At 60.4% G+C, this 115,030-nt stretch carries 100 protein-coding genes and 1 tRNA gene (1 of these 101 cut by a window edge); 55 read left to right on the plus strand and 46 right to left on the minus strand.

Annotated features, from left to right (window positions below):
- Positions 1–253: 253 nt before the first annotated feature.
- Positions 254–1,453 (minus strand): tyrosine--tRNA ligase, encoded by a 1,200-nt coding sequence (gene tyrS, locus AC0Z5Z_RS00005; RefSeq protein WP_016772931.1) that lies wholly within the window; start codon positions 1,451–1,453, stop codon positions 254–256.
- Positions 1,454–1,665: 212 nt separating this feature from the next.
- Here tyrS and AC0Z5Z_RS00010 point away from each other — a divergent pair, with 212 nt between their 5' ends.
- Together AC0Z5Z_RS00010 and AC0Z5Z_RS00015 are read left to right on the plus strand one after the other, a co-directional pair.
- On the plus strand, positions 1,666–3,090 hold the full coding sequence (locus AC0Z5Z_RS00010; protein WP_485610546.1) for a peptidoglycan DD-metalloendopeptidase family protein: 1,425 nt from the start codon (positions 1,666–1,668) through the stop codon (positions 3,088–3,090).
- Positions 3,091–3,093: 3 nt separating this feature from the next.
- Positions 3,094–4,185, plus strand: coding sequence for an anhydro-N-acetylmuramic acid kinase (locus AC0Z5Z_RS00015; protein ID WP_460059413.1), 1,092 nt, complete (start codon positions 3,094–3,096; stop codon positions 4,183–4,185).
- Positions 4,186–4,254: 69 nt separating this feature from the next.
- Here AC0Z5Z_RS00015 and erpA read toward each other — a convergent pair whose 3' ends face one another.
- Both erpA and argC read right to left on the minus strand, forming a co-directional pair.
- Positions 4,255–4,605, minus strand: a complete 351-nt coding sequence (gene erpA, locus AC0Z5Z_RS00020; RefSeq protein ID WP_003228776.1) for an iron-sulfur cluster insertion protein ErpA — start codon at positions 4,603–4,605, stop codon at positions 4,255–4,257.
- Between the two features lie 146 nt (positions 4,606–4,751).
- Complete coding sequence (gene argC, locus AC0Z5Z_RS00025; protein ID WP_485610547.1) at positions 4,752–5,786, minus strand: N-acetyl-gamma-glutamyl-phosphate reductase; 1,035 nt, start codon at positions 5,784–5,786, stop codon at positions 4,752–4,754.
- A gap of 134 nt (positions 5,787–5,920) precedes the next feature.
- On the opposite strand from argC, the gene hemJ reads away from it, so the two are divergent.
- The 6 genes from hemJ to coq7 all read left to right on the plus strand — a co-directional run bounded on the left by hemJ (position 5,921) and on the right by coq7 (position 10,467).
- Positions 5,921–6,349: a protoporphyrinogen oxidase HemJ gene (hemJ, locus tag AC0Z5Z_RS00030; RefSeq protein ID WP_039757756.1), complete on the plus strand. Its 429-nt coding sequence runs from the start codon at positions 5,921–5,923 to the stop codon at positions 6,347–6,349.
- A 33-nt stretch (positions 6,350–6,382) separates the two neighbouring features.
- Positions 6,383–7,351: an NAD(P)H-dependent flavin oxidoreductase gene (locus AC0Z5Z_RS00035; protein ID WP_485610548.1), complete on the plus strand. Its 969-nt coding sequence runs from the start codon at positions 6,383–6,385 to the stop codon at positions 7,349–7,351.
- An 80-nt stretch (positions 7,352–7,431) separates the two neighbouring features.
- Complete coding sequence (locus tag AC0Z5Z_RS00040) at positions 7,432–8,379, plus strand: DUF805 domain-containing protein (protein ID WP_485610549.1); 948 nt, start codon at positions 7,432–7,434, stop codon at positions 8,377–8,379.
- Positions 8,380–8,440: 61 nt separating this feature from the next.
- Positions 8,441–9,229 (plus strand): SDR family NAD(P)-dependent oxidoreductase, encoded by a 789-nt coding sequence (locus tag AC0Z5Z_RS00045; RefSeq protein ID WP_122612457.1) that lies wholly within the window; start codon positions 8,441–8,443, stop codon positions 9,227–9,229.
- Positions 9,230–9,285: 56 nt separating this feature from the next.
- The gene (locus AC0Z5Z_RS00050) at positions 9,286–9,624 is read left to right on the plus strand and encodes a histidine triad nucleotide-binding protein (protein ID WP_017128660.1); all 339 of its coding nucleotides are present in this window, start codon (positions 9,286–9,288) and stop codon (positions 9,622–9,624) included.
- Positions 9,625–9,819: 195 nt separating this feature from the next.
- Positions 9,820–10,467, plus strand: a complete 648-nt coding sequence (gene coq7, locus AC0Z5Z_RS00055) for a 2-polyprenyl-3-methyl-6-methoxy-1,4-benzoquinone monooxygenase (RefSeq protein WP_041476678.1) — start codon at positions 9,820–9,822, stop codon at positions 10,465–10,467.
- Positions 10,468–10,578: 111 nt separating this feature from the next.
- Here coq7 and speD read toward each other — a convergent pair whose 3' ends face one another.
- Both speD and AC0Z5Z_RS00065 read right to left on the minus strand, forming a co-directional pair.
- Positions 10,579–11,373, minus strand: coding sequence for an adenosylmethionine decarboxylase (gene speD / locus AC0Z5Z_RS00060; RefSeq protein ID WP_024014530.1), 795 nt, complete (start codon positions 11,371–11,373; stop codon positions 10,579–10,581).
- Positions 11,374–11,610: 237 nt separating this feature from the next.
- A complete protein-coding gene (locus tag AC0Z5Z_RS00065) occupies positions 11,611–12,033 on the minus strand; it encodes an OsmC family protein (protein WP_016772921.1) in 423 nt (140 codons plus the stop codon).
- 235 nt (positions 12,034–12,268) lie between these two features.
- Here AC0Z5Z_RS00065 and crp point away from each other — a divergent pair, with 235 nt between their 5' ends.
- Positions 12,269–12,913, plus strand: a complete 645-nt coding sequence (gene crp / locus AC0Z5Z_RS00070; protein ID WP_041476679.1) for a cAMP-activated global transcriptional regulator CRP — start codon at positions 12,269–12,271, stop codon at positions 12,911–12,913.
- Here crp and AC0Z5Z_RS00075 read toward each other — a convergent pair.
- From AC0Z5Z_RS00075 to AC0Z5Z_RS00090, 4 genes are all read right to left on the minus strand, one after another.
- Positions 12,910–13,608: a lipoate--protein ligase family protein gene (locus AC0Z5Z_RS00075; protein WP_485610550.1), complete on the minus strand. Its 699-nt coding sequence runs from the start codon at positions 13,606–13,608 to the stop codon at positions 12,910–12,912. The genes crp and AC0Z5Z_RS00075 overlap by 4 nt on opposite strands.
- A 124-nt stretch (positions 13,609–13,732) precedes the next feature.
- On the minus strand, positions 13,733–14,569 hold the full coding sequence (gene trpC / locus AC0Z5Z_RS00080; protein ID WP_041476681.1) for an indole-3-glycerol phosphate synthase TrpC: 837 nt from the start codon (positions 14,567–14,569) through the stop codon (positions 13,733–13,735).
- Entirely contained in the window at positions 14,566–15,615 is a 1,050-nt protein-coding gene (trpD, locus tag AC0Z5Z_RS00085) for an anthranilate phosphoribosyltransferase (RefSeq protein ID WP_041476682.1), read from the minus strand. The genes trpC and trpD overlap by 4 nt, the downstream gene beginning before the upstream one ends.
- Before the next feature lie 9 nt (positions 15,616–15,624).
- Positions 15,625–16,218 carry an aminodeoxychorismate/anthranilate synthase component II gene (locus AC0Z5Z_RS00090; protein WP_041476683.1) on the minus strand — a complete coding sequence of 198 codons (594 nt, stop codon included), beginning with the start codon at positions 16,216–16,218 and terminating at the stop codon, positions 15,625–15,627.
- Between the two features lie 407 nt (positions 16,219–16,625).
- Here AC0Z5Z_RS00090 and estP point away from each other — a divergent pair, with 407 nt between their 5' ends.
- Entirely contained in the window at positions 16,626–18,533 is a 1,908-nt protein-coding gene (gene estP / locus AC0Z5Z_RS00095) for an esterase EstP (protein ID WP_485610551.1), read from the plus strand.
- 173 nt (positions 18,534–18,706) lie between these two features.
- Here the strand turns inward: estP and trpE are convergent, their stop codons facing one another.
- The 10 genes from trpE to AC0Z5Z_RS00145 all read right to left on the minus strand — a co-directional run bounded on the left by trpE (position 18,707) and on the right by AC0Z5Z_RS00145 (position 31,300).
- Positions 18,707–20,188, minus strand: coding sequence for an anthranilate synthase component I (gene trpE, locus AC0Z5Z_RS00100; RefSeq protein ID WP_024014533.1), 1,482 nt, complete (start codon positions 20,186–20,188; stop codon positions 18,707–18,709).
- A 70-nt stretch (positions 20,189–20,258) separates the two neighbouring features.
- Entirely contained in the window at positions 20,259–21,077 is an 819-nt protein-coding gene (locus tag AC0Z5Z_RS00105; protein WP_041476686.1) for a phosphoglycolate phosphatase, read from the minus strand.
- Entirely contained in the window at positions 21,074–21,748 is a 675-nt protein-coding gene (gene rpe, locus AC0Z5Z_RS00110) for a ribulose-phosphate 3-epimerase (protein WP_007918813.1), read from the minus strand. The genes AC0Z5Z_RS00105 and rpe overlap by 4 nt, the downstream gene beginning before the upstream one ends.
- 114 nt (positions 21,749–21,862) lie before the next feature.
- Positions 21,863–23,011 carry an iron-containing alcohol dehydrogenase gene (locus AC0Z5Z_RS00115; protein WP_041476687.1) on the minus strand — a complete coding sequence of 383 codons (1,149 nt, stop codon included), beginning with the start codon at positions 23,009–23,011 and terminating at the stop codon, positions 21,863–21,865.
- 285 nt (positions 23,012–23,296) lie between these two features.
- The gene (locus AC0Z5Z_RS00120; RefSeq protein ID WP_093097808.1) at positions 23,297–24,121 is read right to left on the minus strand and encodes an ABC transporter permease; all 825 of its coding nucleotides are present in this window, start codon (positions 24,119–24,121) and stop codon (positions 23,297–23,299) included.
- Positions 24,122–24,133: 12 nt separating this feature from the next.
- Positions 24,134–25,381, minus strand: a complete 1,248-nt coding sequence (locus AC0Z5Z_RS00125; RefSeq protein WP_400557403.1) for an ABC transporter permease — start codon at positions 25,379–25,381, stop codon at positions 24,134–24,136.
- Between the two features lie 258 nt (positions 25,382–25,639).
- Positions 25,640–26,683, minus strand: coding sequence for an ABC transporter substrate-binding protein (locus tag AC0Z5Z_RS00130; RefSeq protein ID WP_016772907.1), 1,044 nt, complete (start codon positions 26,681–26,683; stop codon positions 25,640–25,642).
- Positions 26,684–26,731: 48 nt separating this feature from the next.
- Positions 26,732–27,856: an ABC transporter ATP-binding protein gene (locus AC0Z5Z_RS00135; RefSeq protein ID WP_041476689.1), complete on the minus strand. Its 1,125-nt coding sequence runs from the start codon at positions 27,854–27,856 to the stop codon at positions 26,732–26,734.
- 333 nt (positions 27,857–28,189) lie between these two features.
- A complete protein-coding gene (locus AC0Z5Z_RS00140; RefSeq protein WP_003228820.1) occupies positions 28,190–28,819 on the minus strand; it encodes a response regulator in 630 nt (209 codons plus the stop codon).
- An 84-nt stretch (positions 28,820–28,903) separates the two neighbouring features.
- The gene (locus tag AC0Z5Z_RS00145; protein ID WP_485610552.1) at positions 28,904–31,300 is read right to left on the minus strand and encodes a PAS domain-containing sensor histidine kinase; all 2,397 of its coding nucleotides are present in this window, start codon (positions 31,298–31,300) and stop codon (positions 28,904–28,906) included.
- 73 nt (positions 31,301–31,373) lie between these two features.
- Between AC0Z5Z_RS00145 and AC0Z5Z_RS00150 the strand changes: the two genes are divergently transcribed.
- Positions 31,374–32,360, plus strand: coding sequence for an alpha/beta hydrolase family protein (locus tag AC0Z5Z_RS00150; protein ID WP_056786690.1), 987 nt, complete (start codon positions 31,374–31,376; stop codon positions 32,358–32,360).
- 123 nt (positions 32,361–32,483) lie between these two features.
- Here AC0Z5Z_RS00150 and AC0Z5Z_RS00155 read toward each other — a convergent pair whose 3' ends face one another.
- The 3 genes from AC0Z5Z_RS00155 to AC0Z5Z_RS00165 are packed head-to-tail and all read right to left on the minus strand — an operon-like array spanning position 32,484 to position 34,940.
- Positions 32,484–33,251: a TerB family tellurite resistance protein gene (locus tag AC0Z5Z_RS00155; protein WP_056786687.1), complete on the minus strand. Its 768-nt coding sequence runs from the start codon at positions 33,249–33,251 to the stop codon at positions 32,484–32,486.
- A gap of 1 nt (position 33,252) precedes the next feature.
- On the minus strand, positions 33,253–33,924 hold the full coding sequence (murU, locus tag AC0Z5Z_RS00160) for an N-acetylmuramate alpha-1-phosphate uridylyltransferase MurU (protein WP_485610553.1): 672 nt from the start codon (positions 33,922–33,924) through the stop codon (positions 33,253–33,255).
- Positions 33,921–34,940 (minus strand): aminoglycoside phosphotransferase family protein, encoded by a 1,020-nt coding sequence (locus AC0Z5Z_RS00165; protein WP_236167648.1) that lies wholly within the window; start codon positions 34,938–34,940, stop codon positions 33,921–33,923. Before AC0Z5Z_RS00165 ends, murU begins: the two co-directional genes overlap by 4 nt.
- A gap of 130 nt (positions 34,941–35,070) precedes the next feature.
- On the opposite strand from AC0Z5Z_RS00165, the gene AC0Z5Z_RS00170 reads away from it, so the two are divergent.
- From AC0Z5Z_RS00170 to AC0Z5Z_RS00220, 11 genes are all read left to right on the plus strand, one after another.
- On the plus strand, positions 35,071–37,869 hold the full coding sequence (locus tag AC0Z5Z_RS00170; protein ID WP_485610554.1) for an LPS-assembly protein LptD: 2,799 nt from the start codon (positions 35,071–35,073) through the stop codon (positions 37,867–37,869).
- Entirely contained in the window at positions 37,844–39,166 is a 1,323-nt protein-coding gene (surA, locus tag AC0Z5Z_RS00175; RefSeq protein ID WP_310219021.1) for a peptidylprolyl isomerase SurA, read from the plus strand. The genes AC0Z5Z_RS00170 and surA overlap by 26 nt, the downstream gene beginning before the upstream one ends.
- On the plus strand, positions 39,163–40,152 hold the full coding sequence (gene pdxA, locus AC0Z5Z_RS00180) for a 4-hydroxythreonine-4-phosphate dehydrogenase PdxA (protein WP_406227690.1): 990 nt from the start codon (positions 39,163–39,165) through the stop codon (positions 40,150–40,152). The genes surA and pdxA overlap by 4 nt, the downstream gene beginning before the upstream one ends.
- A complete protein-coding gene (rsmA, locus tag AC0Z5Z_RS00185) occupies positions 40,149–40,967 on the plus strand; it encodes a 16S rRNA (adenine(1518)-N(6)/adenine(1519)-N(6))-dimethyltransferase RsmA (RefSeq protein WP_041476699.1) in 819 nt (272 codons plus the stop codon). The genes pdxA and rsmA overlap by 4 nt, the downstream gene beginning before the upstream one ends.
- A gap of 113 nt (positions 40,968–41,080) precedes the next feature.
- On the plus strand, positions 41,081–41,461 hold the full coding sequence (gene apaG / locus AC0Z5Z_RS00190) for a Co2+/Mg2+ efflux protein ApaG (protein ID WP_095181410.1): 381 nt from the start codon (positions 41,081–41,083) through the stop codon (positions 41,459–41,461).
- On the plus strand, positions 41,461–42,342 hold the full coding sequence (locus AC0Z5Z_RS00195; RefSeq protein WP_056786666.1) for a symmetrical bis(5'-nucleosyl)-tetraphosphatase: 882 nt from the start codon (positions 41,461–41,463) through the stop codon (positions 42,340–42,342). The genes apaG and AC0Z5Z_RS00195 overlap by 1 nt, the downstream gene beginning before the upstream one ends.
- A gap of 34 nt (positions 42,343–42,376) precedes the next feature.
- Positions 42,377–42,706, plus strand: coding sequence for a thiosulfate sulfurtransferase GlpE (gene glpE, locus AC0Z5Z_RS00200; protein WP_095181409.1), 330 nt, complete (start codon positions 42,377–42,379; stop codon positions 42,704–42,706).
- Positions 42,707–43,002: 296 nt separating this feature from the next.
- On the plus strand, positions 43,003–44,925 hold the full coding sequence (locus tag AC0Z5Z_RS00205) for a PrkA family serine protein kinase (RefSeq protein WP_016772892.1): 1,923 nt from the start codon (positions 43,003–43,005) through the stop codon (positions 44,923–44,925).
- A gap of 119 nt (positions 44,926–45,044) precedes the next feature.
- On the plus strand, positions 45,045–46,316 hold the full coding sequence (locus AC0Z5Z_RS00210; RefSeq protein ID WP_039757709.1) for a YeaH/YhbH family protein: 1,272 nt from the start codon (positions 45,045–45,047) through the stop codon (positions 46,314–46,316).
- Positions 46,313–47,875: a SpoVR family protein gene (locus tag AC0Z5Z_RS00215; RefSeq protein WP_024014545.1), complete on the plus strand. Its 1,563-nt coding sequence runs from the start codon at positions 46,313–46,315 to the stop codon at positions 47,873–47,875. Before AC0Z5Z_RS00210 ends, AC0Z5Z_RS00215 begins: the two co-directional genes overlap by 4 nt.
- Positions 47,876–47,938: 63 nt before the next feature.
- Positions 47,939–49,168, plus strand: coding sequence for a multifunctional CCA addition/repair protein (locus AC0Z5Z_RS00220; RefSeq protein WP_485610555.1), 1,230 nt, complete (start codon positions 47,939–47,941; stop codon positions 49,166–49,168).
- 85 nt (positions 49,169–49,253) lie between these two features.
- On the opposite strand, the gene folK is transcribed toward AC0Z5Z_RS00220, so the two are convergent.
- Positions 49,254–49,772 (minus strand): 2-amino-4-hydroxy-6-hydroxymethyldihydropteridine diphosphokinase, encoded by a 519-nt coding sequence (gene folK / locus AC0Z5Z_RS00225; protein ID WP_122699657.1) that lies wholly within the window; start codon positions 49,770–49,772, stop codon positions 49,254–49,256.
- Positions 49,763–50,119: a dihydroneopterin aldolase gene (gene folB / locus AC0Z5Z_RS00230; RefSeq protein ID WP_056786656.1), complete on the minus strand. Its 357-nt coding sequence runs from the start codon at positions 50,117–50,119 to the stop codon at positions 49,763–49,765. Before folB ends, folK begins: the two co-directional genes overlap by 10 nt.
- A gap of 74 nt (positions 50,120–50,193) precedes the next feature.
- Here folB and plsY point away from each other — a divergent pair, with 74 nt between their 5' ends.
- Positions 50,194–50,763: a glycerol-3-phosphate 1-O-acyltransferase PlsY gene (gene plsY / locus AC0Z5Z_RS00235; RefSeq protein ID WP_041476705.1), complete on the plus strand. Its 570-nt coding sequence runs from the start codon at positions 50,194–50,196 to the stop codon at positions 50,761–50,763.
- Positions 50,764–50,786: 23 nt separating this feature from the next.
- Here plsY and tsaD read toward each other — a convergent pair whose 3' ends face one another.
- Complete coding sequence (gene tsaD, locus AC0Z5Z_RS00240) at positions 50,787–51,812, minus strand: tRNA (adenosine(37)-N6)-threonylcarbamoyltransferase complex transferase subunit TsaD (protein WP_039757706.1); 1,026 nt, start codon at positions 51,810–51,812, stop codon at positions 50,787–50,789.
- Between the two features lie 199 nt (positions 51,813–52,011).
- On the opposite strand from tsaD, the gene rpsU reads away from it, so the two are divergent.
- The 15 genes from rpsU to AC0Z5Z_RS00315 all read left to right on the plus strand — a co-directional run bounded on the left by rpsU (position 52,012) and on the right by AC0Z5Z_RS00315 (position 71,646).
- Positions 52,012–52,227, plus strand: a complete 216-nt coding sequence (gene rpsU, locus AC0Z5Z_RS00245; RefSeq protein ID WP_002551877.1) for a 30S ribosomal protein S21 — start codon at positions 52,012–52,014, stop codon at positions 52,225–52,227.
- Positions 52,228–52,713: 486 nt separating this feature from the next.
- Positions 52,714–54,678: a DNA primase gene (dnaG, locus tag AC0Z5Z_RS00250; RefSeq protein WP_056786653.1), complete on the plus strand. Its 1,965-nt coding sequence runs from the start codon at positions 52,714–52,716 to the stop codon at positions 54,676–54,678.
- Positions 54,679–54,745: 67 nt separating this feature from the next.
- The gene (gene rpoD, locus AC0Z5Z_RS00255) at positions 54,746–56,593 is read left to right on the plus strand and encodes an RNA polymerase sigma factor RpoD (protein WP_024014550.1); all 1,848 of its coding nucleotides are present in this window, start codon (positions 54,746–54,748) and stop codon (positions 56,591–56,593) included.
- A gap of 125 nt (positions 56,594–56,718) precedes the next feature.
- Entirely contained in the window at positions 56,719–60,465 is a 3,747-nt protein-coding gene (locus AC0Z5Z_RS00260) for a bifunctional diguanylate cyclase/phosphodiesterase (RefSeq protein WP_485610556.1), read from the plus strand.
- 15 nt (positions 60,466–60,480) lie between these two features.
- Positions 60,481–60,557 (plus strand) — tRNA-Ile (locus AC0Z5Z_RS00265).
- Positions 60,558–60,736: 179 nt separating this feature from the next.
- On the plus strand, positions 60,737–61,198 hold the full coding sequence (locus AC0Z5Z_RS00270; protein ID WP_485610557.1) for an Lrp/AsnC family transcriptional regulator: 462 nt from the start codon (positions 60,737–60,739) through the stop codon (positions 61,196–61,198).
- A gap of 223 nt (positions 61,199–61,421) precedes the next feature.
- A complete protein-coding gene (locus AC0Z5Z_RS00275; RefSeq protein ID WP_024014552.1) occupies positions 61,422–63,104 on the plus strand; it encodes a flavin monoamine oxidase family protein in 1,683 nt (560 codons plus the stop codon).
- Positions 63,105–63,116: 12 nt separating this feature from the next.
- Positions 63,117–63,911, plus strand: a complete 795-nt coding sequence (locus AC0Z5Z_RS00280; RefSeq protein ID WP_315435776.1) for a carbon-nitrogen hydrolase family protein — start codon at positions 63,117–63,119, stop codon at positions 63,909–63,911.
- Between the two features lie 38 nt (positions 63,912–63,949).
- The gene (pqqF, locus tag AC0Z5Z_RS00285; RefSeq protein ID WP_375122779.1) at positions 63,950–66,361 is read left to right on the plus strand and encodes a pyrroloquinoline quinone biosynthesis protein PqqF; all 2,412 of its coding nucleotides are present in this window, start codon (positions 63,950–63,952) and stop codon (positions 66,359–66,361) included.
- Between the two features lie 156 nt (positions 66,362–66,517).
- On the plus strand, positions 66,518–66,592 hold the full coding sequence (pqqA, locus tag AC0Z5Z_RS00290; protein WP_003444522.1) for a pyrroloquinoline quinone precursor peptide PqqA: 75 nt from the start codon (positions 66,518–66,520) through the stop codon (positions 66,590–66,592).
- An 81-nt stretch (positions 66,593–66,673) separates the two neighbouring features.
- A complete protein-coding gene (gene pqqB / locus AC0Z5Z_RS00295; protein WP_485610558.1) occupies positions 66,674–67,585 on the plus strand; it encodes a pyrroloquinoline quinone biosynthesis protein PqqB in 912 nt (303 codons plus the stop codon).
- A 139-nt stretch (positions 67,586–67,724) separates the two neighbouring features.
- On the plus strand, positions 67,725–68,477 hold the full coding sequence (gene pqqC / locus AC0Z5Z_RS00300) for a pyrroloquinoline-quinone synthase PqqC (protein ID WP_042606685.1): 753 nt from the start codon (positions 67,725–67,727) through the stop codon (positions 68,475–68,477).
- On the plus strand, positions 68,474–68,749 hold the full coding sequence (pqqD, locus tag AC0Z5Z_RS00305) for a pyrroloquinoline quinone biosynthesis peptide chaperone PqqD (protein WP_485610559.1): 276 nt from the start codon (positions 68,474–68,476) through the stop codon (positions 68,747–68,749). The genes pqqC and pqqD overlap by 4 nt, the downstream gene beginning before the upstream one ends.
- Positions 68,721–69,881, plus strand: coding sequence for a pyrroloquinoline quinone biosynthesis protein PqqE (gene pqqE, locus AC0Z5Z_RS00310; RefSeq protein WP_485610560.1), 1,161 nt, complete (start codon positions 68,721–68,723; stop codon positions 69,879–69,881). The genes pqqD and pqqE overlap by 29 nt, the downstream gene beginning before the upstream one ends.
- Entirely contained in the window at positions 69,847–71,646 is a 1,800-nt protein-coding gene (locus tag AC0Z5Z_RS00315) for an alpha/beta hydrolase family protein (protein ID WP_485610561.1), read from the plus strand. Before pqqE ends, AC0Z5Z_RS00315 begins: the two co-directional genes overlap by 35 nt.
- A 142-nt stretch (positions 71,647–71,788) precedes the next feature.
- On the opposite strand, the gene AC0Z5Z_RS00320 is transcribed toward AC0Z5Z_RS00315, so the two are convergent.
- Both AC0Z5Z_RS00320 and AC0Z5Z_RS00325 read right to left on the minus strand, forming a co-directional pair.
- Positions 71,789–71,947: a YqaE/Pmp3 family membrane protein gene (locus tag AC0Z5Z_RS00320; protein WP_003228885.1), complete on the minus strand. Its 159-nt coding sequence runs from the start codon at positions 71,945–71,947 to the stop codon at positions 71,789–71,791.
- 192 nt (positions 71,948–72,139) lie between these two features.
- Positions 72,140–73,366: an aspartate aminotransferase family protein gene (locus AC0Z5Z_RS00325; protein ID WP_485610562.1), complete on the minus strand. Its 1,227-nt coding sequence runs from the start codon at positions 73,364–73,366 to the stop codon at positions 72,140–72,142.
- Positions 73,367–73,535: 169 nt separating this feature from the next.
- On the opposite strand from AC0Z5Z_RS00325, the gene AC0Z5Z_RS00330 reads away from it, so the two are divergent.
- Entirely contained in the window at positions 73,536–74,450 is a 915-nt protein-coding gene (locus tag AC0Z5Z_RS00330; protein WP_460094602.1) for a LysR family transcriptional regulator, read from the plus strand.
- Between the two features lie 228 nt (positions 74,451–74,678).
- Here the strand turns inward: AC0Z5Z_RS00330 and AC0Z5Z_RS00335 are convergent, their stop codons facing one another.
- The 10 genes from AC0Z5Z_RS00335 to bioB form a co-directional block, all read right to left on the minus strand.
- Positions 74,679–76,457 (minus strand): acyl-CoA dehydrogenase C-terminal domain-containing protein, encoded by a 1,779-nt coding sequence (locus AC0Z5Z_RS00335; RefSeq protein WP_041476717.1) that lies wholly within the window; start codon positions 76,455–76,457, stop codon positions 74,679–74,681.
- A 157-nt stretch (positions 76,458–76,614) separates the two neighbouring features.
- Entirely contained in the window at positions 76,615–78,411 is a 1,797-nt protein-coding gene (locus AC0Z5Z_RS00340; RefSeq protein WP_485610563.1) for an acyl-CoA dehydrogenase C-terminal domain-containing protein, read from the minus strand.
- A 90-nt stretch (positions 78,412–78,501) separates the two neighbouring features.
- Positions 78,502–79,791 carry a GGDEF domain-containing protein gene (locus AC0Z5Z_RS00345; RefSeq protein ID WP_039757672.1) on the minus strand — a complete coding sequence of 430 codons (1,290 nt, stop codon included), beginning with the start codon at positions 79,789–79,791 and terminating at the stop codon, positions 78,502–78,504.
- A gap of 191 nt (positions 79,792–79,982) precedes the next feature.
- Positions 79,983–81,788, minus strand: a complete 1,806-nt coding sequence (locus AC0Z5Z_RS00350; RefSeq protein WP_485610564.1) for a phenylacyl-CoA dehydrogenase — start codon at positions 81,786–81,788, stop codon at positions 79,983–79,985.
- 274 nt (positions 81,789–82,062) lie between these two features.
- Positions 82,063–82,359, minus strand: coding sequence for a hypothetical protein (locus AC0Z5Z_RS00355; protein WP_016772865.1), 297 nt, complete (start codon positions 82,357–82,359; stop codon positions 82,063–82,065).
- A gap of 108 nt (positions 82,360–82,467) precedes the next feature.
- Positions 82,468–83,148, minus strand: coding sequence for a dethiobiotin synthase (bioD, locus tag AC0Z5Z_RS00360; protein WP_041476721.1), 681 nt, complete (start codon positions 83,146–83,148; stop codon positions 82,468–82,470).
- The gene (gene bioC / locus AC0Z5Z_RS00365) at positions 83,145–83,954 is read right to left on the minus strand and encodes a malonyl-ACP O-methyltransferase BioC (protein ID WP_056786874.1); all 810 of its coding nucleotides are present in this window, start codon (positions 83,952–83,954) and stop codon (positions 83,145–83,147) included. Before bioC ends, bioD begins: the two co-directional genes overlap by 4 nt.
- Positions 83,947–84,678 (minus strand): alpha/beta fold hydrolase, encoded by a 732-nt coding sequence (locus AC0Z5Z_RS00370; protein WP_095181397.1) that lies wholly within the window; start codon positions 84,676–84,678, stop codon positions 83,947–83,949. The genes bioC and AC0Z5Z_RS00370 overlap by 8 nt, the downstream gene beginning before the upstream one ends.
- A complete protein-coding gene (gene bioF, locus AC0Z5Z_RS00375) occupies positions 84,671–85,849 on the minus strand; it encodes an 8-amino-7-oxononanoate synthase (RefSeq protein ID WP_315435769.1) in 1,179 nt (392 codons plus the stop codon). The genes AC0Z5Z_RS00370 and bioF overlap by 8 nt, the downstream gene beginning before the upstream one ends.
- A 159-nt stretch (positions 85,850–86,008) precedes the next feature.
- Positions 86,009–87,064: a biotin synthase BioB gene (gene bioB / locus AC0Z5Z_RS00380; protein ID WP_056786610.1), complete on the minus strand. Its 1,056-nt coding sequence runs from the start codon at positions 87,062–87,064 to the stop codon at positions 86,009–86,011.
- Between the two features lie 91 nt (positions 87,065–87,155).
- Between bioB and AC0Z5Z_RS00385 the strand changes: the two genes are divergently transcribed.
- The 5 genes from AC0Z5Z_RS00385 (at position 87,156) to rarD (ending at position 93,035) form a co-directional block, all read left to right on the plus strand.
- The gene (locus AC0Z5Z_RS00385) at positions 87,156–87,890 is read left to right on the plus strand and encodes a ComFC family protein (RefSeq protein ID WP_485610565.1); all 735 of its coding nucleotides are present in this window, start codon (positions 87,156–87,158) and stop codon (positions 87,888–87,890) included.
- Between the two features lie 186 nt (positions 87,891–88,076).
- Entirely contained in the window at positions 88,077–88,841 is a 765-nt protein-coding gene (locus tag AC0Z5Z_RS00390) for a TOBE domain-containing protein (protein ID WP_485610566.1), read from the plus strand.
- A gap of 70 nt (positions 88,842–88,911) precedes the next feature.
- Positions 88,912–90,813, plus strand: coding sequence for a PhoX family protein (locus tag AC0Z5Z_RS00395; RefSeq protein ID WP_485610567.1), 1,902 nt, complete (start codon positions 88,912–88,914; stop codon positions 90,811–90,813).
- Between the two features lie 165 nt (positions 90,814–90,978).
- Entirely contained in the window at positions 90,979–91,953 is a 975-nt protein-coding gene (locus AC0Z5Z_RS00400; protein ID WP_056786600.1) for a serine/threonine protein kinase, read from the plus strand.
- A 194-nt stretch (positions 91,954–92,147) separates the two neighbouring features.
- Positions 92,148–93,035, plus strand: coding sequence for an EamA family transporter RarD (gene rarD, locus AC0Z5Z_RS00405; protein WP_041476730.1), 888 nt, complete (start codon positions 92,148–92,150; stop codon positions 93,033–93,035).
- 223 nt (positions 93,036–93,258) lie between these two features.
- On the opposite strand, the gene AC0Z5Z_RS00410 is transcribed toward rarD, so the two are convergent.
- The gene (locus tag AC0Z5Z_RS00410) at positions 93,259–93,777 is read right to left on the minus strand and encodes a glycine cleavage system transcriptional repressor (protein ID WP_016772854.1); all 519 of its coding nucleotides are present in this window, start codon (positions 93,775–93,777) and stop codon (positions 93,259–93,261) included.
- 640 nt (positions 93,778–94,417) lie between these two features.
- On the opposite strand from AC0Z5Z_RS00410, the gene AC0Z5Z_RS00415 reads away from it, so the two are divergent.
- Entirely contained in the window at positions 94,418–96,595 is a 2,178-nt protein-coding gene (locus AC0Z5Z_RS00415) for a malate synthase G (protein ID WP_252877013.1), read from the plus strand.
- 263 nt (positions 96,596–96,858) lie between these two features.
- On the opposite strand, the gene AC0Z5Z_RS00420 is transcribed toward AC0Z5Z_RS00415, so the two are convergent.
- Positions 96,859–97,305, minus strand: coding sequence for a response regulator (locus tag AC0Z5Z_RS00420; protein WP_016772851.1), 447 nt, complete (start codon positions 97,303–97,305; stop codon positions 96,859–96,861).
- Between the two features lie 255 nt (positions 97,306–97,560).
- Here AC0Z5Z_RS00420 and AC0Z5Z_RS00425 point away from each other — a divergent pair, with 255 nt between their 5' ends.
- From AC0Z5Z_RS00425 to AC0Z5Z_RS00460, 8 genes are all read left to right on the plus strand, one after another.
- Positions 97,561–99,495: a putative nucleotidyltransferase substrate binding domain-containing protein gene (locus AC0Z5Z_RS00425; protein ID WP_317633866.1), complete on the plus strand. Its 1,935-nt coding sequence runs from the start codon at positions 97,561–97,563 to the stop codon at positions 99,493–99,495.
- Positions 99,492–100,199 (plus strand): 3'-5' exonuclease, encoded by a 708-nt coding sequence (locus tag AC0Z5Z_RS00430; RefSeq protein ID WP_252877015.1) that lies wholly within the window; start codon positions 99,492–99,494, stop codon positions 100,197–100,199. Before AC0Z5Z_RS00425 ends, AC0Z5Z_RS00430 begins: the two co-directional genes overlap by 4 nt.
- A gap of 346 nt (positions 100,200–100,545) precedes the next feature.
- Positions 100,546–101,022, plus strand: a complete 477-nt coding sequence (locus tag AC0Z5Z_RS00435) for an RNA polymerase sigma factor (protein WP_231507548.1) — start codon at positions 100,546–100,548, stop codon at positions 101,020–101,022.
- Positions 101,019–101,993 carry a FecR domain-containing protein gene (locus tag AC0Z5Z_RS00440; RefSeq protein WP_110603527.1) on the plus strand — a complete coding sequence of 325 codons (975 nt, stop codon included), beginning with the start codon at positions 101,019–101,021 and terminating at the stop codon, positions 101,991–101,993. The genes AC0Z5Z_RS00435 and AC0Z5Z_RS00440 overlap by 4 nt, the downstream gene beginning before the upstream one ends.
- Positions 101,994–102,198: 205 nt before the next feature.
- The gene (locus AC0Z5Z_RS00445; RefSeq protein ID WP_252877017.1) at positions 102,199–104,625 is read left to right on the plus strand and encodes a TonB-dependent siderophore receptor; all 2,427 of its coding nucleotides are present in this window, start codon (positions 102,199–102,201) and stop codon (positions 104,623–104,625) included.
- Positions 104,626–104,699: 74 nt separating this feature from the next.
- Positions 104,700–105,830, plus strand: coding sequence for a PepSY-associated TM helix domain-containing protein (locus tag AC0Z5Z_RS00450; protein WP_150743473.1), 1,131 nt, complete (start codon positions 104,700–104,702; stop codon positions 105,828–105,830).
- Positions 105,827–106,006: a hypothetical protein gene (locus AC0Z5Z_RS00455; protein ID WP_041476738.1), complete on the plus strand. Its 180-nt coding sequence runs from the start codon at positions 105,827–105,829 to the stop codon at positions 106,004–106,006. Before AC0Z5Z_RS00450 ends, AC0Z5Z_RS00455 begins: the two co-directional genes overlap by 4 nt.
- A gap of 162 nt (positions 106,007–106,168) precedes the next feature.
- Entirely contained in the window at positions 106,169–106,798 is a 630-nt protein-coding gene (locus AC0Z5Z_RS00460) for a glutathione S-transferase (protein ID WP_252879010.1), read from the plus strand.
- 199 nt (positions 106,799–106,997) lie between these two features.
- Here AC0Z5Z_RS00460 and creD read toward each other — a convergent pair whose 3' ends face one another.
- The 4 genes from creD to rloA2 all read right to left on the minus strand — a co-directional run bounded on the left by creD (position 106,998) and on the right by rloA2 (position 111,172).
- Positions 106,998–108,365, minus strand: coding sequence for a cell envelope integrity protein CreD (gene creD / locus AC0Z5Z_RS00465; protein WP_056786567.1), 1,368 nt, complete (start codon positions 108,363–108,365; stop codon positions 106,998–107,000).
- Between the two features lie 132 nt (positions 108,366–108,497).
- A complete protein-coding gene (creC, locus tag AC0Z5Z_RS00470; RefSeq protein WP_485610568.1) occupies positions 108,498–109,916 on the minus strand; it encodes a two-component system sensor histidine kinase CreC in 1,419 nt (472 codons plus the stop codon).
- Positions 109,916–110,596: a two-component system response regulator CreB gene (creB, locus tag AC0Z5Z_RS00475; RefSeq protein ID WP_485610569.1), complete on the minus strand. Its 681-nt coding sequence runs from the start codon at positions 110,594–110,596 to the stop codon at positions 109,916–109,918. The genes creC and creB overlap by 1 nt, the downstream gene beginning before the upstream one ends.
- A gap of 69 nt (positions 110,597–110,665) precedes the next feature.
- The gene (gene rloA2, locus AC0Z5Z_RS00480; RefSeq protein WP_041476742.1) at positions 110,666–111,172 is read right to left on the minus strand and encodes a retropepsin-like aspartic peptidase RloA2; all 507 of its coding nucleotides are present in this window, start codon (positions 111,170–111,172) and stop codon (positions 110,666–110,668) included.
- A 280-nt stretch (positions 111,173–111,452) separates the two neighbouring features.
- Between rloA2 and AC0Z5Z_RS00485 the strand changes: the two genes are divergently transcribed.
- Complete coding sequence (locus tag AC0Z5Z_RS00485) at positions 111,453–112,340, plus strand: acyltransferase (protein ID WP_375122791.1); 888 nt, start codon at positions 111,453–111,455, stop codon at positions 112,338–112,340.
- Position 112,341: 1 nt separating this feature from the next.
- Here the strand turns inward: AC0Z5Z_RS00485 and AC0Z5Z_RS00490 are convergent, their stop codons facing one another.
- On the minus strand, positions 112,342–112,899 hold the full coding sequence (locus AC0Z5Z_RS00490) for a DUF2780 domain-containing protein (protein WP_041476745.1): 558 nt from the start codon (positions 112,897–112,899) through the stop codon (positions 112,342–112,344).
- A gap of 282 nt (positions 112,900–113,181) precedes the next feature.
- Here AC0Z5Z_RS00490 and AC0Z5Z_RS00495 point away from each other — a divergent pair, with 282 nt between their 5' ends.
- A complete protein-coding gene (locus tag AC0Z5Z_RS00495) occupies positions 113,182–113,490 on the plus strand; it encodes a hypothetical protein (protein ID WP_110646294.1) in 309 nt (102 codons plus the stop codon).
- A gap of 62 nt (positions 113,491–113,552) precedes the next feature.
- On the opposite strand, the gene fdhA is transcribed toward AC0Z5Z_RS00495, so the two are convergent.
- Positions 113,553–114,752 (minus strand): formaldehyde dehydrogenase, glutathione-independent, encoded by a 1,200-nt coding sequence (fdhA, locus tag AC0Z5Z_RS00500; protein WP_016772834.1) that lies wholly within the window; start codon positions 114,750–114,752, stop codon positions 113,553–113,555.
- A gap of 154 nt (positions 114,753–114,906) precedes the next feature.
- On the minus strand, positions 114,907–115,030 hold the 3' portion of the coding sequence (gene purU / locus AC0Z5Z_RS00505) for a formyltetrahydrofolate deformylase (RefSeq protein WP_039757644.1). The gene runs 734 nt beyond the window's last position; the window shows 124 of its 858 coding nt (coding positions 735–858); its start codon lies off the right edge, out of view; its stop codon occupies positions 114,907–114,909.

Raw genomic sequence — 115,030 nt, forward strand, 5'->3', positions numbered from 1 at the left:
GAGGCGAATTCTACAGCGTTAATCGCTGCTGTCAACACCTCTTTTTCTCCGCTTTCGACCGAGAAGATCGAACCGTTAAAAGAGCTACACATCACTGCTCTTTCAACTCCTTCCAGACTTCGATGATCTGAAGCAAGCCGCCGTCGAAAACTGCGTAACTCTTTGAATCTCAAGGAGTTTTCCGTTTCGACTGCGCCGGAAGTGGGGCGAATTATAGACTTCTAAAATTCGCCGTCAACCCCCAATTCCAACTTTATTCAGATTTCAGCGTAATACGTGCAAAAGCCTTCTTGCCGGCCTGACAAACGTGAGTCGTGCCCAGTACATATATAAAGGAGCGATCAACCACTTCACCATCGACCCGGACTCCGCCCGCCGCCAACAGATCACGCGCCGCCGCCGAGTTCTTCACCAGGCCTGCCTTATTAAGGACGGCAGCGATCGGCATATCCTCAACCGAAGACAGCTCGATCTCAGGCAAGTCATCTGGAAGCTCGCCATCCTTCATACGGTTGCCGGCGCCTCGGTGAGCATTCGCCGCAGCCTCTTCACCATGGAAGCGCGCAACGATCTCTTCAGCCAGCTTGATTTTGATGTCGCGTGGATTCGCTCCAGCTTCGACGTCAGCCCGGAAGGCGTTGATCTCGTCCATTGAGCGAAAGCTGAGCAACTCGAAGTAACGCCACATCAGCGCATCCGGGATGGAAACCAGCTTGCTGTACATGACGCCTGGTGCTTCCTGGATACCGACATAGTTGCCCAGCGACTTGGACATCTTCTTCACGCCATCCAGACCTTCCAGCAATGGCATCGTCAGAATGCACTGTGCCTCCTGACCATACCCACGCTGCAACTCACGCCCCATCAGCAGGTTGAATTTCTGATCGGTACCGCCCAGCTCGACATCGGCGCGCAGCGCGACCGAGTCATAACCCTGAACCAGCGGATAGAGGAATTCGTGAATAGCGATTGGCTGGTTGGTGGTGTAGCGCTTGTCGAAGTCATCGCGCTCAAGCATGCGAGCGACCGTGTATTGCGAAGTCAGGCGAATGAAATCCGCCGGCCCCATCTTGTCCATCCAGGTGGAGTTGAAGGCAACTTCGGTTTTCGCCGGATCAAGGATTTTGAAAACCTGAGTCTTGTAAGTCTCAGCATTTTCCAGAACCTGTTCACGCGTCAGCGGTGGACGCGTTGCGCTTTTGCCACTCGGATCACCGATCATCCCGGTGAAGTCACCTATAAGGAAGATGACCTGGTGCCCCAGCTCCTGGAACTGGCGCAGCTTATTAATAAGCACCGTATGACCCAGATGCAGATCCGGAGCGGTTGGATCGAAACCAGCCTTGATACGCAGCGGTTGGCCGCGCTTGAGCTTCTCGACCAGCTCGGACTCGACCAACAGTTCTTCCGCACCACGTTTAATCAGCGCTAGCTGCTCTTCAACCGACTTCATAACAGACCCGCAAGGCTCAGATTCAAAGGGAACCAACCATACAAGAACGCGCACCAATTACAAGTTTTGCCCGGCGCACGGACACCAATCCACAGACCCGAGGTCTGTAGACTTGCTTCAGCGATGATTTGGTTATATTTTATACAGTTATTTCATCTTCATCATGTCATTCATCTTTTCCAATTCATCTATTTCAAAGTCAAAAATTACCTATGACCACAGAACCGTCTAAAGCGCCCCCGCTTTACCCGAAGACCCACCTGCTCGCCGCAAGTGGAATCGCCGCCCTTCTCAGCCTGGCGCTGCTGGTATTTCCCTCCAGCGATGTTGAAGCCAAAAAGACGACTCTGAGTCTTGAACTGGAAAGTCCTGCTGAACAACTGACACAAGATCAAGACGCTGCTGATGCGGCTCAAGCCACAAACGACCCCGCAGCTTCGCCGTTCGCACAAATCGAAAACAGCGACGAAAACACCGCACAAACCGCTGAAACCGCGCCAGCACCTGTGGCGCCTGCTGAGAAACCGAAAGAGCCTGGGCACCGTGAAGTCGTGGTTTCCAAAGGCGATACACTGTCTACCCTGTTTGAAAAAGTCGGTCTGCCTGCAGCCTCCGTGCACGAAGTACTGGCAAGCGACAAGCAAGCCAAACAGTTCAGCCAGCTCAAGCGCGGCCAGAAACTCGAGTTCGAACTGAGTCCGGAAGGCCAGTTGACCAGCCTGCACAGCAAGGTCAGCGACGTTGAAACCATCACCCTGACCAAGAATGACAAGGGTTATTCGTTCAACCGAGTGACTGCCAAGCCAACTGTTCGCACTGCCTACGTCCACGGTGTCATCAACAGCTCACTGTCGCAGTCCGCAGCCCGCGCCGGTCTTTCTCACAGCCTGACCATGGACATGGCCAGTGTCTTTGGCTACGACATCGACTTCGCGCAGGACATTCGTCAGGGCGATGAATTCGATGTGATCTACGAGCAGAAAGTCATCAACGGCAAGGCCGTCGGCACCGGCCCGATCCTGTCGGCGCGCTTCACCAACCGCGGCAAGACTTACACCGCCGTTCGCTACACCAACAAACAAGGCAACAGCAGCTATTACACTGCCGATGGCAACAGCATGCGCAAGGCCTTCATCCGCACCCCTGTTGACTTCGCCCGCATCAGCTCGAAGTTTTCCATGGGCCGCAAGCACCCGATCCTCAACAAGATCCGCGCCCACAAAGGTGTCGATTACGCAGCGCCACGGGGTACGCCAATCAAGGCTGCCGGTGACGGCAAAGTGTTGCTGGCCGGTCGTCGTGGTGGCTATGGCAACACTGTGATCATTCAGCACGGCAACACTTACCGTACGCTCTATGGCCATATGCAAGGCTTTGCCAAAGGCGTGAAAACCGGTGGCAGCGTCAAGCAAGGTCAAGTCATTGGCTATATCGGCACCACCGGACTGTCCACCGGCCCGCATTTGCACTATGAGTTCCAGGTCAACGGCGTTCACGTCGATCCGCTGGGCCAGAAGCTGCCAATGGCCGATCCGATCGCCAAGTCCGAACGCGCGCGCTTCCTCGCGCAGAGCCAGCCACTGATGGCGCGCATGGATCAAGAGAGGGCCACCATGCTGGCTTCGAGCAAGCGCTAAGCCATGGCCCTGTATATCGGTGTGATGTCCGGAACCAGTCTCGACGGGCTGGACATCGCCCTGATCGAGCAGACCTCGGCGATCAAACTGATCGCCACCCACTACCTGCCAATGCCTGACTCCCTGCGCGCCGAGCTGCTTGGCTTGTGCGCCAGCGGCCCCGACGAGATCGCCCGCTCGGCGATTGCCCAGCAACACTGGGTCGAACTTGCCGCGTCGGGCATTCACACCCTCCTCGCGCAGCAACAACTCAAGCCCGAAGCAATCCGCGCTATCGGCAGCCACGGTCAGACCATTCGCCATGAGCCGGCGCGCGGGTTTACCGTGCAGATCGGTAATCCAGCCCTGCTGACTGAGTTGACCGGTATTACCGTCGTCAGCGATTTCCGCAGTCGCGATGTCGCAGCGGGTGGCCAAGGTGCGCCTCTGGTGCCAGCCTTTCATGAAGCGTTGTTTGAAGAGCGTAGCGGTAACCAGGCAGTCTTGAATGTCGGTGGATTCAGCAATCTCAGCCTGATTGAGCCGAACAAACCTGTAGCCGGCTTCGACTGCGGGCCGGGAAATGTTCTGATGGACGCCTGGATTAGCCGGCAACGGGGCGAGAACTATGACCGGGACGGCAAATGGGCTGCGACCGGCAAGGTTGAACCAGCCCTGCTCAAGGCACTGCTTAGCGACCCGTTCTTCGTGACCAAAGGCCCGAAAAGTACGGGCCGGGAAGTCTTCAATCTGCCATGGCTGGAACAGCATCTATCGCGTCTGCCGACTTTCGCTGCCGAAGACGTTCAGGCCACCCTGCTCGAACTTACGGCGCTGACCATCGTCGAGTCGCTACAAAGCGCTCAATCGGGCACTCAGGAACTGCTGGTCTGTGGCGGCGGCGCGCACAACGCCACGCTGATGAAACGTCTGGCGGACCTGCTGCCAAATACCCAAGTCGCCAGCACCGCAACTCACGGGGTTGATCCAGATTGGGTGGAAGCCATGGCCTTCGCCTGGCTCGCCCATTGCTGCCTGGAAGGCATCGCCGCCAATCGGCCAAGCGTCACCGGCGCTCGCGGCCTGCGCGTACTCGGCGCCATCTACCCGGCATAACCTTCAGAAACAAAAACGCCGCAGAACCGAAAGGCTCTGCGGCGTTTTGTTGTGTGCTGTAAAGCGCGATCAGATCGAGAACGACGACCCGCAACCACAAGTCGTTGTCGCGTTCGGGTTCTTGATCACGAAGCGCGAACCTTCCAGACCTTCCTGGTAGTCCACCTCCGCACCGGCCAGGTACTGGAAACTCATCGGATCAACCACCAGACTCACGCCTTCGCGCTCGACAATGGTGTCGTCCTCGGCAACATCTTCATCGAAGGTGAAACCGTATTGAAACCCTGAACAACCGCCGCCCGTAACAAATACGCGCAGCTTCAAGCGATCATTCCCCTCTTCATCGACCAGGCTCTTCACCTTGTGCGCAGCACCTTGAGTGAATTGCAAAGCCGTGGGGGTGAAGGATTCGACGCTCATGCTGACTATCTCCCGGCGTTACGCCGCCATAATGCGTGATGACGCGCATTATCCGCTTGTCCTAGAAAATTGGTCAACTATTAGAGGAGCAGCGGCAAGCTTCAAGCAGTGAGCTTCAAGCTTGCGGCTTACAGGTGTGGCTAACGTTACGGCAGCATACCGGCGTGGGACAGACCGAAGCGCTCATCCAGTCCGAACAGAATGTTCATGTTCTGCACCGCCTGGCCCGAGGCGCCCTTGACCAGGTTGTCAATTACCGAGAGTACCACCACCAGATCGCCATCCTGTGGACGATGCACGGCGATGCGACAGACGTTGGCGCCGCGCACGCTACGGGTTTCCGGGTGGCTGCCGGCTGGCATGACATCGACGAACGGTTCGTTGGCATAGCGCTTTTCAAACAGTGCCTGCAGATCAACCGAGCGATCCGCTACTGTCGCGTAGAGCGTCGAATGGATGCCGCGAATCATCGGCGTCAGGTGCGGGACGAAGGTCAGGCCGACATCCTTGCCCGCCGCGCGACGCAGGCCCTGGCGAATTTCCGGCAGGTGGCGATGACCTTTTACCGCGTAGGCCTTCATGCTTTCCGACGTCTCGGAGTACAAAGAACCTACAGCCGCGCCGCGCCCGGCACCGCTGACGCCGGATTTGCAGTCGGCGATCAAACGCGATGCGTCAGCCAGACCTGCTTCCAGCAATGGGAGAAAACCCAATTGCGTTGCGGTCGGATAGCAACCCGGTACCGCGATCAGGCGCGCTTTCTTGATCTGCTCGCGATTGACTTCCGGCAACCCGTAAACAGCTTCGTCCAGCAGATCTGGCGCGCCGTGCGGCTGGCCGTACCACTTGGCCCATTCATCAGCGTCTTGCAGACGGAAGTCGGCGGACAAGTCGATGACCTTGGTGCCCGCCGCCAGCAGTTCGCCTGCCAAGGCGTGAGCCACACCGTGCGGCGTGGCGAAAAACACCACATCGCAGGCGCCAAGGGTTTTCACGTCCGGCACGCTGAAGGCCAGCCCGTCATAGTGACCGCGCAGGTTCGGGTACATGTCAGCCACGGCCAGACCGGCCTCGGATCGGGAAGTGATGACGACCACTTCTGCCTGCGGATGCTGTGCCAACAGACGCAGCAGTTCGACACCGGTGTAACCCGTGCCGCCGACGATACCGACCTTGACCATAAACCTGCCCTCAACGAACCCACTGGAAAGCCGTCGATAATAGGGGCCGCGCGCGCCTGCGACAACCGCCAAGGTGACGCGCGGACGCTCAAGCCTCTACTATCTGGCTACCGTGAATGAGGGAATACCCAAAAATGCTCTATCTATGGCTCAAAGCGTTTCACATTGTCAGCGTCGTCTGCTGGTTTGCCGGCCTGTTCTACTTGCCGCGCCTGTTCGTTTACCACGCGCAAAGCGCAGACACGATCAGCCAGGAACGCTTCAGCGTCATGGAGCGCAAGCTGTATCGCGGCATCATGGGCCCGGCGATGATCGCCACGCTGATCTTCGGTGGCTGGCTGATCTACCTCAACCCCAGCCTTTTCAGCCAGGGCGGCTGGATCCACGCCAAACTGACCCTGGTCGTATTGCTGATCGGCTACCACCACATGTGCGGCGCGCAGGTCAAACGCTTTGCCCGTGGCGAAAACACCCGCAGCCATGTCTTTTATCGCTGGTTCAATGAAGTGCCGGTTCTGATATTGCTGGCTATCGTAATTCTGGTCGTGGTCAAGCCGTTCTAACTTCAATCAATAAAAATCCTCGGGGTGTTCACAATGTCGCTGCCCGCTTTGCTCGAACAACGTCTGCGTCTGCCCGTGGTGGCGGCACCGATGTTCCTGATCTCCAATCCGGAACTGGTGCTCGCCTGCTGCCGCAATGGTGTGGTCGGCAGCTTTCCGGCGCTGAACCAACGCGAAAGCAGTGGGTTCAAGGCCTGGCTGGAACAGATCGAAGCGGGCCTGGCGGCGCTGGATAATCCGGCCCCTTATGCGGTGAACCTGATTGTTCACCACAGCAACCCGCGCCTTCAGGCGGATCTGGACATTTGCGTCGAGCACAAGGTGCCGATCGTTATCACCAGCCTCGGCGCGGTGAAGGAACTGGTCGACGCGGTGCACAGCTATGGCGGTCTGGTGTTTCACGACGTGACCACGCGGCGCCATGCCGAGAAAGCCGCTGAAGCCGGTGTCGACGGGCTCATTGCCGTTGCGGCCGGTGCCGGCGGGCATGCTGGTACCTGGAGCCCGTTTGCGCTGATTGCCGAGATCCGTGAGTTCTTCGACAAGACACTCTTGCTTGCAGGATGTCTGAACCACGGCCATGAGATTCTCGCCGCGCAACTGCTCGGCGCGGATTTGGCCTACTTCGGTACGCGATTTATCGGCACCACAGAAAGTCACGCGCCTGACGCCTACAAAGACATGCTGCTGACAGCCAAGGCTGCCGACATCATTCATACTCCAGCAGTGTCGGGAGTGCCGGCCAGTTTCATGCGCCAGAGCCTGGAGGCGGCCGGTTTCGACATGGCGGCACTGCAAGGCAAGGGCGAGGTGAACTTCGGCGACAAGCTCAAGCCGATCAACGATGAAGCCAAAGCCTGGAAGACCGTGTGGTCGGCGGGCCAGGGTGTTGGCCAGATTGGTGACCTGCCAAGCGTGGATCAGTTGATTGCGCGGCTCGATGCAGAATATCGTCAGGCTCAGGCGCGCGCCGCACAGCTGCCGGAACGCTGGCCGCGCTGAGCAATACCCCCGGCCAGTCGCTGTCAGACTGGCCTTGAACTGACTACTGCAAACCCAATCGCGACAAGGATGCCTCGGCCATGAGCGACACCCGTTACAAGATCGTCTTCGACGGCGCGCTGCAGCCCGGCGTCGACCTCACCACCGCCAAACTGAATCTGGCGGATCTGTTCAAAAGCGATGTGGCCGCCATCGAGCGCCTGTTCAGTGGCCGCACCGTCGCCCTCAAACGTGATCTGTCCCACAGCGATGCCCAGACGTATCTGCAGGCATTGAACAAAACCGGGATCGATGCGCGGATCGAAGCGGAAACCGCCATCGAGCTGAATCTGGCGGATGTCCACGATAACCCTGCAGCGGTGGCGGAACCGGACTCGCCTTACGCCCCACCGCGCGCCAATGTCGGTGAAGCTCTGCCGCCATTCGCCACGCTCAAGCCATTCAGCGTCGAAGGCCGGATCGGTCGCCTGCGCTTTCTCGCCTGGACCATGGTCCTGAGCCTGGTGACCCTGCCCATCGTCGGTGTGTTTGCCTTGATTGCCTTGGGTCTGGTCAGTGGCGATTCAACCACCGGCCTGATCCTCGGCGGCATTCTGACGGTCTTCCTGTTCCTCGGTTTCATGATCGTCAGCATTCTGTTCAGCGTTCAGCGCCTGCACGATATCGGCTGGTCGGGCTGGCTGTGGTTGTTGAATCTGGTGCCGTTCGTCGGCAGTTTTTTCCCGCTGGTGATCATGGTCGTACCCGGCAATACCGGCGCCAACCGCTATGGGCCGCCACCACCGCCGAACAGCACGGCCGTCAAAGTGCTGTGCTCGTTATGGATCGTATTCTTCGCACTGATTTTTGCCGGAGGCCTTCTTGGCGGCTTCTCGGCTGTGCAGGAAGAATATGAAAGCAATCTGGAGAGCAGCTATGACAGCGGCTCGGTGACCACCGACGAAGTTGAGGTCGTCGAACCGCCAGTGATTTCCGCCGACGAGGCAGCCGAACCGGCGCAGGCCCCTGTAGACTCTGCGCAAGAATGAACAGCGCTCCCTGCCGCGACAACCGCGTCGCCGGCGCGGAGCTGTTGCGATGGAGAACTGCATGACCCGTTACGCTCTGATCACCGGTGCTTCCAGCGGCATCGGCCTGGCCATGGCCGAAGCACTGGCCCGGCGCGGCCGCAGCCTGATTCTGGTGGCACGGCAGCGTGATCAGCTGGAAAGTATCGCCATCGAGCTGACCCAGCGCTTCGATGTCGAAGTATTGTTTCGCGCCTGCGACCTCGGCGAACCGTTGCGCCTTTCCGGTTTTTTGCTGGAGCTCGAAGAAGGTGACCGGCAGATCGATCTACTGGTCAACTGCGCCGGCATCGGCACTTGCGGGCCATTCCTCGCGCAGGACTGGATGACCGAGCAGGACCTCATCGAGGTCAACATTCTCGCCCTCACCCGCCTCTGTCATGCGGTGGGCAACAGCATGGCGCTGCTGGGTGGCGGGCAGATCCTCAATGTCGCCTCGGTGGCTGCGTACAGCCCCGGCCCATGGATGAGCACGTACTACGCCAGCAAAGCCTATGTGCTGCATTTTTCCGAAGCCCTGCGCGTGGAGCTCAAACAAAGCGGCGTGAAAGTTTCGGTGCTGTGCCCCGGCCCGACGCGCACACCGTTCTTCCGAACCGCACAGATGAGTAGCGAAAAGATCGAAAGCAGCCACTCGCTGATGAGTCCGGAAGAAGTGGCACTGCATGCCGTACGCGCACTAGATAAAAACCGCGCCATCATCATTCCGGGACGACGCAATCGCTGGCTGGCGTTCCTGCCGCGGCTGGGTTCGCGCTGGCTTAACCGGACGATTGTCGGCATGGTCAACAAAGCTTACTGCCCCCGCTAGGAAGACAACTTCGAAGCGGTACACTCGATTCAGCCCAACTCAACGGAGAAACAGCAGTGGATACTCTGTTCACCAAGATCATCAACCGGGAAATCCCGGCGAAGATCATTTACGAGGACGACCAGGTTCTGGCCTTCCACGACATCGCCCCCCAGGCTCCGGTGCACTTTCTGGTAATCCCGAAAAAACCGGTGCGCACGCTCAACGACCTGACCGAAGACGACAAGGCGCTGGCCGGGCACATCCTGTTCACCGCGCAGCGTCTGGCGCTGGAACTGGGTTGCGAAGAAGGCTTCCGCGTAGTGATGAACTGCAATGAACTTGGTGGGCAGACTGTCTATCACATTCATATGCACGTGCTGGGTCAGCGCCAGATGAACTGGCCGCCGGGCTGATTGGCGACAACCAACTGTGGGAGCGAGCCTGCTCGCGAAGGCGCCGATACATTCAACACTTCAGTATCCGATAATTCGCTTTCGCGAGCAGGCTCGCTCCCACAAAAAGCCTGACCGCGCAGCAAGTGACCCAGCGCAAACCCTCGCCGGCCGATTCGGTTAAACTGGCCGCCGAGATTCTTCCCGGAGGTCAGCATGACTACCCAACGTCACTACTCGCCCATAGACCGTCTGCTGCTGCAAGCCGATGCCGCGATGCGCACTCTGTTGCCCTTCAGTGGCCAGCCGTACCGCCCGTCGCCAGCGATTCTGCAGCCGGATACGCAGATGAGCGATGAAGACACTCGCCACGTCGCCGGTCTGATGCGCATCAACCATACCGGCGAAGTCTGCGCTCAGGCGCTTTATCAGGGGCAAGCGCTGACCGCCAAGTTGCCGCAGGTACGCGCAGCCATGGAGCACGCGGCTGAAGAGGAGATCGATCATCTGGTCTGGTGTGAGCAGCGCATCCATCAGCTGGGTAGCCACACCAGCGTGCTGAATCCACTGTTTTACGGCATGTCGTTCGGTATCGGCGCGGTCGCCGGACTGATCAGCGACAAGGTTAGCCTTGGTTTCGTTGCGGCGACCGAGCATCAGGTCTGCAAACACTTGAACGAACATCTGGAGCAATTGCCGGCCGAGGACGAGAAGTCCCGGGCGATTCTTGAGCAGATGCGCATCGATGAAGAACACCATGCGGAAAGTGCCCTGGATGCGGGCGGGTTTCGTTTTCCGGCGCCGGTCAAGTTCGGGATGAGCTTGTTGGCCAAGGTGATGACCAAGAGTACTTATCGGATCTGAGATCCGTGTCGGTGCTGATGACCTCTTCGCGAGCAGGCTCGCTCCCACAGCGGTTTTGTTTGAAGCATGAAAAAGGCGACCAGGAGGTCGCCTTTTTTGTTTCCGGGAATCTTAGGTCGGCATGTTGCGCGCGTAGAAGATTTCCAGCATTTCGTGTTTCACACGGTCGGTCACCTGGGCACGTTGCTCGGGCGAGAGGTTGCTGGTGGCGTCGCCGAACAGGTAGTTGTCCAGTTCGAAGTTCTTCAGCAGCATTTTGGTGTGGAACAGGTTTTCCTGATACACGTTCACGTCGGTCATCTGGTACGCGTCGCGAGTGTCTTCGGAGAGGTAGTTCTGGATCGAGTTGATCTCGTGGTCGATGAAGTGCTTGTTGCCTTCAACGTCACGGGTGAAACCGCGCACACGGTAATCCACGGTCACGATGTCCGAATCGAACTGGTGAATGAGGAAGTTGAGCGCTTTGAGCGGTGAAATGACACCACAGGTCGACACGTCGATATCCACACGGAACGTTGCAATACCGTCGTCCGGATGGATTTCCGGATAGGTGTGCACCGTGATGTGGCTCTTGTCGAGGTGGGCCAGAATGATTTCGGGCAACGGGCCCGGCGATTCTTCGATCTGGCTGTCAGTCGGGGTTACCGGCTCTTCCGAAATCAGAATCGTGACGCTGGCGCCCTGGGGTTCATAGTCCTGACTGGCGATGTTCAGGATGTTGGCACCAATGATCTCGACAACTTCTGTGAGAATCTGCGTCAGGCGTTTCGCGTTGTACTCTTGATTGATGTACTCGACGTAAGCCTGCTGGTCTTGCGGGGTTTCCGCGTAGCAGATGTCATAGATGTTGAAGCTCAAGGTCTTTGTCAGGTTATTGAACCCGTGGAGCTTGAGTTTGCTTTTCACCGTTAAAAACTCTCTATGTATGCGGCGCGGCCGCGTGATCAAGCATGCCCGTCAAGTGCGAACAACGCACCTGCGTAGGACGGTTAACACCTCTTCGCGATGGCGATTTTGGTTATCTGTTCAGGCGGATGACCCGTCGGCTGACCGATCACTGCCCTGAAAAAAGTGGCGCATTATGCAGACGTCAGCGGGGGATCGCCAGAGTCTGCACTGCTTTTATGATAGTTGAATGTCGGTTCAGCCGAGTTCGACGATTTCATAATCGTGAGTGATTGCCACGCCAGCCGCGCCGAGCATGATCGACGCCGAGCAATACTTCTCGGCCGACAGCTCGATGGCGCGCTTGACCTGAGCTTCCTTCAGGCCCCGGCCCTTGACCACGAAGTGCATGTGGATCTTGGTAAACACCTTGGGATCTTCAGTCGCACGCTCGGCATCAAGGAAGGCTTCACAGCTTTCAACGGCCTGGCGCGACTTCTTCAGGATGCTGACCACGTCGAAGTTGCTGCAACCGCCGACACCCAGCAAGAGCATCTCCATCGGGCGAACCCCGAGGTTACGGCCACCGGCATCTGGCGGGCCGTCCATTACCACGACATGACCGCTGCCGGATTCGCCGAGGAACATGGCTTCGCCAGCCCATTGGATGCGTGCCTTCATCGCCCAGACTCCACTGTAAAAAAAGGGTCGCCAGCTTAGCACAGCACTTTGTCCCGACAGGAACGACGTCCTAGGACGGATGCTTTCTGGCTGTAGGTAATTTCTCGAATTTTCGACGAAGTGTCTGGTAAGCTGGCGCCAATTCGCTGGCGCCAATTCGTCAGCCCTGTAGCGACCGCCTTCAGCGCCTCATAAAAACTCAAACATCACCGTGCAGTCTTTTCGGGATACAACCATGGTTGCTATTACCCCCACACCCAAAATCAAGAACATCGACAAGCTGTTGATGCATTGCCAGCGCCGGCGTCATGCGGCCAAGAGCAATATCATCTGCGCCGGGGATCGCTCGGACACGCTGTTTTTCATCATCAAAGGCTCGGTCACCATCCTCATCGAAGACGACGATGGTCGCGAGATGATCATCGCTTACCTGAACGCCGGGGATTTCTTCGGCGAACTGGGTCTGTTCGAGCAGGCAGGTCAGGAGCAGGAACGCAGCGCCTGGGTGCGTGCCAAAGTTGAATGCGAAACCGCCGAAATCAGCTACGCCAAGTTCCGCGAACTGTCGCAGCAGGATCCAGACATTCTTTACGCCCTCAGCGGACAAATCGCACAACGCCTGCGCAACACCACGCGCAAAGTCGGCGACCTGGCATTTTTTGACGTCACCGGCCGCGTCGCCCGCTGCCTGCTGGAGTTGTGCAAACAACCGGACGCCATGACTCACCCGGACGGCATGCAGATCAAGGTCACCCGCCAGGAGATCGGTCGTATCGTCGGCTGTTCTCGAGAGATGGTCGGCCGCGTGCTCAAGGATCTGGAAGAACGCAACCTGGTCGATGTGAAAGGCAAGACCATGGTGGTCTTCGGCACGCGCTAGACGTAAATCTGCGCCAGCATCAAACGAAACAATTCATCGAGACGCGCCAATGCCTGTGGCGCGTTGAATTTCTCATACAGGGCAATGTGGCTTTGCGCCCTCACCCGCTGCTCCAGGCCGCAGGCTTCATTGAAGCGATTGACCGCAGCAACCATCGCTTCGCGCTCGTCATCCATCAGCATCGCACCATGCACCAGGCCAACCGGACGCTGGCCTCCCTGACTCTGGCGCCAGCGCTGGGCGGTACCGACCATCTTGCGACCGTCGAGATTGACGTTGAAACGGCCGTCGCAGAATGCGCCGTCGATTTCCCCGACCGACGAGGTGCCACCCAACTCATCCAGCAACTGACAGATCGGATCGCACAGGCGGCGGTAGCCGGTTTCGATGCGGTTCAGATCGCCTTCGCTGCGAGGCGGGGCATATACCAAGGCAATGTTGACGGTCGCAGCGGATTGCGGGACGGGCTCACCGCCGGTTTCACGCAACAGCACCGGCCAGCCAGCAGCAGCGGAAACTTCGCAGGAGTGGTCGAAATGCGGGAGACGGTTGAGGCGGCGCGGCATGACCAGCGCGCGATCGGTGGGTTGCCAGAACAGCAGGCCGAATTCGGCGTCGCCGGCGCAGACCGAGGCCAGCAAGTCCTGTTCGGCTTGCAGGCCGGATTCGATGGTCAGCGGGGTTGGCAACGACATGGTGAGCTCCGGCAGATTGAATCTCTTTAGCGGAATTTAGCGCCTCTTCGCGAGCAGGCTCGCTCCCACACTGGAATGCATTTCCCTGTGGGACCGAGCCTGCTCGCGAATGAGGTCGACTCGGTCAGTCGAGGGTCGAACCACTGATCGGCACACCACGCTCCGGAAAGAACAGGCGCTGCAATTCAATGCCCGGATTTTCCGCGCGCATGAACGCTTCGCCGACCAGGAACGAGTACACATCGCTGATTTCCATCAGCTCGACGTCGGCCCGATTGAGGATGCCGCTCTCGGTGATCACCAGGCGATCGCGCGGGATGCGCGGCAGCAGGTCGAGGGTGGTTTCCAGGCTGACGTCGAATGTGTGCAGGTTGCGGTTGTTGACCCCGACCAGCGGCGTGTCGAGGGTCTTCAGCGCGCGCTCCAGTTCGTCACCGTCGTGCACTTCCACCAAGACGTCGAGACCGACCCCTTTGGCCACGGCGGCCAGCTCGGCCATTTTCACGTCGTCCAGGGCGGAGACGATCAACAACACGCAATCGGCGCCAAGCGCGCGGGCTTCAACGATCTGGTACGGATCGATCATGAAATCCTTGCGGATCACCGGCAATTTGCAGGCGGCGCGCGCCTGTTGCAGGTAGGCATCGGCGCCCTGGAAGTAGTCGATATCGGTCAGCACCGACAGACAGGTGGCCCCACCCTTTTCGTAGCTCTTGGCGATGTCTGCCGGGACGAAGTCTTCGCGGATCACGCCTTTGCTCGGCGAAGCCTTTTTGATTTCGGCAATCACGGCCGGTTGTTTCTTCTTCGCTTGCGCCAGCAAAGCCTGGGCAAAACCACGGGGTGCATCGGCCGCCTTGGCCAGACTTTCCAGCTCGCTCAGACTGACCCGAGCGCTGCGCTCGGCGACTTCCTCAACCTTGCGCGCCAGAATGTTTTCCAGAACCGTCGGTACACTCATCCTTCATTCTCCACTTTGAATACCGCGGTAAAGGCACCCAGCTCCTCGAGCTTTTCCCGAGCGAGGCCGGTGTGCAGCGCGTCGTGCGCCAGCTCCACACCTTGTTTCAGACTGCTTGCCAGGTCGGCGGCGTACAGCGCCGCACCGGCATTGAGCACAATCATCTCGGCAGCTTTCTGGCCGTTTTCGGTTTTGCGCTTGCCGAGGGCGTCACGGATCAGCGCCAGCGACGCTTCCGGGCCTTCAACCGACAGACCGTGCAGGCTCTGGCTCTTCATGCCGAGATCTTCCGGTTCGACCCAATACTCAGTGATTTCGTTGTTTTTCAGTTCGGCAACAAAGGTCGGCGCGGCGAGGCTGAACTCATCCAGACCGTCCTTCGAATGCACGACCAGCACGTGTTTGCTGCCCAGCCGTTGCAAGACTTCGGCCAATGGCCGGCACAGCGCCTGGGTGAATACGCCGACGACCTGATGTTTCACACCGGCCGGATTCGTAAGCGGGCCGAGCATGTTGAACAGCGTGCGCAGACCGAGTTCGCGGCGCGGGCCGGCGGCGTACTTCATCGCTTTGTGGTGAGTCTGGGCGAACATGAAACCGATGCCGACGTTGTCGATGCAGCGCGCGACCTGCACCGGGGTCAGGTTCAGATAAATGCCGGCAGCTTCCAGCAGATCGGCACTGCCGCTCTTGCCGGACACTGCGCGGTTGCCGTGCTTGGCGACGGTGCAACCGGCGGCTGCGACAACAAAGGAAGACGCGGTCGATACGTTGAAGATATTCGCACCGTCACCGCCGGTGCCAACCACATCGACGACGCCGTCGAGGGTTTTCAGCTCGACCTGATCGGCCAGCTCGCGCATCACCGACACGGCGCCGACGATTTCGTCAATGCTTTCGCTCTTCATGCGCATGGCCATCATGAACGCGCCGATCTGCGCTTCGGTGCACTGACCGGTCATGATTTCGCGCATCACATCGCGCATTTCATCGGTGCTGAGGTCGAGGTGTTCGACGATACGGCTCAGGGCTGTCTTGATATTCATGGGAAGTCCTTAGCGCGTGCCGCCGGTTTGTTTGAGGAAATTGGCAAACAGTTCATGACCCTGCTCGGTGAGGATCGATTCGGGGTGGAACTGCACACCCTCGATGTTCAGGGTCTTGTGACGCAGGCCCATGATCTCGTCGACCGAGCCGTCATCGTGCTGGGTCCATGCGGTCAGCTCGAGGCAATCGGGCAGGCTGTCGTGCTTGACGATCAGCGAGTGATAACGGGTAACGGTGAGCGGATGATTGAGGCCGGCAAACACGCCCTTGTCCTCGTGGAATACCGGGCTAGTCTTACCGTGCATGACTTGGCGGGCGCGGACTACATCACCGCCGAAGGCCTGGCCGATGGACTGGTGGCCGAGGCAGACGCCGAGGATCGGCAGTTTGCCGGCGAAGTGCTTGATCGCGTCGATGGAAACGCCCGCCTCGGTGGGCGTGCACGGCCCCGGGGAAACCACGATGCGCTCGGGATTCAGCGCTTCGATTTCGGCGATGGTCAGTTCGTCGTTGCGCACCACTTTGACCTCGGCACCCAGCTCGCCGAGGTATTGCACAACGTTGTAGGTAAAGGAGTCGTAGTTGTCGATCATCAGCAACATGGCGTTTCGAACCTCTTGAATTCTGACTTGATGACAGCCTTCAGATGACTTGCCCGCAGGGCGCTGCGCGATGTCGGACGCGCAGAGGGCGCCAGCACAGCGGCATTTCAAACAGACAAGGAAGGCAAAGCGATACAGATCCGGCGGAGCCGGCAGAGAAGATTCAGGCGCGCCAACGCCAGCGGGCGTGTGCCTTGATGACTTGATCCAGGAGTTTGCTGGTGATCAACACGGGGAAGGTCTCGTTCATACGTTCCGGCACAGTAACTTAGCTGGGCGGAGCGTGCAATATGGCGGGGCCTGCGGGTTATAAAACGGCAGAAGGATTCGCGACCGATGGCAAAATGCCGAAAGTTTTTGGTACTGTCGTTTCGTTCACCTACAACAATAAATAAACGGACTTGCTCATGATCAGACAGACGTTGTTTGTACCGCTGGCCAGCTGCTTGCTCGCACTCGCCTGCGCCCAGGCCAATGCAGCGCCCAATCCTTATTCCAGTTTCATCGTCTTCGGTGACAGCCTCAACGATGCCGGCACCTTCGCCGACACGGGCGGCCCGGCGGGCTCCACCGAGCGTTACACCAACCGTACCGGGCCGGTGTATCAGGATGGCAGCGGCGAAGTTTTTTCATTGAATTCCACCCAGCTGCTTGGCGGCCGCCTGGGTTTTTCGGCCGACCAGACAGCCTCTTCCAGCTCCGCAGTGCGCGCGGAAAACGGCCAGCCTGACGGCAACAACTGGGCGGTCGGTGGTTATCGCACCGACCAGATTCTCGACTCGATCACCACCCAATCTGCCACCGGCGAACGCACCCGCGCCGGTTACCTGCCGTCGAACGGCTTCCGCGCCGACCCGAATGCGCTGTATTACATTTCCGGTGGCGGCAACGATTTCCTCCAGGGCCGCATTCTCAGCCTGCCCCAGGCCAACGCCGCAGCCGATCGACTGGCCGATAGCGTGCAAACCCTGCAGACCGCCGGCGCCAAATACGTGATGGTCTGGCTGCTGCCCGACGTGGGCCTGACACCTGCTCTGAACGGCACGCCGCTGCAAGCGTTCAGCAGCACCCTCGCCAACCAGTTCAACAGTCAGTTGGTGACGCGCCTGCAAGGCATCAACGCCGAAGTCATTCCGCTGAACATTCCGGTGCTGCTCTCGGAAGTCTTCGCCGACCCGGGGCGCTTTGGTCTGGCTACCGACCAGAACCTCACCGCGACCTGCTTCAGTGGCAATAGCTGCACGGAAAACGCCCGTTACGGGATCAACAGCGCCACGCCGGATCCGACCAAACTGATCTACAACGATGGCGTACACCCGACCGAATCCGGGCAAAAACTGATCGCCGATTACGCCTATTCGCTGTTGGCTGCGCCATGGGAATTGAGCCTGCTACCGGAAATGGCCCACGGCACCGTGCGCGCGCATCAGGATGAATTGCGCAATCAATGGCAGGCGGACTGGGAGAACTGGCAAGCGGTCGGCCAATGGCGTGCGATTGTCTCGGCCGGCGGACAGCATCTGGATGTCGACAGCCAAAGCAGCGGCGCCAGCGCCGATGGCAGCGGTTACAACCTCAACGTCGGCGGCAGCTATCGCCTCAATGAGGCCTGGCGCGTGGGCGTGGCGGCCGGTTTGTACCGGCAGAATCTTGAGGCCGGGCACAACGATTCCGACTACAAACTCAACAGCTACATGGCCACCGCGTTCGCCCAGTTCCAGCAGAACCGCTGGTGGGCCGACGCGGCGCTGACCGGCGGCAAACTCGACTACGACAACCTCAAGCGCAAGTTCGACCTCGGCGCCAGCGAGGGCGCGGAGAAAGGCGATACCGACGGCAGTCTGTGGGCGTTCAGCACCCGCCTGGGCTATGACATTGCGCAACCGGGCAGCCAATGGCATCTGTCGCCGTTTGTCAGCGCCGATTACGCCAGTGTCGATGTCGACGGTTACTCGGAAAAGAGCAACCGCGCCACCGCGCTGACCTTCGATGACCAGAGCCGCGATTCGAAACGCCTGGGCCTGGGGATTCAAGGCAAGTACAACTTCACCGCGCAAACCCAGGTGTATGGCGAATACGCCCACGAGCGTGAGTACGAAGATGACGTGCAGAAGGTCAACATCGCCCTCAACACCCTGCCGGCCAATGACTTCACCCTTGAAGGCTACACACCGGCAAGTCACCTGAACCGCTTGAGCCTGGGCGTCAGTCACAAGCTGACGGCTGATCTGGCGCTGCGTGGGGGTTATACGTTCCGCAAGGATGATGACTTCAAGCAGCAGGGCCTGAATGTCGGGGTTGTGCTGGATTTCTGAGTGATGGATGCAAAAAAAGCGGCGCCCTGACAGGCGCCGCTTTTTTTATGCCTCAACACAAAACCCAATGTGGGAGCAAGCCTGCTCGCGAAAGCGCTGGGTCAGTCAGCATCAACGGTGACTGACTCACCTCTTCGCGAGCAGGCTCGCTCCCACATGGGAAATTGCGTGGATCAGGCGTCCGGGGTTTGCTCGGCCAGGGCCACGGCGCGGAACATCGCGCGGCGTTTGTTCAGGGTTTCTTCCCATTCCAGCGCCGGCACCGAGTCGGCGACGATGCCGCCGCCGGCCTGCACGTGCAATTCACCGTTCTTGATCACCGCCGTGCGAATGGCAATGGCGGTGTCCATGTTGCCGTTCCAGGCGAAGTAACCGACCGCACCGCCATACACGCCACGCTTGACCGGCTCAAGTTCGTCGATGATTTCCATCGCGCGAATTTTCGGCGCACCCGACAACGTACCCGCCGGCAGGATCGCCCGCAGAGCGTCCATCGCGGTCAGGCCCGACTTCAACTGGCCGGTGACGTTGGAGACGATGTGCATCACGTTGGAATAACGTTCGATGACCATTTTCTCGGTGAGCTTCACCGAGCCGATTTCCGAGACTCGCCCGGTATCGTTGCGGCCCAGATCGATCAGCATCAAGTGCTCGGCGATCTCCTTGTCATCCGAGAGCAGGTCCTGCTCCAGCGCCACATCGGCTTCTTCGGTGGCGCCGCGTGGGCGCGTGCCGGCGATCGGGCGCACGGTGATCAGGTTGTCTTCGACGCGCACCAGCACTTCCGGCGAACTGCCGACGACGTGGAAATCGCCGAAGTTGAAGAAGTACATGTACGGCGTCGGGTTGAAGCAACGCAGCGCGCGATACAGATCGATCGGCGCAGCCTTGAAGTCGATCGACATGCGCTGCGACGGCACCACCTGCATGCAGTCGCCGGCGAGGATATATTCCTTGATGGTGTCGACGGCTTTTTCGTAATCGTCCTGAGTGAAGCTGGAACGAAACACCGGATCGGCCGATTGCTGTTTGCTGAAATCCAGGCCACGACGCGGTGTGATCGGCTGACGCAGTTGCTCGAGCAGTTCCTGCAACCGCGCCTGGCCTTGCTCGAAGGCATCGGTCTGCGCAGGGTCGGCGAGGACGATCGCGTGCATCTTGCCAGCCAGGTTGTCGAACACCACGACGGCGTCGGAGACCATCAGCAGAATGTCCGGCACGCCCAGCGGATCCGGGTTCGGGCACTTGCCCAGACGCTTCTCGACATAGCGCACACAGTCGTAACCGAAGTAACCGACCAGTCCACCGTTGAAGCGCGGCAGGCCGGCGATGGTCGGCACGTTGTAGCGCGCTTTGAAGGTTTCGACGAACGCCAGCGGGTCTTCAACCTCGTGGCTTTCGGTCTCGACGCCATCAACGCTGATGCTGACGTGATGGTCGTGCACCCGCAGCACGGTGCGGCACGGCAGGCCGATGATCGAGTAACGGCCCCATTTCTCACCGCCCTGCACCGACTCGAGCAGGTAGGAGTTGGGCTGGTCGGCCAGTTTCAGGTAGATCGACAGCGGCGTGTCGAAGTCGGCCAGGGTTTCGCAGGCCAACGGGATGCGGTTATAGCCGTCAGCGGCCAGACGCAGGAATTCTTCGCGATTCATAAAGTGCCTCGTGGGGTGAGGTGCAATCAGTCAAGTATGCAAACGCGCCGGCAGGGCCGGCCAGAATCAGTCAGGCGCGCCAACGCCAGCGGGCCAGGGCCTTGATGACTTTCATCCAGAGTTTGCGGGTGACCACCACGATGGCGTTTCCAGAAGGGGGTTGAACAGCGTCGGGCAACGTTATCCCACCGGCCAGATCCAGGCAACCGGGAATTAGTTTGCGCAAATCGTCGATCACCAGAGCCGGCGATTCCTCGGCAATCGGCCGGCCATGGTTGTAGCCGTAACTCAGCGCCACACACTTGACCCCCGCTGCTTTCGCCGCCTGCACATCGCTGCGCGAGTCGCCGACGAACAACGATTGCGAGGCCGGAATGTTGGCCATTTTCATCACGAAAAACAGCGCCGCCGGGTCAGGCTTCTTCTGCGGCAGGGTATCGCCGCCGATGATCCACTTGAAGTAGCGCCCGATCTTCATCTGATCGAGCAGCGGCGCGACGAAGCGCTCCGGCTTGTTGGTGATCAACGCCATGGCCACGCCTTGTTTGTGCAGCCACTTGAGCGTGTCGCGCACACCGGGATAGACCACGGTCAGTTCATGGCTGGCGCCGTACGCCTCCATGAAAATCTCCAGTGCGCGCTCGGCTTCAGCGTCGTCCACTGCCGAGTGATCGATGCCACCCGCCAAGGCCCGACGCACCAGCACCGGCGCGCCATTGCCGACCCATTCGCGCACCGCTTCGATACCTGCCGGCGGACGGCCGAGGGAGAGCAGCATGGTGTCCACCGCCGCTGCCAGGTCGGGAACCGAATCGATCAGCGTGCCATCCAGATCGAACATCACCAACCGTGGCAGTTGCCCCGGGAACAACTGCTCAAAACCGCTCATGGGCGCGCCAGTGCCAGTTCGGAACGCATCTTGTCGATGACTTCCTGATAGTTCGGCGCGTTGAAAATGGCCGAGCCGGCGACGAAGGTGTCAGCGCCAGCAGCGGCAATTTCGCGGATGTTGTTGACGTTGACGCCGCCGTCGATTTCCAGGCGGATGTCGCGCCCCGAGGCGTCGATGATCGCCCGCGCTTCGCGCAGTTTGTCGAGGGTGCCGGGAATGAACTTCTGCCCGCCGAAGCCCGGGTTGACGCTCATCAGCAGAACCATGTCGACCTTGTCGATCACGTACTTGAGCACGTCCAGCGGGGTCGCAGGGTTGAACACCAGACCGGATTTGCAGCCACCTTCGCGGATCAGTTGCAGCGAGCGATCGACGTGCAAAGTGGCTTCCGGGTGGAAGGTGATGTAGGTCGCGCCGGCTTCAATGAAGTCGCCGACGATGCGGTCCACCGGGCTGACCATCAGGTGCGCGTCGATCGGCGCGGTGACGCCGTACTTGCGCAGCGCCGCGCAGACCATCGGGCCGATCGTCAGGTTGGGCACGTAGTGGTTGTCCATGACATCGAAGTGGACGAAGTCGGCGCCGGCGGCGAGAACGTTGTCCACTTCCTCGCCGAGGCGGGCGAAGTCGGCGGAGAGGATCGACGGAGCAATTACGAAGGGCTGCATGACGCACCTGTGCTGAGCTAAATCACGATGGCGCGCATTGTATACCTCAAGTTTCCACGCGCGCACCGGGACCGCGATGATTGGGTTGTGCCATGAGCCCTCAGCGACCGCGCCTCAGTAAGCCGCGCGGTAGATCTTCTCGATGTCGCCGGCGCTGAGTTTGCGCGGGTTGTTGCGCATCAAGCGCTCGATGCCGGCGGCCTCCACGGCCATCGCCGGAATTGCTTCCTCAGGTACGCCGAAACTGCGCAGCCCGGCAGGGATTTCCACCGCCGCGCACAGGTCGGTCATGGCCTGCACGGCTTTGTCCGCGGCTTCGCTGGCGCTCAGATGCGCGGTCCTCACGCCCATGGCTTCGGCAATATCCTGCATGCGTTCGACACAGGCCATTTTGTTCCAGGTCATCACATAGGGCAGCAGCAAGGCGTTGCTGACACCGTGGGCAATGTTGAAGCGCCCGCCCAGCGGATACGCCAACGCATGCACCGCACCGACCCCGGCGTTACCGAACGCCATGCCGGCCATGAGGCTGGCGGTGGCCATGTCTTCGCGCGCTTGCAGGTTGGCGCCGTTGGCGTAGGCCTTGGGCAAGGCGTTGGCGATCAGCTTTATCGCGCCAATGGCGAGGGAGTCGGTGATCGGCGAGGCATTCACCGACAGGTAGGATTCGATGGCGTGCACCAGTGCATCGACGCCACTGGCAGCAGTGACGCTGCGCGGACAGGTCAGGGTCATCTGCGGGCTGACCAGCGCCACATCCGGTAGGAGATAGTCGCTGACGATGCCTTTCTTCAACTGCGCGACCTTGTCGGAGAGGATCGCCACGTTGGTGACTTCGGAACCAGTGCCGGCGGTGGTGGGGATGGCGATCAGCGGCGGGCCTTTGCGCGGCACCTGATCGACGCCGAACAGATCTTCCAGCGCGCCGTGATATCCGGCGTATGCAGCGACACTCTTGGCGATGTCGATGGCGCTGCCGCCACCGAGGCCGATCAAGCCGTCATGGCCGCCTTCGCGATAGGCGCGCATGCAGTCTTCGACGATGGCGATTTCCGGATCGGGCAGTACACGGTCGAAAATCTCGTATTCGCGCCCGCCGAGTTGCACCAGCGCCAGTTCAACAGTACCGGACTTGACCAGCGCGGCGTCGGTGACGATCAGCGGATTGTCGATGTCCAGACGGGTGAGTTCAGCGGCCAGTTGTTCGATGGCTGCGGCGCCGGTGATCAGTTTATGAGCGATTTTGAACTGGGACAGACTCATGGTGCGCAGCCTCTTATAGATGTGGGAGCTGGGCACAAGATTAGCTGGGGATTTGGGGTTGTCTGCTATTCAGGGTGTGAATGGTTGATCGGATAGGAAGATCAAGAGCCCCTCACCCTAACCCTCTCCCGGAGGGAGAGGGGACTGACCGGGTTGTACTCTCGAAATACATCGACCTGAATTACCGAGTCGAACTCCGGCCGCGAAAGCCTCGAAGATCTGCTCCCTTCCCCCTCGCCCCCTTGGGGAGAGGGCTGGGGTGAGGGGTGGCTTTTGACCTTGATCTCAGACCTGCGCAGTACGCAGTTTCTCGCTACGCCCGCGCAGCCATTCCAGCGTCAGCAGCAGGATGACGGAGAAGGCAATCAGCAACGTCGCCGCCGCTGCAATCGTCGGGCTGAGGTTTTCGCGAATCCCGCTGAACATCTGCCGAGGCAATGTCGCCTGCTCAGGCCCGGCAAGGAACAGCGTCACTACCACTTCATCGAAAGAAGTCGCAAAGGCAAACAGCGCCCCGGAAATCACTCCCGGCGCAATCAGCGGCAAGGTCACCCGGCGGAATGCAGTCAGCGGCGATGCACCGAGACTCGCAGCAGCACGCACCAGGTTGTGATTGAAACCCTGCAACGTCGCCGACACGGTGATGATCACAAACGGCACACCCAATACCGCATGCACGACGATCAGCGAGAAGAAGCTGTTACCCAGCCCCAGTGGCGCGAAGAACAGATAGCTGGCCACGCCAATGATCACCACCGGCACCACCATCGGCGAAATCACCAGCGCCATCACCAGTGACTTGCCAGGGAAGTCGCCACGGGTCAGGCCGATCGCCGCCAGCGTGCCGAAGATCATCGCCAGCACCGTCGCCGCCGGGGCGACGATGATGCTGTTCTTCAGCGCGCGCATCCATTCCGCCGAGGCGAAGAAGTCGTGGTACCACTGCAGCGAGAAACCCTGCAGCGGGTACACCAGAAAACTCCCCGAGTTGAACGACAGCGGCACGATCACCAGCACCGGCAGGATAAGGAACAACAGAATCAGGCCGCAGAGAATCCGCAGGCTGTAGAACCACACCCGTTCGATGGGCGACATGTAAGGACTCAGCATCGCAAATTCCCCTTAGCTCAGGCGCAAGCGACTGGCGCCGACCAGCCAGCTGTAGATCAGATAAAGCACCACGGTCGCCAGCAACAGCAAGCCGCCGAGCGCGGTGGCCATGCCCCAGTTGATGCTGGTGTTGGTGTAGAAAGCGACGAAGTAGCTGACCATTTGGTCGTTCGGGCTGCCGAGCAGCGCCGGGGTGATGTAGTAGCCGATCGCGAGGATGAACACCAACAGGCAGCCGGCGCCAACGCCGGCGTAGGTCTGCGGGAAGTACACCCGCCAGAAACTGGCGAACGGATGACAGCCGAGGGAAATCGCCGCGCGCATGTAGGTCGGCGAGATGCCTTTCATCACGCTGTAGATCGGCAGAATCATGAACGGCAGCAGAATGTGCACCATCGAGATGTACACGCCGGTGCGGTTGAACACCAGTTCCAGCGGTTTATCGATGATGCCCATGGCCAACAGCGCACTGTTGATCAGACCGCCCGATTGCAGCAGCACGATCCACGCTGCGACCCGCACCAGAATCGAAGTCCAGAACGGCAGCAGCACCAGGATCATCAGCAGGTTGCTCTGCCGCGAAGGCAGGTTCGCCAGCAGATAAGCCAGTGGATAGGCGAGCAGCAGGCAGATCGCGGTGATGACCAGGCCCATCCAGAAGGTGCGGGCGAAGATGTCGAGGTAGATAGCCTGATCCGGGGTGGCCGGGGCCAGTTCGCCGAGATCATCGATACGGTGATCGACTGCCGCCAGCAGGTAATACGGAGTGATGCTGCTGGTGTTGCGTTTCACCGCTTGCCAATAAGCCGGATCGCCCCAGCGCTCGTCGAGCGCTTCCAGCGCTTCCTTATAAGAAGCCGGTTCGCTGGCGAACGGCAGCGCCCGGGCGGTTTTGGTCAGCAGGCTGCGATAGCCGGCCAACTCCATGTTCAAGCGCTTGGACAGATCGCCCAGCGTCTGGTTTTTGCGGGCTTCGGCGAGGTCTTCGCTGGCCGCCTTGTACACCGGTTCGGCCGGCAGACCACGGCCGTCCCAACTCGCGATGGCAGTGACAGTGCGCGGCATGCCGCCAACCACTTCCGGGTTGCCGACGCTTTTATAGAGCAGCGCCACGATCGGCACCAGAAACACCAGCAGCAGAAACAGCACCAGTGGCGCAATCAGTGCCTGGGCCTTCCAGCGGTTGACCCGCTCGGCGTGCTTGAGCTTCTGCTTCAAAGTGGGGCTGGCGCCCTCGTTCAGGGGAACGGCGATGGCCATGACGTACTCCGCAAATCTTTGATCGTTACAGAGGTGGCGAACCACCTCTGTTGCGTTGAAACACTGCTACCTGTGGGAGCGAGCCTGGTGGCGAGGGGATTTATCCCCGTTCGGCTGCGCAGCAGTCGTAAAACCTGAGAATGCGGTTTATCTGACCCACCGAGCGGGTATGGCTTTGGGGCTGCTTCGCAACCCGACGGGGATAAATCCCCTCACCACAAAAGCCCCCTTGCCATCTCCATACAGGTAAATAAGTGGTTATTTCGCCGCCCAGGAATTGAAACGCTGTTCCAGTTGCTCGCCGTTGTCAGCCCAGAAGCTGACGTCGATCTGCACCTGGTTGGCGATGTTTTCCGGGGTGGTCGGCATGTCTTTCAGGACATCCTTGGCCAGCAGCGGCACGGCTTGGGTGTTGGCCGGGCCGTAGGCGATGTTTTCCGAGTAGGTCTTTTGCTGCTGCGGCTGCACCGAGAAGGCGATGAATTTCTTCGCCGCTTCGGCGCGTTTGGCATCCAGACCTTTCGGGATAGCCCAGGCGTCGAAGTCGTAGATGCCGCCGTTCCACACCACTTTCAGGTTGGATTCTTTCTGCACCGCCGCAATGCGACCGTTGTACGCCGAGCTCATCACCACGTCACCGGAAGCGAGGTACTGCGGCGGTTGTGCACCGGCTTCCCACCACTGAATGCTTGGCTTGAGCTCATCGAGCTTCTTGAAGGCGCGATCCTGGCCGCCCTTGCTCGCCAGCTCTTTGTAGACGTCTTTGGGCGCCACGCCATCGGCCATCAGCGCGAATTCGAGGGTGTACTTGGCGCCTTTGCGCAGGCCGCGCTTGCCCGGGAATTTCTTGGTGTCCCAGAAATCCGCCCAACTGGTCGGCGCGGTTTTCAGCTTGTCAGCGTTGTAAGCCAGTACGGTCGACCAGACGAAGAAACCTACGCCGCACGGCTGAATGGCGCCTTTGACGTAGTCTTCGGTCTTGCCGAACAGGGCCGGGTCGAGTTGCTCGAACATGTCTTCGTCGCAACCCCGGGACAGCTCTGGCGATTCAACTTCGACCAGATCCCACGACACGCTCTTGGTGTCGACCATGGCTTTGACCTTGGCCATCTCGCCGTTGTATTCGCCAGCGACGATCTTGCCGTTACCCGCCGCTTCCCACGGTGCATAGAAGGCTTTGACTTGCGCCGCCTTGTTCGCCCCGCCAAACGACACCACGGTCAAGTCCGGGCCGGCGGCCATTGCGCCGGTCGCACCCATCAGGCCCAGAGTCAGGGCGGTGAACTTCAGGGATCTCAACATTTATTGTTCTCTCCACGTGCAGGGTTGGTGTTGGTATTGCCGGGGCGCTTAGTGCGCCTCTAAAAGCGGATCGAGCGCACGAACGTGCTCGACCTGCCAGCCAAGCGGTACCACGTCGCCGACGCTGAGCGCAGGATCGAGCTCGGCAATCGGTTGTTTCACGAAGAAGTCGGTCTTGCCGCAGACTTCCAGGCGCACCCGGACGTGGTCGCCCAGATAGATGAATTCCGCCACCCTCCCTGAGAAGCGGTTGACGCATTGATCGCTCGAACCGTTGAGGCTGACGCGCTCCGGACGGATCGACAGGGTCACCGGTTCGCCGGTCTGGCCAACGTTGACGGCCAGCGCCTCGACCTTTTCGCCACGGCCCAACTCGACCACACAGCGCTCGCCGCTCTGGCTGAGCAGGCGGCCGTTGAGGCGGTTGTTCTCGCCAATGAAGTTGGCGACGAAGGTGTTTTTCGGTTCTTCGTAAAGCGTGCGCGGCGGCGCAATCTGCTGGATCTCGCCTTGATGGAACACCGCGACGCGGTCGGACATGGTCAGTGCTTCGCCCTGGTCGTGGGTCACGTAGACCACGGTCACGCCGAGGCGCTGGTGCAGGTGCTTGATCTCCATCTGCATGTGTTCACGCAGTTGTTTGTCGAGGGCGCCCAGCGGTTCGTCCATCAGTACCAGTTGCGGCTCGAACACCAACGCGCGGGCCAGTGCCACACGCTGCTGCTGACCGCCGGACAACTGCGCCGGATAACGCGAGGCGAAGGCATCGAGCTGAACCATACTGAGGACTTTCTTCACCCGCTCGCTGACATCGCTTTTATTCAGGCCGCGCACGGTCAACGGGAAAGCAAGGTTCTCCGCGACAGTCATGTGCGGGAACAGCGCGTAGTTCTGGAACACCATGCCGATATCGCGCTTGTGCGGCGGCACGTTGTTGATCGAACGCCCGGACAGAAGGATTTCACCGGCGGTCGGCGTTTCGAATCCGGCGAGCATCATCAGGCTGGTGGTCTTGCCGGAACCGGACGGCCCGAGCAGGGTGAGGAATTCGCCTTTGCGAATGTCCAGGTTGAGGTCTTTGACGATCAGGTTCTCGCCGTCGTAGCTCTTCTGCACACCACGAAAGCTGACCAGCACATCACTGGTCCCTGCGCTTGTATCGACCTGGCTCATACCCACACCTTTGTTGTTGATGACTGCTTGTTCATCAAGCCTAGTGGCTGGCGGCGGCCACGCAAATCGGGGCGCAGGAGAGAATCGCTTAAGCGCAATGGAAGGTTGGGGGTAGGGATTGCCCTACAAGGATGGCGCGTTTGGGCAAACGCAGCGGCAAGGGGCAAGCTGCAAGCCGCTAGTAAAGGCAAAAGCGTCTGTCGCTAATGGATATGCCAACTCCGAACCTGTGGGAGCGAGCCTGCTCGCGAATGCGGTGGGTCATCAAACTGAATGGCTGACTGTTACGCCGCCTTCGCGAGCAGGCTCGCTCCCACATGAGGGCGGTGACGGTCAAAGGAGTTTGTGCTCCATCGCATATTTCACCAGCTCCGCCAGCGAGGTGATGTTGAGCTTCTGCATCAGCCGCGCCTTGTGCGTGCTGATGGTCTTGCTGCTCAAGGCCAGTTGCTGGGCGATATCGTTGACGTTGGCGCCTTGGGCCAGGCGTTCGAACACCGAGAATTCGCGTTCTGACAACAGCGAATGCAGCGGCCGGGTATCGGTCAGGCCGACTTCGAAGACCATGCGGTCGGCCAGTTCCGGGTCAATGTAACGCCCGCCCGCCGCAACTTTGCGGATCGCCGTGAGCAGCAGCGCCGGATCGCTGTCCTTGGTCGCATACCCGGCCGCGCCGACCTTCAATGCGCGCGCGGCCATTTGCGCTTCGTCGTGCATCGACAGCACCAGAATCGCCGGCGGATTGTTCAGTGCACGAATGCGCGGGATAGCTTCCAGGCCGTTGACGCCGGGCATGGAGATGTCCAGCAGCACCACCTCGCACGGCACGCTGCGCAGGGTTTCGAGCAGTTGCTCGCCATTGCTCGCCTCCCCCACCACTTGCAGATCCTTGGCCAAGCCGATCAGTTGCTTGATGCCCTCGCGGACGATGGTGTGGTCTTCGGCTACCAGTACACGGATCACGTTCTTCTCCAGATTTCAGGTACACACCAATCCCTGTGGGAGCGAGCCTGCTCGCGAAGGCGTCAGCACTCACAATACAAAACCTCAGACCTCACTTACCGGCACCCACACTTGAAGACTGGTGCCCTCCCCCGGCTCACTCACAAGCTCCAGCCGCCCGCCCATGATCAGCACCCGCTCACGCATACCGACCAGACCAAACGACGTCGGCCTACCCTCGGCCGCGACAAATCCTACGCCATCATCGCTGACCGTCAGGCACAATTCATCGCCATCCAGCGCCAGCGTCAACTCCACCGTATGTGCCTGAGCATGGCGCATCACGTTGGTCAGCGCTTCCTGCAGAATCCGGAACAGCCCCACCGCTTTGGCATCGCTGAGCGCCGGCAGATTGTCCGGCACCTGCACCAGACACGGAATCTGCGTGCGCGCCTCGAAACGCCGCGCCTGCCACTCGATGGCCGAGGCAATCCCGGCATCCAGAATCGGCGGACGCAACGCGGTCGCCACATCGCGCACCAGCTGAAATAACTGTGCGATCAGGCGCTTCATGCTGTTGAGCCGCTCGTTGAGTCCCGGATCGAGTTGCGCGTAGGCCAATTCGCACATCGATGTCTCCAGTTTCAGCACGGTGAGCATCTGTCCCAACTCATCATGGACTTCCCGGGCGATGCGCGCCTTCTCTTCTTCACGCACGCTTTCCAGGTGCGCCGACAGTTCGCGCAGTTGCTCGCGCGAGGCCGCCAGTTCCAGCTCGATGCGTTTGCTTTCGCTGATGTCCCAGACAATGCCGTCCCACACGTAGGCGCCATCCTCCAGCTGGCGGGTGATCGCCTTGATCTCGGCCCAGCGCTGCTCGCCCCGGCGCGTGACGATGCGGCCCTGCCACGACCAATCGCTGTCAGTGTCCAGCGCCTGATCCTGGGTACGGTGATAACTGGCCCTGTCATCGGGGTGCACCAGACTGCGCAGGCCCATGTCGCGATGGGCGATGGCTGCCGGTGCATAACCGACCAGACTTTCGCTGCCCTCACTGATGTAGGCAAAGTCGATCTGCCCGGTGACCGGTGCCCGCTCCAGCCTGAACACCAGACCCGGAACGTTGGCGGCGATGCCTTGCAGGCGCGCCTCGCTTTCCTGCAAAGCGGCGAGCGCGCGGCGGCGGTCGGTGACGTCGGTGAGGTAGACCACCAGATATTCACTGTCGCGAAAACGCAGAAAACTCAAAGACACGTCGGCCGGCAGTACGTTGCCATCGGCGCGCAGGCAGCTGGTTTCGAAGCTCAGCGGCCCTTCTTCACTGGCCCGCGCACGCTTCCACAGATTGAGCCAGCGATCCATGTGCAGGCCGGGCTCGAAATCGATCAGTGGCCGTTCGATCAGCCCGCCCGAGGGATAGCCGAGCATGTTTTCCGCTGCGCGGTTGGCGTAGCGCACATGGCTGTCCCAATTGACCCAGAGGATGCCGACGGTGCTTTGATCGATGGAAAACTGCGTCAGCCGCAGCGCCTCTTCACTGGCCGCGCGCAACGCAATGTCTTCGCGGGCGCTGAGCAGGCGTTGTTCGAGGCTGTGCTGTTGGCGCCGCTGCCAGACCACGATGGCCGCGCAACTGAGCAGCATCACCGCGAACAACAGGCTGAGGTTCTGCCAGAACCCCGGCGACTCGGTCAGCCGTGGGTATTTCGGCTGCAGCCATTGGTTGTGCAGTTGTTCCAGATCCTTGGCCGGTATTGCGCGCAAGGCGCTCTGGACGATGCCGGCCAGTTCCGGCCAATCGCGCCGCGAGGCCACGCGCAGCAACTGCGGCAGGCCGATATCGCCGACCACCACCAGTTCGGCAAACTCCGGCTCCACCGACAGACGCCCCAACTGCGCTTCGTCGACCACCGCGTAGGAGGCTTGCTGACTCAACAGCAGCTGCAAGGCCTGACGCTCCAGCGGCACGCCTTGCAGATTCAAGTGCGGATAGTTGCTGCGCAGATAATCGGCGGTGCTGCTCGGCATACGCACGGCGACGCGGGTCTGGCTGTCGAGTTTTTCCAGATCGACCGCGCCGCTGCTTTTCTGATCGCTGACCACCAATTGCGGGACGCGCATGTACGGGTCGGAAAACTGCCAGAGACGCAGCGCGCTGGGTGTCTGGCTGAGGCCCGGAGCGATGTCGATCTCGCCCTCGCGCAAAGCGTTTTCCAACTGCCCGAGATCCTGAAAGTTGCGCCAGCTCAGTTCCACGCCGAGGGTTTTGGCCAACAGTTTCATCAACTCGACATTGGCCCCGGACAATCGCTGCAGGCGCCGATCGTAGGTCGCGTAGGGCGCCTGCAAGACCAGGCCGACGCGCAATTCGTTGTGCTGCGCCAGCCATTGCTGCTGCTCTGGCGACAATTGCGCGGCATGGCCCGGCGGCGCAGGCGCCGCCCAGCCCATCAAGGGAAACCACAAACAGCCGATAACCCACAGGCAGCAAAATCGCTTCATTGAAGTCTCATACACTGACAAATTCTGACCAACCCATTAGGCTGCCGGGATACTTTCTGGCCTGGAATAACCGATGCCCTCTGTCTACCGCCTGGCACTGCCAGCATTGTGCCTGTCGCTGATCCTGCCTTGTGCGTTTTCCGCCGAAGCCGCCGACCCGGCGCCCGCCGCCACGGATAAACCCGCCGAGGAAAAACCGGCCGAGCGCCAGCCACTGCTTGAGCGTAGTCAGGAAGAGGCCGCCGCACTGCAACGTAAACTGCCGGCGCAAGAGCAGCAACAACTGCAGGCTGGCAGCGACACTTTCCTCGCCCTGTGGAAACCGGCCAACAGCGCCGAACCCAAAGGCGCGGTGATCATCGTTCCCGGTGCCGGCGAAACCGCTGACTGGCCGCAGGCAGTTGGCCCGTTGCGAGGCAAATTGCCGGATGCCGAGTGGAGCAGCCTGAGTATCACCCTGCCGGATCTGCAAAGCGACGCCATTGCTCCGCGCGTAATCGAACCGGCCGCCGCGCCGAAAGCCCCGGAAACCACAAGCAAAGACGCCACCACCGCACAACCGATCGAACAGGCCGCTGGCGGTGAAGCGGAAGTCGCCGAACAGGTAGTGGCCGAGACCAGCGAAGAACAAACCAAAGCCGACGCCGAGCGCATTTTCGGACGGATCGACGCGGCGATTGCCTACGCCGAACAGCAAAGCGCGCGCAGCATTGTCGTGCTCGGTCACGGCACCGGTGCCTACTGGGCGGCGCGTTTTCTCAGCGAGCGACAAACGCCGCAGGTGGAAAAACTGGTCATGGTTGACGCGCAAGCACCAGCCAAAGCCCTGCCGCCACTCGCCGAACTGACGCCGACACTGAAGCTGCCGACGGTGGATATTTTCTACATGGACAGAGCGCTGGATCGCAACGCAGCGCTGGAGCGCATGCAAGCGAGCAAGCGCCTGAAGACCTCGGCGTTCAGCCAGGTGGCGCTGAAGGTGTTGCCGGACAAGAAGGCTGAGCAGGAACAGTTGTTTCGGCGGGTGCGGGGCTGGTTGAATCCTCAGGCTGTTGACTGACTGTCACACCGAATCGCCCTTAATTCGCGAGCAGGCTCGCTCCCACATTGGATCTATGCACAATTCAATGTGGGAGCGAGCCTGCTCGCGAAGGGGCAAGCACAAGCAACACCCATCTAACTTCTAGCGAAAATCCCGCCGCTCGCGAATCAGCGTATAGGCGCTATGCAGTTCCCGCGTACGCTCGGTCGCGTCACGCACCTGCGCCGGGGTCGCGCCGCTGCCGGCGATTTTGTCCGGGTGATGGCGACTGAGCAATCGCCGGTAAGCGCGCTTGATCTGTGCCGGCTCGCTGCTCGCCGACACCCCAAGCAGCTTCATCGCCTCCTGATAGCTCACTGCCGCACTGACGATCGGCCGCTTGCCCGGCTCGTAATCGCTGGCCAGCGCTTGCACCTGCTGCGACGTCCAGCCGAGCCACTTGCCCCACTGCGCCAGCAACTCGCGTTCGCTGACCCCGGCGCGACCATCAGCCCAAACCATTCGCCAACAGGCGCGCAACACACCTTCGGCCGCGTGCGGTTGCGCACTCAAACGACGCAGATAGCCGCGCAGATTGTCGCTGCCGGACTTGCCGCGATTGAACGCGGCAATCGCCCGTCGAGTCGCCGGTTCGCTCATTTCCAATGCGCGCATTTCATTGCGCGCCTGCTGGATATGCCCGTCAGTGACGCGCCCGTCGCTCTTGGCCAGACGCCCGAGCAACACGAACAGCAATTCATCGTTGCGCAGCATCGGCCGGCCACCGAGCTTTTCGCGTAAGTGTCCCCAGCTTTGCAAGTGCAGGCGCCGATCCAGCGCCTGCCCCAACAACGCCCCAAGCATGGCCCCCGGAATGCTGGCAATCGCGTACCCCACTCCGGCTCCAATCAGAGTCCCTGGCCACAGCATCTCAGTGACTCGCTTCTATCAAGGCTTCGGCTTCGGCCAGACGCTCGTGGGTACCGACATCCACCCAATGCCCCTTCAGGCGCTCGCCCGTCACTTCACCTTTGGCCATGGCCTTGCGCAGCAGCGGCGCGAGCTTGAATGCGCCATCGCTGCAACCATCGAACAACTGCGGATGCAGCACGGCGATGCCGCTGTAGGTCAGCGTCTGCGCATCAGGCTCGCCGTCCTGCACTTTGCCGTCGATGAGAGTGAAGTCGCCTTTCGGGTGATGCGCCGGATTGTCCGCCAGCACCAGATGCGCCAGGCCATTGATCGGCTGGTGCAGCACGCTGAAGTCGTAATCGGTCCAGATGTCGCCGTTGACCACCAGAAACGCATCGTCACCTAGTAACGGCAGCGCACGGAAAATCCCGCCACCGGTTTCCAGCGGCTCGCCTTCCGGCGAGTACTGGATGCTCAGGCCGAAACGCGAACCGTCGCCCAGATGATCCTCGATCTGCTGACCAAGCCAGGCGTGGTTGATGACGATTTCGTTGAAACCTGCGGCCGCGAGGGCGTGCAGGTGATACTCGATCAGCGGCACGCCAGCGGCCTGCACCAGCGGTTTCGGCGTGGTCAGGGTCAGCGGGCGCATGCGCTCGCCTTTGCCCGCCGCCAGAATCATTGCCTTCATGCCGTCGCTCCAGCACGCAAGCTGCTGAACAGCGCTTGCAGCTCCGCCAGTTCAGGACGGCGGACGATCACTGCTTCTATATAAGAGAAGAAGCGCGGCACATCGGCCAGATAACGCGGCTTGCCATCGCGATGGCAGATACGCGCGAAGATGCCGATGACTTTCAGGTGACGTTGCACGCCCATCAAGTCGCTGGCGCGCAGGAAGTCTTCGAAATCAGCTTGCACCGGAATGTCCAGTGCCGAGGCTTGCTGCCAATAACTTTCCAGCCAGCCGCGTACACGTTCTTCCGGCCAGCTGAGGAAAGCGTCCTTGAACAGGCAAGTCACGTCGTAGGTCACCGGGCCGTACACCGCGTCCTGGAAGTCCAGCACGCCAGGGTTCGGCTCGCTGAGCATCAGGTTGCGCGGCATGTAGTCGCGGTGCACCAGCACTTTCGGCTGCGCCAGCGCGCTGTCGATCAAGAGCTCGCTGATGTGCTGCCACTGTTGCTGCTGGGCCGCATCGAACTCGACGCCCAGCTCATGCTTGACGTACCACTCGGGGAACAACTCAAGCTCACGACGCAACAAGGCGACGTCGTAACTGGGCAACGGCGCAACCATCGGCAACTGTTGAAAAGCCAACAGCGCTTGCAGGGCATCGTGGAATAACGCGTCGGCATTTTCGCCATCGATGACGTCGAGATAGGTCTTGTTGCCCAGGTCATTGAGCAAAAGAAAACCGCGTTCGAGGTCTTCGGCGTAAATTTTCGGCACATTAATTCCGGATTTCGCCAGCAAAAAAGCGATATCCACGAACGGTTTGCAGTTTTCCTGGGGTGGCGGCGCGTCCATCACGACGAAGCTGCGACCATCGCCCTCCCAGCGGAAGTAGCGGCGGAAACTCGCGTCGCTGCTGGCCGCGGTCAACGTGGCCGGGGGCACGGTGCCCCAGCCCTGCTCGGCAAACAGCTTTGCCAACTGCTCATCGAGCCAAACTTTCAGGTGTTGCAAGCGTACATCTTGGTCAGGCATTGCAAGGGTCTCCGACGGCGCTAGCCGTCAAGCGGGTCATGCTTTATTATCCAGCATCTTTTTCAGACCATCGAGAGGCGTGCGGCCCACACCGCGGGCAGATGGCACGCAGGAAGCCCGGACTAATAAGATGGCATTGAAATCCCCCGCGTTTCGTAAAAAATTTCCATTGTTGGTAACCGGCAGTCTGCTGGCTATGCAACCTCTGGCCAGTCAATTCGTTGTTGCCGCCGAGCAGTATGACTGCTCCGTCTCGGCTACGGGTGGCTGGGACTGTGCGCCCAAGTCGCCCGCCGCGGCATTGCCGCCGCGCCCGGTGCATGACGGCAGTGCCGTCAGCGCCGCCGGCGAGCCTGCGGCCGACAAGGGTTCCGACGCCGACACTGGCGCGAAAACCGCACTGGTCACCGAGTCCAAGGGCCGCGGCCTGAAATCCCGTAGCGAAGACTACAGTCACCTCGACTGGGTTCCGCGCGAGAAGCTCACCGCCGCCCAATTGGCCGAGACCGGTCCTTACTGCTCTGGTTCCTATATCGAACCGATTCGTCCTGGCATGAATGACAAGACGAATAAAAGTGACGCGCCGACCTTCATCGGTGCCAAAGCGTCGCGTTACGAGCAGGACACCCAGGTCGCCAGCCTTGCCGGTGACGTGATCATGCGTCAGGGCAGCATGCAGGTCGAAGCCGACGAGGCCAATCTGTATCAGGCCGAGAGCCGTGGCGAACTGGCCGGCAACGTGCGCATCCGCGACAACGGCGCGCTGATCGTCGGCGACCACGCCGATGTACAGCTCGACACTGGTGAAGCCAAGGTCGACAACGCCGAATACGTGATGCACAAATCGCGCATCCGCGGTAACGCGCTGTATGCCAAGCGTGCCGAAAACGCGATCATCCGCTTGAAGGACGGCACGTACACCACGTGCGAACCGAACAGCAACGCGTGGCAGCTCAAGGGCAACAACATCACCTTGAACCCGGCGACCGGTTTCGGCACCGCGACCAACGTGACGTTGCGCGTCAAAGACATCCCGATTCTGTACACCCCGTACATCTACTTCCCGATCGACGACCGTCGCCAGTCAGGCTTCCTGCCGCCGACCATCGGTTCGGGCAGCGACACCGGCTTCATGCTGGTCACCCCGTACTACTTCAACCTGGCGCCGAACTATGACGCCACGTTGTACCCGCGTTACATGAGCAAGCGCGGCATGCTGGTGGAGGGTGAGTTCCGCTACCTGACCAAGTCGAGTGAAGGTCAGTTCGGTGCGGCGTACCTCAATGATGAGAACGACGATCGCAAGCTTCAGTCCGACTACAAAGACACTCGCTATATGTACAACTGGCAGCACAAGGGCGGGCTCGATTCCCGTGTGCTCACAGAAGTTGATTACACCAAGATCAGCGATCCGTATTACTTCCAGGATCTGCAGACCGATCAGATTGGTGTGAAGAGCGATGATTTCGTCAATCAGCAGGGTGCGGTCAGCTACCGTGGCGACAACTACACCGCACGCCTGAATGCTCAGCAATATCAGCTGGCTACCGTTTCCAACATCACACCATATGGTCGTCTGCCGCAGATCACCTTCAATGGTCAGCTGCCGTACCATCCGGAAGGTCTGAATTTCGATTACGAGACCGAGCTGGTTCGTTTCGATCGCGATCTACGTGATGGCGACTTCATCAATGAAGATGGCATTGCCGAACGTCGTCTGGACACAAACATCAGCGGTCTGGCCCGCGCCAACGGTGATCGCCTGAATCTGAAGCCGGGCGTCAGCCTGCCGATGAACTGGACGTATGGTTTCCTCAAACCATCGTTGAAGTATCAGTACACGCAGTATCAGCTTGATCTGGATAACACCGGCAAATCCCAGATTGATGCGCTGTCGCCGGAAAACCAGAAGCTTTATGGCAAGTTCGACAGCAACCAGAGCCGTGGCGTCCCGATTGCCAGCATCGACAGCGGCCTGTATTTCGATCGCGATACTTCCTACTTCGGCAAGAATTACCGCCAGACTCTGGAACCGCGCCTGTTCTACCTCTATGTTCCCGAGACAGATCAGGAAGACATTCCAGTATTCGACACCAGCGAATATACCTTCAATTACTCTTCGCTGTTCCGCGACAACCGCTTCTCCGGCGCCGACCGTGTAGGCGACGAGAACAAACTATCGCTGGGCGTTACCAGTCGCTGGATCGAAGAAGACGGGTTTGAACGTCAGCGCATCAGCGTGGGCCAGGCGTACTACTTCAAGAACCGCGAAGTGCAATTGCCTGGTATCGATGCGAAAACTCGTGAAGACTCCAAATCCAGTGTTTCGCCGTACGCGCTCGAATATGAATACCGCTGGAACCGTGACTGGCGCGCCACTGCCGATTACAACTGGGATCCGGACAGCCGCAGCCCGCGCTCCGGCAGCGCGATGTTCCATTACCAGCCTGCGGACAACCCGAACAAGGTCATCAACGCCGGTTACCGCTATCGCAACGACCAGGTTCGATACGATCAGAATACTGGTCAATGGTCGGTGGGCGGCGGCGACTACGGCACCCCGGGTCAACCTGGCTACGTGAAGGACTACTACAAGATCCAGCAGCATGACTTCTCGGTCATCTGGCCGATCGTTCCGCAGTGGAACGCCATCAGTCGCTGGCAGTACGACTACAACCGCAATCGCACGCTGGAAGCCTTCGGTGGTTTCGAATACGACAACTGCTGCTGGAAACTGCGCCTGATCAACCGTTACTGGGTCGCCTATGACGAAAACAGTCAGAACGCCCCGGAAAACGAAAAAGGCGACCATGGCATCTTCCTCCAAATTGTTCTGAAGGGACTCGGCGGCCTGACTGGCGCCAAGGTAGAGAGCTTCCTCGACAAAGGCATTCAAGGTTATCGTGAACGTGAAGACCAAGCTTTCTGATTGTCTGCGCCCGCTGCTGCTGGGCGCGCTGTTCCTGGGTACGGCGGCCAACGCCGCCGTACAGTCCATCGATAAAGTGGTGGCGATCGTCGATAACGACGTGGTCATGCAGAGCCAACTGGACCAGCGCGTTCACGAAGTTCAGCAGACCATCGCCAAGCGCGGTGGCGGTCTGCCGCCTCCGGGCGTGCTCGATCAGCAAGTGCTCGAGCGTCTGATCGTCGAAAACCTGCAACTGCAGATCGGCGAACGCTCGGGCATCCGCATCACTGACGAAGAGTTGAACCAGGCTGTCGGCACCATTGCTCAGCGCAACAACATGAGTGTCGATCAGTTTCGTGCTGCGCTCGCTCGTGACGGCCTGAACTATGACGACGCCCGTGATCAGATCAAGCGCGAGATGATCATCAGCCGTGTGCGTCAGCGTCGTGTGGCGGAGCGTATCCAGGTGTCCGAGCAGGAAGTGAAGAACTTCCTCGCCTCCGACCTCGGTAAGATGCAGCTGTCCGAAGAACTGCACTTGGCCAACATCCTGATTCCGACCCCGGAAAGCGCCAACTCTGAAGCCATTCAGAGCGCTTATCGTCAGGCGATGGATGTATACCAGCAGCTCAAGCAAGGCGCCGACTTCGGTCAGATGGCCGTGGCCAAATCCGGTAGCGACAACGCGCTGGAAGGCGGCGAGATGGGCTGGCGTAAAGCCGCACAACTGCCACCTCCGTTCGATCGTGAGCTGAGCAGCATGGCGGTTGGCGACATCACTCAGCCTGCGCGCACGCCGGGCGGCTTCATCATTCTGAAGCTGCTGGGCAAACGTGGCGGCGAAGCGCAGATGCGCGACGAAGTGCATGTCCGCCACATCCTGGTCAAGCCGAGCCCGATCCGCGACGAAGCCAAGACCAAGGCACTGGTGCAATCGTTGTATGACCGCATCACCGCCGGCGAAGACTTTGCCGAGCTGGCGAAAAACTACTCGGAAGACCCGGGTTCCGCCCTCAACGGCGGCGACCTGAACTGGATCGACCCGAACGTGCTGGTACCGGAATTCCGCGAAGTGATGGCTTCGACCCCACAAGGTCAGCTGTCCAAGCCATTCCAGACCCAATACGGCTGGCACGTGCTGGAAGTCCTTGGCCGTCGCGCCACTGACGGCACCGAACAGGCCCGTGAGCAGCAAGCCATGACCGTACTGCGTAACCGCAAATACGATGAAGAGCTGCAAACCTGGCTGCGTCAGATCCGTGACGAAGCGTACGTAGAGATCAAACTCCCTGGCGCAGACCAGGCAGCGCAGTGAAACCCACGCGTTTCGCGCTGACACCCGGCGAACCAGCCGGCATCGGTCCCGACCTGTGCCTGCTGCTCGCCTCGCAAGCCCAGCCACATCCCCTGATTGCCATCACCAGCCGCGACCTGCTCCTTGAGCGGGCCGCGCAGTTGGGGCTGGCCGTCAATCTGCTGGATGTCGCGCCGGGTCAGTGGCCAGATGTTCCAGCACCGGCCAACAGCCTGTACGTCTGGGACACGCCGCTCAGCGCACCGGTAATCGCCGGGCAACTGGACAAGGCCAACGCGGCATTCGTCCTCGAAACCCTGACCCGCGCCGGCAACGGCTGCCTGAATGGCGACTTCGCCGGGATGATCACCGCGCCGGTGCACAAAGGTGTGATCAACGAGTCGGGGATCGCGTTCTCTGGACACACTGAATTTCTCGCCGACCTGACGCACACCGCGCAGGTAGTGATGATGCTGGCCACTCGCGGTTTGCGCGTGGCGCTGGTCACCACCCACCTGCCCCTGCGCGAGATTGCCGACGCGATCACCCCTGAACGGCTCGAGCGAGTGACGCGAATCCTGCACGCCGACCTGCAAGACAAATTCGGCATCGCCCGGCCACGCATCCTGGTCTGCGGCCTCAACCCGCATGCCGGTGAAGGCGGCCACCTGGGCCATGAAGAAATCGACATCATCGAACCGACATTAGAGCGCCTGCGCGGCGAGGGCATGGACCTTCGTGGCCCGCTGCCTGCCGACACTCTGTTTACCCCCAAATATCTGGAGCACTGCGACGCAGTGCTGGCGATGTACCACGACCAGGGCTTGCCCGTGCTCAAGTACAAAGGCTTCGGCGCTGCCGTCAACGTGACGCTGGGCCTGCCGATCATCCGCACCTCGGTCGACCATGGCACCGCCCTGGATCTGGCCGGCAGCGGCAGGATCGACACCGGCAGCCTGCAAGTCGCCCTGGAAACCGCCTACCAGATGGCCGAGACCCGTTTATGAACGAGCAATATCAACACAAGGCGCGCAAACGCTTTGGTCAGAACTTCCTGCACGATGCCGGCGTTATCGACCGCATCCTGCGCTCCATCCATGCCAAGCCTGACGATCGCCTGCTGGAAATCGGCCCCGGTCAGGGTGCGCTGACGCAGGGCCTGCTCGGCTCCGGCGCGCAACTCGACGTAGTGGAACTCGACAAGGATCTGATCCCGATCCTCAATCAGCAGTTTGCCGGCATGAGTAATTTCAACCTGCATCAGGGCGATGCGCTGAAGTTCGACTTCAATACGCTGAACGCCGCACCGAACAGCCTGCGGGTGGTTGGCAACCTGCCGTACAACATCTCCACGCCGCTGATTTTTCATCTGCTGAACAACGCCGGCATCATTCGTGACATGCACTTCATGTTGCAGAAAGAAGTGGTCGAGCGCCTGGCCGCAGGCCCGGGTGGCGGTGACTGGGGTCGTCTGTCGATCATGGTCCAGTACCATTGCCGCGTGGAACATCTGTTCAACGTCGGCCCGGGCGCATTCAACCCGCCGCCGAAAGTCGACTCGGCGATCGTTCGTCTGGTGCCCCACGCGGTACTGCCGCACCCGGCCAAGGATCACAAGTTGCTGGAGCGCGTGGTACGCGAAGCCTTCAATCAGCGCCGCAAAACCTTGCGCAACACCCTCAAGCAATTGCTCAGCAATGCCGAAATCGAAGCCGCCGGCGTCGATGGCAGCCTGCGTCCCGAGCAACTGGATCTGGCTGCATTCGTGCGTCTGGCCGACCAGCTCGCGATACAGGTCCCGGCAGCTCCCGCCGCCGACTGACCCGCGATGAACGCTATCGGGCAGCACACCACTCTGGTTTACTGCCCGATACTTGCCTAGACTGATTCCCCATCAGCTACGCCCCGCGTTCCGCTTCATTAAGGCCTTCTTGCATGTCCGATTCCCGTTATCAGGTCGATGTCAGCGTCGTCACCCGCTATCTGCCAGACCAATCGCAACCCGAACACGACCGTTTCGCCTTCGCCTACACCATCACCGTACAGAACAACGGCAAGGTTGCGGCCAAGCTTCTGTCCCGGCACTGGGTGATCACCGATGGTGACGGCCATGTCGAACACGTGCGCGGTGAAGGCGTCGTCGGCCAGCAACCGTCGATCGATGTAGGCAAGAGCCATGTCTACACCAGCGGCACAGTGATGACCACCAAGGTCGGCACCATGCAGGGCACTTATCAAATGCTCGCCGACGACGGCAAACATTTCGATGCAATCATTGAACCGTTTCGCCTCGCCGTGCCCGGAGCCCTGCACTGATGACGACGTATGCCGTCGGTGACCTGCAAGGCTGCCTCGAACCGCTCAAGTGCCTGCTCAAACAAGTTGCCTTCGACCCGGCGCTTGACCGGCTGTGGCTGGTCGGCGATCTGGTCAACCGTGGCCCGCAGTCGCTGGAAACCCTGCGTTTTCTCTTTGGCATGCGTGAGTCGCTGGTCTGCGTGCTCGGCAATCACGACCTGCACCTGCTGGCCGCCGCGAAGAAGATCGAGCGTTTGAAGAAAAGCGACACACTGCGCGAAATCATCGAGGCCCCCGATGGGCCGCAGCTGATGGAATGGCTGCGCCAGCAGAAGCTGATGCATTACGATGAAACACGCGATGTTGCGATGGTCCATGCCGGCATCCCGCCGCAGTGGTCGCTGCGCCGTGCGTTGAAGTGCGCCGCCGAAGTCGAGACCGCCCTGCGTGACGACAACGTATTCCCCGCCTACCTTGACGGTATGTACGGCAACGAGCCGGCAAAATGGGACAACGACCTCAAAGGCATTGATCGTCTGCGAGTGATCACCAATTACTTCACACGCATGCGCTTTTGCACCGCCGAGGGCAAGCTCGACCTCAAAAGCAAGGAAGGCCTCGACAGCGCCCCACCCGGCTACAAGCCGTGGTTTCAGCACAAGGAGCGCAAGACCAAAGGCCTGCGCATCATCTTCGGTCACTGGGCGGCGCTCGAGGGCAATATCCACGAGCCGGGCATTTCCGCGCTGGACACCGGATGCGTATGGGGCGGCAGTCTGACGCTTATGAACGTCGACAGCGGCGAACGCCTGTCATGCAAATGCGACGAGCACGGCGGACTTGCGCCATCAGTCGCCCCACTCACCCCTAACGATTCGCCCGTCAACGCCTCGCGTTAGACTGCGCCTTCAGTAGAGCAACAGGTACTTTGTCATGACCGAATTCAAACGAATCCCCCCGGAACAGGCGCAGGCCCTGCGTGAACAGGGCGCAGTCGTAGTCGACGTACGCGATCCGGCGACCTTTGCCGCGCTGCACATCAGCGGCTCCAAACATCTCGACAACCATTCCCTGCACGCTTTCATTCAAGGCGCCGACCTCGATGCACCGACCGTCGTGGTCTGCTACCACGGCAATTCCAGCCAGGGCGCAGCCGCCTATCTGGTCAGCCAAGGCTTCTCCGACGTTTACAGCATGGACGGCGGCTTTGAGCTGTGGCGTACGACTTATCCGTCGGAAACCGCGCAAGGCACCGCCGAATAATTTTTTTGCGCAGCGCAGGCCCCGGCTGCCGTGGGCCTGCGCGCGGCAGACGAACGGTCTGCCACAACTAATTACGTATCTCGCCTTTACCTCTCGAATTCCCAACTATCCTTAAGCGCAGGCCATCCAAAACAGGGGAGAGCCGGTACACCGGCGCGCGGGTCATCGGGAGTAGCTTTCGCGGTTTGTCGACCGTGGGAGAATTCTGGGGGGTAAACAGCAGCTGCCACAGCGACTGCTGCCAGCATCGACTGAGTGATCCGGCGTCGGCTCCACGTATCGAGCGAGGTGACGTCATGAGTATCTTTAGCCACTTCCAACAACGCTTCGAATCCACACGCCAGGAAGAACTCTCTCTGCAGGAGTACCTGGAGCTGTGCAAAAACGATCGCAGCGCCTACGTTTCCGCCGCCGAACGTCTGTTGATGGCGATCGGCGAACCGGAACTGCTCGACACTTCGACCAATTCGAGGCTGTCGCGCATCTTCTCCAACAAGGTGATCCGCCGCTATCCGGCCTTTGAAGACTTCCACGGGATGGAAGAATGCATCGACCAGATCGTCTCGTATTTCCGCCACGCCGCCCAAGGCCTGGAAGAGAAGAAACAGATTCTTTATCTGCTCGGCCCCGTCGGTGGCGGTAAATCGTCCCTGGCCGAGAAGCTGAAACAGCTGATGGAGAAAGTGCCCTTTTATGCCATCAAGGGCTCGCCGGTCTTCGAGTCGCCTCTGGGTCTGTTCAACGCCACCGAAGATGGCGCGATCCTCGAGGAAGATTTCGGCATTCCACGGCGCTACCTGAACACCATCATGTCGCCCTGGGCGACCAAGCGCCTGGCCGAATTCGGCGGCGACATCAGCCAGTTCCGCGTGGTCAAGCTGTACCCATCGATCCTCAATCAGATTGCCGTGGCCAAGACCGAACCCGGTGACGAGAACAACCAGGACATCTCGGCGCTGGTCGGCAAGGTCGATATCCGCAAACTCGAAGAATTCCCACAGAACGACGCTGACGCCTATAGCTACTCCGGTGCGCTGTGCCGGGCCAACCAGGGCTTGATGGAATTCGTCGAAATGTTCAAGGCGCCGATCAAGGTGCTGCACCCATTGCTGACTGCTACCCAGGAGGGCAACTACAACAGTACCGAAGGCCTCGGCGCGATTCCGTTTACCGGCATCCTGCTGGCTCACTCCAACGAATCGGAGTGGCACACCTTCCGCAACAACAAGAACAACGAGGCGTTCATCGACCGGATCTACATCGTCAAAGTGCCGTACTGCCTGCGCGTCAGCGACGAAGTGAAGATCTACGACAAACTGCTTTTCAACAGCTCCCTGTCCAAGGCGCACTGCGCACCGGACACCCTGAAAATGCTCGCGCAGTTCACCGTGTTGTCGCGCCTCAAGGAGCCGGAAAACTCCAACATCTATTCGAAGATGCGCGTCTACGACGGCGAAAACCTCAAGGACACCGATCCGAAGGCCAAGTCAATTCAGGAGTACCGCGATTCGGCCGGCGTCGACGAAGGCATGAACGGCCTGTCGACCCGCTTCGCCTTCAAGATCCTCTCCAAGGTGTTCAACTTCGATCCGCATGAAATCGCCGCCAACCCGGTGCACCTGCTCTATGTGCTTGAACAACAGATCGAACAGGAACAGTTCCAGGCCGAAACCCGCGAACGCTACCTGCGCTATCTGAAGGAATACCTGGCGCCGCGCTACATCGAGTTTATCGGCAAGGAAATCCAGACCGCTTATCTGGAGTCCTACAGCGAATACGGCCAGAACATCTTCGACCGCTACGTGCTGTACGCGGATTTCTGGATTCAGGATCAGGAGTATCGCGACCCGGAAACCGGCGAGATCCTCAACCGCGTGGCCCTGAACGAAGAGCTGGAAAAAATCGAAAAACCGGCCGGAATCAGCAATCCGAAGGATTTCCGCAACGAGATCGTCAACTTTGTCCTGCGCGCCCGGGCCAACAACAACGGCAAGAACCCGACCTGGCTCAGCTACGAAAAACTGCGGGTGGTCATCGAGAAGAAAATGTTCTCCAACACCGAAGACCTGCTGCCCGTCATCAGCTTCAACGCCAAGGCCAGCAAGGAGGATCAGCAGAAACACAACGACTTCGTTACGCGAATGGTTGAACGTGGCTACACCGATAAACAGGTACGCCTGCTGTCCGAATGGTACCTGCGGGTCCGCAAGTCGCAGTGAGGCAGCTGCAAGCTATAAGCCACAAGCTGCAAGAACAAAGCGTGTGAACCCTGAAACACGGGCATTCGCTTCCACTTGCAGCTTGCAGCTCAAAACTTGAAGCTCCCCGGAGGGGCCTTATGAGCTATGTGATCGACCGACGCCTCAATGGCAAAAACAAGAGCACGGTGAACCGCCAGCGTTTTCTGCGGCGTTACCGTGACCACATCAAAAAGGCTGTCGAAGAGGCAGTCAGTCGCCGCTCCATCACCGATATGGAGCACGGTGAACAGATCAGCATTCCCGGTCGCGACATCGACGAACCGGTGCTCCATCACGGACGCGGCGGCAAACAGACCGTGGTGCATCCCGGTAACAAAGAGTTCACGGCCGGTGAACATATCGCCCGTCCACCGGGCGGCGGCGGTGGGCGCGGCCCGGGCAAGGCCGGCAATTCAGGCGAAGGCATGGACGAGTTCGTCTTCCAGATCACGCAGGAAGAGTTTCTCGAATTCATGTTCGAAGACCTGGAACTGCCGAACCTGGTCAAACGCAACCTGACCGGCACCGACACGTTCAAAACCGTCCGCGCCGGGATCAGCAACGAAGGTAACCCCTCACGCATCAATATCATTCGCACGTTGCGTTCGGCTCATGCGCGTCGTATCGCCCTGTCCGGCAGCAGTCGCGCAAAGCTTCGCGAAGCCAAAGAAGAACTGGCGCGGCTCAAGCGCGAAGAACCGGACAACTTCGGCGATATTCAGGAACTCGAAGCTGAAATCGAGAAACTCAGCGCGCGCATTCACCGCGTGCCGTTCCTCGACACCTTCGACTTGAAATACAACCTGTTGGTCAAGCAACCCAATCCCAGTTCCAAAGCAGTGATGTTCTGCCTGATGGACGTGTCCGGTTCTATGACGCAGGCCACCAAGGACATCGCCAAGCGCTTTTTCATCCTGCTGTACCTGTTTCTCAAGCGTAACTACGACAAGATCGACGTGGTGTTCATCCGTCACCACACCAGCGCCCGGGAAGTGGACGAAGAGGAGTTTTTCTATTCTCGTGAGACCGGCGGCACCATTGTTTCCAGCGCCCTGAAGCTGATGCAGGAAATCATGGCCGAGCGCTATCCGAGCAACGAGTGGAACATCTACGCCGCTCAGGCCTCCGATGGCGACAACTGGAACGACGATTCGCCGATCTGCCGCGACATCCTGATCAACCAGATCATGCCGTTTGTGCAGTACTACACTTATGTGGAGATCACCCCGCGCGAACATCAGGCCCTGTGGTACGAATACGAACGCATCGCCGAAGCCTTCTCTGACACATTTGCCCAGCAGCAACTGGTCTCGGCCGGAGATATCTATCCGGTCTTCCGTGAACTCTTCCAGCGCAGGTTAGTGACATGACCGCCAAAGAGCAGAAGCGCCAACCCATATCCACCGGCTCCGAATGGACATTCGAGCTGATCCAGACCTACGACCGTGAAATCGCCCGGATCGCGGCCCGTTATGCTCTGGACACCTACCCCAACCAGATCGAAGTGATCACCGCCGAGCAGATGATGGACGCCTATGCCTCAGTGGGCATGCCACTGGGCTATCACCACTGGTCCTATGGCAAGCACTTCCTCAGTACCGAGAAATCATACAGTCGCGGACAAATGGGCCTAGCCTACGAGATCGTAATCAACTCCGACCCATGCATCGCCTATCTGATGGAAGAAAACACCATCTGCATGCAGGCGCTGGTGGTGGCCCATGCCTGCTATGGCCACAATAGCTTCTTCAAGGGCAACTACCTGTTCCGCACCTGGACCGACGCCAGTTCGATCATTGATTACCTGGTGTTCGCCAAGCAGTACATCATGCAGTGCGAAGAGCGCCACGGCATCGATGCCGTGGAAGATCTCCTCGACTCCTGCCATGCCCTGATGAATTACGGTGTCGACCGCTACAAGCGCCCGTATCCGATTTCCGCCGAGGAAGAGCGCCGGCGGCAAAAGGATCGCGAAGAGCACATGCAGAAGCAGATCAATGATTTGTGGCGCACCATTCCCAAAGGCGCGGACAAATACAGCGACAAGGACAACGCCCGCTTCCCGGCCGAGCCGCAGGAAAACATCCTCTATTTCATCGAGAAGCATGCGCCGCTGCTGGAACCCTGGCAGCGCGAGATCGTACGCATCGTGCGCAAGATCGCCCAGTATTTCTATCCGCAGCGCCAGACTCAGGTCATGAACGAAGGCTGGGCAACGTTCTGGCATTACACGCTGATGAATGATCTGTACGACGAGGGCCTGGTGACCGACGGTTTCATGATGGAATTCCTCACCTCGCACACCAGCGTGGTATTCCAGCCGGGTTTCGACAGTCCGTACTACAGCGGCATCAACCCCTATGCATTGGGTTTCGCCATGTACCGCGACATTCGGCGCATGTGCGAAGAGCCTACCGAAGAAGATCGCCGCTGGTTCCCGGACATCGCTGGTTCCGACTGGCTGTCGACCATCAAGTTCGCCATGAGCAGTTTCAAGGATGAGAGCTTCATCCTGCAGTACCTGTCGCCGAAGGTGATCCGCGATCTGAAGCTGTTCAGCATTCTCGATGACGACCAGAAAGACGACCTGCTGGTGCCGGCCATCCATGACGAGGGCGGCTACCGCATCATCCGGGAAACCCTGGCAGCGCAATACAACCTCGGCAATCGTGAGCCGAACGTGCAGATCTACAGCATCGACCGGCGCGGTGATCGCTCGCTGACCCTGCGCCATCAGCAGCACGACCGCAAACCCTTGGGCGACTCCACCGAAGAAGTCCTCAAGCACCTGCACCGGCTCTGGGGCTTCGACATTCATCTGGAAACCCTGCAAGGCGACCAGATCATGAAAACCCATCACGTGCCGCCACGCAGTGAACACAGCGAGGGCGATTACGGCCGGCTCGATCTGGCCGTGATTCATCTTTGATCCGGTTCTGGCCTCCGAAAGTCTGGCGCAAGGGTTATCCTGTCGGACTGACGGAGGTTTTTTATGCAGGTTTACAAGGTTGGCGGCGCAGTACGTGATCGCCTGTTGGGGTTGCCGGTCACTGATGTCGACCGGGTCGTGGTCGGCGCGACCACTGAAGAAATGCTCGCCAAGGGATTCCGCCCGGTTGGCGCGGATTTTCCGGTGTTTCTGCATCCCAAAACCGGTGAGGAATATGCCCTCGCCCGCACGGAGCGCAAAAGCGGTCGCGGTTACGGCGGTTTCACTTTCTACGCGAGTCCCGAAGTGACGCTTGAAGAAGACCTGATTCGCCGCGACCTGACGATCAACGCGATGGCGGAGGACGATCAGCTCAACCTGACCGATCCGTACCATGGCCAGCGCGATCTCGAAGCACGAATCCTTCGCCATGTTTCCCCGGCGTTCGCCGAAGATCCGTTGCGAGTGCTGCGCGTTGCCCGTTTTGCTGCACGCTACGCAGGATTGGGCTTTACGGTCGCCGATGAGACCATGGACTTGATGCGCCAGCTCAGTGAGTCCGGCGAATTGCAGGCGCTGACTGCCGAACGTAGCTGGAAGGAGATTTCCCGGGCACTGATGGAAGATCATCCACAGGTGTTCATCCAGGTCTTGCGCGACTGTGGCGCACTCAAAGAGCTAATGCCGGAAGTCGACGCCTTGTTCGGCGTGCCACAGCCAGAGACCCACCACCCGGAAATCGACACAGGCCTGCACACCCTGAGCGTGCTGGAGCAATCAGCCCTGCACAAACAACCACTGACGGTGCGCTGGGCCTGCCTGCTGCATGACCTTGGTAAAGGCCTGACGCCGGAAGATGAATGGCCCAGGCATATCGCCCATGAGCACACCGGGCTGAAGCTGATCAAAGCGGTCAACGAGCGCTTCAAGGTCCCCAAGGACTGTCAGGAACTGGCGCTGCTGGCCGGCCAGTACCACACCCATGGGCACCGGGCGCTGGAGCTGAAAGCCTCGACGCTGCTGGAGTTGCTGCAGAGTTTCGATATTTATCGCCGGCCGCAGCGATTCGAAGAGTTTATCGCCGCGTGCGAGATGGACGCCCGTGGCCGCAAGGGCCTGGAGCAGCGCAGTTATCCACAGGCGGATTATTTGCGCGGAGCGGCGAAAGCTGCGCGAGCGGTGGCGGTGCAGCCGCTGCTGGAAAAGGGCTTCAAGGGGCCGGAACTGGGTGAAGCGCTGAAGCGGGAACGACTGAAGGCGTTGAAAGCCTACAAAGAGGCGGCGACAGCCTGATAAAAAACTTCGCGAGCAGGCTCGCTCCCACATGAGACCTCGATCCAATGTGGGAGCGAGCCTGCTCGCGAAAGCGCATTTGATATCACCGCAAATCCGAAGGCGTGAGCTGCTCCCCCCGCCATTCGAACGCAACCGGCGCCAACACCTGATCAATCTGCGCCTCGGCCCACAACGTCGCAAAGCTCTTGCCCACCCCCGGATGCACCCGATCCGGCGCAATCAACGACAGCGGCCACAGCACAAAGGCATTTTTCAGGATTTCAGCACGCGGCAGCATCAATCCATCGAAATTACCCACCAGATCGCCATACAGCAGCACGTCGATATCCAGCGGCAGACCTTTGCGATCCGGGGCATAACGACCGTTGTCCGCCTCGATGAATTTCAAGCGGCGGTCAAGCTCCATCAACGGCAGATCGGTGTAGGCCGAGACCACGAAATTGAAGAACGGCCCGCTCTTGATGCCCACCGGTTGGCTCTCGAACACCGCCGAACAACGGATATCCACCAGGAACGTGGCCAGCGCATCGAGACCGGCGCGCAAATGGGTTTCGCGCTCGATATTGCTACCGAGCCCGAGGTAGACCTGAGTCAGCGACATCCGCGCTCGATCTCCACACCCACACCACCCTTGGCCGCTGGAACGGCGCCCGGTTTGGTCAGTTTCAGTCGCACCCAGGTGATCTTGAATTCGGTCATCAGCACTTCAACCAGACGCTCGGCGAAGGTTTCGACCAGCTGGAACTGCGCCTGCTCGGCGAAGGCCTGAATGCGCGTGGAAACACTGGCGTAATCGAGCGCCAGGGTCAGGTCGTCACCGGCGGCGGCCGGGCGATTGTCCCAGGCGAAGCTCAGATCAAGACGCAGGCACTGACGGATGCCGCGCTCCCAGTCGTAGGCACCGATCACGGTGTCGACTTCCAGGCCCTCGATAAACACTCTGTCCAAGCACTTCTCTCCGCTGCACGACAAGGGCGCGATGCGCCGTTAGAATCAGGGCGTCCTCGCCCGGAATAGTTAGCATGTTTTGGCTACTGGCGATTCTCGCCTACCTGCTCGGCTCGCTGTCCTTTGCCATTTTGCTCAGCCGCCTGACCGGAAATCCGGATCCGCGAATGAGTGGCTCGGGTAATGCCGGCGCCACCAACATGCTGCGCCTGGCCGGTCGCAAACTGGCGATCCTGACCCTGCTCGGTGATCTGTGCAAAGGCCTGCTGCCGGTGCTGATCGCCTCGGGCGCGGGCCTTTCAGTGCAGGATCAGGCCTGGATTGGCGTATGCGCCGTGATCGGTCACCTGTTCCCTTTGTACTTTCGCTTTCGTGGCGGCAAAGGCGTTGCCACTGCCGCCGGCATGCTGCTCGGCCTGTATCCACCCGCCGCGCTGCTGGCAGTATGTGCCTGGCTACTGACGTTTTACCTGACCCGCACCAGCTCGCTGGCGGCGCTGATTGCCACGCCACTGACCCTGCCGTTGCTGGCCTGGCAGGAGCCGGAAGCCTTGCTGCCAATGAGCGCGCTGACCTTGCTGATTGTCTGGCGCCATCGCGGCAATCTACGCGACCTGTTTGCCGGGCGCGAACGGCATTTCTGACTGCCGTCCATGAGCGTCGCTCATTACAGCGCCGACAACTGCTCCATTGGCCAGCGTGCCTGCACGGTGATTGCCAGACTTTCCTGCTGACCGGCCTTCAGGCGCTGGCAACCGGCAAATGCGATCATCGCGCCATTGTCGGTGCAGAACTCCGGGCGCGCATAGAACACATCACCCTTCATATCGCCGAGCATCTTTTCCAGCGAAACCCGCAACGCCTTGTTGGCGCTGACGCCGCCGGCAATCACCAGCCGCTTCATGCCTGCCTGTTTCAGGGCGCGCTTGCACTTGATGGTCAAAGTCTCCACCACGGCCTGCTGGAACGCCAGCGCGATGTCGCAACGGGCTTGCTCGCCGTCGTCCCCGGCGCTGACGCATTGCTGCCAGGTATTGAGGGCGAAGGTTTTCAAGCCGCTGAAACTGAAGTCCAGACCCGGGCGATCACACATCGGACGCGGAAAGGTGAAACGTCCTGCGACGCCCTTCTCGGCCAGCTTGGCGATTTCCGGCCCGCCGGGGTAATTGAGGCCCATCATTTTTGCGGTTTTGTCGAAGGCTTCACCGGCCGCATCGTCGAGCGTCTCGCCGAGCAGGCTGTATTGGCCAATGCCGTCGACCTGAACCAACTGCGTATGGCCACCGGAAACCAACAAAGCGACGAACGGGAATTCCGGCGGTTTCGGCTCCAGCATCGGGGCGAGCAAGTGGCCTTCCATGTGGTGCACACCGAGAGCCGGAATGCCCCAGGCAAACGCCAGCGCCTGCGCGCAGGAAGCACCGACCAGCAACGCGCCGACCAGGCCAGGACCTGCGGTGTAGGCGATTGCGTCGATCTCGGTCGGCACACAGTCGGCCTCGGCCAACACCTGACGGATCAAGGGCAGCATGCGTTTGACGTGGTCACGCGAGGCCAGCTCCGGCACCACACCGCCATAGACACGGTGCAAGTCGATCTGACTGAACAGCGCGTCGGCCAGCAGACCGCGTTCACTGTCATACAATGCGACGCCGGTTTCGTCGCAGGAGGTTTCTAATCCCAGTACTAGCATGGGTTTGCGCCTTGTTTAGGCTGAATTCGAAGGCGCGCATAATAGTCGCCACGTGATGCCCCGACCAGCGGTTTTCGATCAGAGGCTTTGCATTCCGAGCGATGAGGGGTTAACATCCGCAACCCTTAAAAACCGACGTCTTCAAGTGCTCTTTTGCCGCGAGGATGTTGACCCCGGTAATGAATGAAGGTAGCTCTGGATGCCAGCCGTCAAAGTAAAAGAGAACGAACCCTTCGACGTAGCTCTGCGTCGTTTCAAGCGCTCCTGCGAAAAAGCCGGTGTACTGGCTGAAGTTCGTAGCCGCGAATTTTACGAGAAGCCAACTTCTGAGCGTAAGCGCAAGGCAGCAGCCGCTGTTAAGCGTCACGCCAAGAAAGTTCAGCGCGAACAGCGCCGCGCCGTTCGTCTGTACTAATCCACAGACGTTCGTAGCAAGCTTCTTGCCTAAGCCCGGCCCTCAGCCGGGCTAATGGCATTTGCGTAAAACGCTTGATGCTTCACCGTCGACGCCGCCGATGCGACCGAGACAAATCTGCTTCACCGCGTCAGGCCTGGCTCTTTTGCCAGCGGTGCACGTCTTTTCTGACGAGCCTTTCAAGGCTACTGACGAGCACACCCACTGATTCCTCTTACGACGATCAGCCCAAGGCACCTGCATGCGTGCCCGCTTTATTGAGCTATCCGAGGTCGACAATCGGCCGTCAGCGGATTCAGCGCAACACTTTCACATAGTCGAAGACTGATAGGTACTAACGTCAGTGGATTTTCGGCAGATACACTTCCCGACAGCGATCACGCAGACGACACCGGTCGAGCCGCACTTTTTGTGCGTTTCCAGCAATGGCCCGCGTCCGACGGCCTGTCGCAACGGATTTATTGCAGCGCAGACGACGAGAACGCCATGGCCGGGCTGATTCCCCAGAGCTTCATTGACGACCTGCTGAACCGCACCGACATCGTCGACGTGGTCAGCTCGCGCGTGCAATTGAAGAAGGCCGGCAAGAACTACACCGCCTGCTGCCCGTTCCATAAAGAGAAAACCCCGTCATTCAGCGTCAGCCCCGACAAACAGTTCTATTACTGCTTCGGTTGCGGCGCCGGCGGCAACGCCCTCGGCTTTCTCATGGATCACGACAATCTGGATTTCCCCCAGGCTGTCGAAGATCTGGCAAAAGCCGCCGGCATGGAAATTCCCCGCGAAGAAAGCGGTCGCGAGCGCAAGCCGCGCCAGCCGACCGATTCGCCGCTGTACCCGCTGCTGACCGCCGCCGCTGATTTTTACCGGCAGGCACTCAAGAGTCATCCGTCGCGCAAGGCTGCGGTGGATTACCTCAAGGGGCGCGGGCTGACGGGCGAGATCGCTCGGGATTTCGGCCTCGGTTTTGCGCCGCCGGGCTGGGACAACCTGCTCAAGCATCTGAGCAGCGACACTCTGCAACAGAAAGCCATGATCGAAGCCGGCCTGCTGATCGAGAACGCCGAAACCGGCAAGCGTTACGATCGCTTCCGCGATCGCGTGATGTTCCCGATCCGCGACACCCGCGGACGAATCATCGCCTTCGGCGGCCGCGTACTCGGCGACGACAAGCCCAAATACCTGAACTCACCGGAAACTCCGGTATTCCATAAAGGCCAGGAACTCTACGGCCTCTATGAAGCGCGCAAGAACAATCGCAACCTCGACGAAATCATAGTTGTCGAGGGTTACATGGACGTCATCGCCCTCGCCCAGCAAGGCCTGCGCAATGCCGTCGCTACGCTGGGTACCGCGACCAGCGAAGAACACCTCAAGCGCCTGTTCCGCGTCGTCCCGAACGTATTGTTCTGCTTCGACGGCGACCAGGCCGGCCGCAACGCAGCCTGGCGTGCACTGGAAGCGACCCTGCCGTGCCTGCAGGACGGTCGTCGCGCGCGGTTCCTGTTTTTGCCCGAAGGCGAAGACCCGGACACCCTGGTTCGCGCCGAAGGCACCGATGCTTTCAAGGCGCGCATCAATCAGCACGCGCAGCCGCTGGCCGATTATTTTTTCCAGCAACTGACCGAAGAAGCCGACCCGCGCTCACTTGAGGGCAAGGCGCACATGGCCACCCTCGCCGCGCCATTGATCGACAAGGTGCCGGGAGCGAACCTGCGCATCCTCATGCGTCAGCGCCTGACCGAGATTACCGGCCTGAGCAGCGAGACCGTCAGCCAATTGGTTCAGAATGCGCCGCAGGAAGCACCGCCCGCCTACGATCCGGGCTTCGATTATGACGCCATGCCGGACTACAGCGACTACCATCAGCCGCAGGCACAGGACATGTATGTGCCGCAGCAGGAATGGACGCCGAAGAAACCCGGCGCCGGCGGCAAGAAGTGGGACAAGAAACCGTGGGACAAGAACGGCAAACGTGGTGGCGATCGCGAACAGCAGCGCCCGCGTACGCCGATTGGCGTTGAATCGCCAACCCTGACGGCACTGCGAACATTGCTCCATCATCCGCAACTGGCCAAGCGCGTCGAAGACGCCGGGCACATTGCCGATGAAAATCAGACCAACGCCCAGCTGCTTGTGGCGCTACTCGAAGCCGTACAGAAGAATCCCAAGCTAAACTCATTTCAGCTGATCGCGCGATGGCACGGTACTGAACAGGGTCGCTTACTCAAGGCGCTGGCAGAAAAGGAATGGCTGATTGACGGAGATAACCTTGAACAACAGTTTTTCGACACCATTACTAGCTTGTCCGCCCGCCAACGCGAGCGAAATCTCGAACAGTTACTCAGGAAAGCGCGGCAAAGCGAACTGAGCGTCGAAGAGAAAAATCAACTGCGCGACCTTTTAAGTCGCAATGTTTCCGCATCAAACCCGACCTCAACTGGCGCGTGAGGTCATAGCTCAGGTATAATCCTCGGCTTGTTTTTTGCCCGCCAAGACCTTCAGTGGATAGGGTGTTATGTCCGGAAAAGCGCAACAGCAGTCTCGTATTATTGAGTTGATCAAACTGGGTCGTGAGCAGAAGTATCTGACTTACGCCGAGGTCAACGACCACCTGCCCGAGGATATTTCAGATCCGGAGCAGGTGGAAGACATCATCCGCATGATTAACGACATGGGGATCCCCGTACACGAGAGTGCTCCGGATGCGGACGCCCTTATGTTGGCCGACGCCGATACCGACGAGGCCGCTGCGGAAGAAGCAGCCGCTGCGTTGGCGGCGGTGGAGACCGATATCGGTCGCACCACTGACCCGGTGCGCATGTACATGCGTGAAATGGGTACGGTCGAGCTTCTGACCCGTGAAGGCGAAATCGAAATCGCCAAGCGGATCGAAGAAGGCATTCGTGAAGTGATGAGCGCGATTGCGCACTTCCCAGGCACGGTTGACCACATTCTCTCCGAGTACACCCGCGTCACCACCGAAGGTGGTCGCCTGTCCGACGTCCTGAGCGGTTATATCGACCCGGACGACGGCATCGCGCCGCCTGCGGCAGAAGTGCCGCCGCCGGTTGACCCGAAAGCCGTCAAGGCCGACGACGATACCGACGACGATGATGCCGAATCTTCCGACGATGAAGAAGAAGCCGAAAGCGGTCCGGATCCGGTCATCGCTGCGCAGCGCTTCGGTGCCGTCGCCGACCAGATGGAAATCACCCGCAAGGCCCTGAAAAAGCACGGTCGTCACAACAAGGCAGCCGTTGCCGAGTTGCTGGCCCTGGCCGAGCTGTTCATGCCGATCAAACTGGTGCCGAAGCAATTCGAAGCCCTGGTCGAGCGTGTACGCAGTGCCCTGGATCGCCTGCGTCAGCAAGAGCGCGCGATCATGCAGCTGTGCGTACGTGATGCACGTATGCCGCGCGCCGATTTCCTGCGTCAGTTCCCGGGCAACGAAGTCGACGAAAGCTGGTCCGACGCCCTGGCCAAAGGCAAGAGCAAGTACGCCGAAGCCATCGGTCGCGTGCAGCCGGACATCATCCGTTGCCAGCAGAAGCTGATTGCGCTGGAAACCGAGACCGGCCTGACCATCGCAGAAATCAAGGACATCAACCGTCGCATGTCGATCGGTGAGGCCAAGGCCCGCCGCGCGAAAAAAGAGATGGTTGAAGCCAACCTGCGTCTGGTGATCTCGATCGCCAAGAAGTACACCAACCGCGGCCTGCAATTCCTCGATCTGATCCAGGAAGGCAACATCGGTCTGATGAAGGCGGTGGACAAGTTCGAATACCGTCGTGGTTACAAGTTCTCGACGTATGCCACCTGGTGGATCCGTCAGGCGATCACTCGCTCGATCGCCGACCAGGCGCGCACCATCCGTATTCCGGTGCACATGATCGAGACGATCAACAAGCTCAACCGTATTTCCCGGCAGATGTTGCAGGAAATGGGTCGCGAACCGACCCCGGAAGAGCTGGGCGAACGCATGGAAATGCCTGAGGACAAGATCCGCAAGGTACTGAAGATCGCCAAAGAGCCGATCTCCATGGAAACCCCGATCGGTGATGACGAAGACTCCCATCTGGGCGACTTCATCGAAGACTCGACCATGCAGTCGCCAATCGATGTCGCCACAGTGGAAAGCCTGAAGGAAGCGACTCGCGAAGTGCTGTCCGGCCTCACTGCCCGTGAAGCCAAGGTACTACGCATGCGTTTCGGTATCGACATGAACACCGATCACACGCTCGAAGAGGTGGGCAAACAGTTTGACGTAACGCGTGAGCGGATCCGTCAGATCGAAGCCAAGGCGCTGCGCAAGCTGCGCCACCCGACGCGAAGCGAGCATCTGCGCTCCTTCCTCGACGAGTGATACCAGAACCCCCGGCCCAGGCCGGGGGTTTTGTTTTATGGCAGATTAAATTCCCCGCTCCGCCCTCCCCGTCGCGTACCCCGTCTACACTCGAAACAATCATCCCAAGCCCTGACGAGAGCGTTATGCCCAGACTGGCGCCCGTGCTTTTTCTGCTGTCATTGATGATTTGCACCGCCACGGCTGACGCGCTGACTCTCACCGATGAAGAACGCAGCTGGCTGGCGGCTCACCCTGACTTGCGCCTGGGTGTCGACGCGTCGTGGCCGCCTTTCGAATTTCGTGACGACCAGAACCGCTATCAGGGTCTCGCCGCTGACTATATCGACGTGATTCGCCAACGTTTGGCGATCAAGCTGACGCCCATCGAACCGGCAAGCTGGACGGTGGTGCTGGAGCAGGTCAAAAAAGGCAAGATCGATTTGCTGCCGGGAATCATGTCCACGCCGGAACGCCAGAATTACCTGTCATTTACCCGGCCGTACCTCGACTTCCCGATCGTCATTCTGGCCCATGTCGGCGGGGCCCAGCCGCGCAAACTCGACGACCTGTACGGTCTGAAAATCGCCGTAGTGGAAAACTACGCTCCCCACGAACTGCTGCGCACTCACCATCCCGATCTGAATCTGGTGGCCATGCCCAATGTCAGTTCGGCGCTGCAAGCCCTGGCGACTGACGAAGTGGACGCGGTGGTCGGCGATCTGGCTTCCAGCGTCTGGAGCCTGCGCCAGCTCAAACTCGACGGCCTCTACGTCAGCGGCGAAACCCCGTATCGTTATCAACTGGCAATGGCCGTGCCTCGCGATAACAAAATGTTGGTGGGCATCCTCGATAAAGTCCTGGCCGACATGACACCGGCGGAAATCAGCAGCATTCAGGAACATTGGGTCGGTAATGTGCTCGACCACCGCACGTTCTGGTCAGATCTGCTGATGTATGGCCTGCCCGGTCTGTTGTTGTTGATGACGGTGCTGGCCGTGGTGATTCGCATCAACCGCCGCCTGAGCTCGGAAATCAGCCGGCGCATCGACCTCGAACAGGAATTGCGCAGCAGCGAATATCACTATCGCGGCCTGGTGGAGAGTTTGTCGGCGATCGCCTGGGAAGCGCGGATGAGCGACTTCACCTACAGCTATGTGTCGCCCCATGCTGAAGACCTGCTCGGGTATCCACAGTCTCACTGGCTGATTCCGGGTTTCTGGCACAACATCATTCACCCGGCCGACCTGACCCGCACGCAAAACTATTGCAGGGAAGCGCTGCGCCAGGGCCGCGATCACATCGTCGATTATCGCGTGATCACCGCCGACGGCCGCTGCCTGTGGGTGCGCGACATTGTCAGCCTGATCGAGCATGGCCACGAACCGGTGATGCGCGGGTTGATGATCGATATCAGCGAAATCAAACGCACCGAAGAGGCGCTGCGCCTGTCCGAGCAGAAGTTCGCTTCGGTGTTTGAGCAATGCCCGGACATTCTGGTGATTGCGCGCCTGTCCGACGGCTGCCTGCTGGAGGTCAACGAGGCCTTCGAAGAGCAGATCGGCCTTAGGGCCGAGGAGGTGATCGGCCAGACCGCCACCAACCTCAATATCTGGGGCATCCCCGGGGTGGGGCCGGGCCTCTTGCAGCGTTTGCAGGCCGGCAGCATCCGTAATCTGGAAATGCCCTTTCGCCGCAACAACGGCCAATTGTTCACCGGGCTGATTTCCGCCGAGCCTTTCGACCTCGACACCACCCCGGCGCTGGTGGTGGTAGTTCGCGACATCAGCCAGCTCAAGGAAACCCAACAGCAACTGCAAACCTCTGAAGAGAAGTTCGCCAAGGCTTTCCATGCGTCGCCGGATGGCCTGTTGCTGTCGCGCCAGAGCGACGGCCTGCTGTTGGAGGTCAACGAAGGTTTTAGTCGTATCACTGGTTTCAACAGCGCCATGTCGGTGGATCGTTCAACGCTGGATCTGGGCATCTGGGTCAACCTCAACGAACGCAAGCAGATGCTCGATCTGCTAAAGCGCGACGGGTTTGTCCGCGACTTCACTTGCCACATCCGTCGCAGCGACGGGCAGATTCGCCTGTGCGAAGTGTCCAGTCGACCGCTGCCGATCGGCGACGAGGATTGCATGCTGACCATCGCCCGCGACATCACCGAACGCCATCTCATGCAGGAAAAACTGCAGCAGGCCGCGACCGTTTTCGAGAGCACCGCCGAGGGCGTGTTGATCACCGATACTCAACAACACATCAGCGCCGTCAATCGCGCTTTCACCGAAATCACCGGTTACAGCGAAAGTGAAGCGCTGGGCCACACGCCACGCTTGCTGGCGTCAGGGCTGCATGACAGCGCTTTCTACGCGGCGATGTGGCACCAATTGACTGACGAAGGCCACTGGCAAGGCGAGATTTCCAACCGGCGCAAGAACGGCGAGCTGTACCCGAGCTGGCTGACCATCAGCGCCGTGCGCAATCGCGACAAGTTCATCACTCACTTCGTCGCGGTGTTCGCCGATATTTCCAGCCTCAAGCATGCGCAGGCCAAGCTTGATTACCAAGCTCACCACGACCCGCTCACCGGCTTGCCAAACCGCACCTTGTTCGAGAGCCGCCTGCAAATGGCCCTGACCAGCCAGCAGGAAAATGGCGGCCAGGGTGCCGTGCTGTTTCTCGATCTCGACCGTTTCAAACACATCAACGACAGCCTCGGCCACCCGGTCGGCGACCTGTTGCTCAAGGGCATCGCCGTGCGCTTGAAAGAACAATTGCGCGATATCGACACGGTCGCGCGGCTGGGCGGCGACGAGTTCATCATTCTGCTGCCGGGCCTGCAGCAAGCCAGCGATGCCGACAATATCGCGACGAAACTGCTCAACTGCTTCGGTGCGCCGTTCCAGGCCGGCGAACACGAGTTTTTTATCAGCGCGAGCATCGGCACCAGCCTCTATCCCCGCGACGGCTGCGATGTCGCCACCCTGGTGAAAAACGCGGACGCGGCGATGTACCGCTCCAAAGCCAAGGGGCGTAACCGCGTTGAAAGTTACACCCGCGACCTCACCGCCCAGGCCAGCGAGCGCGTAGCGCTGGAACACGAACTGCGCCGCGCCATCGAGCGCGATGAGCTGTTTCTCTATTACCAACCGAAAATCAGCCTGGTCGACCACAGTCTGGTCGGTGCAGAGGCGCTGATTCGCTGGCGCCACCCAACCTTCGGCGACGTGCCGCCCGAGCATTTCATTCCGCTGGCCGAAGAGAACGGCATGATCCTGCAGATCGGTGACTGGGTGCTGGAGACCGCTTGCCGGCAAATGTTCGAGTGGAGCCGAATCTACCAACCGCTCGGGCCGCTCTCGGTGAACCTCGCTGGCGCGCAGCTGCGTCAGCCGAACCTGTTGGTGCGCATCGAGCAACTGCTCAAGGACAACCGCCTCAGGCCGGATTTACTGCAACTGGAAATTACCGAGAATTTCATCATGAGTCAGGCCGAAGAGGCGCTGGCAGTGCTGCACCAGCTCAAACACCTCGGCGTGCAACTGGCGATCGATGACTTCGGCACCGGCTACTCCTCGCTCAGCTATCTCAAACGCCTGCCGCTGGACATCCTCAAGATCGACCAGTCCTTCGTCCGCGGACTGCCTGACGACCCCCACGACGCGGCCATTGTGCGCGCCATCATCGCGCTCGGCCGCAGCATGCAATTCACCGTGATTGCCGAAGGCGTGGAAACCCAGGCGCAACAACAATTCCTCGCTGCTGAAGGGTGCGAACAGATACAGGGCTACATCGTCAGCCTGCCGCTGCCCCCGGAGGAATTCGCCGCGACGTTTCTGCATATAACCGTATCGGATTTTTCGGATAGCACAGCCGCGAAACCGTCGCTATAATCCGCGGCCTACTGAGGGCCTATAGCTCAGTTGGTTAGAGCAGAGGACTCATAATCCTTTGGTCCACGGTTCGAGTCCGTGTGGGCCCACCAAATTGAAAAGCCGCGCTTGATGCGCGGCTTTTTTGTGGGCGAGTGGTTGGGTTTCGTCTTGGCGGGCGCAACGTTCTGGAACTGCGCAAGAAAATCCGTTTGAGAGAACGCAGAAAGCCCCAACGCGATTGTCCCTGTACCATCCTTAACCTGATTGTCCCATGCCACCGGAGCCCCCCTTGCCAGACACCCGCCACCCCATCCTCGACGAAATCGACCGCCAGCTAATCGCCGCGCTGCAAATCAACGCCCGCGAAAGCGTGGCCATGCTCGCCCGTCAGCTAGGCATTGCTCGCACGACGGTGACGTCGCGGCTGGCCCGGCTGGAAAAGGCCAGAGTGATCACCGGTTATGGCGTGCGTCTTGGTCAGCGTGTAGTCGATGGTGGCTTGCAGGCGTACGTCGGGATCAAGGTGCAGCCGCGTTCCGGCAAGGACGTGTTGCGGCGTTTGAGTGCGATGGCGCAGGTGCAGCAGTTGTGTGCGGTGAGTGGCGAGTTTGATTATGTGGCGTGGTTACGCACCGATTCGCCGGAGCAGCTCGATCAGCTGCTGGATCAGATTGGCAGTGTCGATGGGGTGGAGAAGACCACGACTTCTATCATTCTGAGTAGCAAGATAGATCGGGGTCAGCCGGTTTAAGATTTTGATCGAGCTTCTCGGGTGAATTTCAGAGTCTCTTCGCGAGCAGGCTAGCTCCCACATTTTGGTCGGTATGCAGCCTGCAATCGTCAATCTGCACAATAATCAGGCAAAATGACGACACATTGCGCCTTATTAACGCGCTCCACGCTCCCTAGAATGGCTGACATCTTTTCCTATACTCAGACGCGAATCCTGCGTCGGGTCGTCAACAAGGTCAGCCATGAACAAGAACAACCGCCATCCTGCAGACGGAAAAAAACCAGTCACCATTTTCGGTCCGGACTTTCCGTTCGCGTTTGACGACTGGATCGAGCATCCCGCCGGCCTGGGGAGCATTCCCGAGCAGCACCATGGCGCTGAGGTGGCGATTGTCGGGGCGGGCATTGCCGGTCTGGTGGCTGCGTATGAACTGATGAAACTCGGTTTGAAACCGGTGGTGTACGAGGCGTCGAAACTCGGCGGTCGTCTGCGCTCGCAAGCCTTCAACGGTACCGACGCCATCGTCGCGGAGCTTGGCGGCATGCGCTTTCCAGTGTCCTCCACGGCGTTCTATCACTACGTGGACAAGCTCGGCCTCGAAACCAAGCCTTTCCCCAACCCGCTGACCGGTGCTTCGGGCAGTACCGTGATCGATCTGGAAGGCGAAACCTATTACGCCGAAAGCCTGAAGGATCTTCCTGCTTTGTTCCAGGAAGTCGCTGACGCCTGGGCAGATGCGCTGGAAGCAGGTTCGCAGTTCTCCGATATCCAGCAAGCCATTCGCGATCGCGATGTGCCGCGCCTGAAAGAGCTGTGGAACAAGCTGGTGCCGCTGTGGGACGACCGGACCTTTTATGACTTCGTCGCCACCTCGAAAGCCTTCGCCAAATTGTCGTTCCAGCATCGCGAAGTGTTCGGGCAGGTCGGTTTCGGCACCGGCGGCTGGGATTCGGACTTCCCCAATTCGATGCTGGAAATCTTCCGCGTGGTGATGACCAATTGCGACGATCACCAACATCTGGTGGTCGGTGGCGTCGAGCAGGTGCCACAGGGCATTTGGCGCCATGTGCCGGAGCGCTGCGTGCACTGGCCGGCCGGCACCAGCCTGAAATCCCTGCACCGTGGCGCGCCGCGTTCCGGCGTGAAGAAAATTGCTCACGCACCGGAGGGCCGTTTCGCCGTTACCGACAACAACGGTGACACCCGCGAATACGCCGCCGTCCTGACAACCTGCCAGAGCTGGCTGCTGACCACTCAGATCGAATGCGATGAAACCCTGTTCTCGCAGAAGATGTGGATGGCCCTCGACCGCACGCGCTACATGCAGTCGTCGAAAACCTTCGTGATGGTCGACCGGCCATTCTGGAAGGACAAGGATCCGGAGACCGGCCGCGACGTGATGAGCATGACCCTCACCGATCGCCTGACCCGTGGCACCTATCTGTTCGACAACGGCGACGACAAGCCGGGGGTGATCTGCCTGTCGTACTCGTGGATGAGCGACGCGTTGAAAATGCTCCCGCATCCGGTGGAAAAACGCGTTGAGCTGGCGTTGAACGCACTGAAAAAGATCTACCCGAAAGTCGACATCGCCGCGCGGATCATCGGCGACCCGATCACCGTGTCGTGGGAAGCCGATCCGTATTTCCTCGGTGCCTTCAAAGGCGCCCTGCCCGGCCATTACCGCTACAACCAGCGCATGTACGCGCACTTCATGCAGGACGACATGCCGGCCGAACAGCGCGGGATTTTCATCGCCGGCGACGACGTGTCGTGGACACCAGCGTGGGTCGAGGGCGCGGTGCAGACTTCGCTCAACGCGGTGTGGGGGATCATGAAACATTTCGGCGGATCCACACATAAAGAGAACCCGGGACCGGGTGATGTGTTCAAAGACATCGGCCCTATCGCCCTGCCCGAGTAAGAGGATTCCCCGATGCGCGTAGCCGTTTACCAATGTCCACCGCTGCCACTGGACCCCGCCGCCAACCTGCATCGCCTGCATCAAGTAGCGATGGAGGCCAAAGGCGCCGATCTGCTGGTGCTGCCGGAGATGTTCATGACCGGCTACAACATCGGCGCCGAAGCGGTCAGCACGCTGGCCGAGGTCTATAACGGTGAATGGGCGCAGCAGATCGGCCGGATTGCCAAGGCTGCGGGTCTGGCGATCGTCTACGGCTACCCCGAGCGCACCGCCGACGGGCAGATCTACAACGCCGTGCAACTGATCGACGCCTACGGCGAGCGCCTGTGCAATTACCGCAAGTCGCATCTGTTCGGCGACCTCGATCGGTCGATGTTCAGCCCCGGTGACTCCGACTTGCCGGTGGTTGAGCTGAACGGCTGGAAGCTCGGCTTCCTGATCTGCTATGACCTGGAGTTCCCGGAAAACGCGCGGCGCCTGGCCTTGGCCGGCGCCGAGCTGATCGTGGTGCCGACGGCCAACATGATTCCGTTCGATTTCGTTGCCGATGTCACCGTGCGTGCCCGCGCCTTCGAAAACCAGTGCTACGTGGCTTACGCCAATTACTGCGGACATGAAGGCGATATCCAGTATTGCGGGCAAAGCAGCATTGCCGCGCCGGACGGCAGCCGCATCGCTCTGGCAGGTCTGGACGAGGCGTTGATCGTCGGCGAACTGGACCGACAACTGATGAACGATTCACGCCAGGCCAATCGCTATCTCAGCGATCGCCGCCCGGAGCTTTACGGCGCGCTCAACCGCCGCTAATCCGCTAGCATGGGCACTTCACTGTTCTGGAAGTGCCCATGCCCGCGCCGACTCATCTCCGCCCCCACTCTGAAACCCTGGCCAACGGCCTGCGCGTGACCCTGCGCCACGTGCCCGGTCTCAAGCGCAGCGCTGCCGCGTTGCGCGTGGCGGCCGGCAGCCATGACGTGCCATTGGCATGGCCGGGGCTGGCGCATTTTCTTGAGCACTTACTGTTTCTCGGCACCGAGCGTTTTCCCACAGACGAAGGGCTGATGGCCTACGTGCAACGTCACGGCGGCCAAGTAAATGCCAGCACCCGTGAGCGCACCACGGATTTTTTCTTCGAGTTGCCTGTGTCGTCCTTCAGCGCGGGGCTCGAGCGTCTGTCAGACATGCTCGCCCGGCCACGGATGAATCGGGACGATCAACTGCGTGAACGGGAAGTGCTGCAGGCGGAATTTGTCGCCTGGTCGCAGGATCCGACAGCACAGCAGCAGTTTGCCCTGTATGAAGGTTTACCCGCGCAGCACCCGCTGCGTGGGTTTCATGCGGGTAATCGGGACAGCTTGCAGGTCGAATCGCCAGGGTTTCAGTCGGCGTTGCAAGACTTCCATCAGCGCTTTTATCGAACCGGGCAAATGAGCCTGAGTCTGGTCGGGCCACAAAGTATCGATGAGCTTGGGGAGCTGGCGCAGCAATTCGCAGCAGTGTTGCCGATTGGGGATAAAGTTGCCCAGGCCGCACCGCCACCGTTGGCAGTGAACAGTTATCAACAGGTCGGCGCTCACGCGAACCTGTTATTCGCTTTCGACGCGTTGCCCGAGTCATCCGCCGAGGCGATGGCTTTTCTCTGTCATTGGTTGAATAGCGCAAAACCTGGTGGATTGCTCGCATACCTGCATCAACAGAATCTGGCTGACAGCCTGAAAGCCACGCCGCTCTACCAGTTCGCCGGCCAAGCGCTGCTGCATCTTCAATTCAATGCTGGCGGCGACCGCCTGGATACCATTCGCGAACGCCTGCTGGACTGGCTGCGCTTCTTCGCCCAGCAGGACTGGACGCCGTGGCGCGAGGAATACGCGGCCCTGCTTCAGCGCCAGCAGCAAGTCAGCGGCGCGTTGCAACTGGCGCGCCTAGACATTGAGCAGCAAGCATTCGGCCTGTCCGAATCCGGCGCTGCCGCACTTGAGCACATCCTTCGCGAAATCGGCGTTGTGGATAACTTCAGCGATCATTGGCATCTGCCCGCCGCCAATCCTTTTCTGCGAGCCAGCGAGCCACTGGCAAACGCCGGGCTGATTCGCGGCCAGACCAGCGCCCACCGTGGCCTGCGCACCTTCGCCCAGGATCGCTCGCGCAGTCGTCGCGAGCGATCGCCGATGCAGTTCAGCCAGGCGCTGCCGGACAACAGCGATGAGGGCGCGATTTACCTGCGCTGGCAGGTCGAGACGGCGGCCAGCGCCGATCTGCGCGCAAGATTGCAGCGCAGTCTGCGCCAGACCCGACAGGATGCGTCCGAAGCCGGAGTGGACTTGTCTTTCAGCGCCGCAGGTAACCAATGCCTGCTGAAAATGACCGGACTACAGGAACCGATGCCCAGCATCCTCGAGCATGCGCTGAAATGTCTGACGATGATCGACGCCGATTCGCCGCGCGACGAGGTGCAGATACCGTCGATGCCGATCCGCCAACTACTCGAAGCGTTGCCAGAGAAATGCCTGCCCACGATTGAAACCAGCGATGACGCCAATCAGCTGTGGACAACTTCGCGCTGGGACGGCCTCGCTCTAGGCCTTAACCAACAAACCCAGTCAGCCTTGGGCCTGGCGCTGAGCCGCATTCCCGGCACACCGGACAATCAGCTACCGGTGACACCGATCGCCCAAGGCAAGTACCACTGGAGCCAGATCAACACGGCCTCCAGCGAACACGCCTTGCTGCTGATCTGCCCGACTGCCAGCAGCGACATCGCTGATGAAGCAGCGTGGCGCCTTCTGGCTCAGTTGTACCAGACGCCTTTCTATCAGCGCCTGCGTGTCGAATTGCAATTGGGGTACGCCGTGTTCAGCGCGCTGCGTCAATTGCACGGCAGGACCGCGATTGTGTTTGGCGTGCAATCGCCGACGACTTCGGCCGCCGAGTTGCTCGAATATATTCAAGAGTTTTTCAACGGCATTCCCGCGCTGATCGAAACGTTCGATGAAGCAAGCCTCGAGCAACAGCGTCAAAGCCTCGTCGATCAGTTCGACGACACCACACTGTCCACCAAGGATGCCGCCGAACTCCTCTGGCAAGGCAAACTTGCCGGCCATTCGTCGGATTACCGGGAGCAGTTGGTCACGGCGATCCGGCAACTCGATCGCCAGGCTTTGCTGGCCGCTGCGCAGCGCCTGATCAATGCCGAGGGCGGCTGGCATTGCCTGGCCAATGAATCGATGCCGGACGCGCCGTGGCAAGTGACAAACTGATCATTACCGAGGCTGCAAGGAGCTTTCTCAAAGATTCACGGGTCACGGCGTTGAAATTTTGAGTAACATAGCCGCCTAACTAATTGGAACATCACCGCGCTGCCGTGGACTATAACTATGGATAGCGCTATCCCAACCCTCAGAAGGAGACATCTCATGGCCTGGACCAAACCTGCTTACACCGACCTGCGTATCGGCTTCGAAGTCACCATGTACTTCGCCAGCCGCTGAGTTCTGCCTACGCAGAATCGCAGTGCAACGCCTCGGCTCGCCGAGGCGTTTTATTTTCCGCGTTGAAATGATGGAGCGTTCATGTTCGTCCAGATTCTGGGTTCGGCCGCCGGTGGCGGTTTTCCGCAGTGGAACTGCAACTGCGTCAACTGCGCAGGTTTTCGCGACGGCAGCCTGAACGCCAAGGCCCGCACCCAATCGTCCATCGCCATTTCCGATGACGGCGTGAACTGGGTGTTGTGCAATGCCTCGCCGGACATCCGCGCGCAACTGCAAAGCTTCGCCCCGATGCAACCGGGCCGCGCCCTGCGCGACACCGGCATCAGCGCGATCATCCTGATGGACAGCCAGATCGACCACACCACCGGCCTGCTCAGCTTGCGCGAAGGCTGCCCGCATCAGGTCTGGTGCACGGACATGGTTCATGAAGACCTCAGCACCGGTTTTCCCCTGTTCAAGATGCTCACCCACTGGAACGGCGGGCTGGTCTGGAACCGTATCGAGCTCGACCAGAGCTTCACCGTAGCCGCCTGCCCGAATCTGCGTTTCACCCCGTTGCCGTTGCGCAGCGCCGCGCCGCCGTATTCGCCGCACCGTTTCGATCCGCATCCGGGCGACAACATCGGTTTGATCGTTGAAGACCTCAACACTGGCGGCAAGCTGTTCTACGCGCCGGGACTGGGCAAGGTCGATGCGCCGTTGCTGGAAATCATGGCGGGCAGCGATTGCCTGCTGGTCGACGGCACGCTGTGGGATGACGATGAAATGCAGCGCCGTGGCGTCGGCACCCGCACCGGTCGCGAGATGGGCCATCTGGCACAGAACGGGCCTGGCGGCATGCTCGAAGTGCTGGAGCAGTTGCCCGAGCAACGCAAGGTGCTTATCCACATCAACAACACCAACCCGATCCTCGACGAGGATTCGCCGGAGCGTGCCGAACTGGCGCGGCGTGACGTTGAAGTAGCGTTTGATGGCATGAGTATCGTGCTTTAAGCAATCGAGACCGCTGCGCGGTCTATCGCGAGCAGGCTCACTCCTACAATGGAATGCGATCAACTGTGGGAGCGAGCCTGCTCGCGAAGAGGCCAGCACAGACACCAGAGATTTCCAGGGTTGTTCCCGGAGAACAGACATGACCGACACCCCGCTGTCCCCCGCCGAATTCGAAGCGGCCCTGCGCGCCAAGGGCGCCTACTACCACATCTACCACCCTTACCACGTGGCGATGTACGAAGGCCGTGCGACCCGCGAGCAGATTCAGGGCTGGGTCGCCAACCGCTTCTACTATCAGGTGAACATTCCCCTGAAGGACGCAGCGATCCTCGCCAATTGCCCGGATCGGGAAATCCGCCGCGAGTGGATTCAGCGCCTGCTCGACCACGACGGCGCACCCGGTGAAGATGGCGGCATCGAAGCCTGGCTGCGTCTGGGCCAGGCTGTTGGCCTCGACCCGGATCAACTGCGCTCCCAGGAATTGGTATTGCCCGGCGTGCGATTCGCCGTCGACGCCTACGTCAACTTCGCCCGTCGCGCCAGTTGGCAGGAAGCCGCCAGCAGTTCGCTGACCGAACTGTTCGCGCCGCAGATCCACCAGTCGCGCCTCGACAGTTGGCCGCAGCATTACCCGTGGATCGACCCGGCCGGCTACGAGTATTTCCGCACCCGTCTCGGTCAGGCGCGGCGTGATGTCGAGCACGGTCTGGCGATCACGCTCGAGCACTACAAGACCCGTGAAGGCCAGGAGCGCATGCTGGAAATTCTCCAGTTCAAACTGGACATTCTTTGGAGCATGCTCGATGCCATGAGCATGGCCTACGAACTGAACCGCCCGCCGTATCACAGCGTGACCGAACAACGGGTCTGGCATAAAGGAATTACCTTATGAGTTTCGACCGCAGCAAAGTTCCGAGCTGGCGTCCCGGTTACCGCTTCCAGTACGAACCGGCGCAAAAAGGCCATGTGTTGCTGTACCCGGAAGGCATGATCAAACTCAACGAAACCGCCGCGTTGATCGGCGGTTTGATTGACGGTGAGCGCAATGTCGCGGCGATCATCGCCAAACTCGACGAGCAGTTCCCCGACGTGCCCGAACTCGGTGACGACATCGAGCAATTCATGGAGGTTGCCCGTGCGCAGCACTGGATCGAACTTGCCTGATCTGCCGCCCAAGCCTGAAATCGGCCTGCCGCTATGGCTGCTCGCCGAGCTGACCTACCGCTGCCCGCTGCAATGCCCGTACTGCTCCAATCCACTGGATTTCGCCGAGCAGGGCAAGGAGCTGAGCACCGAGCAGTGGATCAAGGTGTTCCGCGAAGCGCGGGAGATGGGCGCGGCGCAACTGGGCTTTTCCGGTGGCGAACCGCTGGTGCGTCAGGACCTGGCCGAGCTGATTCACGAGGCGCGCCAGTTGGGTTTCTACACCAACCTGATCACCTCCGGCATCGGCCTGACCGAGCAGAAAATCAGCGACTTCAAAAAGGCCGGGCTCGATCACATCCAGATCAGTTTCCAGGCCAGCGACGAGCAAGTGAACAACCTGCTCGCCGGTTCGAAAAAGGCCTTTGCGCAAAAGCTGGAAATGGCTCGCGCAGTCAAGGCCCACGGTTATCCGATGGTGCTGAACTTCGTCACCCATCGGCACAACATCGACAAGATCGACCGCATTATCGAACTGTGCATTGCGCTGGAGGCCGACTTCGTCGAACTCGCCACTTGCCAGTTCTACGGCTGGGCGCAGCTGAACCGTGTTGGCCTGCTGCCGACCAAGGAGCAACTGGTGCGCGCCGAACGCATCACCAACGAATACCGCGCCAGGCTGGAAGCCGAAGGGCATCCGTGCAAGCTGATTTTCGTCACTCCGGACTATTACGAAGAACGCCCGAAAGCCTGCATGAACGGCTGGGGCAGCATCTTCCTGACCGTCACCCCGGACGGCACCGCCCTGCCCTGCCATGGTGCCCGCCAGATGCCGGTGCAGTTTCCCAACGTGCGCGATCACAGCATGCAACACATCTGGTATGACTCGTTCGGCTTCAACCGTTTTCGCGGTTACGACTGGATGCCCGAGCCGTGCCGCTCTTGCGACGAGAAAGAAAAGGACTTCGGCGGCTGCCGCTGCCAGGCGTTCATGCTCACCGGCGACGCCAGTAATGCCGACCCGGTGTGCAGCAAGTCCGAACATCACGGCGTGATCCTCAAGGCCCGCGAAGAAGCCGAGACCGCCACTCAAACCATCGAACAATTGGCCTTTCGCAATGAACGAAACTCACGCCTCATCGCCAAGGGCTGAGCCTTTCAGCGCCGCCCAAGCCGTCGCCGCCGGAACCGACTTCGCCGAACTGCAGCTCGGCGCCCATGGTGTGTTCTGGAATGAATACCGCCCCGAGGATGCCGCATGCCGGATCTGGCATTGGCGCGATGGCGCAGCGAAAAGTCTGACGCCGGACGGCTTCAGCGTGCGTAGCCGCGTGTACGAATATGGCGGTGGTGCGTTTTGTCTGACGCCTGACGGGGTGGTTTTCGTCAATGAAGCGGATCAGCAGATGTATCGGCAGGCGCTGGATGGCGAGCCGGTCGCGCTGACGTCGACTGACTGCCGCTACGGCGATCTGCAATTCGCCGCTGGCCGGGTATTGGCGGTTGAAGAGCAGCAGGATCGGCATCGCCTGGTGGCAATTGATCTGGCGACCGGTACGCGACAGGTGCTGGCCGAGGGTGCGGATTTTTATGCGTCACCAACGCTCAGCCCCGATGGCCAGCGGCTGGCGTGGATCGAGTGGAGTCGCCCGCATCAGCCGTGGACCTCGACGCGCTTGATGGTCGCGCAAGGCGATTTTTCTGCGCCTCGCTGTGTTGCCGGTACGCAGATGGAGGAGTCGATCCAGCAGCCGCGATTCGACGCTGATGGGCGGCTCTATTGCCTGACGGACCGTGACGGCTACTGGCAGCCGTGGGGCGAAACGACCGATGGCCTGAAAGCGCTGGCCAGCGTCGCGGCCGATCACGCGCCCGCGCCGTGGCAGCTAGGCGGCTGCACGTGGCTGCCTGTCGGTGATCAATTTTTAGCCAGTTGGAGCGAGGATGGTTTCGGTCGCCTGGCCCTTGGAAGTGAAGATTTCAGCGGTGACTACAGCCGCTTCCGCCACTTGGCGATGGATCAACAATTCATCTATTGCATCGCTGCATCGCCGACCAGCCCGTCGGCAGTGATCGCCATTGATCGTGTGTCGCATGCCGTGAAAATCCTCGCTGGCGGCGTGGCTCCATTGCCTGCCGAACGCATCAGCCGTCCGCAGACCTTGCGTTATCCGAGCGGCTCCGGCGAGGCGAACGGTTTCTTTTACCCGGCCATGAGCGGTGAAGCGAAACCTCCGCTGGTGGTGTTTATCCACGGCGGCCCGACGTCGGCGTGCTATCCGATACTCGACCCGCGCATCCAGTACTGGACGCAGCGCGGCTTTGCTGTCGCCGACCTCAACTATCGCGGCAGCAGTGGCTATGGTCGCGAATATCGCCAAGCGCTGCATCTGCGCTGGGGCGAGGTGGATGTCGAGGATGCCTGCGCGGTGGTCAGCTATCTCGCTGGCCAAGGCTTGATCGATGGTGACCGCGCGTTCATTCGCGGCGGCAGTGCGGGTGGCTACACAACGCTGTGTGCACTGGCGTTCAGACAAGTTTTCCGCGCAGGCGCCAGCCTCTACGGCGTCAGCGATCCGGTCGCGTTGGCTCGCGCAACGCACAAGTTCGAGGGCGATTATCTGGATTGGCTGATCGGCGATCCCGAGCGAGATGCCGAACGCTATGCCGCCCGCACGCCATTGCTGCACGCCGATAACATTCGCGTGCCGGTGATTTTCTTTCAGGGTGAACTGGACGCGGTGGTCGTGCCGCAACAGACCCGCGACATGGTCGCGGCGCTGGAGCACAACGGCGTCCCGGTCCAAGCGCATTACTACCCTGACGAACGGCACGGCTTCCGCCGCGCGGCCAACCAGGCACATGCGCTGGAGCAGGAGTGGACGTTTTATCGTCGGGTGATGGGGCTAACTGACTGAGCCCTCACTTTGAGACTGCGTCGCTCCAATCGCGGGCAAGCCCGCTCCCACAGGTTATTTGGTGTACACAAAAATTGTGATCACTCATAACACTGTGGGAGCGGGCTTGCCCGCGATAGCTATTGATCAGACGCCGCTGAACTCAACGCTTGGCGATGATATACACCGCATGCACGATCCCTGGAATGTAGCCGCACAGCGTCAGCAGAATGTTCAGCCAGAACGCCCCGCCAAACCCGACCTGCAGAAACACGCCCAGTGGCGGCAACAGAATAGCGATGATGATACGAATGAAATCCATGGGGCAGCTCCTGAATGGGGGTTGGCTCACTTGAGCCATACAAGCTAATCGACACGCGCCGTTCGTCAGGGTTCATTACGCTTGCTATTTGATCGCCAGCACCACAAAAAAACGCCCCACGCCAAAAGAATCAGGCGTGGGGCGTGCGTTATACCGCGAGACGGTTCGAGTAATCGGTTGGGGCTGCTCAGCTCACACGGCAATGCCCTTGCGACATTGCACTTGGGCGGTGCGCACCCGCGAGAAGGCGCGGCCCAAGCGCAGAAGCATTTCGTCGATGTTGGCTTTGCTGACAGTGAGGGCCGGGGTGAAGCGCAGGCAGTCAGGCTGCGCGGCGTTCAATATCAGGCCTTCGTGAAGTGCGGCATGGACGACGGCGTCGGCGCATTCCTCGGACAGCGTCAACCCGTAAAACAGGCCTTGGCCGCGCAACTCGCCGTGGCCGTAGCGGTGCGCCAGTCGCGCAAGGCCTTCGCGCAAATGCTGGCCGCTGTCGTTAACCTGCTGGAGAAAGCTGCGGTCATGGATGCTGTCGAGCACTACCAGACCGGCCGCCGTCATCAATGCGTTGCCGTGATGGGTGCCGCTCAGCTCGCCGATGGCGAAACAACAGGCCTTGCCTCGCGCCAGCAAGGCCGCCAGCGGCAAGCCGCCGCCGAGGCCTTTGCCGAGCACGACGATATCGGCGCGAATCCCGTAGGACTGTTCGGCAAGCAAGCTGCCGCAGCGGCCCATACCCGTCTGCACTTCGTCGAGGATCAGCAGAATGCCCAAGTCACGACACAGTCGCTCGACCCCTTTGAGGTAATGCTCGGTCGCCGGAATGACCCCGGCATCGCTCTGGATCGGCTCCAGCATGATCGCCACGGTCTGCGCGTCCACCGCCGCATGCAGCGCCGGCAGGTCGTTGAATGGCACTCGATCAATCGTCGCCAGACTGCGGCCATGACAACCCTGCTCAGCCATGATGATCCGCGAGGCGCCGCCGCGATGCAGCTGCCCCCATTTGCGCGCCAGTTTGATCGCCGCCTCACAAGCCTCGCTGCCACTGTTGAGCAGATACGCCTGTTCGCTGGACGTGCTGGCGCACAAACGTTCGGCGAGGCTGAGCATGCCGCGATTGTGCAGATTGAAGCCTGGATTGATCAGCGCCTGGGCCTGATTGGCGATGGCTTTGACCAACGCCGTGGGGCTGTGGCCAAGGCTGTTGGCGCCGCCGGCCTGGGAAAAGTCGAGGTAGGCGCGATCGTTGCTGTCCCATAGCCATGAACCCTGGCCGCGAACGAACACTTGTTGCGGCCGATCGACGCTGGGCATCAGGCGTTGGGCATTGAGATGGTCGGTCATAGCGGATGGCCCCGCCTCGAAGCAGAGGTCATCCAGACTCGGCGTCTGGCGCCGCAAACTGAACAGATTCATGCGGAAAAACCTCGTTGGAGGTTTTTTGAACTGCCTATGTAATCACGAACGAAGCAAATGGAATTCGTCACGCTTTCTGGCCCTGCAAGCCTTGTGAATGCGGTTAGACTAGGCGCGCAAACGGCTTCAGGCCATTTCGATTTCTCAGCCATTTCGATAAGCGCTACTTATGGATTTCAAACAACTGCGTTATTTCGTCGCGGTCTACGAAGAAGGCCATGTCGGCCGTGCGGCTGAGCGCTTGTCGATCTCGCAACCGGCGCTGTCGCAACAGATCCGTCAGCTGGAGCAGAACCTCGACGTAACCCTGTTCGAACGCAGCAGTAAACGCCTGCTGCCGACCCTCGCTGCGCATACGCTGTACAACCACGCGTTGCCATTGCTCGATGGCTTGCAGCGGGCGCGCGAGGCGTTGGGTAGTTTCAAGGGTCAGGCACTGCGCACACTGGCGATCGGTGTGTTGCAAACGGTGCACACCAGCCTTGTGCCGCAGATGCTCGAGCGTGTGCGCAAGGCGCAGCCGCATCTGGTGGTACAAATCTATGAACTGACCGGGCTGGAAATCGAACGGCGCTTGCTCAACGGTTCGCTGGACATCGGTATCAGCTATCTGCCACCGCGCCAACCCGGTCTGCACGGTGTGTTGCTGTACGAAGATGAACTGACGCTGGTCATCCCGGCGGACCATCCCTTGCGCGAGTTCAAGAAGGTCTCGATGCGCCAGGCTGCTGAGCTGCCCATGTTGCTGCTCGGCGAAGAGTTCCAGATCCGACAGATCTGGCAGGCACAACTGACCAGCCTCGGACGACGCCCGCAGGTGCAGGCCGAGTTGAACAATATGCTGGGGATTCTCGATAGCCTGCCGCACACCAGGCTGGCAACGGTGCTGCCGGGACGTTCGCAAAAGGAATATGACGATGAAGATCTGCTATGGAAACCGCTGAGCGAACCACGGGTGCCGTTGCAAGTTGGCCTGGTGTGCCGTGATGTGCAACGCCAGCAGGCCTCGTTGGCATTGCTGCGGACATTGCTTGAAGAGGTGATCGACCGCGAAACGAAGCCGCCCCTTGATCCGCTCGCCTGAAACTTTTCTTCAGGCAAAAGAAAACCCCGCCGAAGCGGGGCTTTGCAGACTGTTTCCCTGACATCCATTTCACTCCGCCACCCTGGCAGAATCCTACGTGTCCGTGTTGTTTACTTTGCGCTTCCTGCGCGACGTCCATGAAATGTAGATTAGCCGTGGATCCAATATACGGATATGGGAGAACAGCAGCACGTCACGTAAGCAAATGCTTACATGACGTCTACAGGATCAAAACTGTGCCGCATCCAGCAGGAACAGCGACTCGCTACCGGCCTTGACCGACGCGCTCAACGAGTGGATACGCGGCAGCAGGCGGGCGAAATAGAAGCGCGCGGTGCCCAGCTTGCTCGCATAGAAATCCTCCTGCGCTTCCTTGCCCAGCGCGGCTTTGGCCATCAACGCCCACATGTAGGCGTAAGCGGTGTAGCCGAACGCTTGCAAATATTCGACCGAGGCCGCGCCGATTTCGTTCGGATTGTTTTTCGCCCGGTCCAGCAGCCACGCGGTCAACTCGTCGAGGGTGTCGACGGCATCGTTCAACGGCTTGGTGAACTCGCCCAGATCGGCGCTGGCGGTTGCGGTGAAATGGCGGATCTCGTCAGCGAACAGCTGGTAGAACGCGCCGCCACTGCCAACGATCTTGCGCCCGACCAGGTCCAGCGCCTGAATGCCGTTGGTGCCTTCGTAGATCTGGGTGATGCGCACATCACGCACCAGTTGTTCCTGGCCCCACTCGCGGATGTAGCCGTGGCCACCAAAAATCTGCTGGCCGTGGACGGTGGTTTCCAGACCCAGGTCGGTCAGGAAAGCTTTCGCTACCGGCGTCAGCAGCGCCACCAGATCTTCCGCGCGTTTGCGGGTGGTCGCGTCTTCGCTGAACTTGGCGGTGTCCAGTTGCATCGCCACATACGTGGAGAACGCACGGCCGCCTTCGTTCGAGGCTTTCATGGTCAGCAGCATGCGTCGCACGTCCGGGTGGACGATGATCGGGTCGGCGACTTTGTCCTTGTTCTGCGCACCGGTCGGCGAACGACTCTGCAGACGATCGCGCGCGTATTCAACAGCGTTCTGATAAGAGCGCTCGCCCGTGGCCAGGCCTTGAATACCAACACCCAGGCGCTCGTAGTTCATCATGGTGAACATCGCCGCCAGGCCTTTGTTCGGCTCGCCGACCAGATAACCCACGGCTTCGTCGAAGTTCATCACGCAGGTCGCCGAGGCCTGAATGCCCATCTTGTGCTCGATCGAACCGCAGTTGGCCGGGTTACGCGCACCGAGGCTGCCGTCGGCATTGACCATGAACTTCGGCACCAGGAACAGCGAAATACCTTTTGGACCGGCCGGCGCGTCCGGCAGCTTGGCCAGTACCAGGTGAATGATGTTTTCGGTGAGGTCGTGCTCGCCGCCGGTGATGAAGATCTTGGTGCCGCTGACCTTGTAGGAACCATCGGCCTGAGGTTCGGCTTTGGTGCGAATGATCCCCAGATCGGTGCCGGCGTGCGGCTCGGTCAGGCACATGGAACCGGCCCAGATGCCGGCGTACATGTTCGGCAGGTACGCAGCTTTCAGTTCTTCACTGGCGTGGGCATTGATCGACAGGCAGGCGCCGGCGGTCAGCATCGGATACAGACCGAACGCCAGGCTTGCGGAGTTGACCATTTCTTCGACCTGCGCCGACACGGCTTTGGGCATGCCCATGCCGCCGTAGGCCGGATCGCCGCCAACACCGACCCAGCCGCCTTCAGCATAAGTCTGATAGGCCTGTGGGAAACCGGCCGGCGTGGTGACGGCACCGTCCGCCCAATGGCAACCTTCCTCGTCAGCAGCACGGCTCAGTGGCGCGATGCTTTTGCTGGTGACCTTGCCGGCCTCTTCGAGAATCGCTTCAACGGTTTCGGCATCGACGGTCTCGGCCAGCGCCGGCAGCTCGGCCCAGAGTTTGGCGACTTCGAACACTTCATTGAGGACGAAGCGCATATCGCGCAGCGGCGCTTTGTAGTCAGCCATGGCAAACCTCGCAAGATCTAAACAGGTGGTTCGTGGAATGATGTTTTCGTTGATCCGGAGTGTACCTCAACAACTTTTGCGACACATAGGGTCAACCGGTGACTGATTTGTTATTTTTGGTCACCGGAAAAAGATCGCCGCGATCTTTCGATCTGCTCTACAAAGCAAACGCCTGCGCCGGCAGATTCATCAAACAATCACTCCCCGCCTCGATCGCCGCCTGATGCGCAGCCGTACGCGGCAGCAAGCGCTTGAAGTAGAACTCGCACGTCGCCAGTTTGCCCTTGAGGAAATCAGCCTCACCCTCGCCCGCCTCCAGCTGTGCCTGAGCAACCAACGCCATGCGCAGCCACAGGTAGCCCAGGATGATGTAGCCGCTGTACATCAGATAATCCACCGACGCAGCACCGACTTCGTCCGGGTTCTTCATGGCCGCCATGCCGACCTTCATGGTCAGGTCGCCCCACTGTTGGTTGAGCCCGTTGAGTTGCGCGACGAAGCGGCCCAGCTGCGCATGTTCGGCGTTCGCTGCGCAGAACTTGTGGACGATTTTGGTAAAGCCGCGCAGCAGCTTGCCCTGACTGCCCAGCACCTTGCGCCCGAGCAGGTCCAGCGCCTGAATGCCATTGGTGCCTTCGTAGATCGGCGCAATCCGGCAATCGCGCACCAGTTGCTCCATGCCCCATTCACGAATGAAACCGTGGCCGCCGAACACTTGCATGCCGTGATTGGTCACTTCCAGCCCGGTGTCGGTCATGAACGCCTTGCAGATCGGCGTGAGGAACGCCAACAGGTCTTCAGCCTCCTGACGCGCCTCGGCGTCGCTGCTCAGGTGCGCGACGTCGAGCATCTGCGCGGTGAAATAGGTCAGCGCGCGGTTGCCTTCGTTGAAGGCTTTCATCGTCAGCAACATGCGCCGCACATCGGGGTGGACGATGATCGGATCGGCAGGTTTTTCCGGGGCCTTGGCGCCGGTCAGCGCGCGCATCTGTAGGCGGTCGTTGGCGTACTTGATCGCACCCTGAAAACTCGCCTCGCCCAGACACAGCCCCTGCATGCCAGTACCAAGCCGCGCGTGGTTCATCATTGTGAACATGCAGTTGAGGCCCTTGTTCGGCTCGCCGATCAGGTAACCGGTGGCGGCATCGAAGTTCAGCACGCAGGTGGCTGAAGCCTTGATGCCCATCTTGTGCTCGATCGAGCCGCAGGAAACGCCATTGCGCTCTCCCGCTTCGCCTGCTGCATCGGGCAGGAACTTGGGCACGATAAACAGGGAAATGCCCTTGGTTCCGGCCGGTGCGTCCGGCAGCTTGGCCAGGACCAGATGGATGATGTTGTCGCTCAGGTCATGCTCGCCGGCGGAAATGAAAATCTTGCTGCCGGTGATCGCGTAGCTGCCGTCGGCCCGTGGCACCGCGCGGGTCTTGATGATGCCCAGATCGGTGCCGCAGTGGGCTTCGGTCAGGCACATGGTGCCGGTCCACTGGCCAGCGGTGAGTTTGCTCAGGTAGGTGTCTTTCTGTTCGGCGGTACCGTGGGCGTGGATCGCCGACATCGCGCCGTGGGTCAGGCCGGGGTACATGCCCCAGGACGTGTTGCTGGAGCCGACCATCTCGCTGATCACCAGCCCCAGCGAGCTCGGCAACCCTTGGCCACCGTAAGCCGGATCGGCCGCCAATCCATGCCAGCCGCCCTCGACATATTGTGCGAAGGCCTGCTTGAAGCCTGTAGGCGTTGTCACCACGCCGTTGTCGAAATGGCAGCCCTCTTCATCGCCGCTGCGATTGAGCGGGGCCAGCACGTTCTCGCAGAACTTCGCGCCTTCTTCGAGGATCGCGCTGATCATGTCCGGGCTGGCGTCATGCGCGCCGAGATTGGCGTAGTTGGTATGGAAGTCGAAGACGTGATCGATCAGAAAGCGCATGTCGCGCAGGGGAGCTTTGTACTCGGGCATGGTGGCTTCTCCGTCAGCAGATTTGTTCAACCTACTGCTGGCCACCACGCGCGACAATCACTGTGCAGGCGCTGAATGCGCCGTCATCACTCAACCCGCAGCAGCGTCCATGCGCACCGCGCCACGGCGGTTCTGCCCGAACGCCATGACACAGTTACGCCCCGCGCCCTTGGCGCTGTACAACGCCTGGTCGGCGGACTTGAGCACTTCTTCAGGGGTGCGCTGCTCGACACGTTCGGCGACGCCGATGCTCACCGTCACCGACACCGCCGAAGCCCCGGAACCGCTACGGCGCTGGCGACCTTGCTGATCATCCTGCGGGCGGTTTTCCTGGTTGCGTAACTGAATGCTGTAAGACGCAATCGATTCACGGATCACTTCCAGGTGCGGCATGCACTCCTCAAGGGTCTTGCCTGCGAACACCAAGGCAAATTCCTCACCGCCGTAGCGATACGCCCTACCGCCACCGCTGATTTTCGACAGTTTGCTGGCGACCAGGCGCAGCACCTGGTCACCGACATCGTGGCCATGGGTGTCGTTGAATTTCTTGAAGTGATCGACGTCGCTCATCGCCAGCACATAGTTGCGCCCCAGGCGCTGCATACGTTCGTTGAGCGCACGTCGTCCCGGCAGGCCGGTGAGCTCGTCGCGGAAGGCCATTTGATAGGCCTCATGCGCAACGGCGGCGGCGATCATCAGCATCACCTGGCTGCACATGATGTTCAGGGTGAACGGCAGAATGAAGGTCTTCGGCAGCATCCAGAACACACCGAGCAAGCCAACCAGTTGCGCCGCGTGCAACGGGCGCGGGTTGCGCCAGTATTGCCAGGCCAGAAGCAGGAAGGCCGAGATGAACACCGGATAGGACAACTGGATGAGACTCATCCATGCCCCATGCAGCGCCGGCCAGCGGATCTCCGACAACCACAGCAGCAGTGCCTGTGGGTAACTTTGCTCCAGTCCCAGCGCCACGCTGCCAAATGCCAGTAGCACGGCAAAGCGCGCGACCATGTCCTGAAACAGATGGGTTCGCTCCTGCCACGCCGCGAACAGCCCGAACAACAGCGGCAACAACAGGCAGACCAGATGAAACACCACCGCAGCGTCTTCGCGGACCTTGCCGTTGTCGCGGTAGAAATCTGTCTGGGTGTCCAGCAGAAAGTAGGCGATGTACACCGTGAGCATCAGAAACAGTTCGCGCTGACGTCGATACACCGCGCAATACGCGCCACCGAGGAGCAGAACCAATGTCGGCAGGACGTTGAACAGCGACGTGAAGAATACGCTGAGGTCTTTGACGTACGCAGCCGCCAGCCCCGCAAGCAATAACAGCAGTGATGGCAGGAAATGGCTGAAACGTACAGCGGAAGAACGCGGCAAGGGTAAGCTCCGACCCGTCATAGCAAAGAGATGGCATTGTGCCTGCAAAGTGCGGCCAAGCCCATACAATGTGATCCAGATCACACACGGTCTCTGTAACGGCCGGAAGCTCGACTATCTGAGCGATTCACAAACAAAAAAACCGCTGCCCCCTAACGGGAGCAGCGGTTTTCGTCAGACTGCGTTAAGGCTTAGTAGCCCAGCGCGAAGTCTTCTTCTTTCATGTCCATCAGGTTGCCAGCACCCGACAGCATAGTGGCCACGTGCGTACGGGTACGCGGCAGGATGCGCTGGAAGTAGAAGCGCCCGGTTTGCAGCTTGGCGGTGTAGAACGCCTCGTCGCTGGTGCCGGCAGCCAGTTTTTCCGCAGCCAGACGTGCCATGTCTGCCCAGAAGTAGGCCAGGCAGGCATAACCGGAGTACATCAGGTAATCCACGGAGGCCGCGCCGACTTCTTCGCGATCTTTCATGGCAGCCATACCGACCTTCATGGTCAGCTCGCCCCACTCCTTGTTCAGTGCAGCCAGCGGCGCGACGAATTCCTGGACGGCTTCGTTGCCTTCGTTGGTCTGGCAGAACTTGTGGACGATCTTGGTGAAGCCTTTCAGAGCCTCGCCTTGAGTCATCAGCACTTTGCGGCCGAGCAGGTCGAGGGCCTGGATGCCGGTGGTGCCTTCGTACAGCATCGAAATGCGGCTGTCGCGAACGTTCTGCTCCATGCCCCACTCGGCGATGAAGCCGTGGCCGCCGTAGATCTGCACGCCGTGGTTGGCGGCTTCGAAACCGACTTCGGTCATGAACGCTTTGGCGATCGGGGTCATGAACGCCAGCAGGGCGTCGGCCTTCTTCTTCTCTTCTTCATCGACGCCGTATTTGACGATGTCGACCTGCTTCGCAGTGAAGTAGACCATCGCGCGGTTGCCTTCGGCGAACGCCTTCATGGTCAACAGCATGCGGCGCACGTCCGGGTGGACGATGATCGGGTCAGCGGCCTTGTCCGGTGCTTTCGGGCCAGTCAGCGAGCGCATTTGCAGGCGATCACGAGCGTATTTCAAACCGCCCTGGAAGCCGATTTCGGCGTGAGCCAGACCTTGCAGCGCGGTACCGAGACGGGCGGTGTTCATAAAGGTGAACATGCAGTTCAGACCTTTGTTCGCCGGGCCGATCAGGTAACCAGTGGCGCCATCGAAGTTCATCACGCAGGTGGCGTTGCCGTGGATGCCCATCTTGTGTTCCAGCGAACCGCAGCTCACTGCGTTGCGCGCGCCAATGGTGCCATCGGCGTTTGGCAGGAACTTTGGAACGATGAACAGCGAGATGCCTTTGGTGCCAGCCGGAGCATCCGGCAGGCGGGCCAATACGATGTGGACGATGTTATCGGCCATGTCGTGTTCGCCGGCCGAGATGAAGATCTTGGTGCCGGAAACTTTGTAGGAACCGTCGGCCTGAGGCTCGGCCTTGGTGCGCAGCATGCCCAGGTCGGTGCCGCAGTGCGGTTCGGTCAGGCACATGGTGCCGGTCCATTCGCCGGAGACCAGTTTGGTCAGATAGGCTTCCTGTTGCTCAGGGGTGCCGTGCTCGGAGATGGTGTTCATCGCACCGTGCGACAGACCTGGGTACATGCCCCACGACCAGTTGGCTTCGCCAACCATTTCGCTCACTGCCAGGCCCAGCGACTCAGGCAGGCCCTGACCGCCGTGCTCGACGTCGTGGGCCAGGCTTGGCCAGCCGCCTTCGACGAATTGCTTGTACGCCTCTTTGAAGCCAGTCGGGGTTTTCACGCCGGACTCGCTCCAGGTGCAGCCTTCGATGTCGCCCACACGGTTCAGCGGCGCCAGTACCTGCTCACAAAACTTGGCGCCTTCCTCGAGGATGGCGTCAACCATGTCCGGCGTGGCGTCTGCGCACGCTGGCAGGCTCTGATAGTGCGCTTCGTAGCCGAGCAGTTCGTCACGAACGAAGCGAATATCACGCAAGGGGGCCTTGTAGTCAGGCATAGCGATAAACCTCTGCTGATGTAACCGGGAATGAACGACCGTGTTGAATTGTTGTGACGGTCAAACAGTTGTTTGAAACATACGTTTACGCCGAAATCTTGTCAAGCATCGATCTTTTGCCGTTCGTCATCACGCTCTCCAAATGCCGGAGACGACAAATCGCCGCGACTTGATATAAGCCACGGGCGTTGTAAAAAGATTAGTTGAGCAAGAAGGACTTAAACGAAAAACGCCGCGACAGGGCGCGGCGTTTCGGGGTCTACAACAAACTCAATCAGGCGAAAGTATCGATGATCGTCCCGAGCACTTCGTCGGATGCCTTGGCCACCTTCACACCCAGCTCTGCCTGGATCTTGCCCTGCGACAGCTCGACGATATTGCTCGCCAGATCCGATTCTTGTGCGCGATCCACACCGCGCAGGCGATTGACCTGCACTTCGGACGACTGGCTGGTCACCGAACGTTCGATAGTGTTGTTGGCGATCTGGCTGGCAGCCTGATCGACGCGGTTCTGCCCGGACTGAATCGAGCTCAGCCCCGCATAAAAAGCTGTGTTACCGGAGATTTCCATAGTCGCTCTCATCCTTGCAAAGGATCAATGCTCGCCATTGAAGCAGACGCGCCAGCAAAACACCCGTCAAAAACACTAATGGCACAGTGCCTGTTCATAGCGAGAAACTTAATCGAGCAAGTCCAGTTGCAAATGCTCGGCCACCGCTTCGGCGCTCAACGCCTTGAGTTTCGGCACCCGCCCAAGGCACGGCGCGGGGATGCGCTCGGCCAGGGTCGCGAGGTTTTCCTCCAGCCGCGAAGTTTTCGGATCGATGATATTCGCCACCCACCCCGCCAATTGCAGACCATCGCGGGCAATCGCCTCGGCGGTCAGCAACGCATGACTGATGCACCCCAGCCTCACGCCCACCACCAGAATCACTGGCAGCTTCAGTGCAATCGCCAGGTCAGAGAGATTGTCCTGATCGGCCAACGGCACCCGCCAGCCGCCCGCGCCTTCGATCAGGGTGAAGTCGGCGTTCATCGCCAGAATCCCACGCATCGGCGCCAGCAGCGATTGCACCGTCAACGCCACACCCGCTTCGCGCGCCGCGAGATGGGGAGCTATCGCTGGCTCGAACGCCACCGGGTTGACCTGTTGATAAGTCAGCGGCAACGAACATTCGGCCAGCAGCGCCAAGGCATCAGAATTACGCAAGCCTTTGGGCGTGACGTCGCAACCCGATGCCACCGGTTTGCCCGCCGCCGTGCTCAAGCCTGCCGACCGCGCCGCATGGAGCAATCCGGCAGCAACGGTGGTTTTGCCGACATCGGTGTCGGTACCGGTGACGAAATAGGCTGCGCTCATAGAGGTTTCTCCAACACGGCGTATACCACCTGATACGTTGCCGGCAGCCCCGACGCCTGACGGAACCGCTCATACGCGTCGATCAGCCCGAGAATCCGCGCCCGTCCGGTCAAACCGCCCGGCCGCCCGGGATTCAGATTGTGTGCGCCCAACGCTTTCAGCTCATGAGTCAGGCTGCGCACATCCGGGTAATGCAACACGTGCGGCTGATTCTGCAGCGCCAAAATGCGCATGCCACTGCCGGCACATAAATGCTCATAGCGGGCGAAGGTGCGGAAGCGATTGACGTGCACCAGCCCGTCGACCTGCTGCCAACTCTCACGCAACTCGAACAGCGTCCCTGTACAGAGACTAGCAAACGCAAAAATCCCGCCCGGTTTAAGCACGCGCAAGGCTTCGCCGAGCACCGCCTCGAAGTCGGCGCACCACTGCACCGCGAGACTGGAGAAAATCAGATCGAAGCTAGCATCCTGCAACGGCAGCCTTTCGGCATCGCCAGCGATGAAATGCTCAGCGCCACCCAGCGGCCGTGCGTGATTGAGCATGCCCTCGGCGATGTCCAGCGCGACACCGCTGCCCTGGGTGAAACGCGAGGCCAGCGCGCGGGTGAAGTAGCCGGTGCCGCAACCGAGATCGAGCCAACGCGACGGCGTGAAGCTCGCCGGCAAGCGCCCGAGCAACTGTGTGCCGACGTCACGCTGAAACTCCGCGACACTGTCGTAACTGGCCGCAGCGCGGGAAAAAGACGCCGCCACCTGGCGCTTGTCGGGCAAGCCCTCAGGCAGCACAAGGGACAGATCAGTCATCAGCGCACTCATGTAGAAAAGCCTGGATCGCGCCCGCGACTCCATGCGGGTCTTCCAGCAGAAAAGCATGGCTGGCCTGTTCGATCAGACCAATTTCGATATCCGGCAACAGCGCGAACAATGCGCCGGCCGCTTCCGCCGGAACCAGCGCGTCCTGCCCGCCGAACAGATGAAACTGCGGCCCGCGAAACGCCTGCAACGCCTGGCGTGTATCCATCTGCGCGAGCAGCTCCAACCCTGCCATCAGCGCGGTCGGCGCGGTGGCCGGCGCGCCAGCGAGCAGCAAGCGCGACAAGCCGCGCGGGTCTGGTGAACCTTGCGCACATAGCAGAGCGAAGCGCTTGAGCGTGGTACGCGGGTCGGCCTGACAACCGGCAAGAAACGCATCGAAGGTCTCGCCAGGCATCGCGCTCGGCCACTGCTCATGGGCGACAAACGCAGGGTTGCTCGCCAGCGTCAGCAGCCCGCAGCACGCCTCGCCGCGTCGTGCCGCCAGTTCGCTGGCGAGCATGCCGCCCAGCGACCAGCCACCGAGCCAGATTTCCTGCGGAATGCGCGCATCGAGTTCGTCGAGCCAGTCTTCAAGGTCAGCGGAGTCCAGCTCCGGCAGCGGTTCGATCTCGACTTGCAGATGTTCGTCGAGGCCGCGCAATGCTGCGGCCAGCGGTTCCAGCGGCGACACGCCGAGGCCCCAGCCGGGCAGCAGGATCAGACGATTACGCATGGCCTGGCTCCAATGACAATCGGGCGAAGCAATCTGCCAACCCTTCCAGCAACTGTTGCACCTGTGCCTCGCTGTGGGCGGCGGTCAGCGTGACGCGCAACCGCGCGCTGCCGGCCGGCACGGTCGGTGGACGGATCGCGGTCACCATCAAGCCGCGCTCGCGGAGCATTTGCGAGAGCCGCACCGCGCGGCCGGCATCGCCGATCATGATCGGCTGGATCGGCGTGAAGCTGTCCATCAGCTCCAGCCCGATCTGCTCGGCGCCGTGGCGGAACTGGCGGACCAGTGTCTGCAAATGCTCACGGCGCCAGTGTTCGCTGCGCAACAGCTCGAGGCTTTTCAGCGTCGCGCAGGCCAGCGCCGGCGGTTGGCTGGTGGTGTAGATGTACGGGCGGGCGAACTGGATCAGGCTTTCGATCAACTCTTCGCTGCCAGCGACAAAGGCCCCGGCGGTGCCGAAGGCTTTGCCGAGGGTGCCGACCAGCACCGGCACGTCGTCCTGGCTCAGGCCGTAATGCTCGACGATGCCGCCACCGTTGGCGCCCAATGGGCCGAAGCCGTGGGCATCGTCGACCATCAGCCACGCGCCTTTGGCCTTGGCCGCGCGGGCCAGCGCCGGCAGGTCGGCGATGTCACCGTCCATGCTGAATACGCCATCGGTGACCACCAGCGTGTTGCCGGTGGCTTTCTCCAGGCGCTTGACCAGACTTTCGGCGTCGTTGTGCAGATAGCGATTGAAACGCGCGCCGGACAACAGGCCCGCGTCCAGCAACGAAGCGTGATTGAGCCGGTCTTCGAGCACCGTATCGCCCGGCCCGACCAGCGCAGTGACCGCGCCGAGGTTGGCCATGTAGCCGGTGGTGAACAGCAGCGCGCGTGGGCGCCCGGTCAGATCGGCGAGCGCTTCTTCCAGCGCGTGATGCGGGCTGCTGTGGCCGATCACCAGATGGGACGCGCCACCGCCGACACCCCAACGTTCAGCGCCGGCGCGCCAGGCTTCGATCACCTGCGGATGATTGGCCAGGCCCAGATAGTCGTTGTTGCAGAAAGCGAGCAGCGGCTGGCCGTCAACCACGACTTGCGGGCCTTGCGGCGAGTCGAGCAGCGGGCGGTGGCGATAAAGGTTGTCGGCACGACGGGCAGCAAGGCGTGCGGCGAGATCGAATGACATGCAGGCCTCGATTTTCAAATGACACAGATCCCCTGTGGGAGCGAGCCTGCTCGCGAATGGGCGTCACATCCAACATGGATATTCGCGGCCAAACCGCTTTCGCGAGCAGGCTCGCTCCCACAGGGGTTTTGCATTCCTTCAGCGCAATCCGTGCAGCTTTTAGATGGCAGCGTTATAGAACTGCTCGCTGCTCTTCTGCTCCACCAGCGCCTGCTCGATCGCCGCTTGGTGCACTTCATCCGCGTGCTCTTCGCGAGCCTCCGGCTGGATACCGAGGCGCGCGAACAGCTGCATGTCCTTGTCCGCCTGCGGGTTGGCGGTGGTGAGCAATTTGTCGCCGTAGAAAATCGAGTTGGCGCCAGCGAAAAATGCCAGGGCCTGCATCTGCTCGTTCATCGCTTCGCGACCGGCGGACAGGCGCACATGGGATTGCGGCATGAGGATGCGCGCCACGGCGAGCATGCGGATGAAGTCGAACGGGTCGATGTCTTCGGCGTTTTCCAGCGGCGTTCCGGCGACTTTCACCAGCATGTTGATCGGCACCGACTCCGGGTGCTCCGGCAGGTTGGCCAACTGGATCAGCAGATTGGCGCGATCGTCCAGCGATTCGCCCATGCCGAGAATGCCGCCGGAGCAGATTTTCATCCCCGACTCACGCACGTAAGCCAGCGTCTGCAGACGTTCGCTGTAAGTGCGGGTGGTGATGATGCTGCCGTAGAACTCCGGCGAGGTGTCGAGGTTGTGGTTGTAGTAATCGAGACCGGCCTTGGCCAGCGCCTCGGTCTGCTCCTGATCGAGACGTCCGAGGGTCATGCAGGTTTCCAGGCCCAAGGCTTTCACCCCTTCAACCATCTTCAACACATACGGCATGTCTTTGGCCGACGGATGTTTCCACGCCGCGCCCATGCAGAATCGCGTCGAACCAATGGCTTTGGCGCGGGCCGCCTCTTCGAGGACCTTCTGCACTTCCATCAGTTTTTCTTTTTCCAGACCGGTGTTGTAGTGCCCGGACTGCGGGCAGTACTTGCAGTCTTCCGGGCAGGCACCGGTTTTGATCGACAGCAGTGTCGAGACCTGCACGCGGTTGGCGTTGAAATGTGCGCGGTGCACCGTTTGCGCCTGGAACAGCAAGTCGTTGAATGGCTGTACGAAGAGTGCTTTGACTTCGGCCAGAGACCAATCGTGACGCAGGGTGGCGGTGGTGCTCGCGCTCATGGGCAATTCCTTGGTTATGCTTGGCTGGCGCCGGGGAAAATGGAATATCCACAGGCGCTACACGGATGTTCGGCATATTTAAGGAAGAGCGATGCGCTGTCAACCGCAATACCATGGACAGGTTTACATCTGTTTAAAAAACGTACAGACCTGTTTGCTGTGCGATGAGCCCGCAGAAGCACAAATGCCAATGTGCGAGGCCTGCGAAACCGAATTGCCATGGCTCGGCAGTCACTGCCAGACCTGCGCTTTGCCGCTGGCGGCGGATGGCCTGACTTGCGGCGAGTGCCTGCTAGAGCCTCCGGCCTTCGAACAGGTTGCCGTGCCCTGGGTTTATGGCTTCCCCGTGGACAGTCTGATTACACGCTTTAAACACAACGCAAAATGGCCGTTTGGTCACCTGCTCGCCGACGTTCTCGGCCAATACCTGCAGCATCGCTTCGCCGAGGACTTGCCGCGCCCCGATGTGTTGCTACCGGTGCCGTTGGCGAATAAACGCCTGCGTCGGCGAGGATTCAATCAGGCGGCGATGCTCGCGCGCTGGTTGAGTGTTTCGCTGGATTTGCCGTGCGAAGAACAGCTGCTGCGGCGAGTCATGGACACCGATGCCCAACAGGATCTCGACGCCAAGGCGCGCAAACGCAACTTGCGCAATGCCTTTGCGCTGGCGCCTGACGCGCAGGTCAGTGGCCGCCATTGCGCGCTGGTTGACGACGTCCTGACTACTGGAGCAACCTCTCAGGCATTGGCGCGGTTGCTGATGAATGCAGGTGCGGCGCGGGTTGATGTGTATTGCCTGGCCCGTACGCCGAAGCCCGGTACCTGAAGCGAATACAGATATCGTGTGGGAGCGAGCCTGCTCGCGAATGGGCATCACATTCAACAAAGCTGTTGTTGGTCAAACCGCTTTCGCGAGCAGGCTCGCTCCCACAGGGGGCTTTGCGTCAGGCTTGACTCATGCGTTGCAAGTGGCCAACGTCCATTTCATCGCCCGAGCCAGAAGCGTTCTGATATGTCCCTGCCCACCCTGCTGTCCCAGCACATCGTCCGCCGCCCGCAGCGCATTGCCCTGCTGCAACACATCGCCGAGCAGGGCTCGATCACCCGTGCGGCGAAAAGCGCGGGGCTCAGTTACAAGGCGGCGTGGGATGCAATCGATGAGCTGAACAACCTGGCGCAGAAACCCCTGGTCGAGCGCGTGGTGGGCGGCAAGGGTGGCGGTGGCGCCAGATTGTCCAGCGAGGGCGAGCGAGTGCTGCGCCTGTATCAGAAATTGCAGGCGTTGCAGGCACAGGTGCTGGAAGCGGCGGAAGACGCCAGTGATCTCGACCTGCTCGGGCGGCTGATGCTCAGGACCAGTGCGCGCAATCAGCTGCATGGCACGGTGGCAGCGATTCAGGCGCAGGGTCGCAATGACTTGATCCGCCTTGAACTGGCCGAAGGCATTGCTCTGGAGGCGCAGATCACCCACGACAGCACCGTGCATCTGGAATTGCAGATCGGTACCGAAGTGATGGCGCTGATCAAGGCTGGCTGGCTTGAGTTGCTCGGCGCCGATCAGTCGGCAACGCCCGGACACAATGTCCTGCGCGGCACCATCGAAGCGATCCTCGATGCCGAGGACGGACCCAGCGAAGTGCGCATTTCCCTGCCCAACGGCCAGACACTTTGCGCCTTGGCCGAACCGCTGCACTTGCGCAGCCATAGGCTGGAGGTCGGCAATCCGGTGCAGGTGCAATGCGCACCATCTAACGTGCTGATCGGCACCCCGCTCTGATTAGCCCTTGCCACAAAAGCGTCATCGACCCGCATTAAGGTGTTGCCCATAACCAAGCAGGGAGCCTGATGTGAGCCTATTAGAAGAAAACCAATCCACTGATCTGGAAAAAATGGTCGGCCTCAGCCGTCGCGGTTTCATCAGCGCCGGTGCCTTGTGCGGCGCGGCGATGTTCCTTGGCGGCAACCTGTTGAGCCGCAGCGTCATGGCCGCCAGTGTCAGCGCCGGCAACAGCCGCCTGCTCGGTTTCGAGAGCATCCCGGCAGCGACCACCGACGCCATCAGCCTGCCCAAGGGCTACAAGTCTTCGGTGCTGATCAGTTGGGGCCAGCCGCTGCACAAGAACGGCCCGGCCTTCGATCCGAGCGGTAACGGCACCGCTGCTGCGCAGGAAGTGCAGTTCGGCGACAACAACGACGGCATGAGCCTGTTCGCCTTCCCGGACGACAAGAACCGCGCGCTGATGGCGATCAACAACGAATACACCAACTACCGCTACCTGTATCCGCATGGCGGCATGCCGCAGTCGGCTGAGGATGTGCGCAAGGCATTGGCCTGCGAAGGCGTGTCGGTGATCGAAGTGCAGCGCAAGAACGGCCAGTGGCAATTCGTCCAGGGCTCGCGCTACAACCGCCGCATCCACGGCAACTCGCCGCTGCGCATCAGCGGTCCGGCCCGCGGCCACGACTTGATGAAAACCGCCGCCGACAAGCACGGCAAAAAAGTCCTCGGCACCTTCCAGAACTGCGCCAACGGCAAGACACCTTGGGGCACCTACCTGACCTGTGAAGAAAACTTCACCGACTGCTTCGGCAGCAGCAACGCCCAGCAGCAATTCGATGCCGCGCAAAAGCGCTACGGCGTTGTCGCCAGCAGCAAAGACATCAACTGGCACCCGCACGACCCGCGCTTCGACATGGCCAAGAACCCCAACGAGCTCAACCGTCACGGCTGGGTGGTCGAGATCGACCCATTCGATCCGCAATCGACTCCGGTCAAACGCACCGCGCTGGGCCGCTTCAAGCATGAAAACGCCGCACTCGCCGAGACCGACGATGGTCGCGCTGTGGTGTACATGGGCGACGACGAACGTGGCGAGTTCATCTACAAATTCGTCAGCCGCGACCGCATCAACCATCGCAATCAGAAAGCCAACCGCGACATCCTCGATCACGGCACGTTGTATGTAGCCAAATTCGATGCTGGCGACGGCAACCCTGATCACCCGAAAGGCCGGGGCCAGTGGATCGAACTGACACACGGCAAGAACGGCATCGACGCCAGCAGCGGGTTTGCCGATCAGGCGGAAGTGCTGATCCACGCGCGCGTCGCCGCCAGCGTCGTCGGCGCAACACGCATGGACCGCCCGGAGTGGATCGTCGTCAGCCCCAAGGACGGCCAGGTTTATTGCACCCTGACCAACAACGCCAAGCGCGGTGAAGACGGGCAACCGGTGGGCGGGCCGAACCCGCGCGAGAAGAACGTCTATGGGCAGATTCTGCGCTGGCGCACCGACCGCGACGATCACGCCTCGAAGACATTTGCCTGGGATCTGTTTGTGGTCGCGGGCAACCCGGGCGTGCATGCCGGGACGCCGAAGGGTGGCTCATCGAACATCACCCCGCAGAACATGTTCAACAGCCCCGACGGTCTGGGTTTCGACAAGGCCGGACGCCTGTGGATTCTCACCGACGGCGACTCGAGCAACGCTGGCGACTTCGCCGGCATGGGCAACAACCAGATGCTCTGCGCCGATCCTGCGACCGGTGAGATTCGCCGTTTCATGGTCGGGCCGGTGGGTTGCGAAGTGACCGGTATCAGCTTCTCGCCGGATCAGAAAACCCTGTTTGTCGGGATTCAGCATCCGGGCGAAAACGGTGGTTCGACCTTCCCCGAACATCTGCCCAACGGCAAGCCAAGGTCTTCGGTGATGGCGATTACGCGCGAAGACGGCGGGATTGTCGGCGCCTGATAAACCCTCATCGCTGGCAAGCCAGCTCCCACAGGTCTTGCGCAAAACCTGTGGGAGCTGGCTTGCCAGCGATGGCATCAGCAATGACACCAACCACCTCCGCCGCCGCCATCTGCGCTACCATGCCGAGCCGGACGCAGCAGCCTGCTGCGCGCAGGAGTCAGCATGGCCCACCCGTTTGAAACCCTCACCCCCGATCTCGTCCTGGATGCCGTTGAAAGCATCGGTTTCCTCAGCGACGCGCGCATTCTGGCGCTCAACAGCTACGAAAACCGTGTGTATCAGGTCGGTATCGAAGACTCCGAGCCGCTGATTGCCAAGTTCTATCGTCCGCAGCGCTGGACCAACGAGGCCATCCTCGAAGAGCACCAGTTCACTTTCGAACTGGCCGACATCGACATTCCGGTGGTAGCGCCGCTGATCCATAACGGTGAAACCCTGCATGAGCACGCCGGTTTCCGCTTCACCCTGTTCCCGCGCCGTGGGGGCCGCGCGCCGGAGCCGGGCAACCTTGATCAGCTGTATCGCCTCGGCCAGTTGCTCGGGCGCATGCATGCGGTGGGCGGTACCAAGCCGTTCAAGCACCGCGAAGCCCTCGCGGTGCAAAACTTCGGCCATGCCTCGCTGAACACCCTGCTTGAGGGCAATTTCATTCCCAAGAGCCTGCTGCCGGCGTACGAGTCGGTTGCCCGCGACCTGCTCAAACGCGTCGAAGATGTCTACGCCGCTACGCCGCACCAGAACATCCGCATGCACGGTGACTGCCACCCCGGCAACATGATGTGCCGCGACGAGATGTTCCACATCGTCGACCTCGACGACTGCCGCATGGGCCCGGCGGTGCAGGACATCTGGATGATGCTCGCCGGCGATCGCCAGGAATGTCTCGGGCAGCTATCGGAATTGATGGACGGCTACAACGAATTCCATGATTTCGACCCGCGCGAACTGGCACTGATCGAACCGTTGCGCGCCCTGCGCCTGATGCACTACAGCGCCTGGCTGGCGCGGCGTTGGGACGACCCGGCGTTCCCGCACAGCTTTCCGTGGTTCGGCACGGAACGGTACTGGGGCGATCAGGTGCTGGCGTTGCGTGAGCAGCTGGCGGCACTGAATGAAGAGCCGCTGAAACTTTTCTGATTCAAACCTGAACCCTGTGGGAGCGAGCCTGCTCGCGATAGCGGACGGACATTCAACTTTGATGTTGGCTGACCCGACGCTATCGCGAGCAGGCTCACTCCTACATTTGTCCGGTGTTCACAAATTCACAACTCACTTGCAGACAAATCTCCTTACAATCCCTCCTTTGTCAGCTGCCTGAGCAAGGATTCTGCATGCAAGCCGCCAACCCGCGTCGCGGGTACATTCTGGGCCTGAGCGCCTACATCATCTGGGGCCTGTTCCCGATCTATTTCAAAGCCATCGCTGAAGTCCCGGCCGTCGAGATCATCATCCATCGGGTGCTGTGGTCGGCGCTGTTCGGTGCGTTGCTCCTGATGGTATGGAAACACCCGGGCTGGCTGCGCGAGCTGCTCGACAATCCCAAGCGCTTGGCGATTCTGGCCCTGAGCGGCACGCTGATCGCGGCCAACTGGCTGACCTATGTCTGGTCGGTGAACAACGGCCGCATGCTCGAGGCGAGTCTGGGTTACTACATCAATCCGCTGGTCAACGTGCTGTTGGGCATGGTGATCCTTGGCGAACGGCTGCGGCGCATGCAGTGGGTCGCGGTCGGTCTCGCTGCCATCGGCGTGGCGCAGCAGGTGTGGCAGGTCGGCAGCTTGCCGTGGGTGTCGCTGGCGCTGGCGCTGACTTTCGGCTTCTACGGTCTGATCCGCAAGCAGGCGCCGGTCAAGGCGTTGCCGGGGCTGGTGGTGGAAACCTGGATGCTGGTGCCGATCGCGATTGCATGGTTGCTGTTCAATCAGACCGCCACCAGCGTGCAGCCGGCCTTCTGGACCACCTCCGAAGCCTGGTGGCTCGTGGCTGCCGGCCCGGTGACGCTGGTGCCATTGGTGTGTTTCAACGCCGCCACCCGCCACTTGCCCTACACCACCATCGGCTTCCTGCAATACATCGCGCCGACGCTGGTGTTGCTGCAAGCCGTGCTGCTATTTGGCGAGCATTTGTCGTCCAGCACGCTGGTCGCGTTCATGTTTATCTGGGCCGGTCTGGCGGTCTACAGCGTTGATGCGTGGATAAGTTTGCGCCGACGGGCCTGATCAAAAAACGCACAAAGCTCCGCAGGCCACGGTTCTCGTGGCCTGCATCGTTCCTTCCCAAGCTTATCCACAGCGTGATCCCCGCCGTTTGTGCGCAAGTCACTGAATGTCGGTGGTTTTTTGATCAAAGGGCGCAAAGCCCCGGCCGGCGTGGCGTGGCGCTCTGTCTCTACAGGTTATCCACAGGCAGGTGCACGTTAAACCTGAATAACCCTGTGAACGTTTAAACCTCTGTGCGTAACACCAATTCGACCATCAGATCATCGGCCAGGGTTTCCAGGCGCGCCTGCAACACATCCAGCGACAGCGTCAGTGGTACCGCGAGAATCGCCTCGGCGTGGAACAGCGGCTCGCTACTCATCGGCGCCGGGCGCACCTCAGTTACCAGCCGCTCCAGGTTCACCCCCTGCTCGCTCAACAGGCGAGTGATATCGCGGACGATACCCGGTCGGTCGTTGCCGACCAGTTCCATAGCGATCGGTTTCCACGTGCAGGACTGCTCCACTCCGCTTTCGGCAATCAGTACCCGAATGCCATGGGCCGACAGCGCTTGCAGGGCATCGACCAGTTCGTCGTAAGCCTCCGCCGGCACACCCACGCGCAGAATCCCGGCGAACTGCCCGGCCATGCGTGACATGCGGCTTTCCAGCCAGTTGCCGCCGTGCTCGGCAATGCATTGGGCGATGCGCTCGACCTGCCCGGGCTTGTCCGGGGCGAAAACGGTGAGTACGAGATGGTCCATGGCGCAGCCCTCTTGTCATGACTTTTGTTATCGAAGGGCAAGTATAGGCAAGCGGCTTGATTCAGCCTGACCCAGTGCTGGCAGATGATGACCTGTGGCGAGGGGATTTATCCCCGTCCGGCTGCGCAGCAGTCGTGAGTCCTGCCAATTGGGTCTGCCAGCCGGACCGCAGGGGGCGGCTTCGCCACCCAAACGGGGATAAATCCCCTCGCCACAGATTCGCTCATCGCAAAGGGGGAGACGCCAAATCGCGCCATAGCAGTCAAACAGTAATTATGTGTACAACTTTCGATATTTAGCTGGAACAATCCAATGCTTTTTTGAGAACATCCCGTTCCGCGACGTGACCGCAATGCGTCATGAGGTCGCAGAACGACGTAATTAGTCTGATTTTCACAAGCGCAACTCATCATGTAGTATGCCGCAGCGCGCACTACATAACGCTGGATCGATGTCTGCCCAAGGTCCTTCGCAATCCTGAAAGCCCCGTCAGCAAGGCCTCCAAGCCGTTGATTGGTCCTAGCCCAGCCGCCAGCAATGGCATGTACTGGTCCGCAGGTTTGTGGTTTAAATGGCCGGAAGCTTCATTGTTAAATTGACGAGCTGAAAAGCGAAATAGCTGAGCAGAGTGAGGCAAGCAATGACTGAACACGTTCAAGTCGGTGGCCTGCAGGTCGCCAAAGTCCTGTTCGACTTCGTGAACAACGAAGCCATTCCCGGTACCGGCCTCACCGCCGAACAATTCTGGGAAGGTGCCGACAAGGTCATTCATGACCTGGCGCCGAAGAACAAAGCCCTACTCGCCAAACGCGATGACTTCCAGGCGCGCATCGATGCCTGGCATCAGCAGCATGCCGGCCAGGCGCACGACGCCGTGGCCTACAAAGCTTTCCTGCAAGAGATCGGTTATCTGCTGCCAGAAGCGGCTGATTTCCAGGCGACGACGCAAAACGTCGATGATGAAATTGCCCGCACCGCCGGCCCGCAATTGGTCGTGCCGGTGATGAATGCGCGCTTCGCGCTCAATGCTTCGAACGCCCGCTGGGGCTCGCTGTACGACGCTCTCTACGGCACCGACGCGATCAGCGAAGACGGCGGCGCGGAAAAAGGCAAAGGCTACAACAAGGTGCGTGGCGACAAAGTCATCGCCTTCGCCCGCGCCTTCCTCGACGAAGCCGCGCCATTGGCCGCAGGCTCCCACGTCGATTCGACCGGCTACAGGATCGCTGACGGCAAACTGGTCGTGACGCTCAAGGGCGGCAGCAACAGCGGCCTGCGCGATGACGCTCAGTTGATCGGTTTCCAGGGTGACGCCAACGCGCCGATCGCCGTTCTGCTCAAGCACAACGGCCTGCACTTCGAAATCCAGATCGATGCCAGCACTCCGGTCGGCCAGACCGATGCCGCCGGGGTCAAAGACATCCTCATGGAAGCGGCGCTGACCACGATCATGGACTGCGAAGACTCCGTGGCCGCCGTCGATGCCGACGACAAAGTGGTGATCTACCGCAACTGGCTCGGCCTGATGAAGGGCGACCTCGCGGAATCCGTGTCCAAGGGCGGCCAGACCTTCACCCGCACCATGAACCCGGATCGCACCTACACCGCGCCCAATGGCGGAGAAGTGACCCTGCACGGTCGTTCGCTGTTGTTCGTGCGCAACGTCGGCCACCTGATGACCATCGATGCGATCCTCGACAGCCAAGGCAACGAAGTACCGGAAGGTATCCTCGATGGTCTGGTGACCTGTCTGGCGGCAATGCACAACCTCAACGGCAACACCTCGCGGCGCAACACCCGCACCGGTTCGGTGTACATCGTCAAACCGAAGATGCACGGCCCGGTAGAAGCGGCGTTCACCAACGAGCTGTTCGGGCGCATCGAAGATGTCCTGCGCTTGCCGCGCAACACCCTGAAAGTCGGGATCATGGACGAGGAGCGCCGCACCACGGTCAACCTCAAGGCTTGCATCAAGGCCGCCAGCGAGCGCGTGGTGTTCATCAACACCGGTTTCCTCGACCGTACCGGCGACGAAATCCACACGTCCATGGAGGCCGGCCCAGTGGTGCGCAAGGCGGACATGAAGGCCGAGAAGTGGATCGGCGCCTACGAGAACTGGAACGTCGATATCGGTCTGAGCACTGGCCTGCAAGGTCGTGCGCAAATCGGTAAAGGCATGTGGGCCATGCCGGATCTGATGGCAGCGATGCTCGAGCAGAAAATCGCTCACCCACTCGCCGGCGCCAACACTGCCTGGGTGCCATCGCCGACTGCCGCTGCGCTGCACGCGCTGCACTACCACAAGGTTGACGTGTTTGCGCGTCAGGCCGAACTGGCCAAACGTGCCCGTGCCTCGGTGGATGACATCCTGACCATCCCGCTGGCGGTCAACCCGAACTGGACACCAGAGCAGATCAAGAACGAACTGGACAACAACGCCCAGGGCATTCTCGGTTACGTGGTGCGCTGGATCGACCAGGGTGTCGGTTGCTCCAAAGTGCCGGACATCAACGACGTCGGCCTGATGGAAGACCGTGCGACGCTGCGGATCTCCAGCCAGCACATCGCCAACTGGCTGCGCCACGGTATCGTCAGCCAAGAGCAAGTGATGGAAAGCCTCAAGCGCATGGCGCCAGTGGTTGACCGCCAGAACGCCAACGACCCGCTGTATCGCCCGCTGGCACCGGACTTCGACAGCAACATCGCCTTCCAGGCGGCGGTCGAACTGGTGATCGAAGGCACCAGGCAACCGAACGGCTACACCGAGCCGGTGCTGCACCGTCGTCGTCGCGAGTTCAAGGCCGCGAATGGTCTGTAATTTGCGCTGACGCTGGAAGTGAAAAAGGCCCTGATCGAGAGATCAGGGCCTTTTTGTTTGTGAGGTGGGTTGGATTGTTGTGGTGGGCTTGAGATCCATCCCCCTCACCCCAGCCCTCTCCCCCAAGGGGTAGAGGGGAAAGGGAGCAGATTGGGGAAGTTTCAATTCCTGAGTTCGACTCATGAAATTCAGGTCGGTGTACCTCCAACATTCACCGCGGTCAGTCCCCTCTCCCTCTGGGAGAGGGTTAGGGTGAGGGGCTTCTAGGGCTCAATGCCCAATTCATGCTTCACCAACTCAAGCAACTTGCCCGTATCAATCGGCTTGAGCAGAAAATCCACCACGCTCAAATGCATCGCTTCGATCGCATCTTTCACGTCGGCATCGCCGGAGACGATGATGATTGGCATCGCTGCCCGTACCGATTCACGCACCTGGCGAATCAGCTCGAGGCCGTCGACATTGCCCATGCGCAGGTCGGTAATCACCAGACCGATCGAAGGCTTTTCATCGAGCATTTTCAGCGCGGTTTCACCGCTGGCTGCGGTCATGCAGCGAATGCCGTCCAGCGCGAGTATCTCCGACAACAGCTCGCGGGCGTCCTTGTCGTCGTCGACGATCAGGACACGCTGCGGCGGCAGATCAGGTTCGAGCATGACTGCGCTGAGCGCTTCTCGCTCGGCGTCGCTCAAAATATCGTGGTCGGACATGGCGCTCTCTAAATGTTCAAACAATCCCTGGCAAGTCGTCAGACATCACCGGACAGCGCTTCAATGTGCACTTCGTCGGAATTTTTTCCAAGTGGCTAGCGCAAGCTTTTCCGAGCTTTTGCGTAGGTTATTTCCGAAAATCGGCCAATGGTGGCAAAACCTAGACTTACGTCCAATGGGCACCCTGCCCGCCGGGGTCGACCATGGTGGCAACGATCCGACAACAACAATTCGAAAAAGACTGCGGTAATGGTTATGAGCAAAGCGGACGCCTTCACCCAGGCAGGGAAAACCGCGGTGTTGCAGAACATTCAGGGCACCCTGCAATTCCTCCAGCGCTTCCCGCCCTTCAATCAGATGGAACACGCCCACCTCGCCTATCTGGTGGAGCAATGTCAGCTGCGTTTTTTTGCCCAGGGCGAGAGCATCATCAAACCGGCCGACGGCCCGGTGGAGCACTTTTATATCGTCAAACAGGGTCGGGTGGTCGGCGAACGTCAGCACATCACCAAACCCGGCACCGAAACCACGTTCGAAATCACCACCGGCGAATGCTTTCCGCTGGCGGCGCTGCTCGGTGAACGCGCCACTCGCACCGAACATCTGGCGGGCGAAGACACCTTCTGCCTGCAACTGAACAAACTGGCGTTCATCAAACTGTTCGCCCTTTCCAGCGCCTTCCGCGATTTCGCCTTGCGTGGGGTGAGCAGCCTGCTCGATCAGGTCAACCAGCAAGTCCAGCAAAAAGCCGTGGAGACCCTCGGCACTCAATACTCGCTGAACACCCGTCTCGGTGAACTTGCGATGCGCCATCCGGTGACTTGCAGCGCCGAGACGCCGTTGCGTGAAGCGGTGAAGCTGATGCACGAGCAACAGGTCGGCAGCATCGTCGCAGTGGATGAGCACAAGGCGCCGCTGGGGATTTTCACCCTGCGCGATTTGCGCCATGTGGTCGCCGAAGGTGTCGGTGATTTCAGCGACGCCATCGAACAGCACATGACCCGTTCACCGTTTTATCTGTCGCCGGATCACAGCGCATTCGATGCGGCGATCGCCATGACCGAGCGGCACATCGCTCACGTCTGTCTGGTCAAGGATCAACGCCTGTGCGGTGTGGTGTCCGAGCGTGACCTGTTCTCCCTGCAACGGGTCGATCTGGTCCACCTCGCCCGGACCATCCGCAGCGCGCAACGGATCGAGCAACTGGTGACCTTGCGCGGCGAGATCGGCCAACTGGTCGAGCGCATGCTCGCCCACGGCGCGTCATCGACGCAGATCACCCACATCATCACACTGCTCAACGATCACACGGTGTGTCGGGTCATTGAACTGACCCTCGCCGAAAAGGGCGACCCGGGCGTGCCGTTCAGCTGGCTGTGTTTCGGCAGCGAGGGCCGGCGCGAACAGACGCTGCACACCGATCAGGACAACGGCATCCTGTTCGATGCACGCGATGCCGCGCACGCAGCAGAAATACGCGGCAAGCTGCTGCCGATTGCCCAGCAGATCAACCAGAGCCTGGCGCAGTGCGGCTTTACACTGTGCAAGGGCAACATCATGGCCGGCAATCCCGAGCTGTGTCTGTCGCGGGCCGAATGGGCACGACGCTTCGCGGCGTTCATCCGCGAAGCCACGCCGGAGAACCTGCTGGGCTCGAGCATTTATTTCGACCTGCGCGTGGTCTGGGGCGATGAGCAAGGCTGCGAGCAATTGCGCCGGGGCATCCTCGATCAGGTCGCTGACAACCGTCTGTTCCAGCGCATGCTCGCCGAAAATGCGCTGCGCAATCGCCCTCCCGTTGGGCGCTTCCGTGAATTCGTGCTCGCCCGCAAGAACGGTGAGAAGGCCACGCTGGATCTGAAAATCCAGGGCCTGACGCCGTTCGTGGACGGCGCCCGTCTGCTGGCGCTGGCCAACGGAATCGACGCCAATAACACCCTCGAACGCTTTCGCCAACTGGTCGATAAAGAGGTCATCGAGCCGCTCGACGGCGCGGCGTATGAAGAGGCCTATCACTTCATTCAACAAACGCGGATGCAGCAGCATCAGTTGCAAACCCGGGAGAACCAGCCGTACTCCAACCGCGTCGATCCCGACAGCCTCAATCACCTTGACCGGCGCATCCTGCGTGAATCCCTGCGCCAAGCGCAGCGCCTGCAAAGCAGCCTGACCTTGCGGTATCAGCTATGAGCCTGTTCTCCTGGCTGCGCCCGGCCAGCCCCGTGGTGTCGGCGGACTTGCAGCAGCGGCTGGCGAAGCTGCCGGCGCTTGCCGAGCTGAGCGAATGCAGCCTGCGCGAGCAGCGCTGGGTGGTGCTGGACCTGGAGACCACCGGCCTGAATATGAGCAAGGATCGGGTTCTGTCGATCGGCGCGGTGGTGATCGAGGACGGCGCGATCGATTTCCGTCAGCAGTTCGAACGCACCTTGCAATGCCGCGAATTGAAGCTCAGCCCCAGCGTGCTGATTCATGGCCTCGGCCCTAGTGCAATTGCCGCAGGCAGCGACCCGGCGGAAGCGTTGCTGGAGTTGCTGGAGTTCATCGGCGACAGCCCGGTGCTGGCGTTTCATGCGCCGTTCGATCAGCACATGCTCGGGCGTGCAGTTAAGGAACACTTGGGGCATAAGCTGCAGCATGTGTTTCTGGATGTGGCGGACATTGCGCCGCTGTTATGTCCGCAGGCGCAGATTCGCGAGGCCGGTCTGGATGAGTGGATCGAATGGTTCCGGCTTGAAGTGTTCGAGCGGCATAACGCGAGTGCCGATGCGCTGGCCACGGCGGAGTTGGCATTGATTCTGTTCAGCCGCGCGCGGGCGCAGCAGATTTACAGTCCGTTGCAGTTGCAGCAGCGGTTGAGCCAGTGGAAGCGCAGGCAGCAGGCGCCGTCCTTTTAGAATCATTCAGATCAAAAGCCCCTCACCCCAGCCCTCTCCCGGAGGGAGAGGGAGCCGATCGTGGTGTCTGAAGCCTTATATCGACCTGAAAGACCGAGTCGATTGAGGAATCGCTGAAAATCGTTCAGGTCGGTGTACCTCCAGAATATCCCCCGATCAGTCCCCTCTCCTTCCGGGAGAGGGCTAGGGTGAGGGGCTGCCCTTGATTCATCACCTGACCAGTGGCCAATTGCTAACCATTCCCACCTCTGCCAGAATCGCGAACTATTCTCGTTAGTTAACATTTCCCAATCGGTGATGTCCGGTGTCGTCAGTGCCCAACCCCCACAGTGAGCTCGTCGGTGCGATGTATCGCGACCATCGCGGTTGGCTGCTGGCGTGGTTGCGGCGCAATGTTGCGTGTCCGCAGCGTGCCGAAGACCTGAGCCAGGACACCTTCGTGCGCCTGCTCAACCGCGACGAACTGGTGACGCCGCGCGAACCTCGGGCGTTTCTGGTGGCGATCGCCAAAGGCCTGTTGTTCGACTACTTCCGCCGCGCCGCGCTGGAACAGGCCTACCTCACCGAACTGATGCTGATCCCCGAAGACGAGCAGCCGTCGGTGGAAGAACAGCAAATGATCCTCGACGACCTCAAAGCCATCGATCGCCTGCTCGGCAGGTTGTCGACCAAGGCCCGCGCAGCCTTTCTGTATAACCGCCTCGACGGCCTCAGCCACGCCGAAATCGCAGACAAACTCGGTGTCTCGGTACCGCGTGTGCGGCAGTATCTGGCCCAAGGCCTGCGCCAGTGCTACATCGCCCTGTACGGTGAGCCGACATGACCGCGGCCAGTTCGCGCCCGGTGCCGGCGCATGTGCTGGACGCGGCGATTGCCTGGCAATTGACCCTCGATTCGAGCACCGCACTGGAGCGCGAGGAATTCGCCAAATGGCACGCGGCCCATGAAGAACATGCCCGCGCCTGGCGTCAGTTGGGCATGCTCGATCAGCGCTTCAGCGTCGCCAGGGGCCCGGCCCGAAGTGCGTTGCTGCAATCGCGCGAAGGCATCCGTCGGCGCATGCGAAAACTCGGCAGTGGGCTGGCCAGTGTCGTGGTGATCATCGGGCTAGGGCTGTTTGCCAGCGAGCGCTATCTGCCGCTGGATTACTGGCTCGCCGATCAACGCACCGCCACCGGCGAACAGCGCACCGTGCGCCTGTCCGACGGCACCCTGCTCAACCTCAATACCCACAGCGCGGTCGACGTACGCTTCGATGACAAGCGCCGCTTGATCGTGTTGCAGGAAGGCGAAATCCTCGTCGAGACCGGGCATGGCGATGCGCGGCCGTTTATCGTCGAAACCCGCGAAGGCAGCATGCGCGCGCTGGGCACGCGGTTTCTGGTCAAACGCGAGGACGATGGCACACGGCTGAGCGTGTTGCAGTCAGCGGTGGCGGCACATGCCCAAGCCAACCCGCAAGAACAGATTCTGCGCGAAGGCCAGCAGGTGTTGCTGCGCAGTGACGGGTTGGGCTCGATTGCCGCCCTCGCCCCCGGCGCCGATGCCTGGACCCGGGGCATGCTGGTGGTGGATAACGCGCGGCTGGGCGATCTGCTGCATGAATTGGGGCGCTACCGTCGCGGGCATCTCGGCGTGGCGCCGGAAGTGGCCGATCTGCGCATTACCGGCAGCTTTCCATTGCATGACACCGACAAGGCCCTGAGCGCTTTGCTGCCGACCTTGCCGGTGCAGATCGAGCGGCATACGCCGTATTGGGTCACCGTGGCGAAGGCTGATATCAAGCCTGAGTAATGCGTCGGCAGGAAAATCGCCTTCGCGAACAGGCTCGCTCCCACTTAGGCATGCGATCACCTGTGGGAGCGAGCCTGCTCGCGAAGGCGCCATCAGCCGCACAACCATTTCCAACAAAAAAAGAATTTCCACCCACCCCTATCACTTTTCCAATCTCGTCCGGCACACAGGCAATTGAGAAATATTTCCATTCAGGAGCCGCCGTATGTCCCGTTCGCCAGACACCTTGTTGCGCCCCAGTCTGCTGGCTTTTGCCATCGCTTTCGGCACGCCGCTGATCAGCAGCCCGTTGCTCGCCGCTGAGCAAGCGTCCAGCGTGCGCGCCTACAACCTGCCGGCGGCGCCGCTGTCGACCACCCTGAACCAGATCGCCAGCCAGGGCGGCCTCGCCCTGTCGCTCAATCCTGCGCTGGCCGCCGGCAAAAACTCGGCGCCGGTCAACGGCCAGTACGACGCCGCCGGTGCCCTGCGCGCGGCTTTGCGCGGCACTGGTCTGCAGCTGGAACAGAGCAGCGCCGGCACTTACACCCTGGTGGCCGTGCCGGAAGGCACGCTGGCCCTGCCGGAGACTTCGGTCATCGGCGTGGAAAACTTTGAAAGCGCCTGGGGCCCGGTCGAAGGCTACACCGCGACCCGCACCGCCGCCGGCACCAAGACCGACACCGCCCTGGTCGAAGCACCGCGTTCGATTTCGGTGGCAACCCGTCAGCAAATGGACGACCGCAGCGTGCACAGCCTCGACGACGCGGTGCGCTACATGCCGGGCATCACCGCCAGCAGCTACGGCAGCGACACCCGCGCCGACTGGCTGCGCGTGCGCGGTTTCGAACCGACCCAGTTCCTCGATGGCCTGCCGCTGCCCAAAGGCGTGTACGCCAACCCGAAACAGGAAACCTGGAACCTCGACCGCCTCGCCCTGCTGCGTGGCCCGGCCTCGTCGGTGTACGGCCAGACCCCGCCGGGCGGTTTGCTCGACATGGTCAGCCGCCGTCCGAGCGCTGAGGCCAGCAGCGAAATCCAGCTGCAATACGGCAGCGACAATCACCGCCAGATCAACTTCGCCAGCACCGGCAAGATCGATGAGGCCGGGCAGTTTCTCTATGGCCTCAGCGGCGTGGTGCGCGACAGCGGCACCCAGGTCGATCACGTCGACAACAAGCGCTACAACATCGCGCCGAGCCTGACCTGGAACATCGATGACGACACCAAACTCACCCTGCTGAGCCAGTTCACCCGCGACGACACCGGCATCACCAGCCAGTTTCTGCCGATCCAGGGCACGAAGATCAAATCGCCGCTCGGTGATATTTCCCATCACAAGAATCTCGGCGATCCGGATTGGGAATACTACGACCGCACCTACTACGCGTTGGGTTATGCCTTCGAACATCGGTTGAACGATGTCTGGCAGTTCAAACAGAACCTGCGCTACACCAAGTCGGACCTGTCGTTCCAGTCGCTGACACCCGGTTCCTACCCGTTTACCACCGTGGATGCAGAGGGCAACGTCGGCCGCACCAGCACCAGCGTCGACGAAGACATCAGCCAGTTTGCCGTGGACAACAACTTCCAGGCCGACTTCGCCACGGGTGAGGTTCGCCACACCTTGCTGCTGGGTCTGGATCACCAGCGCAGCAACACCAACTACACCTCGATCTTTGGCGATGGTCTGCAAACCAACGTCATCAACCCGATCTACGGCCAGCCGATCGTACGTCCAGCACGCTCCACCGCGTTTTACGACTACAACCAGAAGACCTACCAGACCGGTCTCTACGTGCAGGACCAAATGGCCCTCGATCAGTGGCGCCTGACCCTCGGCGGCCGTGAAGACTGGGTGCACACCAGCACTGAATTCTTCAACAAGGGCGATGCGACCAACACCCAGCGTGACAAGAAATTCAGCGGCAACGCGGCGCTCAGCTACGTCTTCGATAACGGCTTCGTGCCGTACCTGTCCTACGCCGAATCCTTCCAGCCGACCACCGGCGCCGATGCCACCTCGACCGGCTCGCTCAAGCCAACCGAAGGCAAGCAGTGGGAACTGGGCATCAAATACCAGCCTCCGGGCAGCAAGACCCTGCTGACCGCCGCCGTGTATGACCTGACCCAGAAGAACGTCGCGGTGAACACCTTCGTCAACAACGTTTCGGTGACCAGCCAGACCGGCGAAGTGAAGGTCAAAGGCCTGGAACTCGAGGCCGTGTCGGATGTGACCGACAACCTCAAGGTCATCGCCGCCTACACCCTGGCCAAGTCCGAAGTGCAGAAAGGCGTCGACAAGGGCAATCGTCTGCAACTGATGCCCAACCAACAAGCCTCGCTGTGGACCGACTACACCTGGCACGCCGGCGTGCTCGACGGTTTCGGCATTGGCGCCGGCGTGCGCTACACCGGCAATACCTACGGCGACAAGGCCAACACCTGGCTGGGCAAGGCTGACGCCTACACCGTGTTCGACGCCAGCGTGCATTATGATCTCGGCCGTCTGGACAACAGTCTCAAAGGTGCATCGCTGGCGGTGAACGCGACCAACCTGTTCGACAAGGACTACATTTCCACCTGCGACAGCTTCTACTGCTACTACGGCGACCAGCGCAGTGTCGTCGCCAGCGCCACTTACAAGTGGTAAGCCAGTGAGCTGAAACAGGCCCTGTTCCCAGGCCGTCCGTACCGGACGGCTTTGGTGTTTTTGAAGGTCATGCAATGAAAAGTAAAACCATCCGCCGCTGGTCGTTCATCCACACCTGGACCAGCCTGATCTGCACGGTGTTTCTGCTGATGCTCGCACTGACCGGTCTGCCGCTGATTTTCAGCCACGAGATCGATCATTTGCTCGGCAACGCCCCGGAGCTGCGCGAGATGCCGGCCGACACGCCGCAACTCAACCTGCAGCAACTGGTCGATGCCGCGCAGAAACATCGCCCGGGCGAAGTCATGCAGTACTTCGGTTATGACGACGAAGAGCCGAACGCGGCGTTCGCGATCATGGCCAGGACGGCCGACACCGAGCCGAACTCTTCGCACACCTTCATGCTCGATGCGCGTACTGGCGAAGCGCTGGAAACCCCTTCGGCAAATGGCGGTTTGATGCTGTTCATCCTGCGTCTGCACGTCGACATGTTCGCCGGGCTGCCGGGCAAGCTGCTGCTGGCGTTCATGGGGCTGCTGTTTGTCGTGGCGATCGTCTCCGGCACGGTGCTGTACCTGCCGTTCATGCGCCGCTTGAAATTTGGCACCGTGCGCCAGGACAAGTCGACAAGACTGCGCTGGCTCGATCTGCACAACCTGATCGGCGTCGTCACTTTGACCTGGTGCCTGGTGGTGGGCGTGACCGGGGTGATCAGCGCCTGCGCCGACCTGCTCATCGCCGCCTGGCGCAACGATGCACTGACCACCCTGATCGCGCCGTATCGCGATGCGCCGCCGCTGACTCAACTGGCGCCGGCTACGCGGCTGCTCGACATCGCCGAGGAAGTCGCACCGGGGATGAAGCCGGATTTCATCGCCTTCCCCGGCACACGCTTTTCCAGCGAGCACCATTACTCGGTGTTCATGAAGGGCGGCACGCACCTGACCTCGCACCTGCTGACGCCGGTGCTGATCGACGCCACGACCTTGCAGGTCACCGCCGTGGCCGAACGGCCGTGGTACATGGACGCCATGGGCATGTCGCAGCCGCTGCACTTTGGTGACTACGGCGGCATGCCGATGAAGATTCTCTGGGCGACGCTGGATGTGCTGACGATCATCGTGCTGGCCAGTGGTGTGTATTTGTGGGTGGTGCGGCGCAAGGCGGCCAAGCCTGTATTGGAAGCGGCGGAGGCCTCGGCATGAAGCCGCGTCAGTCGAGTTTCTGGAAGGTTTTCAGCACACCGATCGTGATCGCCTTGCTCAGTGCGGCGGGGCTGTTTGCGGCCTTGCTGGGGGATGGAATCTGGGATGCGTTGAGCTGGGTCGGGCTTGGCGTGCCGGCATTTCTGGCGATAAAAGGTTTTCTGCCGCGAAGCTGAGAATCCCTTGTGGGAGCGAGCCTGCTCGCGAAAGCGCCCGGACATTCAACATCAAAGTCGACTGTCACGACGCCTTCGCGAGCAGGCTCGCTCCCACATGGGTTCTGCGCCGGACGCGAGCAGGCTATGCTGCCCGATCATTGTCCTGATCGAGACCTTGCCATGTCCGCCCCCAGCATGACCCTGTACCACAACACCCTGTCGCCCTTTGTCCGCAAAGTCATGGTGCTGCTGCACGAAACCGGTCAGCAGGATCGTGTCGCGCTGCAGGACTGCGTGCTCAGCCCGGTCAGCCCGAACCCGGCGCTGATCGCCGACAACCCGCTGAGCAAGATCCCCGCCCTGCGCCTGGCCGACGGCAATGTCATCCATGACAGCCGCGTCATCCTCGAGTACCTCGACCAGCAGCACGTCGGCAATCCGCTGATCCCCCGGGAAGGTGCGGCGCGCTGGCGGCGCCTGACCCTGGCGTCGATGGCTGACGGGATCATGGATGCCTCGGTGATGGTGCGTTATGAAACTGTCCTGCGCCCGGTGGAAAAACACTGGGACGAATGGCTCGACGCCCAGCGCGACAAGATCCGCCGCGCCCTCGCCGTGCTCGAGAACGAAGCGATTGCCGAGCTGACCAGCCATTTCGATGTCGCGGCGATCAGCGTGGCCTGCGCGCTGGGCTATCTGGATCTGCGTTTCCCGGACATCGACTGGCGTGCAGCCAATCCGCAACTGGCCAACTGGTATTTTGAAGTGAGTCAGCGACCGTCCATGATGGCGACAATGCCCAAGCCCTGATTCTGCGGCGCCTGATCTGCCCCCATCGCTGGCAAGCCAGCTCCCACATTGAATCGGGACAGACCGCTGACCTGTGTGTCGGCATATATCCTGTGGGAGCTGGCTTGCCAGCGATGGCACCACCTCGGTTCCGGCGGCAGCGCTGCAACAATCAGCGTCAGCAGAACCGCCACTTCCCTGCGCTCAGCCCTCAACCCGCTCATTGCATCGCCTCCACATCAAACTCCAGCGGCCTGGCCGGCTTCAAACCAATCCCGTACCAGTCCAGTTTGCGCGTCAGCACCATGAACACGCCGAGCAGACCGAACAGCATCAGCGAGCCCATCAGCAGCGCGTAGTCCTCGGCACTGAGCAAGCCGTACAGCAAGCCATACAGCGCCGCCAGCCCGGCCGAGAAGCTCAAGCCATGCCGCGCGCTGCGCAGGACGTGGCTGACATAGAAGCCGATCAGCAACACGCAGCCACTCGCCGACAACAGATACGCCAGCGCAAAACCGATGTGTTCCGACAGCGACAACAGCAGCAGGTAAAAGAACGCCAGCGCAACACCGACCAGGGCATATTGCACCGGGTGCACCGCCAGGCTCTTGAGCACTTCGAAGAGGAAGAAACCGGCGAATGTCAGGACGATGAACAGCAGCGCGTATTTGATCGCCCGATCGCTCTTCAGGTACTGATCCACCGGATCGATGAAGCTGACGCCGAAGCTGCGCCCGTTGAGTGCATCACAGTCGCCAGCGACGCAGCGCTCCATCGCCTCTTGCAGGTTGGTGGAGAAAAACGAGGTCTGCCAGTCGGCGCTGAAACCCTGATCGTTGATCTCGCGCTTGGCCGGCAGGAAGTTGCCGACGAAGCTGGGGTGCGGCCAGTTGGCGGCGAGGCTGACGCTGCTGGTCTTGCCCACCGGCACCACGCGCAGCGAGCCGGTGCCCTGCAGACGCAGGTCGAAGCCGAAGGTCAACTGCGTGGCTTTGCTGGCGTCCAGCGCCGGCAGGGTCACGTGTACGCCCTCGCCGATCCAGGCCACTTCGCTGCCTGGCACGAAGTCCAGTTGCTGGCCGGCGAGCTCGAGTTTCAGCGCATTTTCGATGCCGCGAATATCGCTGATACCGACGGCGAGGAACGGCGCGTCGAATTGGTAATCGGCAAAATTTTCCTTGATGCCCAACTGCGCCGGCAGGGAAAAATGCCCGTCGATACGGTTATCGGCGTGAAACAGCCGCGCCTCGTAAATACCGCGTTTGCGCAGTTCGGTTTGCACCTGGCCGTCGAGTTCAAAACGCTCTGGCAGAAAGTACAGACGCCCGCGCGCTTCGCCGATCTCCTCGTAGCGCTTGTTGGTTTTCTCGTTGGTTTTCCAGGTGCGCACCACCTTGCGATATGGCACTACCATCACCGGCCCGGTCAGCTGCTGGCTGTAACTGGAACTGCGCGCGATGTCTTCGAGCACACCGTCGCGCAGTTGCTGACGTTCGTCGATGATGCCGTCGATCATCAACAGCGGTATCAGCAACAGCAGGATCAACAAGGCAATCGCGCCGAGCTTGATGGTCAGATTCTTGTTCATGGGACTCTCCCTGTTTGGATGGGAGGAGTCTGCTGATGCGGTGTGGTGGCAGTGTGGTGGGAATATGGAGATTGTGTGGAGAATGCATTCCCCTGTGGGAGCGAGCCTGCTTGCGAAGGCCGCGACTCGGTTTCAAGGCAAGCGCAATACCACCTCAACCCCGCCCTCGACATTACCAATGCGCATCACCCCGCCATGCAACTTGACCACTTCTTCAACGAAGTTCAGCCCCAGTCCGGTGCTCTTGCGTCCGCTGTCCGGGCGCGGCAGCGAGTAGAAGCGCTCGGTCAGGCGCGGCAAGGCGTAATCGGGAATCGGCGTGGTCTGGTTGAACAGGCGGAACTCGATCTGCTCGCCAACCCGCTCGGCGCTCAAGCGCAACAGCCCCGACGTCGGGGTGAAATCGAGTGCGTTTTCCAGCAGATTACCCAACGCCTGGCGCAGCAGAAACGGCTCGCCAATCAACAGCAGATCCTCGCCGATCGCTTGCTCGACGCGCAGTTGTTTACCCTCGATCCGCGCGGCCTGCGCCTTGAGCAGTTCTGCGACCAACGCCGCCAGCGGCACTGCCACCCGTTCTTCCAGCCCTTGGCGTTGTTCGACTTGCGCCAGGTTGAGCAGGCGCTCGATCAACTGCTGCATCCGCGCGCTTTCGCTGTCGATGTTGCTGACAAAGCGCAAACGCTGGACGGCCGGCATATCACTTTGCAGCAACTCCGCCGCGCCACGAATCGCCGCCAGCGGACTCTTCAACTCATGGGTCAGGGTGTGTACATAGCGTTCGACGTAGGCCTTGCCTTCGAGCTGCGTGCGCATCTGCTCGACCGCCGTCGCCAGTTGCTCCAGCTCGCCGCCGCGATAATGCGGCACTTCCACGCGCCGGCCTTCGCTGACCGCTTGGGCATAACCGGTCAAACGGTGCAGCGCGCGGCTGAGCCACCATGAGAGCAAGGCGCCGAACAGCAGACCGAGGCCGATCAGTCCGGCGCCGTAAAACAGCAAACGCCGCTCGGTGCGATCGACGTAGGGTTGCAACGAACTGTTGGGCTTGGCCACGGTGACCACGCCGATGATCTTGCCGTTGTCGCGGATCGGCGCACCGACGTGCATCACTGAAGAGCTCGGATCGTCAGGATCACTGCGGCTGGAGCGCGCGCCGTACTCGCCGCGCAGGGTCAGGTAAACATCGTTCCAGCGCGAATAATCCTGGCCGACTGCGACGCCGCTGGAGTCGAGCACAACGATGCCCTTAGCGTCGGTGACGTAGATGCGATGGTTGACCTGGTTCTTCGGCAAGCCCCAGATGGTCGCTTGCGGTTGGCGCTCGCCATAGGCGCGGAGCAATTGCGGCCAGCGGTTCTCGCTGAGGGTGCCGGCCTTGAAATCGTCGCGCAGGATTTCTGCCATCAGGTTGGCGGTGTCCACCAGCGTCTCTTCGGTGGACTGACGCACGCCGGGGCGGATTTCTTCCATCACCGTGTTGAGGACGAAATAGCCGATCAGGCCGACAAACAGCACGTACACCAGAAAAATCCGCAGCCCCAGCGACATCAGCTGTGCCCCGGGCTGTAGCTGTAACCGAGGCCGCGATGGGTCTGGATCGGCTCGGCCTCGGCGCGCACCAGGCGCAACTTGGCGCGCAGGCTTTTGATGTGGCTGTCGATGCTGCGCTCGTAACCGGCATCGGCCGCTACGCCCAGCGCATCGAGCAATTGCTCGCGGCTGAACACCCGCTCAGGTTGTTCGAGCAAGCATTGCAACAAGCGGAATTCATGGCGGGTCAGGCTCAGCGGCTGGCCGCGATAGCTGATCTGCACGCGTTCGGCATCGATGCGAAACAGCGTTGAGCCTGCTTCCACGGTTGCGCGCGGCGCCATGCGTTTGAGGATGGCTTTGACACGCGCCGCCACTTCACGCGGGCTGAACGGCTTGACCACATAATCGTCGGCGCCGATCTCAAGACCCACGACGCGGTCGATTTCAGCGTCGCGGGCGCTGAGAAACAGCACCGGCACTTCCGTGAAGCGCCGCAACTGCTTGCAGGTTTCGAAGCCACTGATGTCCGGCAAGCCGATATCGAGAATGATCAGGTCGGCCGGGGTCTGCCGCTGATGCTCCAGCGCCGCCGCGCCGAGGTTCAGCCACGTGGTGCTGAACCCCTCGCCCTGCAAGGCAAAAATCAGTGTGTCGGCAATCGCCGCTTCGTCTTCGACAATCAGGATGTGCGGCATGGCGTCCGAGCCCGTGGCAGTTAGTGCGCGAACGGTGCCCCAAGCCCGGGGTTACGTCAATCAGACCACTTAGCAGTCAGGCTTGTCGGCGGTGTAGCGCCGCGCCGGGTTTACCGCCGCGCCGAACTCGCGCAAGGCCTTGGCGCCGATCAGCAGCGGATAGTTGAAGTGGCTGCGGTCGGTCAGGTTGACCTCGACGGTGCGCTTGACGTTGCCCAGGCAAAGTTCCAGATCGACCACCGGGCGCTTGGCGACATCGCTGCTGTCGCGCTCTTCATCGTCCTCGTCGGAACGGCTTTTGATCTTGCTGATCCGCGCGACCTTGTGCTCGAAAACCTTGTTGCTGGCGTCCTTGGTGGCGAGGCGAAAACGCACCCAGTCGTCGCCATCACGGGTGAAGGTCTCGATGTCCTTGGCCGACAGCGAGGCGGTCAGCGCGCCAGTGTCCATCTTGGCCTTGAGCACTTCGCCACCGATTTCCGGCAGCGCGATGTATTCGTAGCGACCGTACAGCGTCGGCTCGGCGGCCATGACCGGAAGCGCGACGAGGGCAAACAGAGCAAGGAGGGATTTCACGTAAGGGGCTTCCTTGGAAATTGAGGGCGGCAAACTGGGATTTTAGACACGCGCCAAGTTATTCGTTCGCTTCTCGGCCCCCTTCGCGAGCAGGCTCGCTCCCACATTTGAAATGCATTCCCCTGTGGGAGCGAGCCTGCTCGCGAAGAGGCCAGTGCATTCAGATCCAATCTTGAGCGAAGCATACCCGGCGAAAAGTGAAACATTCGTCAGCGCCGATTTGGCCTGCTGCGCGAAGCTGCTTATCATGGCTCGCCCCTGCCACTTCATAGAGTTGCTTATGCGCCGCCTGCTCACCGGCTGTTTCGTCACCCTGCTGCTGTTGCTCAACACCCTGGTCCTGATCGGGCCATTGATGGTGTTTGCCCTGCTCAAACTGGTCGCACCCGGGCGCTGGCGGGATTACGCATCGGGGGCGGTGATGTGGATTGCCGAGACCTGGGCCGAGATCGACAAGCTGATCTTCCGGCTGTGCATCCCGACGCAATGGGACATTCGCGGCGGCGACGATCTGCGCCGCGACACGTCCTATCTGGTGGTCAGCAACCATCAATCGTGGGTCGACATTCCGGCACTGATCCAGACCCTCAACCGGCGCACGCCGTTCTTCAAGTTCTTTCTGAAGAAAGAGCTGATCTGGGTGCCGTTCCTCGGCTTGGCGTGGTGGGCGCTGGATTACCCGTTCATGAAGCGCTACACCAAAGCCTTTCTGGCAAAGAACCCCGAGCTGGCGGGCAAGGATCTGGAAATCACCAAAGCGGCGTGCGAGCTGTTCAAGCGCCAGCCGGTGACGGTGGTGAATTATCTGGAAGGCACGCGCTACACCCTGGCGAAAAGCACCCAGCAGGAATCACCGTTCAACCACTTGCTCAAACCCAAAGCCGGCGGCGTGGCGTTCGTGCTGGCGGCGATGGGTGAACAACTCGATGCGATGCTCGATGTGACGGTGGTGTATCCGCAGGAAAAAATCCCGGGCTTCTGGGACCTGATCAGCGGCAACGTGCCGCGAGTGATCATCGACATCAGGACCCGCGAACTCGACCCGACGCTGTGGCAGGGCGATTACGAGAAAGATCCGGCCTTTCGCCAACACGTCCAGAACTGGGTCAACCAGCTCTGGACCGAAAAGGATCAGCGCATCGTCGAGCTGCGCAACGAGCGCCGCTGACTCAGGTGCCCGTGCCGACACCCCAGATGCTGCCCAGGCTGCTCAACAGCGAACCGCCGACGCCCTGCTGACCGAGGTATTGCAGCAGCACCGGGGCAAACTGGCCGATCATGCCGCTGTCCATGCCCAGCGCGCTGAACGCGTTGTTCAGGTCGTTGCTGTCTTTGACATTGCCCAGCGCATTCTCAAGGCCAGCGGACTTGCCGGACGAACCGAGCAACGCGCCCAGCGCCGCCAGATTGCCGCTGCCACCGGACAACTTGTCGATGCCCGGCACTTCCTTGGCCAGTTGCGAATAGTCGGTGCTGCTCAACTGATTCTTCGCCAGCCCGAGCATCGCACTGGTACCGCCAACGGCCTGCTCCGGCGTGACGTCCAGCGCACTCAGAGCACTCAACAAACCAGCGGTCTCCGAGGTCGGCGCCGCAGCAGCCGCCTTGTCACCACCCTGCATCCCCGCTACCGCACCGGCCACGTCGTTCAAACTGAAACCGGCAAACACCGGCCCGGCGGCCAGAGTCAGGAGCGATGCCAGGGCAAAACCGCGTGAAATCTTCATTCAGACATCCTCTTGGGAAAAAGCTGCCACCGGACAACGGCGACGAAACTGCCGGTTTGACCGGGTATTGGGCGGCATGTTCCTCGCGGCGCATCCCCTTCTCTACGCACTCACCAAAATGAATTGTTCAATCGTTGAATAGCCACTTCACTATTCGACTTCACACTGAAAACCCGACTATTTATTTCGATTGGAACTAACGAACTGTCAGATCTGACAGTTGGCAGTCATAACGATGCAAGTGAATATCTCCACTCCAATTACGTAACGGAGTACGAAAAGATGAAGTTGAAAATTGTCACTGGCACCCTGCTTGGTCTGACCATGATGAGTACTGCCTATGCTGCAACCTGCCCAACGATATCAGTGACTCATGCGCAAGGCGCCGAAGATGTCACCTTCACTTCTGCCCGACTTAAAGATAAAGACACTGCCAATTCAGTTGTCATCTGCCGATACGAAGGTGAGGCAGACCTTGGCGTCTCGGCTGGCTACAGAAACGACACTCCGGTTCAAGCCACCGGTAGCAATTGGAACGGTGATGAGTGTGCAACCAAGGATGGTGACGCCCGCAAATGCGCCTTTAAATAACTGGTCGTGTTCAGAACAAAAAAGGGCAGCCCGATCGGCTGCCCTTCTTACATGGGTAGAACTTACGCCGCACTGAACAACTTATGCGGATCAATCACAAACTTCTTCGGCACACCCGCATCGAACTCGCCGTAACCTTCCGGCGCCTGATCGAGGCTGATCACTTGCACGCCGACCACTTCGGCAATGTTGATGCGGTCCCACATGATCGCCTGCATCAACTGGCGGTTGTACTTCATCACTGGAGTCTGGCCGGTGTGGAAGCTGTGGGATTTGGCCCAGCCCAGGCCGAAGCGGATGCTCAGGCTGCCCATTTTCGCGGCAGCGTCGACGGCGCCCGGATCTTCGGTGACGTACAGGCCGGGGATACCGATCTTGCCGGCAACGCGCACCACGCCCATCAGTGAGTTGAGCACCGTGGCCGGGGCTTCGGCCTTGACGCCGTCGTGGCCGTGGCCGCGTGCTTCAAAGCCAACGCAGTCCACCGCGCAATCGACTTCCGGCTCGCCCAGCAGCGCGGCGATCTGTTCGTGCAGCGGGGTGTCTTTGGACAGGTCGACGACCTCAAAGCCCTGGGCCTTGGCGTGGGCCAGGCGGATGGTGTTGACGTCGCCGACAATCACCACCGCCGCACCGAGCAAACGTGCGGAAGCGGCAGCGGCCAGGCCGACCGGACCGGCGCCGGCGATGTAAACGCTGCTGCCCGGACCGACGCCGGCAGTAACCGCGCCGTGATAGCCGGTCGGGAGGATGTCGGAGAGGCAGGTCAGGTCGCGGATTTTCTCCATGGCCTTGTCGCGATCCGGCAGTTTCAGCAGGTTGAAGTCGGCGTACGGCACTAGCACGTATTCAGCCTGGCCACCGGTCCAGTCGCCCATGTCGACGTAACCGTATGCGCCGCCGGCACGGGCCGGGTTGACGGTCAGGCAGACGCCGGTGTGTTGCTCCTTGCAGGAACGGCAGCGCCCGCAAGCTACGTTGAACGGAACAGAGACCAGATCGCCGATCTTCAGGTTTTCGACGTCGGAGCCCTTTTCGATCACCTCGCCGGTGATTTCGTGACCCAGCACCAGACCGGTCTGCGCCGTGGTCCGGCCGCGCACCATATGCTGGTCGGAGCCGCAAATGTTGGTGGAAACCACTTTGAGAATGACCCCATGCTCGATCTTGCGACCGCGCGGGTCCTGCATTTTCGGGTAGTCGATTTTCTGCACTTCGACCTTGCCAGCGCCGAGATACACCACACCACGATTGCCAGACATGCTTTCACCTCGCTGTTGTTTTTATGGAACTGCGTTGCCCCGGTTGGGCAGCGCGTTGAGTGCTCGGTAAATCAGAAGATCGCAGCCTTCGGCAGCTCCTACATGGATCGCATCCCCCTGCAGGAGCTGCCGAAGGCTGCGATCTTTTGGCGATCTAGAGAACGACGGTTCTGTTGGCGTTCAGGAACACCCGTCTTTCGATGTGATACCCAACCGCCCGCGCCAAGGTCAGGCCTTCGATATCCCGGCCCTTGGCAATCAGGTCTTCGGGGTAATGA

This window comes from Pseudomonas sp. 1L-E-NC-VB-C3 (assembly GCF_057291535.1).

Excerpts from the sequence above, each read along its gene's own strand:
- tyrS (WP_016772931.1), bottom strand. The coding sequence starts at position 1,453 with ATGAAGTCGGTTGAAGAGCAGCTAGCGCTGATTAAACGTGGTGCGGAA.
- AC0Z5Z_RS00010 (WP_485610546.1), top strand. The coding sequence starts at position 1,666 with ATGACCACAGAACCGTCTAAAGCGCCCCCGCTTTACCCGAAGACCCAC.
- AC0Z5Z_RS00015 (WP_460059413.1), top strand. The coding sequence starts at position 3,094 with ATGGCCCTGTATATCGGTGTGATGTCCGGAACCAGTCTCGACGGGCTG.
- erpA (WP_003228776.1), bottom strand. The coding sequence starts at position 4,605 with ATGAGCGTCGAATCCTTCACCCCCACGGCTTTGCAATTCACTCAAGGT.
- argC (WP_485610547.1), bottom strand. The coding sequence starts at position 5,786 with ATGGTCAAGGTCGGTATCGTCGGCGGCACGGGTTACACCGGTGTCGAA.
- hemJ (WP_039757756.1), top strand. The coding sequence starts at position 5,921 with ATGCTCTATCTATGGCTCAAAGCGTTTCACATTGTCAGCGTCGTCTGC.
- AC0Z5Z_RS00035 (WP_485610548.1), top strand. The coding sequence starts at position 6,383 with ATGTCGCTGCCCGCTTTGCTCGAACAACGTCTGCGTCTGCCCGTGGTG.
- AC0Z5Z_RS00040 (WP_485610549.1), top strand. The coding sequence starts at position 7,432 with ATGAGCGACACCCGTTACAAGATCGTCTTCGACGGCGCGCTGCAGCCC.
- AC0Z5Z_RS00045 (WP_122612457.1), top strand. The coding sequence starts at position 8,441 with ATGACCCGTTACGCTCTGATCACCGGTGCTTCCAGCGGCATCGGCCTG.
- coq7 (WP_041476678.1), top strand. The coding sequence starts at position 9,820 with ATGACTACCCAACGTCACTACTCGCCCATAGACCGTCTGCTGCTGCAA.
- AC0Z5Z_RS00065 (WP_016772921.1), bottom strand. The coding sequence starts at position 12,033 with ATGAAGGCACGCATCCAATGGGCTGGCGAAGCCATGTTCCTCGGCGAA.
- crp (WP_041476679.1), top strand. The coding sequence starts at position 12,269 with ATGGTTGCTATTACCCCCACACCCAAAATCAAGAACATCGACAAGCTG.
- AC0Z5Z_RS00075 (WP_485610550.1), bottom strand. The coding sequence starts at position 13,608 with ATGTCGTTGCCAACCCCGCTGACCATCGAATCCGGCCTGCAAGCCGAA.
- trpC (WP_041476681.1), bottom strand. The coding sequence starts at position 14,569 with ATGAGTGTACCGACGGTTCTGGAAAACATTCTGGCGCGCAAGGTTGAG.
- trpD (WP_041476682.1), bottom strand. The coding sequence starts at position 15,615 with ATGAATATCAAGACAGCCCTGAGCCGTATCGTCGAACACCTCGACCTC.
- AC0Z5Z_RS00090 (WP_041476683.1), bottom strand. The coding sequence starts at position 16,218 with ATGTTGCTGATGATCGACAACTACGACTCCTTTACCTACAACGTTGTG.
- estP (WP_485610551.1), top strand. The coding sequence starts at position 16,626 with ATGATCAGACAGACGTTGTTTGTACCGCTGGCCAGCTGCTTGCTCGCA.
- trpE (WP_024014533.1), bottom strand. The coding sequence starts at position 20,188 with ATGAATCGCGAAGAATTCCTGCGTCTGGCCGCTGACGGCTATAACCGC.
- AC0Z5Z_RS00105 (WP_041476686.1), bottom strand. The coding sequence starts at position 21,077 with ATGAGCGGTTTTGAGCAGTTGTTCCCGGGGCAACTGCCACGGTTGGTG.
- rpe (WP_007918813.1), bottom strand. The coding sequence starts at position 21,748 with ATGCAGCCCTTCGTAATTGCTCCGTCGATCCTCTCCGCCGACTTCGCC.
- AC0Z5Z_RS00115 (WP_041476687.1), bottom strand. The coding sequence starts at position 23,011 with ATGAGTCTGTCCCAGTTCAAAATCGCTCATAAACTGATCACCGGCGCC.
- AC0Z5Z_RS00120 (WP_093097808.1), bottom strand. The coding sequence starts at position 24,121 with ATGCTGAGTCCTTACATGTCGCCCATCGAACGGGTGTGGTTCTACAGC.
- AC0Z5Z_RS00125 (WP_400557403.1), bottom strand. The coding sequence starts at position 25,381 with ATGGCCATCGCCGTTCCCCTGAACGAGGGCGCCAGCCCCACTTTGAAG.
- AC0Z5Z_RS00130 (WP_016772907.1), bottom strand. The coding sequence starts at position 26,683 with ATGTTGAGATCCCTGAAGTTCACCGCCCTGACTCTGGGCCTGATGGGT.
- AC0Z5Z_RS00135 (WP_041476689.1), bottom strand. The coding sequence starts at position 27,856 with ATGAGCCAGGTCGATACAAGCGCAGGGACCAGTGATGTGCTGGTCAGC.
- AC0Z5Z_RS00145 (WP_485610552.1), bottom strand. The coding sequence starts at position 31,300 with ATGAAGCGATTTTGCTGCCTGTGGGTTATCGGCTGTTTGTGGTTTCCC.
- AC0Z5Z_RS00150 (WP_056786690.1), top strand. The coding sequence starts at position 31,374 with ATGCCCTCTGTCTACCGCCTGGCACTGCCAGCATTGTGCCTGTCGCTG.
- AC0Z5Z_RS00155 (WP_056786687.1), bottom strand. The coding sequence starts at position 33,251 with ATGCTGTGGCCAGGGACTCTGATTGGAGCCGGAGTGGGGTACGCGATT.
- murU (WP_485610553.1), bottom strand. The coding sequence starts at position 33,924 with ATGAAGGCAATGATTCTGGCGGCGGGCAAAGGCGAGCGCATGCGCCCG.
- AC0Z5Z_RS00165 (WP_236167648.1), bottom strand. The coding sequence starts at position 34,940 with ATGCCTGACCAAGATGTACGCTTGCAACACCTGAAAGTTTGGCTCGAT.
- AC0Z5Z_RS00170 (WP_485610554.1), top strand. The coding sequence starts at position 35,071 with ATGGCATTGAAATCCCCCGCGTTTCGTAAAAAATTTCCATTGTTGGTA.
- rsmA (WP_041476699.1), top strand. The coding sequence starts at position 40,149 with ATGAACGAGCAATATCAACACAAGGCGCGCAAACGCTTTGGTCAGAAC.
- apaG (WP_095181410.1), top strand. The coding sequence starts at position 41,081 with ATGTCCGATTCCCGTTATCAGGTCGATGTCAGCGTCGTCACCCGCTAT.
- AC0Z5Z_RS00195 (WP_056786666.1), top strand. The coding sequence starts at position 41,461 with ATGACGACGTATGCCGTCGGTGACCTGCAAGGCTGCCTCGAACCGCTC.
- glpE (WP_095181409.1), top strand. The coding sequence starts at position 42,377 with ATGACCGAATTCAAACGAATCCCCCCGGAACAGGCGCAGGCCCTGCGT.
- AC0Z5Z_RS00205 (WP_016772892.1), top strand. The coding sequence starts at position 43,003 with ATGAGTATCTTTAGCCACTTCCAACAACGCTTCGAATCCACACGCCAG.
- AC0Z5Z_RS00210 (WP_039757709.1), top strand. The coding sequence starts at position 45,045 with ATGAGCTATGTGATCGACCGACGCCTCAATGGCAAAAACAAGAGCACG.
- AC0Z5Z_RS00215 (WP_024014545.1), top strand. The coding sequence starts at position 46,313 with ATGACCGCCAAAGAGCAGAAGCGCCAACCCATATCCACCGGCTCCGAA.
- AC0Z5Z_RS00220 (WP_485610555.1), top strand. The coding sequence starts at position 47,939 with ATGCAGGTTTACAAGGTTGGCGGCGCAGTACGTGATCGCCTGTTGGGG.
- folK (WP_122699657.1), bottom strand. The coding sequence starts at position 49,772 with ATGTCGCTGACTCAGGTCTACCTCGGGCTCGGTAGCAATATCGAGCGC.
- plsY (WP_041476705.1), top strand. The coding sequence starts at position 50,194 with ATGTTTTGGCTACTGGCGATTCTCGCCTACCTGCTCGGCTCGCTGTCC.
- tsaD (WP_039757706.1), bottom strand. The coding sequence starts at position 51,812 with ATGCTAGTACTGGGATTAGAAACCTCCTGCGACGAAACCGGCGTCGCA.
- rpsU (WP_002551877.1), top strand. The coding sequence starts at position 52,012 with ATGCCAGCCGTCAAAGTAAAAGAGAACGAACCCTTCGACGTAGCTCTG.
- dnaG (WP_056786653.1), top strand. The coding sequence starts at position 52,714 with ATGGCCGGGCTGATTCCCCAGAGCTTCATTGACGACCTGCTGAACCGC.
- rpoD (WP_024014550.1), top strand. The coding sequence starts at position 54,746 with ATGTCCGGAAAAGCGCAACAGCAGTCTCGTATTATTGAGTTGATCAAA.
- AC0Z5Z_RS00260 (WP_485610556.1), top strand. The coding sequence starts at position 56,719 with ATGCCCAGACTGGCGCCCGTGCTTTTTCTGCTGTCATTGATGATTTGC.
- AC0Z5Z_RS00275 (WP_024014552.1), top strand. The coding sequence starts at position 61,422 with ATGAACAAGAACAACCGCCATCCTGCAGACGGAAAAAAACCAGTCACC.
- AC0Z5Z_RS00280 (WP_315435776.1), top strand. The coding sequence starts at position 63,117 with ATGCGCGTAGCCGTTTACCAATGTCCACCGCTGCCACTGGACCCCGCC.
- pqqF (WP_375122779.1), top strand. The coding sequence starts at position 63,950 with ATGCCCGCGCCGACTCATCTCCGCCCCCACTCTGAAACCCTGGCCAAC.
- pqqB (WP_485610558.1), top strand. The coding sequence starts at position 66,674 with ATGTTCGTCCAGATTCTGGGTTCGGCCGCCGGTGGCGGTTTTCCGCAG.
- pqqC (WP_042606685.1), top strand. The coding sequence starts at position 67,725 with ATGACCGACACCCCGCTGTCCCCCGCCGAATTCGAAGCGGCCCTGCGC.
- pqqD (WP_485610559.1), top strand. The coding sequence starts at position 68,474 with ATGAGTTTCGACCGCAGCAAAGTTCCGAGCTGGCGTCCCGGTTACCGC.
- AC0Z5Z_RS00315 (WP_485610561.1), top strand. The coding sequence starts at position 69,847 with ATGAACGAAACTCACGCCTCATCGCCAAGGGCTGAGCCTTTCAGCGCC.
- AC0Z5Z_RS00320 (WP_003228885.1), bottom strand. The coding sequence starts at position 71,947 with ATGGATTTCATTCGTATCATCATCGCTATTCTGTTGCCGCCACTGGGC.
- AC0Z5Z_RS00325 (WP_485610562.1), bottom strand. The coding sequence starts at position 73,366 with ATGAATCTGTTCAGTTTGCGGCGCCAGACGCCGAGTCTGGATGACCTC.
- AC0Z5Z_RS00330 (WP_460094602.1), top strand. The coding sequence starts at position 73,536 with ATGGATTTCAAACAACTGCGTTATTTCGTCGCGGTCTACGAAGAAGGC.
- AC0Z5Z_RS00335 (WP_041476717.1), bottom strand. The coding sequence starts at position 76,457 with ATGGCTGACTACAAAGCGCCGCTGCGCGATATGCGCTTCGTCCTCAAT.
- AC0Z5Z_RS00340 (WP_485610563.1), bottom strand. The coding sequence starts at position 78,411 with ATGCCCGAGTACAAAGCTCCCCTGCGCGACATGCGCTTTCTGATCGAT.
- AC0Z5Z_RS00350 (WP_485610564.1), bottom strand. The coding sequence starts at position 81,788 with ATGCCTGACTACAAGGCCCCCTTGCGTGATATTCGCTTCGTTCGTGAC.
- AC0Z5Z_RS00355 (WP_016772865.1), bottom strand. The coding sequence starts at position 82,359 with ATGGAAATCTCCGGTAACACAGCTTTTTATGCGGGGCTGAGCTCGATT.
- bioD (WP_041476721.1), bottom strand. The coding sequence starts at position 83,148 with ATGAGCGCAGCCTATTTCGTCACCGGTACCGACACCGATGTCGGCAAA.
- bioC (WP_056786874.1), bottom strand. The coding sequence starts at position 83,954 with ATGACTGATCTGTCCCTTGTGCTGCCTGAGGGCTTGCCCGACAAGCGC.
- AC0Z5Z_RS00370 (WP_095181397.1), bottom strand. The coding sequence starts at position 84,678 with ATGCGTAATCGTCTGATCCTGCTGCCCGGCTGGGGCCTCGGCGTGTCG.
- bioF (WP_315435769.1), bottom strand. The coding sequence starts at position 85,849 with ATGTCATTCGATCTCGCCGCACGCCTTGCTGCCCGTCGTGCCGACAAC.
- bioB (WP_056786610.1), bottom strand. The coding sequence starts at position 87,064 with ATGAGCGCGAGCACCACCGCCACCCTGCGTCACGATTGGTCTCTGGCC.
- AC0Z5Z_RS00385 (WP_485610565.1), top strand. The coding sequence starts at position 87,156 with ATGCGCTGTCAACCGCAATACCATGGACAGGTTTACATCTGTTTAAAA.
- AC0Z5Z_RS00390 (WP_485610566.1), top strand. The coding sequence starts at position 88,077 with ATGTCCCTGCCCACCCTGCTGTCCCAGCACATCGTCCGCCGCCCGCAG.
- AC0Z5Z_RS00400 (WP_056786600.1), top strand. The coding sequence starts at position 90,979 with ATGGCCCACCCGTTTGAAACCCTCACCCCCGATCTCGTCCTGGATGCC.
- rarD (WP_041476730.1), top strand. The coding sequence starts at position 92,148 with ATGCAAGCCGCCAACCCGCGTCGCGGGTACATTCTGGGCCTGAGCGCC.
- AC0Z5Z_RS00410 (WP_016772854.1), bottom strand. The coding sequence starts at position 93,777 with ATGGACCATCTCGTACTCACCGTTTTCGCCCCGGACAAGCCCGGGCAG.
- AC0Z5Z_RS00415 (WP_252877013.1), top strand. The coding sequence starts at position 94,418 with ATGACTGAACACGTTCAAGTCGGTGGCCTGCAGGTCGCCAAAGTCCTG.
- AC0Z5Z_RS00420 (WP_016772851.1), bottom strand. The coding sequence starts at position 97,305 with ATGTCCGACCACGATATTTTGAGCGACGCCGAGCGAGAAGCGCTCAGC.
- AC0Z5Z_RS00425 (WP_317633866.1), top strand. The coding sequence starts at position 97,561 with ATGAGCAAAGCGGACGCCTTCACCCAGGCAGGGAAAACCGCGGTGTTG.
- AC0Z5Z_RS00430 (WP_252877015.1), top strand. The coding sequence starts at position 99,492 with ATGAGCCTGTTCTCCTGGCTGCGCCCGGCCAGCCCCGTGGTGTCGGCG.
- AC0Z5Z_RS00435 (WP_231507548.1), top strand. The coding sequence starts at position 100,546 with ATGTATCGCGACCATCGCGGTTGGCTGCTGGCGTGGTTGCGGCGCAAT.
- AC0Z5Z_RS00440 (WP_110603527.1), top strand. The coding sequence starts at position 101,019 with ATGACCGCGGCCAGTTCGCGCCCGGTGCCGGCGCATGTGCTGGACGCG.
- AC0Z5Z_RS00445 (WP_252877017.1), top strand. The coding sequence starts at position 102,199 with ATGTCCCGTTCGCCAGACACCTTGTTGCGCCCCAGTCTGCTGGCTTTT.
- AC0Z5Z_RS00450 (WP_150743473.1), top strand. The coding sequence starts at position 104,700 with ATGAAAAGTAAAACCATCCGCCGCTGGTCGTTCATCCACACCTGGACC.
- AC0Z5Z_RS00455 (WP_041476738.1), top strand. The coding sequence starts at position 105,827 with ATGAAGCCGCGTCAGTCGAGTTTCTGGAAGGTTTTCAGCACACCGATC.
- AC0Z5Z_RS00460 (WP_252879010.1), top strand. The coding sequence starts at position 106,169 with ATGTCCGCCCCCAGCATGACCCTGTACCACAACACCCTGTCGCCCTTT.
- creD (WP_056786567.1), bottom strand. The coding sequence starts at position 108,365 with ATGAACAAGAATCTGACCATCAAGCTCGGCGCGATTGCCTTGTTGATC.
- creC (WP_485610568.1), bottom strand. The coding sequence starts at position 109,916 with ATGTCGCTGGGGCTGCGGATTTTTCTGGTGTACGTGCTGTTTGTCGGC.
- creB (WP_485610569.1), bottom strand. The coding sequence starts at position 110,596 with ATGCCGCACATCCTGATTGTCGAAGACGAAGCGGCGATTGCCGACACA.
- AC0Z5Z_RS00485 (WP_375122791.1), top strand. The coding sequence starts at position 111,453 with ATGCGCCGCCTGCTCACCGGCTGTTTCGTCACCCTGCTGCTGTTGCTC.
- AC0Z5Z_RS00490 (WP_041476745.1), bottom strand. The coding sequence starts at position 112,899 with ATGAAGATTTCACGCGGTTTTGCCCTGGCATCGCTCCTGACTCTGGCC.
- AC0Z5Z_RS00495 (WP_110646294.1), top strand. The coding sequence starts at position 113,182 with ATGAAGTTGAAAATTGTCACTGGCACCCTGCTTGGTCTGACCATGATG.
- fdhA (WP_016772834.1), bottom strand. The coding sequence starts at position 114,752 with ATGTCTGGCAATCGTGGTGTGGTGTATCTCGGCGCTGGCAAGGTCGAA.